This window comes from Sphingomonas chungangi, assembly GCF_013778325.1.
GTDB lineage: Bacteria > Pseudomonadota > Alphaproteobacteria > Sphingomonadales > Sphingomonadaceae > Solisphingomonas > Solisphingomonas chungangi.
Genome location: NZ_JACEIB010000003.1, coordinates 565,720 through 652,777, shown reverse-complemented (window position 1 = coordinate 652,777; position 87,058 = coordinate 565,720). Strand labels below are relative to the sequence as shown.

General features: G+C 65.2%; 76 protein-coding genes and 2 tRNA genes (1 of these 78 cut by a window edge). 38 read left to right on the top strand and 40 right to left on the bottom strand.

Translation table 11 applies throughout. The features are described 5' to 3' along the window. Positions 1–16: 16 nt before the first annotated feature. The 10 genes from HZF05_RS07350 to HZF05_RS07305 form a co-directional block, all read right to left on the bottom strand. Positions 17–196, bottom strand: a complete 180-nt coding sequence (locus HZF05_RS07350; RefSeq protein ID WP_160363704.1) for a hypothetical protein — start codon at positions 194–196, stop codon at positions 17–19. A 266-nt stretch (positions 197–462) separates the two neighbouring features. Next, on the bottom strand, positions 463–936 hold the full coding sequence (locus tag HZF05_RS07345) for a hypothetical protein (protein ID WP_160363703.1): 474 nt from the start codon (positions 934–936) through the stop codon (positions 463–465). Between the two features lie 153 nt (positions 937–1,089). Then, positions 1,090–1,770, bottom strand: coding sequence for a hypothetical protein (locus HZF05_RS07340; protein ID WP_160363702.1), 681 nt, complete (start codon positions 1,768–1,770; stop codon positions 1,090–1,092). Beyond that, a complete protein-coding gene (locus tag HZF05_RS07335) occupies positions 1,770–2,195 on the bottom strand; it encodes a hypothetical protein (protein WP_160363701.1) in 426 nt (141 codons plus the stop codon). The genes HZF05_RS07340 and HZF05_RS07335 overlap by 1 nt, the downstream gene beginning before the upstream one ends. Positions 2,196–2,314: 119 nt before the next feature. Next, positions 2,315–2,848: a hypothetical protein gene (locus HZF05_RS07330; RefSeq protein ID WP_160363700.1), complete on the bottom strand. Its 534-nt coding sequence runs from the start codon at positions 2,846–2,848 to the stop codon at positions 2,315–2,317. Positions 2,849–3,406: 558 nt separating this feature from the next. Further along, positions 3,407–4,846, bottom strand: coding sequence for an alginate export family protein (locus HZF05_RS07325; RefSeq protein ID WP_160363699.1), 1,440 nt, complete (start codon positions 4,844–4,846; stop codon positions 3,407–3,409). Positions 4,847–4,953: 107 nt separating this feature from the next. Continuing rightward, a complete protein-coding gene (pcaD, locus tag HZF05_RS07320) occupies positions 4,954–5,781 on the bottom strand; it encodes a 3-oxoadipate enol-lactonase (RefSeq protein ID WP_160363698.1) in 828 nt (275 codons plus the stop codon). Positions 5,782–5,803: 22 nt separating this feature from the next. Further along, the gene (locus tag HZF05_RS07315; protein WP_160363697.1) at positions 5,804–6,103 is read right to left on the bottom strand and encodes a YciI family protein; all 300 of its coding nucleotides are present in this window, start codon (positions 6,101–6,103) and stop codon (positions 5,804–5,806) included. Between the two features lie 14 nt (positions 6,104–6,117). Further along, positions 6,118–7,254 (bottom strand): muconate/chloromuconate family cycloisomerase, encoded by a 1,137-nt coding sequence (locus tag HZF05_RS07310; RefSeq protein ID WP_160363696.1) that lies wholly within the window; start codon positions 7,252–7,254, stop codon positions 6,118–6,120. Between the two features lie 35 nt (positions 7,255–7,289). Further along, on the bottom strand, positions 7,290–8,582 hold the full coding sequence (locus HZF05_RS07305) for an MFS transporter (RefSeq protein ID WP_181638813.1): 1,293 nt from the start codon (positions 8,580–8,582) through the stop codon (positions 7,290–7,292). A 153-nt stretch (positions 8,583–8,735) separates the two neighbouring features. Between HZF05_RS07305 and HZF05_RS07300 the strand changes: the two genes are divergently transcribed. Beyond that, positions 8,736–9,644 (top strand): LysR family transcriptional regulator, encoded by a 909-nt coding sequence (locus tag HZF05_RS07300; protein ID WP_160363694.1) that lies wholly within the window; start codon positions 8,736–8,738, stop codon positions 9,642–9,644. A gap of 563 nt (positions 9,645–10,207) precedes the next feature. On the opposite strand, the gene HZF05_RS07290 is transcribed toward HZF05_RS07300, so the two are convergent. Beyond that, entirely contained in the window at positions 10,208–10,792 is a 585-nt protein-coding gene (locus HZF05_RS07290) for a TetR/AcrR family transcriptional regulator (RefSeq protein WP_160363693.1), read from the bottom strand. A 142-nt stretch (positions 10,793–10,934) separates the two neighbouring features. Between HZF05_RS07290 and HZF05_RS07285 the strand changes: the two genes are divergently transcribed. Continuing rightward, positions 10,935–11,285, top strand: a complete 351-nt coding sequence (locus tag HZF05_RS07285) for a DoxX family protein (RefSeq protein WP_160363692.1) — start codon at positions 10,935–10,937, stop codon at positions 11,283–11,285. 33 nt (positions 11,286–11,318) lie between these two features. Continuing rightward, positions 11,319–11,891: a flavodoxin family protein gene (locus HZF05_RS07280; RefSeq protein ID WP_160363691.1), complete on the top strand. Its 573-nt coding sequence runs from the start codon at positions 11,319–11,321 to the stop codon at positions 11,889–11,891. A gap of 85 nt (positions 11,892–11,976) precedes the next feature. On the opposite strand, the gene HZF05_RS07275 is transcribed toward HZF05_RS07280, so the two are convergent. Next, positions 11,977–12,864, bottom strand: a complete 888-nt coding sequence (locus tag HZF05_RS07275; protein ID WP_160363690.1) for a LysR family transcriptional regulator — start codon at positions 12,862–12,864, stop codon at positions 11,977–11,979. 89 nt (positions 12,865–12,953) lie between these two features. Here HZF05_RS07275 and HZF05_RS07270 point away from each other — a divergent pair, with 89 nt between their 5' ends. Continuing rightward, complete coding sequence (locus HZF05_RS07270) at positions 12,954–13,874, top strand: NAD-dependent epimerase/dehydratase family protein (RefSeq protein WP_160363689.1); 921 nt, start codon at positions 12,954–12,956, stop codon at positions 13,872–13,874. A gap of 3 nt (positions 13,875–13,877) precedes the next feature. Further along, the gene (locus HZF05_RS07265) at positions 13,878–14,618 is read left to right on the top strand and encodes an SDR family NAD(P)-dependent oxidoreductase (RefSeq protein ID WP_160363688.1); all 741 of its coding nucleotides are present in this window, start codon (positions 13,878–13,880) and stop codon (positions 14,616–14,618) included. A gap of 257 nt (positions 14,619–14,875) precedes the next feature. Here the strand turns inward: HZF05_RS07265 and HZF05_RS07260 are convergent, their stop codons facing one another. After that, the gene (locus tag HZF05_RS07260; protein ID WP_160363687.1) at positions 14,876–15,436 is read right to left on the bottom strand and encodes a TetR/AcrR family transcriptional regulator C-terminal domain-containing protein; all 561 of its coding nucleotides are present in this window, start codon (positions 15,434–15,436) and stop codon (positions 14,876–14,878) included. A 105-nt stretch (positions 15,437–15,541) separates the two neighbouring features. On the opposite strand from HZF05_RS07260, the gene HZF05_RS07255 reads away from it, so the two are divergent. The 5 genes from HZF05_RS07255 to HZF05_RS07235 all read left to right on the top strand — a co-directional run bounded on the left by HZF05_RS07255 (position 15,542) and on the right by HZF05_RS07235 (position 21,273). After that, positions 15,542–17,239, top strand: coding sequence for a CocE/NonD family hydrolase (locus HZF05_RS07255; RefSeq protein ID WP_160363686.1), 1,698 nt, complete (start codon positions 15,542–15,544; stop codon positions 17,237–17,239). Positions 17,240–17,256: 17 nt separating this feature from the next. Then, the gene (locus tag HZF05_RS07250; RefSeq protein WP_220129735.1) at positions 17,257–18,681 is read left to right on the top strand and encodes a DHA2 family efflux MFS transporter permease subunit; all 1,425 of its coding nucleotides are present in this window, start codon (positions 17,257–17,259) and stop codon (positions 18,679–18,681) included. A gap of 88 nt (positions 18,682–18,769) precedes the next feature. After that, positions 18,770–19,543: an alpha/beta fold hydrolase gene (locus HZF05_RS07245; RefSeq protein WP_160363685.1), complete on the top strand. Its 774-nt coding sequence runs from the start codon at positions 18,770–18,772 to the stop codon at positions 19,541–19,543. A 30-nt stretch (positions 19,544–19,573) separates the two neighbouring features. Next, the gene (locus HZF05_RS07240; protein WP_160363684.1) at positions 19,574–20,416 is read left to right on the top strand and encodes an alpha/beta fold hydrolase; all 843 of its coding nucleotides are present in this window, start codon (positions 19,574–19,576) and stop codon (positions 20,414–20,416) included. Continuing rightward, on the top strand, positions 20,413–21,273 hold the full coding sequence (locus HZF05_RS07235; protein ID WP_160363683.1) for a hypothetical protein: 861 nt from the start codon (positions 20,413–20,415) through the stop codon (positions 21,271–21,273). Before HZF05_RS07240 ends, HZF05_RS07235 begins: the two co-directional genes overlap by 4 nt. A 229-nt stretch (positions 21,274–21,502) precedes the next feature. On the opposite strand, the gene HZF05_RS07230 is transcribed toward HZF05_RS07235, so the two are convergent. After that, the gene (locus tag HZF05_RS07230) at positions 21,503–22,396 is read right to left on the bottom strand and encodes a LysR family transcriptional regulator (protein WP_160363682.1); all 894 of its coding nucleotides are present in this window, start codon (positions 22,394–22,396) and stop codon (positions 21,503–21,505) included. Between the two features lie 122 nt (positions 22,397–22,518). On the opposite strand from HZF05_RS07230, the gene HZF05_RS07225 reads away from it, so the two are divergent. From HZF05_RS07225 to HZF05_RS07215, 3 genes are read left to right on the top strand one after another with little or no spacing between them, the layout of a single operon-like run. Beyond that, complete coding sequence (locus HZF05_RS07225; RefSeq protein ID WP_160363681.1) at positions 22,519–23,277, top strand: glucose 1-dehydrogenase; 759 nt, start codon at positions 22,519–22,521, stop codon at positions 23,275–23,277. A 16-nt stretch (positions 23,278–23,293) separates the two neighbouring features. Further along, complete coding sequence (locus HZF05_RS07220; protein ID WP_160363680.1) at positions 23,294–23,620, top strand: carboxymuconolactone decarboxylase family protein; 327 nt, start codon at positions 23,294–23,296, stop codon at positions 23,618–23,620. Positions 23,621–23,645: 25 nt separating this feature from the next. Then, entirely contained in the window at positions 23,646–24,065 is a 420-nt protein-coding gene (locus HZF05_RS07215; protein WP_160363679.1) for a (R)-mandelonitrile lyase, read from the top strand. 166 nt (positions 24,066–24,231) lie between these two features. Here HZF05_RS07215 and HZF05_RS07210 read toward each other — a convergent pair whose 3' ends face one another. The 4 genes from HZF05_RS07210 to HZF05_RS07195 are packed head-to-tail and all read right to left on the bottom strand — an operon-like array spanning position 24,232 to position 28,619. Then, positions 24,232–25,614, bottom strand: a complete 1,383-nt coding sequence (locus tag HZF05_RS07210) for a hypothetical protein (protein ID WP_160363678.1) — start codon at positions 25,612–25,614, stop codon at positions 24,232–24,234. Then, positions 25,611–25,913: a hypothetical protein gene (locus tag HZF05_RS07205; RefSeq protein WP_160363677.1), complete on the bottom strand. Its 303-nt coding sequence runs from the start codon at positions 25,911–25,913 to the stop codon at positions 25,611–25,613. The genes HZF05_RS07210 and HZF05_RS07205 overlap by 4 nt, the downstream gene beginning before the upstream one ends. Then, complete coding sequence (locus HZF05_RS07200; protein WP_160363676.1) at positions 25,903–28,326, bottom strand: relaxase/mobilization nuclease domain-containing protein; 2,424 nt, start codon at positions 28,324–28,326, stop codon at positions 25,903–25,905. The genes HZF05_RS07205 and HZF05_RS07200 overlap by 11 nt, the downstream gene beginning before the upstream one ends. Beyond that, positions 28,323–28,619: a plasmid mobilization protein gene (locus HZF05_RS07195; RefSeq protein WP_160363675.1), complete on the bottom strand. Its 297-nt coding sequence runs from the start codon at positions 28,617–28,619 to the stop codon at positions 28,323–28,325. The genes HZF05_RS07200 and HZF05_RS07195 overlap by 4 nt, the downstream gene beginning before the upstream one ends. 1,193 nt (positions 28,620–29,812) lie before the next feature. Here HZF05_RS07195 and HZF05_RS07190 point away from each other — a divergent pair. The 4 genes from HZF05_RS07190 (at position 29,813) to HZF05_RS07175 (ending at position 32,317) form a co-directional block, all read left to right on the top strand. Beyond that, the gene (locus HZF05_RS07190; RefSeq protein WP_160363674.1) at positions 29,813–30,214 is read left to right on the top strand and encodes a hypothetical protein; all 402 of its coding nucleotides are present in this window, start codon (positions 29,813–29,815) and stop codon (positions 30,212–30,214) included. Further along, complete coding sequence (locus HZF05_RS07185; protein ID WP_160363673.1) at positions 30,207–31,109, top strand: hypothetical protein; 903 nt, start codon at positions 30,207–30,209, stop codon at positions 31,107–31,109. The genes HZF05_RS07190 and HZF05_RS07185 overlap by 8 nt, the downstream gene beginning before the upstream one ends. A gap of 73 nt (positions 31,110–31,182) precedes the next feature. Continuing rightward, on the top strand, positions 31,183–32,031 hold the full coding sequence (locus tag HZF05_RS07180; RefSeq protein WP_160363672.1) for a hypothetical protein: 849 nt from the start codon (positions 31,183–31,185) through the stop codon (positions 32,029–32,031). A gap of 91 nt (positions 32,032–32,122) precedes the next feature. Then, a complete protein-coding gene (locus tag HZF05_RS07175; RefSeq protein WP_160363671.1) occupies positions 32,123–32,317 on the top strand; it encodes a helix-turn-helix transcriptional regulator in 195 nt (64 codons plus the stop codon). On the opposite strand, the gene HZF05_RS07170 is transcribed toward HZF05_RS07175, so the two are convergent. Both HZF05_RS07170 and HZF05_RS07165 read right to left on the bottom strand, forming a co-directional pair. Next, a complete protein-coding gene (locus HZF05_RS07170) occupies positions 32,314–33,609 on the bottom strand; it encodes a tyrosine-type recombinase/integrase (protein ID WP_160363670.1) in 1,296 nt (431 codons plus the stop codon). The two genes, HZF05_RS07175 and HZF05_RS07170, sit on opposite strands and share 4 nt — an antisense overlap. A gap of 342 nt (positions 33,610–33,951) precedes the next feature. Further along, a tRNA-Ser gene (locus HZF05_RS07165) sits at positions 33,952–34,041 on the bottom strand. Between the two features lie 175 nt (positions 34,042–34,216). Here HZF05_RS07165 and HZF05_RS07160 point away from each other — a divergent pair. Together HZF05_RS07160 and HZF05_RS07155 are read left to right on the top strand one after the other, a co-directional pair. Then, positions 34,217–34,978, top strand: coding sequence for a DUF1134 domain-containing protein (locus HZF05_RS07160; RefSeq protein ID WP_160363669.1), 762 nt, complete (start codon positions 34,217–34,219; stop codon positions 34,976–34,978). Between the two features lie 120 nt (positions 34,979–35,098). Continuing rightward, on the top strand, positions 35,099–35,620 hold the full coding sequence (locus HZF05_RS07155; RefSeq protein ID WP_181638812.1) for a hypothetical protein: 522 nt from the start codon (positions 35,099–35,101) through the stop codon (positions 35,618–35,620). 17 nt (positions 35,621–35,637) lie between these two features. Here HZF05_RS07155 and HZF05_RS07150 read toward each other — a convergent pair whose 3' ends face one another. Further along, a complete protein-coding gene (locus HZF05_RS07150) occupies positions 35,638–36,513 on the bottom strand; it encodes a peptidylprolyl isomerase (protein ID WP_160363668.1) in 876 nt (291 codons plus the stop codon). Positions 36,514–36,579: 66 nt separating this feature from the next. Here HZF05_RS07150 and HZF05_RS07145 point away from each other — a divergent pair. Next, positions 36,580–36,670: transfer RNA gene (locus tag HZF05_RS07145), tRNA-Ser, on the top strand. Between the two features lie 21 nt (positions 36,671–36,691). Here HZF05_RS07145 and HZF05_RS07140 read toward each other — a convergent pair. Beyond that, positions 36,692–37,342, bottom strand: coding sequence for a TetR/AcrR family transcriptional regulator (locus HZF05_RS07140; RefSeq protein ID WP_160363667.1), 651 nt, complete (start codon positions 37,340–37,342; stop codon positions 36,692–36,694). 124 nt (positions 37,343–37,466) lie between these two features. On the opposite strand from HZF05_RS07140, the gene HZF05_RS07135 reads away from it, so the two are divergent. After that, entirely contained in the window at positions 37,467–39,836 is a 2,370-nt protein-coding gene (locus tag HZF05_RS07135; RefSeq protein ID WP_160363666.1) for a TonB-dependent receptor, read from the top strand. Here HZF05_RS07135 and HZF05_RS07130 read toward each other — a convergent pair. Then, positions 39,833–40,069, bottom strand: coding sequence for a hypothetical protein (locus tag HZF05_RS07130; RefSeq protein ID WP_160363665.1), 237 nt, complete (start codon positions 40,067–40,069; stop codon positions 39,833–39,835). The two genes, HZF05_RS07135 and HZF05_RS07130, sit on opposite strands and share 4 nt — an antisense overlap. 168 nt (positions 40,070–40,237) lie before the next feature. Between HZF05_RS07130 and HZF05_RS07125 the strand changes: the two genes are divergently transcribed. The 6 genes from HZF05_RS07125 (at position 40,238) to HZF05_RS07100 (ending at position 50,823) form a co-directional block, all read left to right on the top strand. Further along, entirely contained in the window at positions 40,238–42,034 is a 1,797-nt protein-coding gene (locus tag HZF05_RS07125; protein WP_160363664.1) for a hypothetical protein, read from the top strand. A gap of 114 nt (positions 42,035–42,148) precedes the next feature. Continuing rightward, a complete protein-coding gene (locus tag HZF05_RS07120) occupies positions 42,149–45,193 on the top strand; it encodes a TolB family protein (RefSeq protein WP_160363663.1) in 3,045 nt (1,014 codons plus the stop codon). Positions 45,194–45,203: 10 nt separating this feature from the next. Continuing rightward, a complete protein-coding gene (locus tag HZF05_RS07115) occupies positions 45,204–46,241 on the top strand; it encodes a PrsW family glutamic-type intramembrane protease (protein ID WP_160363662.1) in 1,038 nt (345 codons plus the stop codon). A 100-nt stretch (positions 46,242–46,341) separates the two neighbouring features. Next, positions 46,342–47,373, top strand: coding sequence for an L-glyceraldehyde 3-phosphate reductase (mgrA, locus tag HZF05_RS07110; RefSeq protein WP_160363661.1), 1,032 nt, complete (start codon positions 46,342–46,344; stop codon positions 47,371–47,373). Positions 47,374–47,386: 13 nt separating this feature from the next. Beyond that, entirely contained in the window at positions 47,387–47,884 is a 498-nt protein-coding gene (locus HZF05_RS07105) for a hypothetical protein (protein ID WP_160363660.1), read from the top strand. Beyond that, a complete protein-coding gene (locus tag HZF05_RS07100) occupies positions 47,881–50,823 on the top strand; it encodes a hypothetical protein (RefSeq protein ID WP_160363659.1) in 2,943 nt (980 codons plus the stop codon). The genes HZF05_RS07105 and HZF05_RS07100 overlap by 4 nt, the downstream gene beginning before the upstream one ends. Positions 50,824–51,026: 203 nt before the next feature. On the opposite strand, the gene HZF05_RS07095 is transcribed toward HZF05_RS07100, so the two are convergent. Further along, positions 51,027–51,203, bottom strand: coding sequence for a hypothetical protein (locus HZF05_RS07095; protein ID WP_160363658.1), 177 nt, complete (start codon positions 51,201–51,203; stop codon positions 51,027–51,029). Positions 51,204–51,440: 237 nt separating this feature from the next. Here HZF05_RS07095 and HZF05_RS07090 point away from each other — a divergent pair, with 237 nt between their 5' ends. Beyond that, positions 51,441–53,804: a TonB-dependent receptor gene (locus HZF05_RS07090; RefSeq protein ID WP_160363657.1), complete on the top strand. Its 2,364-nt coding sequence runs from the start codon at positions 51,441–51,443 to the stop codon at positions 53,802–53,804. A gap of 237 nt (positions 53,805–54,041) precedes the next feature. Here the strand turns inward: HZF05_RS07090 and HZF05_RS07085 are convergent, their stop codons facing one another. From HZF05_RS07085 to HZF05_RS07055, 7 genes are all read right to left on the bottom strand, one after another. Next, the gene (locus tag HZF05_RS07085) at positions 54,042–56,297 is read right to left on the bottom strand and encodes a TonB-dependent receptor (protein ID WP_160363656.1); all 2,256 of its coding nucleotides are present in this window, start codon (positions 56,295–56,297) and stop codon (positions 54,042–54,044) included. A gap of 185 nt (positions 56,298–56,482) precedes the next feature. Next, positions 56,483–58,222: an N-acyl-D-amino-acid deacylase family protein gene (locus HZF05_RS07080; RefSeq protein ID WP_160363655.1), complete on the bottom strand. Its 1,740-nt coding sequence runs from the start codon at positions 58,220–58,222 to the stop codon at positions 56,483–56,485. Positions 58,223–58,256: 34 nt separating this feature from the next. Next, a complete protein-coding gene (locus HZF05_RS07075; RefSeq protein ID WP_160363654.1) occupies positions 58,257–59,045 on the bottom strand; it encodes a crotonase/enoyl-CoA hydratase family protein in 789 nt (262 codons plus the stop codon). A 67-nt stretch (positions 59,046–59,112) separates the two neighbouring features. Further along, positions 59,113–60,186, bottom strand: coding sequence for a phosphotransferase (locus tag HZF05_RS07070; protein ID WP_160363653.1), 1,074 nt, complete (start codon positions 60,184–60,186; stop codon positions 59,113–59,115). Next, entirely contained in the window at positions 60,183–61,355 is a 1,173-nt protein-coding gene (locus tag HZF05_RS07065) for an acyl-CoA dehydrogenase family protein (RefSeq protein WP_160363652.1), read from the bottom strand. Before HZF05_RS07065 ends, HZF05_RS07070 begins: the two co-directional genes overlap by 4 nt. An 11-nt stretch (positions 61,356–61,366) precedes the next feature. Then, complete coding sequence (locus HZF05_RS07060; protein ID WP_160363651.1) at positions 61,367–63,415, bottom strand: 3-hydroxyacyl-CoA dehydrogenase NAD-binding domain-containing protein; 2,049 nt, start codon at positions 63,413–63,415, stop codon at positions 61,367–61,369. A 91-nt stretch (positions 63,416–63,506) separates the two neighbouring features. Then, positions 63,507–64,526 (bottom strand): zinc-dependent alcohol dehydrogenase family protein, encoded by a 1,020-nt coding sequence (locus HZF05_RS07055; RefSeq protein ID WP_160363650.1) that lies wholly within the window; start codon positions 64,524–64,526, stop codon positions 63,507–63,509. 93 nt (positions 64,527–64,619) lie between these two features. On the opposite strand from HZF05_RS07055, the gene HZF05_RS07050 reads away from it, so the two are divergent. The 3 genes from HZF05_RS07050 to HZF05_RS07040 are packed head-to-tail and all read left to right on the top strand — an operon-like array spanning position 64,620 to position 67,539. After that, positions 64,620–65,822, top strand: coding sequence for an acyl-CoA dehydrogenase family protein (locus tag HZF05_RS07050; RefSeq protein WP_160363649.1), 1,203 nt, complete (start codon positions 64,620–64,622; stop codon positions 65,820–65,822). Beyond that, entirely contained in the window at positions 65,819–66,886 is a 1,068-nt protein-coding gene (locus HZF05_RS07045) for an acyl-CoA dehydrogenase family protein (protein WP_160363648.1), read from the top strand. Before HZF05_RS07050 ends, HZF05_RS07045 begins: the two co-directional genes overlap by 4 nt. Before the next feature lie 20 nt (positions 66,887–66,906). Continuing rightward, a complete protein-coding gene (locus HZF05_RS07040; protein WP_220129733.1) occupies positions 66,907–67,539 on the top strand; it encodes a DJ-1/PfpI family protein in 633 nt (210 codons plus the stop codon). Here the strand turns inward: HZF05_RS07040 and HZF05_RS22275 are convergent, their stop codons facing one another. Beyond that, positions 67,540–68,751 (bottom strand): cytochrome P450, encoded by a 1,212-nt coding sequence (locus HZF05_RS22275; RefSeq protein WP_160363646.1) that lies wholly within the window; start codon positions 68,749–68,751, stop codon positions 67,540–67,542. It abuts the gene before it with no gap. A 163-nt stretch (positions 68,752–68,914) separates the two neighbouring features. Here HZF05_RS22275 and HZF05_RS07030 point away from each other — a divergent pair, with 163 nt between their 5' ends. The 3 genes from HZF05_RS07030 to HZF05_RS07020 are packed head-to-tail and all read left to right on the top strand — an operon-like array spanning position 68,915 to position 72,066. Next, complete coding sequence (locus HZF05_RS07030) at positions 68,915–70,012, top strand: phosphotransferase (RefSeq protein WP_343046844.1); 1,098 nt, start codon at positions 68,915–68,917, stop codon at positions 70,010–70,012. A 21-nt stretch (positions 70,013–70,033) separates the two neighbouring features. Beyond that, entirely contained in the window at positions 70,034–71,281 is a 1,248-nt protein-coding gene (locus HZF05_RS07025) for an acyl-CoA dehydrogenase family protein (protein WP_160363645.1), read from the top strand. Next, on the top strand, positions 71,278–72,066 hold the full coding sequence (locus tag HZF05_RS07020) for an enoyl-CoA hydratase/isomerase family protein (RefSeq protein WP_220129732.1): 789 nt from the start codon (positions 71,278–71,280) through the stop codon (positions 72,064–72,066). Before HZF05_RS07025 ends, HZF05_RS07020 begins: the two co-directional genes overlap by 4 nt. On the opposite strand, the gene HZF05_RS07015 is transcribed toward HZF05_RS07020, so the two are convergent. From HZF05_RS07015 to HZF05_RS07005, 3 genes are read right to left on the bottom strand one after another with little or no spacing between them, the layout of a single operon-like run. After that, positions 72,063–72,647: a TetR/AcrR family transcriptional regulator gene (locus HZF05_RS07015; protein WP_160363644.1), complete on the bottom strand. Its 585-nt coding sequence runs from the start codon at positions 72,645–72,647 to the stop codon at positions 72,063–72,065. The genes HZF05_RS07020 and HZF05_RS07015 overlap by 4 nt on opposite strands. Before the next feature lie 2 nt (positions 72,648–72,649). Beyond that, a complete protein-coding gene (locus HZF05_RS07010; RefSeq protein ID WP_160363643.1) occupies positions 72,650–73,804 on the bottom strand; it encodes an aromatic ring-hydroxylating oxygenase subunit alpha in 1,155 nt (384 codons plus the stop codon). A gap of 10 nt (positions 73,805–73,814) precedes the next feature. After that, entirely contained in the window at positions 73,815–76,034 is a 2,220-nt protein-coding gene (locus HZF05_RS07005) for a molybdopterin-containing oxidoreductase family protein (RefSeq protein WP_160363642.1), read from the bottom strand. 64 nt (positions 76,035–76,098) lie between these two features. Between HZF05_RS07005 and HZF05_RS07000 the strand changes: the two genes are divergently transcribed. Further along, positions 76,099–77,268 (top strand): acyl-CoA dehydrogenase family protein, encoded by a 1,170-nt coding sequence (locus HZF05_RS07000; RefSeq protein WP_160363641.1) that lies wholly within the window; start codon positions 76,099–76,101, stop codon positions 77,266–77,268. Here HZF05_RS07000 and HZF05_RS06995 read toward each other — a convergent pair. From HZF05_RS06995 to HZF05_RS06985, 3 genes are read right to left on the bottom strand one after another with little or no spacing between them, the layout of a single operon-like run. Next, entirely contained in the window at positions 77,265–78,029 is a 765-nt protein-coding gene (locus tag HZF05_RS06995) for an enoyl-CoA hydratase/isomerase family protein (protein WP_160363640.1), read from the bottom strand. The two genes, HZF05_RS07000 and HZF05_RS06995, sit on opposite strands and share 4 nt — an antisense overlap. Further along, positions 78,029–79,558, bottom strand: a complete 1,530-nt coding sequence (locus tag HZF05_RS06990; RefSeq protein ID WP_160363639.1) for a class I adenylate-forming enzyme family protein — start codon at positions 79,556–79,558, stop codon at positions 78,029–78,031. Before HZF05_RS06990 ends, HZF05_RS06995 begins: the two co-directional genes overlap by 1 nt. 17 nt (positions 79,559–79,575) lie before the next feature. Then, positions 79,576–79,896: a 2Fe-2S iron-sulfur cluster-binding protein gene (locus tag HZF05_RS06985; RefSeq protein WP_160363638.1), complete on the bottom strand. Its 321-nt coding sequence runs from the start codon at positions 79,894–79,896 to the stop codon at positions 79,576–79,578. Positions 79,897–80,035: 139 nt separating this feature from the next. Here HZF05_RS06985 and HZF05_RS06980 point away from each other — a divergent pair, with 139 nt between their 5' ends. Then, positions 80,036–81,661, top strand: coding sequence for a GMC family oxidoreductase (locus HZF05_RS06980; protein WP_160363637.1), 1,626 nt, complete (start codon positions 80,036–80,038; stop codon positions 81,659–81,661). Here HZF05_RS06980 and HZF05_RS06975 read toward each other — a convergent pair. Both HZF05_RS06975 and HZF05_RS06970 read right to left on the bottom strand, forming a co-directional pair. Then, on the bottom strand, positions 81,658–82,524 hold the full coding sequence (locus HZF05_RS06975; protein ID WP_160363636.1) for an alpha/beta fold hydrolase: 867 nt from the start codon (positions 82,522–82,524) through the stop codon (positions 81,658–81,660). The two genes, HZF05_RS06980 and HZF05_RS06975, sit on opposite strands and share 4 nt — an antisense overlap. A gap of 5 nt (positions 82,525–82,529) precedes the next feature. Continuing rightward, positions 82,530–83,741 carry a cytochrome P450 gene (locus HZF05_RS06970; protein ID WP_160363635.1) on the bottom strand — a complete coding sequence of 404 codons (1,212 nt, stop codon included), beginning with the start codon at positions 83,739–83,741 and terminating at the stop codon, positions 82,530–82,532. Between HZF05_RS06970 and HZF05_RS22270 the strand changes: the two genes are divergently transcribed. After that, the gene (locus HZF05_RS22270) at positions 83,697–84,860 is read left to right on the top strand and encodes a phosphotransferase (RefSeq protein ID WP_181638810.1); all 1,164 of its coding nucleotides are present in this window, start codon (positions 83,697–83,699) and stop codon (positions 84,858–84,860) included. The genes HZF05_RS06970 and HZF05_RS22270 overlap by 45 nt on opposite strands. A 152-nt stretch (positions 84,861–85,012) precedes the next feature. Further along, positions 85,013–87,058 carry the 5' portion of a TonB-dependent receptor gene (locus HZF05_RS06960; protein ID WP_160363633.1) on the top strand. It continues 177 nt past the right edge of the window, so 2,046 of the gene's 2,223 nt are visible here — the first part of the coding sequence; its start codon is at positions 85,013–85,015; the stop codon falls past the right edge of the window.

The window sequence follows — 87,058 nt, the reverse complement described above, 5'->3', positions numbered from 1 at the left end:
CCCCGTTGCCATCCCCTCAACCAACCATCATGAAGGAGCCGGACTCTACCTCTGAGTGGTAACAATCAGGGGCGCACGTCACCTCTTCGTCGTAACTGAAGAGCCGTTCCAGCGTTTTGAGCGGGATCATCGCGACGTAGAAGGCGCGGCTCGCCTGGATGCCGCGGATCGCGGCGAAGGTATACATATTGTCCAATTTTCCTCCTTCGGACTTCGTCCGAGAGAATGCCTCTCTCCCGCCCTTTCCAGCGCGACTTCGAGAAGGTGCCGACCGGTGGTTGATAGCTGTATTGATGCTATCGCATCTAAACACGGTCGTGCAGGTAGCCGGTTCTTTGATATTGCTTGCAGCTTTAATTCCTGTTGAAATAACCGGTCGATCTCTAGCTCATGGGGCAAAAATGCGCCATGAAATCCAAGCCGCGAACATCAAGATTCCGGCCTTGCTTGCTCGCTGACGCCTCAATCGATCGACATAGTCACGACGCCATCACCACAGCGAATGGAGACGAGTTCTGCGAGCCTGCGGCGGGCCCGACCCTTGCCACGGGTTAGATCGGCAGTCGGCTTACCGGGCCGCTCGACGAAACGTCCGTCTTCGACCTTGAAGTGGCCCCGGTTGGCGACGAGCACCGCGCGTGGGTCGCGCCCCATCCAGAGCTGCCCAAGATCAAGCCGGACCATCTCGCGGTCGCGCATGCAGATGCCGACATGCAGCGGGCCGTCCATGATGGCGTCAGGATCAAAGATCGCGATCACGCCGTCGGCATCGGCGGCGTCGATCTCGCGGCAGCGCCGGCCGACCAGGTCGACATCGAAACCGATCACGGCCTGATAGAGGATCCTGTTGTGTTCCGGTCCTTCGCCTTCGAACAGGCTCATCAGCGCCCGCATGTGGGCTGCAACGGCAAACTCTTCGATCGGGGTCATCATCATGGTGTCGGTCTTCCTCGGACCCGCCAGGGGCCTTTCCCCCAACTCCCGGTCCTCGACGGATCCCTGCCAAATCCAATCTCTTCGCTTGCCGCGCGGATGCGCCATATTCGGGAGCAGCGAGGCGGAACGACGGTTCCGCCCCGCGTCCGTTGCTCAGACGAAGCGGGTGCGGTTCGTCCAGGCATCGACGATGATCTGCCGTCCCTTGTCGCCGGTGAAGCCGGCGAACGTGCCGCCGAAGCCGAGCGGCCCGACGATATAGGGCGACAGCAGCAGATGGACGTGCGGCCGTGCCGGATTGCCGGCATGGCCCGGCGCATGCTGGACCGCGAGGATCGGCGTGCCGAAGCTCGCCACCAGTTCACGCGCCATCATCCGCACCTCCTCGTGAAAATGATTGAGCGACCGGATGTCGCCGGGCGTGATCGTGGCATAGGCGAGCAGCGGCGTGCTCCCGTCGGCGCGCACCGCGATCTCGCGATCGATCCGGGCTGCAAACAGCCAGGGATCGGCGAAGCTGTCGTCGGCATCCGCTGGCGCAAGCATGTCGTGGCGCACCGCCGTCACGGCGCGCTCGTCCGGGCTCCAGGCCGGACGCAGCTTGGCGGTCATCATGGCATGGGCACTGTTGATGCGGTCTCGATAGGCTTTGCGCATGACGCCCCAGAGGATGCGATCGCCTCTGCTGCCGGGCGGATCGCCCAGCAGCGGAAACCATGTATGCGGATTGTTCGGGTTCGGCTTATCCTCGGCGTTGATGATCATTGCTCGCGGCCCGGGCGGCGCGACAACAATCGCGGTGTCGCTTGCGAGCTTCGCTTTGCTCTTCGCCATCACGCCATCTCCGCCAGGAGATTGACGAAATCGGCGTCGAACGTCGCCATCGCCTGGAGCCGCTGCGTCACCGTCGGCAGCGGCGATCCGCGATCGAGCAGGAACTGGCCATCCTCCACCCACGCATAGATAAGCGGGGTCTGGAAGGACTGGAGGAAGATCAGACCCGAAGGCGCGAGGCAAAAGGCCAGGTCGTGTGACCACAGCATCTTAAAGTGTGTGGCGATCCCAAGTGCCGCGATCAGGCGGCCGCTGCTGTCAGCGGTGACGTGCAGTCGCTGGCGGCGGTCGCCGATCTCCTCGGCATCCGCCGGGAGGATACTTCTCCCGACGGCGAGCTTGATCAGGGCAGGATCGGAACCGCCGTTGGCGCGGCGCAGTATATCAGCGAGCAGGCGGTGCGTGCGGTCGGTCGTGTCGGTCATGAAGGCTGTCCTCTTTTGGAGTGCGGCCCGACGTTGAGATTTTCATCTTTCCCGGCGAAGCCGACCTTCTCCCCAAAGCCCCTTGTTCCTTCAGCGGTTGTGGCCGATCCGTGCGCTGGTCATCGCGGACTCCGCAGGCGACGCATCGCCAACACGGTCTCGCGGGCGGCGCGGGCCAGGCCGTCACCACGTTCGTCGAGATCGGCATAGGGCGGTTCGGCAACGAGCGTCAGCCCGGCCGCGTCGATCCGCACCGAGGGTCCAGCACCACCAGCCGGCGGCACAAGCCAGCTGCTGCCGTTGACGGCACGATAGCGGCCCAGATCCCACAGCATCTGGACCGAGCGGGTGCGGCCCGTCACTACGTCGATGGTCACGTCGTCGAGGACCTCCGGTGCCAAGCCATGTTTGACAACGACCACGTCGACCTTGTTCAGCGCCGCCGCCGAGATCATCGCAGCGCGGAAAACCGGTAACGAATTGATCGGGGTGGCGCAGAGCAGGGTGTACATCGACGCCACATGGAAACAGGGCATCGGTAGAGACGATGCCGGCTTCAGTATCGCGGTGTCGGCCGCGTTAAGCGCGGCAAGCAGCGGTTGCAGGAGAACGAGCGACGTCGCCGAGGCGAGTTCGTGAGGATGTTTGGGCATGGAAGACTTTCGGGCGCGAGGATCGCCGGGCGATCGTCGCCCGGTTCAGGCCACCCACCTTTCGTCCCGGCAGGCAGCTTCCCGCTGCCGTCCGGCCTCTATTCTCTTGCTAGAACGCACCCGCCGGGTCGCCTCGTGTCAGCCAGAAGCCGGGCATCCGCTCGGCAAAGCCTCATTACGACGCTTGATCGGCGGCTCCTTTCAAAATTGGACCTTCGCGCCACCACAGGAGAATGGCAACACTTGGTGGGTTGGAGACAGGCAGCAAACGGCGAGAATTGGGACAAAGCCGCCCATCAGCTGCGCTCCTCCGAACGACAGCTGTCGCCACTTCCGGTCGTTCGTCACGCGATTAATTAGACTACGGACGCGCCTGATCCGACCATCCAGCGCATCGCTATCACCAGAGGCCGCGGAAAGGACGAACTCAGCCGCTGTGTGACCCAGGCGGGGTGCGAGTGCCGCAGATGGCACAGGCGGCGAAACCCGACGAGTCCCTATCATGAGCCTGATATCAGAACAGGCAGTCAGCGTGGTGGGTCATCATCGCGCGATGGGCTAGAAACGGAAGGTCAACCACGTGGCGGTAAACATGTTGCCCGCATAGCCCGCATTTTTGAGTGCTGAGCCCGCCCGAAGATATTCGAACCGCGCAGTGAGCGACAAATGCTTGTTGATCTGGTAAGTGATGTTGGCACGCGGCTGATTGCCTATCTTGGCGCCGCGTACGCCGGCGGTGCGTGCGAAAAATCCGCCCGTGCCGTTGTAGACGGCGTCGTGCTGGCTATCCCGCCAATACATGTCATATTCAAGCGCGATCTTCAGTTTCGGCACAGGAAAAACGGAAAGATTGGGTGCGACCTCCCGAATGTTGGATGCCCCCAGTAAGGTCGAGTAGCTGTAGAAGGGGACTGTCCCGAAAAGGTAGGTCGCCGCCTTCAGCTTCGAGCCACTGTCGAAGCTGCCCCCGCCGGACGAGAAATCGAGGTGGAGGCCAAGCTCTGGCTTCCACGGCGCCTTCGGGAAGGCGATGCTCTGGATCAGGAATATCTGATAGGCATTGATGTCCCTGTTGGCGAAGCGGCCGTCCTGCCTATCCGCCGACCAGTCGAAGGTGACGGATCCGATCGTTCCCCACAGCCGTGCGCCGTAGATCCTGCGATCCTCGTCGCCGATGAAACCGCCGCGCCGGATGTCATCGCCACGATAGTTGAAGAAGAAGGGATTGAGGAACAGCTTGTAGACGCGGGCCCTGTCGATCGGGCTCAGCAGGACTCCGCCGACGATGCCGCGGAAATGCTGGTCATGATCGGTCGGGTCATCGAAGGCGCCAAACCCCTGCTTCACATAGTCGAGCGCAAAGGCGTCAAGCCTCACGATCCGGCCGTTGATATAGCCGCGCACGCCGTCAAAAGTGGTGTGGATGTTAGGATTCTCTTGATTGGAGATAAGCTGGATAGGCCCGTCGAGAAAATCCTGGCGACCGACGCGAGCGCCGACCTCGGCCTGGCCGACCGGGCGATGCACCTCGGCGAACAATTGCTGGACGATGAGATCGTTCTGATTGGCGCCCGTCGCTATAATGTTGCGGCCCTTGTACTGCGCATCGGCCAACTCCCCATAAACCCGGAAGGAGGAGCCAAAATGGAGATCGGCGCCGAGAAACGATCGGAACTTGAAGGCATCGCTGGCCGTCGCCCCTTTCTTAAGCCCCGGATTAGAGTTGGAATCGAAGCGGAGCCGCTCCTCATTGCTGAGCGTCAGGTAGACATTTCCCTCGCGATCGAGCGGAATGAACTTGAGAGGATCGAAGACGTCGTTCCGCTTCGAGCGATCTCGCAGATAGGACCAGTCCTCAGCCCAGCGCGAAAGCGAATAGCCACCTGCGATCTTCGGCCCCAGGCCCAGGGCCTCGGTCGTGTAGACCAGCGAGCCCAGCGGCGCACGCACGCTCGGCAGGTCGACGACGCTTCTCGGCGCCTCGACGGGCGACGGCACTGTCGGCGGCACGGCATCGACAGCCGGCGCTGTGCCGGCGAGCAGGCTCGCCAGAAGGATATGCTCCATTCCCCCTCTCCTTGAATATATTCCGGCAGGGCGTCGCCTCAGGGCGACGCGATCGCTCCTGCCAGTCCGTTGCGGCCGGCTTCTGGAAACGGGCCGAAATGCGCGATTAGCAATTCCGCCAGCGCGGCCGGCGCTTCGAGAGGCGCGAGATGCGCCGCATCGATCGCCTCGGCGCGCGCGCCGGGTATCTCGTCCGAGAGTATGTCGCCATGGCCGGCAAAGGGAGTCGATGTGTCACGCATGCCGGTCACGACGAGCGTCGGCGCAGCGATCGTCGCCAGCCCATCACGTAATGCCATGTCGCGGATCGCGGCCGCGCAGCCCGCGTAGCCGTTCGAGGCCATGGTCTCCAGGCCATGCCGCACGGTCGCAGCGACATCGGGATGCGTGACGCGATATTCGAGCGAAAGGAAGCGCTCCATCGCCAGATCTGCGATCGAAGCCATCCCTCCGTCGCGCACGGCGGCGACCCGATCGGACCATGCCTGACGGTCCATCGTCGCCGATGTGCCCACCAGCGCCAGACCATCGACCCGGTGGGCGTGACTCTGGGCAAGCTCCATGGCGATCATACCGCCCAGCGATACGCCGGCCACGTGCGCCCGATCGATCCCGGCGTCGTCCATGACGGCGAGTATGTCGCCGGCCAGCATGCCGAGGTTATAGTCGCCCGGCGTCGCCTCCGAAGCGCCATGACCTCGCGTATCGATGCGTAGCGGCCGGAAATGCGGGCGCAGCAGCGGCAGCGTTTCGGCCCAGAGGTCCATATCGGTGCCGATCGAGTTCAGCAGGACCAACGGCGGGGCCTCCGATCGTCCCTCCAGCTTCCAATGGAGCTTTGCGCCCCCATGTGTCGAAAATGGCATGACCGGGGTGTCTTCCGTTGGATTAGGCGAGAAAGGATCGTCCATCGAAATAGGCCTTGCGCCAGCGTATGATGCTGACGCGCTCGAACAGGCCAGCGGTGCTGAAGGGATCAGCGGCGATGAAAGCCTCCGCCTCCGCGCGATCCTCGATGGCGACGATATAGACCCCGCCACCGCGATCCTGCCCGTCGTCGTGCAGCTTGGCCCCGCAAGCGAGCAGCGTGTCGGCATGGGCCGCCAAGAACTCCAGATGGGCGGGCCGATGGGCGGCACGGACCTGCTGGTGGTCCGGCTTGTCCCAGGTTTCGATAAAATAGGGCATGACGCTTCCTCGGCTCAGGCTGCGGTGCGGATGGAAGTGCGCGGACGGTCCCGGGCGTAGAAGGCCAGCTTGTCCTCATCGATGCTCATGCCGAAGCCGGGCCCCGCCGGCACCTGAAGCTCGAAATCGCGATACACGGGCTGCTCGACCGTGATCGTGTCAGCGAACAGCAGGGGGCCGAAGAGCTGGCATCCCCAGTGGAGGGCTCTCACGGTTGAGAAGAGCTGGGCGGATGCCGCCGTGCCGACGCCGCTTTCCAGCATCGTGCCACCGAACAGGGTGAGGCCCGCCGCCTCGGCAATGCTGGCGACCTTGCGGGTGCGCAACAGCCCGCCCTGCTTAGTCAGCTTGATCGAGAAGGCGTCAGCGGCGCGGACGCGCGCATAGGCGAGTGCGTCCTCCACCGTCTCAATGGCTTCGTCCGCCATGATCGGCACGGCGAAGCGTTCGGACAGCCGGCGCATCCCATCGATATCCGCTCGCGGCAGCGGTTGCTCCACCACCGCAATGCCCCCATCCTCCAGTCGCGCGATCCCGCGCGTCGCGGTCGACTCGTCCCAGCTCTGGTTGACATCGACATGGACGATCGCCCGATCGCCGACATGTGCCTTCACTGCGATCGCGCGGGCGACATCGCTGTCTGGCTCCGCCTTGCCGATCTTCACTAGGAAGCGGTTGTGCAGCCGCTTGTCGAGCATCTCGTCGGCGAGCGCGCAATCTGCGTCCGCCTCCCCGCCGCCCAGCACAAGCAGGATTGGCAGCGTGTCCCTTACGGCAGCTCCGAACAGCGCCGAGGCGGGTACCCCGAGGCGGCGCGCTGCGAGATCGACGCACGCCATCTCGATCGCCGCCTTCGCATAGCCATTGTCCTTGATCGTGACGTCCATCGCCGCGACCAGCGCCTCGAAGGCGGCGGGATCGCGCCCAATCAGGGCCGGGGCCAGATAGCGGTCGATGACGAGTTGGATCGCCTCGATCGTCTCCGCGCCGTAATGCGGGATGACCGACGCCTCGCCGAGCCCCTCGTGACCCTCCTCGTCGCGCACGCGCACGAGGACCAGGCTCTGCTGGTTGATCGTCGCCATAGCGAGCTTATGCGGTCTGATAGTCGGCAGGTCGAACACAACGGTTTCGATGGAAGCGATACGCATGGAGGGATCCTCGGCGTTTTCGGAAATCGGCGCGCTCAGCGGGCGGTCGCGCCTGGCTTGATCGCGAGCAGCACCACGATTGCGGAGAGCAGCAGCATCGCGCCGATAATTGCGAAACCTGGAAACAGGCTGCCGAGCGAGGTGCTCGACCAGCCTACGATGGTCGGGCTGACGAACCCACCGATCGCGCCGGCGCTACTGATGACGCCGATTCCCACCGCCCGGCTTTTCTCCGACAGGAGTGCCGGCGGCATGGTCCAGAAGACGCCGAGCGCGGCCCAGGCTCCGCTCGCGACCAGCGACATGCTGACGAGGATCGACGCGACGCCGGAGGGCAGTTGGCCGCACAGCATCAGCGCCGACCCAGCCACAGAGATCGCAGCCGCGAAATGCCACCGGCGTTCGCCGAAGCGATCGGAGCTGCGGCCCAGCAGGAAGGTGCAGATCATCGCCGTCAGGAAGGGCACCGATGTGAGCCAGCCGATCGTGCCGGTGCTAACGTGCAGGTTCTTGAGCAGGCTAGGCGTCCACAGCGCCACCGCCTGTGTGGCTGCCAAAATCGACAGATAGGCGAGCGCGAAAAGATAGACCCTGGGGTTCTTCAGCGCGTCCGCCGGACCGCCGCCGCCCGTGTCCGTCTTCGCGCGCTTATCAAACGCGAGCCTGGTCGCGAGCAGCGCCTTTTCCCCCGCGTCGAGCCAAGACGCCTGTTCCGGCCGGTCAGTGACCGCGAACAGGCAAACGAAGCCGAGCAAGATTGCGGGTAACCCCTCGTAGAGGAACAGGATCTGCCAGCCTCGCAATCCATAAAGTCCGTCGAGCGACATCAGCCAGCTGGAGATGGGGCTGCCGACGAGCCCAGCAACCGAAGCGCCCATCGCGAAGACCGAGGTCACGCGGCCCCGGATCGCCTCGGGAAACCAGTAGCTGAAATACAGAATGATACCGGGGAAGAAGCCGGCCTCGGCAGCGCCCAGCAGGAAGCGCATCACATAGAATTGCATTGGGCTGGAAACGAAGGCCATGCCGACCGTCAGCGCGCCCCACAGAACCATGATCCGCACGAAGGTCGATCGCGCACCGATCCGGTGCATGAGCATGTTGCTCGGCACCTCCAGCAGGAAATAGCCGGCGAAGAACAGCCCGGCCCCCACGCCGTAGACCGCATCGGAGAAGCCGAGGTCCGACGCGAACTGGAGCTTCGCGAAACCCACATTGATGCGATCGATGTAGGCGATGACGTAACCTAGCATCGCGAGCGGCACGATCCGCCAGACGATCTTGCGGTAAAGAGCCTTCTCCGCTTCCATAACGGATCGAACGTGCATAGCGGCGGCCCCGTCAAAGACTGCCGCGCAATCCTGCACCAAGCCTGTGCCCACCTCTCTCTCCCGCGCTGTTTTGCGGGAGAATGATTGCATCGTCGGGACTTATCGTGTCTAATAATCATTACGGCTATTTTATTTGGAAATCGTGATCAAATGGATTTGCGGCACCTGCGATCCTTCGTTGCTGTGGCGGAAACCCTGCATTTCAGCCGGGCGGCCGAGCGACTGCATCTCGTCCAGCCCGCAGTGACGCAGCAAATTCAGAAACTGGAAGCCGAACTCGGGGTGCGGCTATTCGAACGAGGTACCCGTTCAGTGCGGCTTACCAGCGTAGGCACAGAGTTTCTGCGGGAGGCGCGCGCGGCCGTTCAGCAGGCGGAGCGCGCCCGGCTCGTGGCGATGCGCGCGCAACGCGGCGAGGTCGGACACGTCGAATTATCCCATGCGAGCTCGATCGCCTTTTCCGGCATCCTTTCGCGGCTGCTGCGCACGGTCGCCCAGTCCGCTCCCGATCTGACGATCGGCGTAACCGAGGCCGATGCCGAACCTCAGATCCAGATGTTGCTGGATGGGGCGATCGATATCGCCCTGCTCCGCCTGCCGATCGGAACGCCGCCCAGAAGTCTCGTGATCGAGACGCTCCAGAGAGAGGCCGTCATGGCCTGCCTGCCAAGCGGCCACCCGTTGCTGGACGACAGCATCGCAGTGCACGATCTTGCACAAGAGGATTTTGTCGCCACGCACCTCCGCGAAGGATGGGGCTTTTTCGATACGCAGTTGCAAACGTGCCGGGTGGCCGGGTTCGAGCCGAGGATCATCTCGAGATCGCATCAGTTCGCCTCGATTGTCAGCCTCGTAGCCTCTGGCCGGGGCGTGGCATTGGTGCCGGAATCGATCCACCGTCTGCAGTTGCGCGATGTCGAGTATCGGCCATTACGGAAATCGACGCACAGGTCCGACATTGCGATGATCTGGCATGCGGAACGACTGACGCCGGCGATCCAACACATCGCCAAGCGAGCAACCGAACTGAACGAGCAGGGAATGTTCAAGCCACGGTGAAAGACAGCTGCTACATCGACGGCGGCGTCAGGAGCATGCTCAATGCCTGCTATCGAATGGCGCGATTGTATGCGCCGCAGGTGAACATCCTGACGAGGATACGCTGTTCGCCGGCTCGCCCGACGCTTTGGCGGCTGTCGTGTACGCCTATCTTCCCCTCGCGGACGCCGAAGCGGCAGGATCATTGCGGATCAGTGGAGACGGAACACTGGCGCGCCGCTTCGTAGATCTATTTTCGTTGCCCACGCCCGCCCCAAAACAGATTGCCTCAAGCGACTTCGGCAAAGTTGGGATCGGCAAGGATTGATTTGACGAAAGTGCCGCCGCCTTCGACGTGGCGAAGGGCCAATGTGTCGGCTCCTGTGACCAGATGCTCGGCGACATTTCACAGTCGGGTCTCATCGTAGCAAGACGTTTAAGTGCCTGCCGCTCGATGGCGAGATTTGGGTCGACTGCTGCCGAAGGCGGTCGACCGGCCATGGGACTTAGCCGAACGTTGGGTCGCGGGCGACGAATGCAGGTAGCTGCCGCTCGGTAATGAAGATTGGCTAACCCATAAAGGCCTATGTGCCACCGTCTGGCGTATGACAGATCGCCTCCACGACGAGGGAGAGGCGCGAGGCACGGAAGGCTGGCCTAATTCGGCCATGACGTTCAAGCTCCACTAGGCCATGCAGGGCGGCCCAGAAGGTTTCCGTGGCAAGTTCCGCATCCCGGCAGAAGGGAGCGATCGCCGCCATCAGAGCGCCGAACGTGTTGCGCAATTGCGGTGGCGTGTCCGATCGGGCGAAGCGCAGGCCGCTAGGCAATACGAACATCGCCTCATAGATCGCAGGCCGGCCGAAAGCGAAATCGAGGAAGGCGGTGACAACCGCCTCCAGCGCCTCGCGCGGGCTAAGGGATTCGGGAGCGGCGGCGCGCAATGCGTCCGCCATGTCCCCGAAGCCTTCGAGCGCAACGGCGCCGACGATCGCGTCCCGACTTGCAAAGTGCGAGTAGACCACCGGCTGACTGTATTCGATGTCTTGCGCGAGGCGCCGGATGGTAACCGCCTCCCAGCCTTCCTCCTCGGCGATTCTGCGCGCCGTAGCGATAATTCGGCCTTCACGCTCCGATTTCTCGCGGATTTTGCGTTCGCTGATGCCCAAAGCCCTAGACCTGCTGATTACGGTACATTCTAGCCACGCTAGAAAAACTCTCCATAAGATATTGAAGATCTAGCATCGCTAGGATATCTTGCGATCATAGGTTCAGCGGAAGGCTCCGTGCTTCACCGCACGGGGATAGTTGATGTGCAATCCGATCACTTCGCCACCCATTGAGCCTATCGCAGTTTGGCTAGCGGCAGCGGCCTTTGCTGCTGGCGGCATCGCCAACGCCACCGGCCATCCTAAAATTCGCGCTAGCTTCACCAACCTCGGCTTTCCCGGCTGGTGGTGCTGGGTCACGGCCGTGCTCGAATTAGTCACTGCGGGGCTGCTGCTCCCGCCGGCCGGCCGGCTTATCGGCATCGCTCTGGGAAGCTGCATCATGGCTGCCGCAATCGCCGCGATCGTCGCACGCCGGCTTTACCGCCATCTGCCGCCGCCAGTTCTATTCCTGTTTCTCTTGGCATTGGCCGGTCTCGGCCACGCCGCCTGAACGTTCCCGACCACTCAACCAAGGAAAACCGCTATGACCGAAACCGCTATCAAGACCGCCGTCGTCTACCACTCCGGGTACGGCCATACGCTCCGCATGGCTGAAGCGGTCGCTCAGGGGGCGGGCGCCGAGCTGCTGCCGATCGATGCCGAAGACAATCTTTCCGACGAGCAATGGGAGGTGCTGAACACCGCCGATGCGATCATCTTCGGGTCACCAACGTACATGGGCGGGCCGAGCTGGCAGTTCAAGAAATTCGCCGATGCCTCCTCCCGCGCATGGTTCGAGGCAAAGTGGCAGGACAAAGTCTTCGGCGGCTTCACCAACAGCGCCAGCCTGAACGGCGACAAGCTCAACACGCTGAACTATTTCGTGCTGCTTGCCGGGCAGCATGGCGGGCTGTGGGTGTCGCTGGGCCTCAAGCCGGCCAACGTGAAGGCCTCTGTCCGCGACGATATCAATCGGATGGGCTCCTATATCGCGCCAATGGCGCAATCTGACGCCGATTCCACGCCCGAAGAAATGTCACAGGGCGACCTGGAGACGGCGCGCCACTATGGCACGCGTGTTGCTGAGGTTGCGCAGCGGAATGCCATTCGGTGCTAACTTCGGTCACCACTGCCTTGGAGTGGCCGCTTTCCGGAGGGTCGAGAGGGCTGCGTAGACAGCGGTCACTGGTCGGATGGAGACGTCAGCAGGTCTGCGAAAGGCGCTGCAAAAACCAGCGCCCCGCCGGTCCGGGCAGCGCGTTCGACAAGTAGACTGCCTGGAAGGGCATGATGCCAGCCGCCGGCCCCTCAATGACAATTGGAACGAGGCGACCAGCGGCGATATCGTCCTCGACGAGCCAGCGCGGCATGTGCCCCCACCCAAGCCCCGCCCGCAGGAACGCCAGCTTGGCGCCGAGGTCGGACAACCGCCAGATATTCTTTCCCTGCACCCCATAGTCGGTCCCGTCGGTCAGTCGGGAGCGGTCGGTCAACACGAGCTGGGTCTCGTCGAGCAGCATGCGCAGCGGCACGACGCCGTCCACCATCGCCAGAGGCGAATCCGGAGCCAAGACAGTCAGAAGCTCCTCGCTCATCAACGGCTCTGCCGACAGGCTTGGCGGCGGGAACGGCAGTGTGCCGGTGATCCCGACGCTACAGATGCCGTCCAGCACCAACTGCGCGACGGCGCCGAGCGCTTCCACATGGAGCTGCAGTGGCGTGCTCGGAAAGGACCGTTTGAAATCGGTAACGCCGGCGGTCAGGCGCGGCTGGGGAAACATCACATCGACGACGATCGCGAGTTCGGCCTCCAGCCCGTCGGCAAGGCTCCTGGCACGCGCCCGCATCTGATCCGCATCGGTGACGATGCGACGCGCATCGGCGAGAAGGCTCGTCCCCTGGGCCGTCAGCACCGGGTAGCGACCGACACGTTCGAACAAGCGCACGCCGAACTGGCCCTCGAGATTGGCGATCGTCCGGCTGACGACCGACTGCGCGCGCCCCAGCATCCGCCCGGCTGCGGAGAAGCTGCCGCTGTCGGCCGCGGCGACGAATGTCCTCAGTTGATCGAGCGATAAGCCATCTAGCATCCATCGGTTCTGTAGATAGATATTATCTGAATATATAGGCTACTGCGAGATGTGGTCGCAACCGACATGCCCTCTCGAAGGAGCATGTCATGCCGAACGCACTCGTCATTGGCGCCACTGGATTTGTGGGTGGGCGGATCGCGCACCACCTCGCCGAACACGGCTGGGCCGTCAGCGGGCTGGCCCGATCGGCGAGCGCGATCGCGCAGCTCGAAAAATCCGGCATTGATGCCGTCGCGGGCGATGTGGAGTTCGACCTGGATGCCGTGGTGACTGCGTCGCGGGAGCACGACGTCGTCATCTATGCCGCCCAGATCGCGCCGCCCGTGGAGCTGGTGGCGGTCTCCGGCTTGATCTCGGGCCTGACGGGCAGTGGCAGGACGTTTGTGCTCCTCTCGGGATCGGGCGTTCTGTGTCAGCGGACGGCGGGCGCTTGGAGCGCCGACAGTTTCGCGGAGGACGACGCCTTCCTGCCGGAACCGCTGGCCGAACCGCGTGTCGAAGCCGAGCGGCTCGTCCGCGCGGCGTCGTCAAACGGGTTGAGGACGATGGTGGTACGGCCGCCACTGATCTGGGGGCCAGGCGACCACGGCCATGTGCCTATGGTCTACAGATCGGTCTCGGCGACCGGCAGCGCCTGTTACGTCGGTAATGGCCTCGCGGGTTATGGCCACGTCCATGTCGATGATGTCGCCGCCTTGTTCCTGCGCGCGATCGAGGCGGGCAAGCCGGGCACGCTCTATCACGGGGTAGCCGGCGAACTGCCGAACCGCTGGATTGCGGAGGCCGTGGCGCGCGATCTCGGCGTGCCGACCCGGTCGGTCTCTATGGAGAAGGCTGCCGAGATCTGGGGTGAGTTCGGCGCGCTGATCATGAGCGTGTCCAGTCGGATCCGCGATGCCGCCACCCGCGCCGCGCTCGGATGGGTGCCCCGCCATACCGACATGCTGTCCGAAATCGGCGAACCGCGCCTGCGCGCGCTGGCCGCATCCATCACAACCAAGGAGTGAGACATGAACACGCATCAAGGCAAGATCGCGATCGTTACCGGCGGCCGGCAAGGCATCGGCCGTGGCATCGCCGAGCTTTTGGCGCAGCGCGGCGCGACCGTCGTGATCGTCGGTCGCGAGGATGCGACGGAGGCGGCGAATGCGATCGGCAACGGCGCGGTCTCAATCGCAGCCGATGTCTCCGACGAAGCGAGTTGGGCGACCGTGGCCGAAGAGGTCAAGCGCCGGTTCGGCAAGGCCGATATCCTCGTTCATGCCGCCGGAATCTATCCCGTCGCAACGATTGATGAGATGACGCTCGAAGGTTGGCGCAAGGTGTTCGCGGTCAATCTCGATGCGCACATGTTGGCTGCGCGCGCGATCGCGCCGCTCATGCGCAAGGCCGGCGGTGGTGCCATCGTGGCGATTGCGTCGGACGCGGTCGGCCTGGTCACCCCGCCGGGGATGGGATTCTCGCACTATGTCGCATCGAAGATGGGCGTCGTCGGGCTGGTACGCGCGCTTGCCAACGAGTTGGCGGCCGACAACATCATCGTCAACGCGGTGCATCCCGGGATCACCGACACCGAAGGCGCCAGCGGCATGCCCGACGAGCAGAAGGCGCAGGTCTACATGACCCAGGCGATCAAGCGCCTCGGAAAGCCCGCCGACATTGCGGGGCCCGTGGCTTTCCTCACCAGTGACGATGCCCGCTTCGTGACCGGACAGACATTGGCGGTAGACGGGGGATTGATGAGGCTCTGAGACAATCGGCCGAGGCGGACAATGTTATGCCGCTTGTCCGCCGATCGCGTGATCCGACGGCCGGTTTCGGGGGATAAGTTCGGGTCAACGGATGCCTCGAACTGGTCGACAAGCGACGCCGGCTCGCGGGACGAGGCGGCCGTTGGCGCAAATATCGATCCTCGGCGCGGAACGCACAGCCGTGGTAGATAGCGCTTGGGCGACTTTCGGAGGCACGTTGCCGGGGCGCTACACAGGGCGGCGGTTGATTGCCGGCCTCAGCGAGCAAGCCGAAGCCTCAGACCGTCGATCATCGCGTCCAGACCGAATCCGAAGGCGGTCTCGGCATCATATGCCAGCGCACCAGACCCCGCCGGAGCTGCCTCGTGCGCCTGCTGCTCGAGCGCGCTCGCCAAGGCGAACTGGCCAGTCGTCAGCAACGCCAGCCGGGCATCGGTTTCCAAAAACCCGGCGCGTCGCAGATAGGCGATCTTGAGCAGGATATTCGCTTCCGCATCGCTTTCGGGCGTGGAACCGGCGTGCAATCTCGCACCGTCCCGGCACGCGAGCAGGGCGGCGCGGAAGCTTCGCGCATTGTCTCCAAGCCAGTCCGCCCAGCGATCGGTATTATCCGCTACCGGCAGCACATGGTGCCTGGCGACCATCTCCAGCGCCATCGCCGACATCAACGCTGCTTTCGTGCTGAAATGCCAATAGAGCGTCGGCGACTCGACACCGAGGCGCAACGCCAGCTTGCGGGTCGTCAGGGCGTCGAGCCCGATTTCATCCAGCAGAGCCAGGCCAACATCGATAATTTCCTCGCGACGGATCTTTGCCATTTCTCTACCGTTGATAGATTTATCTATCGTTGATATATATAACCCTCTCGCGCGTCGGCGTCGATTGGTCCGTAAGCGCCTGATGCCTCCATAAGGAGAATCCTGATGCAGATCGATTGGGACGTTCCCATCCCCATGGAAGACGGCACGCTGCTGCGCGCCGATGTCTTTCGGCCTGATGGCGCGGGTCTATATCCGGTAATCATGACGCACGGAGTGTATGGCAAGGGACTGCCGATCGAACGGTTCCGGCAGAGATTGCTCGCCCAGCGCGAACGACACCCTCTGCTGAAGCAGGACGATCTGACCGGCGCCGATCTTGCGGACGCCATGACCGGCGGATCAGGCGACGACATCGCTTCAGACGATTACCGGGTTTGGGAAGTCGTCGATCCGCTTCACTGGGTGCCAGCAGGTTATGTCTGTGTTCGCGTCGATTCACGGGGTTCAGGGCGTTCGCCAGGTCGGCTCGACCCGCTCTCTCCGCAGGAAATCCGCGACTATGCCGCGTGCATTGAGTGGGCTGGCACGCAGCCTTGGTCGAACGGCAAGGTCGGGCTGTGCGGCAAGTCCTATTACGCCATGTCTCAATGGCTGGTCGCCGCGCTGAAGCCGCCGCATCTGGCGGCGATCTGCGTATGGCACGGCTGGAGCGACTGGTATCGGGACGCCACGCGTCACGGCGGCATCCTGTACCGTTTCTGGGAGAATTTCTGGTATCCGGAGCTCGCACTCCCGGTCCAGAACGGTGCCGACGCCGGCGTCAATCCACACAACGGTCTGGCGATCGCCGGCGCGTGCCTCGATGTTGAGACGCTGGTCGCCAACCGCGCCGATATCGTCGAGGATATCCGCACGCATCCTTTCGACGACGATCATTATTACGGCGTTCGCACGCCAGACCTGAAAGCGGTCGACGTGCCGCTGCTGGCGAGCGCGGACTGGTCCGATCATGATCTCCATCTGGCGGGCACGATCCGTGGGTATCTGGAGTGTGCCAGCCGGGAGAAGCGGCTCGAAATCCACGCCGGCGGCCAGTTCGACGACGCGCCGTTCGTGGCGTTTCAGCAGCGCTTCTTCGATCACTATCTTAAGGGAGAGGGCGATTGGCTTTCGCAGCCGCCGGTGCAACTGGCGGTCCGCCAGGCCGATGGCGGCAGCCGGATCGCGGTCGCGGATGGGTGGCCGATACCGGATACGCGCTGGACCAAGCTGCATCTGGATGCGGCTGGGCTGCGCCTCGCCGACCGGCCGCCGATGCGACGGGCGGAGGCAAGCTTCGAAGCGGGCGGCGATGGCCTCGTTTTCGAAACTGCACCGTTTAACGAGGACATACTCGTCGCAGGGCCGATCGCGGCGACGCTCCAGCTCTCTTCCGACACGGCTGATGCCGACCTTTTCCTAGTGCTAGATGCCGTCGATGCGGAGGGCAAGCGGGTGGAGCTTCGCGATCATCGGGGTGGCCTCACCTCTATGACCGTGGGGTGGCAGCGCGCCTCGCACCGCGCCTTGGAGCCGAAGCGGAGCACGATCGGCGCCCCATGGCCTAGCCATCGCCATGCCGAACCCCTGGTGCCGGGGCAAATCTACGAGGTCCACGTCGCGTTGCGGCCGGGCTGTCTCTACCTGCCTGCCGGACACCGGCTGCAGTTGACCGTGCGCGGCAACGGGCCTGGCCATGACGATCCAGTCGACCGCCCGGCCGCGTTGTTCGACAATGAAGTCAAGCTTCACACCGGGCTGGACGCCCCTGCGACGCTGATGCTTCCGGTCGTCCCGCCATCGGTGCTCCGCTACCTCTAGGCACGCGGCGCGTCGCCATGACCCGGATCGAAGAGAGTGTCGACGATACGTCGGCTGCCACGATGTGGTTCCGCGCCGGCATCGCAATGCTCGGCGCGTTCACGACCATGCTCGCGTCGACGATGACGAACGCCGCGCTCCCGGCGCTCTCGTTGGATCTGCACGCATCGGAGGCGGCGTCGGCATGGCTGGTGAGTGGTTATCTTCTCGCATTGGCCACAGGCGTTCCTATGAGCGCGTGGGCTTCGCGACGCGTCGGGCCAACGCGATTGTGGCTGATCGGCCTTACCCTGTTTGCAGTTTCCTCGGCGACCTGCGCGGTGGCGCCGAACATGGCCGCGTTGATCGGCGCGCGTATGGTACAGGGGCTGGTCGGCGGATTGCTGGTCCCGGTCGGGCAGACGATCATCGGCCTCGTCGTCAATCGCCAGCGGCTTGGGCGCATTATAAGCATGATAGGAATCGTCATCGTGGTCGCGCCGCTGCTCGGCACGTCGCTCGGTGCGCTGATAGTAGATCATGGCGGCTGGCGAGCGATGTTCTGGGCGTCGGTGCCGCTCTGCGTCGTAGCGCTGGGTTTGGGGTTGCGCTTCTTGCCGAAACTAGAAACCGGCGGCTCACCCTCGCTCGATTGGATCGGCGCGCTGCTGATCCTTGCAGGCCTGCCATTGACGCTTCTCGGCGTAACGAGCGGCGCTTTGCCGGGCGCGCTTTCGTGGCGCGTGGGCACCCTGGTGGCGGGAGTGCTCCTGATTGTCGGCTTCAGCATTCGTACGCTGCGTGCCGATGCACCGCTGCTGAACCTCAACCTGTTAGCCGACCGCAGCTTCGCCGCCTGTGCGGCGATCATGGCGATCGGCGGAGCGGTGAGTTTCGGCGGTCAGTTTCTGCTTCCGCTATACTTCATGGAGGTTCGGGGAGAAACGCTGCAGGCGACTGCGGTATCACTGATCCCTCAGATACTGGGCTCGATGGTCGGATTCCCGTTCGCGGGATGGCTCACCGACCGATACGACGCCCGCCTCGTGCTCGTGTCGGGCGGCATTCTCGCCGCGCTATCCACGATACCGTTGGCCATAATCGGGGCTCAGGCAGGTAATGTTTCGGTCGAGCTGCTTATCGCCGTGCGCGGTTTCGGGGTGGCATTGGCAACGACACCGGCGATGATCGCCGGACTGGCGATCGTCGAGCGTCGGCATTTCAGCCACGCAGCGCCGATCCTCAACATTTTTCAAAGGCTGGGGGCCGCCTTCGGGACCGCGCTTATTGCCAGCGTCTATGGAAGAGGCGGGTCGATGAGCGCGTTGACGCGGTTTCATCACTCCAGTCTCTGTCTTGCCGCACCGGCCGCCCTGATCGCGGTGGCCGCCATCGTGATAACACGGTCGCCAGCCGGGCATTCCTCGGCACGAGGCGCCGCCGCGCTGAAAAGAAACGCATGACGAACGCGAACGGAGTCGCCATCCTGCTTTAGCCGCGGCCGGCTCAGTCGGCGAACAGCCTGAACCTATGGACGTTAGGAGAAGTGCTATGGAATTCGACCGTCGTGATTTTACTTCCGCTTTGCTGGCCAGCGGCGTCGCTCTGGGCGCAAGCGCAGCACTCGGTGCGACGAAACCGAAGCAACGAGCCGACAATGTGGTACTCGTCCATGGCCTGTTCGCCGATGGTTCGTCCTGGATAGACGTCATTCCGATCCTGCAGGCGCGTGGTCTGAACGTCACCGCCGTCCAGAATCCGCTGACCAGTCTGCCCGATGCGGTGGGCGCCTGCGTCCGGGTTCTCGATCGCCAGACTGGCCCGACCGTTCTCGTCGGCCATTCCTTCTCCGGCATGATCGTGACCGACGCCGGCACCCATCCAAATGTTTCGTCGCTGGTTTATGTTGCGGCCCGCGCTCCCGATGCGGGTGAGGATTATGCCGCGCTTGCAGCCAGATATCCCTCGCCGCCGGCATCGACAGGGATCGTCTTCGATGGTGACGAGGGACGTTTGAGCGAAGAGGCGTTTCTTCGTGACTTTGCACCGGACCTGCCGCGCGCAAAGGCTCGCGCGCTATATGCGGCGCAGTGGCCGTTTCGGAAGACGTTGACGACGGGCAGGGCCATGAACGCCGCGTGGCGATCGAAACCGTCTTTCTATGCGGTTTCGACCCAGGACCGTGTGATCGATCCCGACCTTCAACGGTTCATGGCAAAGAGAATGAACGCAAAGACCATCGAACTTCGCTCGAGCCACGTCTCGTTGCTGTCGCATCCGCGCGAAATCGCCGGACTGATCCTCGACGCAGCGGGACGCGGCTGAAGAGGCCGCGGACCTGAAAGGAGTTGAACCATGGTCTTTCGCGAGCAAAGGATCGCTACCAACGGCACGGAGCTGGTCCTCGCCACCGCCGGCGAGGGACCGGCCGCGCTGCTGATTCACGGCTGGCCGCATGACTGGCGCATCTGGGAAGGGGTCGGCGCGCGACTCGCGGACAGGGGCTACCGCGTCATCGCCCCCAATCTGCGGGGAATAGGCGGCAGCACCTCCTCCGACAGCGGCTACGATATCGCGACGCTTGCGGATGACATGGCCGGCATCCTCGCCGCGCTCGGTATTGACGACGCTCTCGTCGCGGGGCTCGATGCGGGCGCTCCGGTGAGCCTGATGCTGGCATTCCGCCATCGCGCGCGCGTTCGCTGCCTCGCCTTGTCGGAGAGCCTGATCGGCGACCTGCCCGGAGCGGAGGACTTTCTCGCCAGAGGCGTGCCGTGGTGGTTCGGCTTTCACGCTATACCGGGCCTCGCGGAAAGCGTGGTCGAGGGGCGCGAGGCGCAGTATCTCACCTGGTTCTACGACAATGACGGCAACGGCGGTCGCAACGTGACAGCCGATCTCCGCAAGAAATTCGTCGCCGCCTATACCGGCCGTACGGCGCTGCGCAGCGGTTTCGAACTATATCGTACACTTCCCGCCAACGCGCGCCTCATCCGCGATGCGATCGCCGTAGCGCCGTTGTCGATGCCGGTGCTGGCGATGACTGGCGGCGTGGTCGGCGACGCCATCGCCCGGCAGCTTGAGACTGTCGCGACGGATCTCAAAGTGATCCCTATCGAAGCCACCGGCCATCTCGTCCCGCTCGACCAGCCTGATGCCGTCGCTCGAATTCTGATCGATTTCGATCGACGCACATGACCGTGTTGGAAAGAACGGGTCGCACGGGCACCCCGGCCCTGGCCCTACTCGCGTTCGGAGCCCCGATCTGCGTGATCCTGAGCTTAAGCGTCCATGTGGTGATGCTTCAGATTCTGCACATCCCCTATCCCGCCATGACCACCAATCCCGGCCGGATCGCGATGCTGTATCCCTTCTCCCAGGTGCTAGGGGCGGTGCTGCTGACGGGCATGCTCGCCGCGAACCGCCCGCACTGGGCCGCGGCGCGCCTTTGGGTCGTCCTGGGGACGCTCTTCTCGGCTCTGAACGGCGTCGTCCGCGGCGCGCTCATGGAAGGGGTGACGACCACAGGGTATATCGCGCGCGCCGCTTCACTCGCAGAGCAGCTTGCGATCAATTTCGCCCTGGCCGGTGCCGTCGTCGCACTGACGCGTCAGATGCGGAGGCCCGCGCTGCAAGCGATTGCGGCCGTCGCTTTGACCGCGCTGTTGATCTTCGCAATCCAACCTCTGATCCATACTGTCTTCGCGCCGCTGCGCGACTGGGCGTCCGCCTACGCCCGACCCGAGGCCTACAGGATGCCATACGGGCCGAACGTGCTTGTGCCGAGTTACGTGTCGTTTCTTGAAACGGTCAGCGCCTGCCTCGCTGTCGCTTTCCTGGCGGGCCGAAACGGACCGTTGCTTCGGAGCTTGGCGCGTCATGCCGGAATTATACTTCTGGTCCGCGGCAGCCTCATTGCCATGTTCGTCTTCGGTCCTCTAAGTGGCGCGACCGCCGCAGCCGGACTACTCAGCATGAGCCAGTTCTTCCTGCAGGATTTCGTTTTGGTATTCACGACTTTTGGTCTTGCTTGTCTGGCGATGCGGGCCGCGTAAACAAATGCCCCATCTGCTTTCGAGTCAGATCTCATCGGCATCGAGCGACCTACATTGGAGCGCGTTGCTGCCAGACGGCTTCGCAACAAGCGAGCGGCAGCTTCCGGCATAGGCCGCCGTTGGAAGCCCGACCGGCGAGCGGCGCATTATGGTCGATAGGCGACGCCGGCTCGCGGGACTTTACGGTCAGGCGATGTTGGGCAGCGAAACCGAGAAACCGGTCATTCAACTACGTTCGGAAGCGGAGCGCTTCCATAACGGCGGAAAAAGCGGCTGAGGGCTGTCTTCTGCTTGGGTAGAACAGATGATAGCCCGAATAGGAGGGACACCAGTCCTCTAGCACCGTCCTCAGAGCTCCGCGCGCGACGTGCGGCATGATCTCCGCTTCGGGCACGAATGCGAGGCCGAAGCCGGCGAGAGCGGCGTCGATCATCAGGCCCGTGCTGTTGAACACGCACTGCCCTTCCACGCGGACGTTCAGCGCACGGCCTCCCTTCTCGAATTCCCAGACGTAGAGCCCGCCGCGCGTCGGCAGCCGGAGATTGATGCAGCGATGATCCACCAGCTGCTGCGGCTTCCGGGGCGCGCCATGCTTCGCGATGTAACTCGGAGAGCCGACGACGACCATACGCTCGTCGGGACCAATCGGCACCGCGATCATGTCCTTGTCGATGATTTCGCCAAGGCGCACGCCGGCGTCGTAGCGCTCCGCGACGATATCCGTCAGTCCGTAGTCAACGACGATCTCGATGCCGATGTCGGGGTTGGCCCGCAGCACGTCGACCAGCCGCGGCCACAGCGTGGACTTTGCCGCATGCTCGTCCGCCGTGATGCGGACGGTGCCGGAGGGTTTGTCGCGCAATGCGCCGATGGCAGCGATCTCGTCGCGGATCTCGGCGATACGCGGGGCCACGCCATCGAGCAGGCGCGTGCCGGCCTGCGTGGGCGAAACGCTGCGTGTCGTCCTGTCGAGAAGACGCAACCCGATCTTTTCCTCCAGACTGCGAACCGTCTGACTTAGCGCCGATTGCGATACGCCGAGCTTGGCAGCAGCGCGGGTGAAGCTGCCCTCCTGCGCGACAGTGAGCAGCACTTCGAGATCGTCGATGCTTTCGCGCGGCATGTCATCCCCGGCTCGGTTCCAGAAGCTCCGCTTATAGGATCATCCCGATTATGGCGACTAATCGCTCGGTCCCCGTGCGCCTAGATGATCCAGCGAACGGCGTCGCCCGAGGAGCATCGATCATGAACCCAACCTACGACTTCAACGGACAGGTCGCCCTAGTCACCGGGGCGGCCTCCGGCATGGGCGCGGCGACCGCACGCGCGTTCGCAGAGGCCGGCGCCGCGCTCGTCCTCGTTGACCGCGACGAAACCCGGCTGGAGGAGATCGGCCGTGCGATCACCTCTGCCGGTGGGAAGGCCATCACGCTGGCCGGCGATGTCGCGGACGAAGACCTCGCGAAGGCGGCGGTCGGGCGGGCGATCGCCGAGTTCGGCCGGCTCGACATGGCCTACAACAATGCCGGCATCCTCGGGCCGATGTGTCCGATGCCGGAGGAGACCGGCGAGGGCTATGACGCGGTCAATGCGGTCAACCTGCGTGGCGTCTGGACCTTTCTGAAGCACGAGCTGATCCAGATGCGGAAGCAGGGTGCTGGCGCCATCGTCAACTGCTCGTCGCTTGGCGGTCTCGTCGGTCTGCCCGGCCGTGCCGCTTACCATGCCACCAAGCATGGCGTGATCGGGCTGACCAAGAGCGCCGCACTCGACGTCGCGGCAGAGGGCATCCGTGTAAATGCCATCTGTCCCGGCTGCATCGACACGCCGATGGGCGACGGGATCGAACCCGAGGCGATGAAGGCGTTCCTTGCCGATCAGCCGATCGGTCGCGCCGGCAGGCCCGAGGAGGTCGCCTCAGTGGTGCTTTGGCTGTGCAGCCCGGCCGCAAGCCTGATCGTTGGCGTAGCGCTGCCGGTCGATGGTGGTTTCGTCGCGCACTGATTGAGGAAGATTGACCATGGCCACCGAGCCGACAAACGCCCGAGCCTCGTTCGGCGACATCGCACCGCACCTTGCCGAGATCACCGACAAGGTGCTGTTTCGCGATGTCTGGGAGGACTCGGCGCTGACGCCCCGCGATCGCAGCCTCGTTACGATCACGACTCTGATCGCGATGTATCGGACCAACGAGATGCCTTTTCATCTCAAGAAGGCGATCGAGAACGGGCTTACCCGCGACGAGATCATCGCGACGATCACGCACCTCGCCTTCTACGCCGGCTGGCCGCCGGCGATGACCGCGCTTCCGATCGCGAAGGCGGTGTTCGAGGAATCTGGCGTCTGATCGCGCCTGACAAGGAGACAAGACCATGAAGCTCATGCGCGCCGGATCGCAGCCCTCGCAAACGGGCCCCGAGGCCAACTTCACCGGAACGGTGCGGATCGATCCGCTCAACGCGCCGCCCGAGCCTGCGCGGCACAGTTGCGCAGCGGTCACCTTCGAGCCCGGCGCTCGGTCGGCCTGGCACACTCACCCGCTCGGCCAAACACTCGTCGTAACTGCCGGCTGCGGCTGGACCCAATGCGAAGGCGAGCCGATCGTCGAGATCCGCGCCGGTGACGTGATCTGGTGCCCTCCTGGCCACAAGCACTGGCACGGCGCAACGCCGACCACGGCGATGACGCACATCGCGATCCAGGAGGCGCTCGACGGCAAGAACGTGATCTGGATGGAGAAGGTCACCGATGACGAATACCAGGTCGGACAAAGGTCGAGCGGCGGATCCTGATCAAGTCTGCAAGTGGCAGCTTCCAGGACGCCGAACCAATTTACCGTACGGCAACATCTGGTCGGTAACGGCCCGGCAGGCTCCCTCGCCGAAACCCGCTGGTCGGTGAACAACATGCTCCATGGCGCGACCGACCGGAAAGGCTGGATAACCGTGGTCGCCACCGTCATGCTTCGACCCAGACGCTTCTGAATTCTTCCTCGTTGACGGGCTCACGCCAGATGATACCCGAAGCAGTGTTGACGAGCAGAATTCCAGCGCTGGGCAGGAGGCGGTCCTCAGCGCCCGCGATATCCGTATTCCCGAATGCTGATTCATCATCGCCCACAGACATCCGTACAACTTTCAGTAGCGCCTCGGCCCTCTTATCATCCCTCCCGTGCTCGGTAACGCCTTGCCACAAGGTCAGGCCTTCCGCGGTGGCTGGCTCCGCACGGATAACGCCCTCTCTCCAAAAGAGGTTGAAGTAAGCGGAACCGATTGTGCCAGGCAGCCGCACGACTGTCTCTAGATCCCGGCTGAGCCGGTGGAGAACCGCAGCTTCCCCTTCTGGTGCCCCACGTACGATTGCGGCTGCCGTATCATCGATCAAACCGTCGGCTTCGAAGATGCTCAGCCTCGACTTCAGAACGCGACGACACGCATTCACGACGGGCGCCCTGTAGAGACGTAGATTCTCTACCGGTTCATCGCCTCGTACAACATCGGTCAGCCTTCCGGGCCTGAGCGCCTCGTCAAGTCCGTGATAATCTATGTTGAGCGTCGGCTCCTTCGATTGTCCGATGGATCGCGCGTCGATGCAGATGCCAGCGATCACGACGCTCGCGCCAGCCCTTCTGGCTGCGGCGATTCCCAACTGGGCTGCCTTACGCGTCGCTTCGACCCTGCTGGCGATACGCGCACGATGCCTCCAGACCCACTGCGCGCTCTTGACGATGGTCTTGGCGAACCTCTCGATCGAGAGCCCGGGCGCCGAACAGAAGCGGGCGGCGTCGATGTCCTCCAAGTCGCACCGGAGGATCGCACCGCCAAGCTCGGGATGTGGTGGGAAGTCAAGCAGGTGGCGGATCATCCCTCGATCGCCGATCTGGACGGGAAGCGGCAGGCCAAGGTTCTTCGCCGAGCTAGATGACGCTCCACTATAGATGAAGCCACGCAAGAAGCTCAGATTAAAGCCATGCGCGTCACGAGGGACCGTCTGGATGGGATGCAGCCCCTGGAGTTGCGAGCGGCATACATACGTCTGGCCGGCGATCTCGAGACTTCCGGGGCGGCCGACCACCACCGGCGTGCCATGGGGCAGCGTGAAACCCGCGCTCTTACCATCCAGGGCCTTCCTGAGAGCCCATGCAGACTGGACGATCTGGTCGTCGGTGGGAGTGTCAGCCGTACCGCCCGCCATCCGCATGTCGATGGTGAGGACGGCGACGAGAGCAGCCGTCATCTCCCTTGAGACACTGCGGGAACCGGCTTTCTCCATGAGCACGGCGCGCACATGCGCAACCATCTCAGCCGAAAACTCGCTCGGGCAAATTCGCCCGTCGGTCATAGCAGCGGCATCTGCGTGTCGGGCTCATTCTCCACCGGAGGCGGTGCCTTCCTGGCTCGTCCGCCGGTTTCCTTCTCCCGATCCTCCCGCAGCGACACGAACCGGGCCATGCCCAACATCACGAACAGCATCGCGATCGACATGGCCCGTCGGGCGAGCCCCGCGCCCCATCGACCGGGATCGCGGACTAGGAGTAGATCGGCGAGGGCGGCGATCAGTCCGAGCCCGCGACTGGAAATCCAGCCGGGCGTCACGGGTGATGGTGCGCCTGACGAGCAGGGTTGCGGGTTACCTGCCATCGACACCTCCTCGCTTGTTCGAGGGGGCTCGATCGATTCGGATTGGAATATCGCGGACCGTGCCATGGCCTGGGGGCGGCAGTGGCTCATATGTCGCCAGCACCGCGTAGCGTCGCCAATCATTCAGGGCTAGGGCGAGCTGGCGCAGCATGTCATGCCCGGCAGCATCGTGCGCGACCGCCCGCGCGTTATCGGGGGAGGCGCCGCGGGCCAGCCCGACCCGCAAATTCTCGGGGTCGGCGATGAGGACGATGCGGCCCTCGGCGAGGTCAGTTGTCAGCAAACGATATGCTGGACGAACGGAAGGACCGAGCGATCCGGACATCGGTTCGAACGCGGCGACGATGCGCTGACGCTCCCGGCGAGCCAGCGCCTTCCCCTCCCGATCCTCATGTTCCTTGCGATTCCAGAAGTCCCTGACTTCGGCCAGCATGGCCTCGAACATCGGATCCTTTCGTGCGACAGCGACAGCGTCCCGGAAAGTGGGCTCGCGGGACACCATCTGCGTGCCGATGTCGTGCAGGTTCGTATCGGGCCTGCGCTCGCTGCCGGACGTCAGCTCATGCCTGGCCGCGTCGAGCATCGCACGATAGCGTTTAGCTAGGATCGACTGGATTTCCGCATCCTCGCTCATACGGTCGAGCGCCGTCAGGAAATCACGATCGCTCCGACTGCCGTCACGGACATGCAGTTCGAACAGTGGCGCGGTTTCGGAGGAAGTCTTGCCCGGCCGGACGCGAAGCGGAAGGAAGCGGTGACGATCGAGTTGCTCGGCGATCGATTTGATCAGCGCGATCCTCGCGGGATCGCGCTCGGTATGCGGCCGGGCGGGGTTCGCAACGATTGCCGTCCCGATTTCGTCGATCAGGCGGATGCCGAGGCCGGCGGCGCGATCCGCGCATCGCGCCTTGAAGGCGTCGGTGCCCCTGATCTGCACGCGACTCCACCGCCCGGCCGCCATCGTCAGAGCGAGGTCGAGACCGTCCCGATCGGCGGGGCGATGGACGAGGATCAGGTTGCGATGGTCGCTGACCACCAGCCGATCGGCATGGTCATAATATCGCGTCGCCCAGCCGACATGCTCGGCTCGCAGCGATGCAGGCGGTGACCAGGCACGCTCGACCACGCCCGGCTCCGGCATCAGCAGCGACGGTGAGGCGACCGGCGGCGGCAAGGCCGGCGCTCCTGCCTTGCTCCACGCCTCGGCGGTGGTGAAGCGCGCGGCCGTACAATCCTTGATCGCCAGAGCGAAGGCGACCCCGATCGCCGCCTTCGCGGCGTCATGCTCCGCACGTATCGCCTGCCGTATTGACCGGCTGGCTGCGATGGTCGTGTCAGCCAGCCGAGACGTTGTCTGCACGTCGAGAGCCTGCTGGGCCGTAGCCCGATCTGTCCTGAGCCGGGCCAGTTGCGCCTTATGCGCGTCGCGGTAGGCTTCGAACGCAGGCACATGATCACGCGCATCCGGCTCGAACGAACCCCAGCGCGTTTCGAGCTGGCGGAGCGCGAGGCTGTCGTCGACAGCCGAAGCCTTGGCCGACACGTCGCCACGATGGATGCGGGCTCCACTTCCCTTCTTGCGATAGGTGACATCAAGGTCGTTCATCTGACGATGGAACTGCTGCCAGTTCGTGGCTCGCTCGGCGGCGCGACGGACATCCTCGCGGATGCCCATTAGATCATGGGACAGGGCACGCCGATCGCGCGGCGAAATGAACCGTCCATCGGCGTCGCGGACCATCACTTCGCTGACCGGATCAACCCGCCTCTCGCCATCGGGCGTGTCGATGAAACGGCAGGCCTTCGCATCGTACACTGCACCGTCACGGGCATAATAGAGCGCGCCCGGATTGGCGGACCAGCCGTGCCGCTCCTCGAGGATGGCGATCGCCTGATGGAGGTCCTCGAGCAGCCACTCGCTTCCGTCCACGCGGAGCGTCACGGGATCGACGCGCAGCGATGCGAGATGCAGATGCGGGTTGGGCGTGTTGACATGCTCGGCCCCGAGCGTCTTGGCGACCTTCAGGCCTGCCACAGCCAGTACGGTGTCGATCACGTCGTCCAACTGACCGACCGTTGGGCGCTCGTCTTCTTCCCAGCTGAGGATGATGTGGACCATCGGATAGCGGACACGGGGCGCGGCATGCGCGACGGCGAGCATCTCGGTCTGCCAGTCGGTAAGGTCGTTGCCGACCAGATTGCGGGTGCTGATGTGCCCCGCCTTCTCGCCGGGCTCGACGCCATTGGCTTCGGCGTGGACTAGATATTCGCTGAGCGACCGCACCCGGTCGCGTGTCGCAAGCGCCATCGCCCATGGATCGGCGTCGATGACATAGCGGGTCAGCGCATGGACATCGTCGCGCAGCGGTCGAAACCCTCGACCCCGCTCCATCTGGATCAGCTTTACGATCACCGGGCGCTCTCCGCGCGGGCGAGCGCCATGAGATCTTGCAATGCCGATACGATCCCGGCGCACAGATCGGGATCGCAATCGCCGATCGTATCGAGCCGATGGCGGAGCGCGATCACCTGCGCGAGGCTGGCGAGCATCGGCCTGTCCTCAATGACGCCGCCGAGCACACGGGCGCGCACGAGATCGTGCCGCGTCAGCCCGGCGCGGGCGGCAGCGGCCTCGAGCATCCCGGCCTCGCTCGGTGACAGATGCAGCGTGACCGAAACGCGCCTGTCGATCAGTTTTCTGCTCACCCTCTGCCTCCTTGCAAGCGAGAAGGTTCTCCGCCGAGCGACCGGGGTCTGGTTCCAGACCCCATCCTGCTCACCGCTTTCCTTCCCCAATGCCGGCAGGCGGCCCGCCGACTGGCCGTCGGCAAGCGCTTCACCTCAGCCGCCGTGGCGGCGTTTCTCGATCGTGCCACGGCCAGGGCATCGCGCCGGTCGCGAAGGCAGCACGGATCGCGTTGCTCGACCGCGATGCGGGCGGGCATGTTGCCGCTCTGGATCGCGGCAACCCAGCTATGCGGGAACCAGCCGCGCCCCGGCCGCACAGCGTGCAGGGCATCGCGGCCGGGGCGCTCACGCCACGATGCCCGGAACCGTCGCGATAGCAGGCAGGATTGCGACGGCCGGAATGCTTGTCGCAGGTCGTTACGACGGGCGGCCGATCGGTCTTTCGAGGTGCGCCCTGTCCGCGAGGAGATACGACAGGATCGGTGCGGCACAACCGCCCCGATGGTGCCGAACGGGTTGCAAATGACCTGACTGTCGAGGTGCGCGGCAGATGCACAGGACGATGCACGACACACTCTGGTGGCGGGCTGATGGCGGATGCACGATTGGCGATCCGGTCCCGTCCCGACACCGTCACCTGGCCGTAGGATCGCCCGTTTCGGAGGCTGCGCCGTGCAGGGGCAACATGCAGGCTGACGCCGCAGCATGAATCGGGCAACACCCGGCCCGTCGTGCCGGAGCGGTTTCCGGCAATTGTTCTGGATCAGGCGTTCGACCGGGCCGGCACCCAGGCGTTCAGAACGGTCGCCCACGGCAGGATATACGGGACCGCACGCCGCCTGCAACGATGTGCCGCCGGAGGGGGCTTCGAGCGCTGCATTCGACTGACAACACCATGTCGGCGAACGGAGGCCGTACGCCCTATCGAAACCGCGATCCTCGTTGCCGCCATCCGCACTACTCCCGGCCGTAAAGCCGTCGGCATATCCGCCGAGCGGGAGTGCGCCGATGCGGGCGACGGCGGCTCTCGCGCGGTATTGGGACAGGGACGAGGAGGTGCACATCGTATCCGGGTCGGGGATGGCCGCCGCACCGTCAACAGCCTAGAATATATATGTTCTTCACCAGGGGTCATGAGGGGTCAGGCGGATCGGCCGACCTTTTCGAAGGCAGCGTCCGGTGCATATCCGTTTCCCGGAAGGGAGACGAACATGGCAGCACATGGGGATAAATGGCGGCGTGAACAGGCCGTGCGCCGACTCGCGGCGCCGGTCACGAACCGTCGCACGACCGGCACGCTTACCGGCAAGGTGGAAGAGTGTTTCGACGAGATCATGGCGGCCCGGCGCCGTGGCATGTCGTGGAAGCAGATCGCTGAAGCGCTCGGCGGCGAAGACCCACTCAACCCGGAATCGGTCGAGAGTGCGTTCCGGCGGATCTGCGAAGAGCGTGGCGTCGCCTCGCCCACGCGCGGGCGCAAGACGAAGAAGATCACGGAGCCGAGTGCGTCGACACCCGTCACACATAAGCCGCGCGAGGCCATCAAGCCTCAGCCTGTCCAGCACGACGGTCTGTCCGGCCATCAGCGTTGGGTGGACAATGGCGATGACTGAGAAACGCGTCGTGCATGTGCTGACGACCGTCAAAGGCGGGGCGGGGAAGACCGAAACGACCGACATGCTCGAGGCGGTGCTCACGCTGACCGGGCACCGCTGCACTCTCGTCGATGTCGACGACGGCAACCGCGGTCTCGCTCGTCGGGTGGGGGTGGACAATGTCGTAAAGCTGGATTGGACCAGCGGTATTGAGGATGCTCCCGGCTGGGTCGCGCAGTACGGGAGCGACAGCGCGCATCATCTGCTGTTCGATCTCGGCGCCGGCATTAGCAGCTCGGACACTCCAGTTATGGCCTTCCTGCAAACAGTGTGGCGGATGCTGCATAACGAAGGCGCGAGGATCATCTTCTATTGCATCGTTTCGACGAACGCGCCGACCAGCCGATTCGTTGAACGGATGGTGTCCACCTACGGCAAGATCGGGACGATCCTCATTGTCCACAACGACCAGGATGGGTCGCGCGCCTTTCCCGCCGACATCGCCAACCGGGCTGAGCCGCAGATCGACCTGCGCCATCAGGCCCCTGGCATTCAGGAAGTGCGTCTCAGGCATCGCGCTCGACTCAGCGCTGTCATCGCAAATCCTCTGCCAGGCTATCGGCTGGCGACGGCCCTGATGGCGACACGGGTCCATGCTTTCGCACGCCAACTCGCCGCCGTGTCCATCATCGACCCAGCCAGCCTTGCCGCACTCGATGGTGGGTCGCCTCCCGTGCCGAGGTTGATGTATTCTACCCGTCGGTCGAGCGATGCGACCGACGAGCGCATCCTTTGCAATGGTAAGTTGCACGATGCGCACCACGCTTTGCTGGCCAATGGCCTCTCGGACTCGGAGTTGCTTACCGCTGCCAAGGCCTATCGAGCAGCTTGCGCAAGCTGGCAATCGCGCTGAGCTTCAGTCGGATTTTTACCAACCGAAGGCAGAATGAACGCGTGACGGACAGATGAGGGTAAGAGGTCATCGAATGACGATAAGTGGGGCGACCGAATACGATCAGCGCAAAGTCACGGTCGATGGTGACGCCGCCGAAGTCGTGTTTGATCGGCACTTCGCACTTGGGTCGTTCAAGCAGGCTATGCCCCCGGGCACGCCATTGCCGCCCGAAACGATCGAGCGCATTCGCCGCGGCGCCCATCTCGATCTCGCGCGCTGCTGTCTGGCCTATCTGCTCACCGTCGAGAACGCACCCGACAAGCCCGAGCAAACAGCCTTCCTCGCGTGCATTCGCCGCATTCGCGACGCCGCTCGCGAGATGGCGATCGCGGCCGACACCCTCGCGGACCAATTCGTCAGGCACGAAGGCGAGACGGGTACGCCCGAGCTTGTCCGCGAGAACGCGCTGAGCCGCCTCGCATTCGCGTTGCACGGCCGCTTTCATGTCGCCGGGCATGAGGCTGCCTACATTTCCGCGCTTCTGCCGAGGCGTATCAACAATCCGTTTTCGGGAAACCGGGCGACACACGGGCTGACCGACTGCGTAGCCGTCTACAACGAAGCGACTGCGATTATCGCCGAGTACCGCAAGTGCGTCTTCCGCGACCAGCCGGGCGGCGCTCGCAATCGGGGGATGCAGTCCGGCAACCGACCGAACCGCGACCGCCAAGCCTTTATCCGCGATCTCGCCGACATCTACCGGCACGTGACGGGCAGAGTCCCAAAGGCCCCGAATAACGACAAAAAGCCCGCACCTTTCGTTCGGTTCGTAACCCATGTCTTCGATGAAATCGCGAGCCAGGATCTCGTGCTGCTCGATCGATACGCGATCCAGCCTCCCTCGGTCGATGTGATCCGGACGGTGTTGAAAAACCTCTAATCCGCATGACCGCAAGTTGGAATCATTTCTCCCGGTCCACGGTCCCGCCGCGATGAAAGATATGGACGTCCTCGAACCCAGGAGGACCTTCATGACCGACAATCGACAGCCTGTTTATGTCACCATCAAGCAGATCGCCGCCATGACTGGCAGCAGCTACTCCAGCGCGAAGCGGGATGCCGAGCTGCCGGGATTCCCCGACCCCTATTACTTCGTCAAGCGCAAGCGCTGGCTCCGCAGCGAGGTCGAAGCCTATTTCGCGAGCTGCTGCCGCCCGCGTAGCTAGGTGCTGCGCCGACGGCGACCTTGCGCCAGAATCTCGACCGGACACGCGCCTTGGAGCAGCATCTCCGCCCAGATTGTCGCGAGCTTGCGACGCCGCTCGATGAATGCGGCGCGCATGTAGCGCAATTCACTGGTCGAGATACCGGTCGGAACGTGGGCTAGCATCAGATCGATGATTAGCGGATCGCGTGGCCCGCCATTTTCGATCACCCACTCGTTCATGATCGTCGAGAAGCTCGACCGCCAGCCGTGCGGGACATGGCGCTTGCGAAGTCCCTCGCGGAGATAGAGGTAGGAGAGGGCATTCTCGCTCATCGGTTTGAGGATGCTGTGCTGGCCGGGAAAGACATATTCGCTTCCCTCGCTGAACAGCCAAGCCTGGCAAAGCACATCGACCGCAGCACCGGATAATGGCACCGGATGGTCGAAGTCCTCGTCTTCGCGCATGCCGATCTCTTGCTTCATCTTGTGCGCGGGCACCGTCCAGATCGCCCCGTCGTTCGGACGGACGCCCTCGGGATCGAAATCCTCGATCTCGTCCCAGCGCATCCATCTGATCGTTCCCGGTCTCTGCGATGTCAGCGCCAGGAAGCGCGAGCCGAGTTTGACCACGGGTGTGACCTCGGCCTCATCCGTTATCGCCAGTACCTCACGCGCCTTGCCGATCGTCTTGGCTGCTGGCCAGCGCCGCGACGGCGGTGTGGCCTTGAGTACCTTGACCAAATGTGCGGCCGGATCGGCGATCGCACGCCCCTTGGCGATGCCATAGGCGAAGATCGACGAGATGCGCTGGCGCAGGCGATGCGCGGTCTCGATGGCGCCACGCGCTTCGACCTTCTGCAACGTAGCGAGAACGAGCGTCGAATCGATGCTCATGACCGGCAGCGAGCCTAGGTCGTCGAAGATGTCCCGTTCGAGGCTCTCTATGACATCCCTAGCGTGAACGGCCTTCCAACGCGGCTGCTCCTTAGCATACCATTCGCGCGCGAGAACCTCGAACGTGTCCGCAGCCGCGAGCCGATGGGCGAGGACGGCGCGCTTGGCCTCGATAATGGGATCCTTGCCCTCCTTGAGCAACTGCTTGTCGGCCTTGCAGATCTCGCGCGCCTGCTTCAGCGTGACCTCGGGAAAGGTGCCGAGGGTACGGAGCTTCTCCTTGCCGCCGTACCGATATTTGTGGCGCCACGATTTATGCCCGGTCTTCGACACGTTGAGGCTAAGCCCATGGGCATCGCTCAACTTATAGGCCTCGCCCGTCGCCTTGGCCGCTTTGCACTGCGCGTCGTTCAACATCTTGCCGGTCTTTCCTCCAAGCCCTTATTCTGCGGGCTTCAGACCAGCTGACTCTCCAATGCGCCGAATTCAATCGGGCATTATCTCTTTGACATCACATGACTATCGGTGGCGAAAATAAAGGCGACGGGTGATGCCGACGGCGGCATTCCAGTGCTGTCAGACCCGTCAGGCGCGCCGGTTCGACGATACCCCCAAACGCCGAAGCAATACCCCCAGGCATACCCCCCACGCGCTGACATTACACGACCTCCGATGACTATCGGTGACCCAACCGGCTGCGCCAAAGCCGAGGAAATCTGGGGGTTTTGACCCCTGGTGGGGTTATCTGAGCTTGAGGTCTGGCGGAGACGGAGGGATTCGAACCCTCGGTACGGTTTCCCGTACGACGCTTTAGCAAAGCGTTGGTTTCAGCCACTCACCCACGTCTCCGAGCTGCGGCGTGCGCGCGCTATAGCGAGCGTTTTTCGCGTGCACAACCGCCTGTGACGCGCCGAAGCGTGCCTCCGTTGAGTCGTGTTGCGGGAACGCCCCGGCGCGTTCATTGCGCGGCAAGGCGCTTCGCGGTTAACCAGTGACCGACATGTCGGGGGAGCAGAGTATTTCCATGATCACCACCGCACGCCGGATCGCGGCGCCGTTCACCGTCGCATCGCTTCTGGCGCTCGCCGCTGCGCCCGTTTCCGCGCAGATCGGCACCGTCGACCCCTCCTCTCCCCAGGCGCACAGCGATCTCGCGCCCGCAGGCAGCGGCCAGCCCGAAACGAGCGGCACCCAGCCTCCGCCCGAGAGTGGCTACGGCACGCCCCAGCCGCCCCAGTCGCCGCCGTCCGGGCAGGATCAATATGCACCGCCCGCGACCAACGCGTCGCGCGCGCCGGACAGCCAGACCTACGAGCAACATGACGTGCTCGATGCCGCCGAGGGCGTGTTCGGGCGCGGCGCCGAGGGCCTCGCCAAGATGATCGAGCGCATCCTGAAGGACCAGGGCCGCCCGACCGCCTATATTTCCGGCCGCGAGGCGAGCGGCGCGTTCGCGGTCGGCCTGAAATACGGCTCCGGCGTGCTGCACCACAAGGTGGAGGGCGACCGGTCGGTCTACTGGACGGGGCCATCGCTGGGCTTCGACATCGGCGGCAATGCCTCGAAGGAATTCATCCTCGTTTACAATCTCTACGACAGCCAGGACCTGTACCACCGCTTCCCCGCGGCGGAGGGCACCGCCTATTTTATCGGCGGCTTCACCGCGAGCTATCTGCGGCGCGGCGACGTCGTACTGATCCCGATCCGGCTCGGCGTCGGCTGGCGGCTGGGCGCGAACGTCGGCTACATGAAATTCACGCCGCAATCGAAGCTGATGCCGTTCTGAGCCGCCGTGCCATCCCGGCACGGCACGCGACGAAACGGGTTCAGCGTCGGTTCAACCCCATGAGATAGAATGACATCTCAAGTGGCGGCCGGAGGGTCCCGGCCGCCCGGGAGATGGACGATGGACAGGGTCTCGAAATGGCGCCGGGCCGGTGTGGCCGGGCTCGCTCTGGCCGGTGCGCTGGCGCTCGGCGGCTGCGTGGATGACGGCTACGGCTATGGCGGCGGCGCCTATGCGGGCGGCGGCTATTACGGCTCGCCATATTATGATGGCGGGTACGGCGACTACGACTGGCCGGGCTACGGCTGGTACGGCGACTCTTATTATCCGGGCACGGGCTTCTTCATCTACGATCGCGGCGGCCACCGTCATCACTGGGATGGCCCGGACGGCCATGGCTGGCACGGGCATCCGGGCGGCGGCTGGCATGGCGGCCCTGGGCATGTGGGCCAGGGCAATCCCGGCAACGGCCAGGGCGGCTGGCATGGGGGGAATCCGGGTGGCCAGTCCGGCGGATGGCATGGCGGCAATCCGGGCGGACCGCACGGCGCGCCGGGTGGTGCCCCTACTCACGCGCCGAGCGGTCATTTCGGTGGAGCGTTCGGCGGCTTCCATCCGCCGAGCGGCGGCCACCACCACTGATCGCGGCGCCCGCGCCGTCAGGGCGCGCGGCGGGTCGGCACCGGAGCGTTGCAGATGTCGACCGCGCCCGCCGGCCGCACGAAGAACGCATCGCGCCGGTTCGCCCGTGCATCCACATACGCCGCAAAAGCTGGCGCGTCGCTGCGCATCACCTGATAGCGGGGCCGCTCCGCCTCCGGCACATCCGACGCGATCCGCGCCCGCGTGATCGCCAGCCGTTGGGTGGGGTCGGAGTAGAAGCCGAGATCGCCCGTCCCGCGCGGCAACGCGGTCATTGCCTCGATCCCGTCGACGATCCGGCCGACCACCGTGATGTTGCGATCGAGATGGCGTGGTGCCTGCCCGATCACGGTGTAGAGCTCGGCCCCGGTACCGGTATCGGGCGGCATGTCGCGCCCCACGCCGACCATGCCGTAGCAATGCGGCAGCCACGCGCTCTTGCCATCGCTCGCCACCGGCCAGCCGTCGGCATGGCCGACCTCCGGTGCATAGACATCTCGCGATCCCAGCGCGCGGATGGCGAGCCCAGTGCGCGGCCGTTCATATTCGGCGGGCAGATGCGCGGCGACGCCTACGGGCAGCGGCTTCTTCTCATCCGCTCCGCCCCACTGGACGACATAATTGTCCTGCACGCGCACGATCGCATTGCCGTCAAACCAGTGGCCGCGCACCAGCGCGCGGATATTGGCGACATGCGCGGGCGCGAAGGCCGGCGTCAGCTCTATCGCGACATGACCATCATTGCCGAGATCCATCAGCAGAAGATTGTCGGGATCGACCGCGCGCCACGCGCTCGCCGGTGCGGCGGCAACGATCTCGCCCGGAGATTTCGCGACGGGCGGCGCCGCCGCGGCAAGGAGGGCGAAAAGCGGTAGGAGAGCATATCGGCGCATGACGTGAGCCTGCCACAGCGCATCGGGTTGCGGAAGCCGAGCAATGTCGCTAGCAGCCCCCCTCACGGAGCGGTGGCCGAGTGGTCGAAGGCGCACGCCTGGAAAGTGTGTAGGGGTCCAAAGCTCCTCGAGGGTTCGAATCCCTCCCGCTCCGCCAGTCGCATGGCAGGAATCTTAATCAGGCGACGCCGCCCGATTCCGCGCGGCGCTGCGCGAGCCCGTTGGCGATGAGATCGATCGCCGCTGCGGCAATGTCCCTGGGATCTCCGTCGCTGCTCCATGCGCCGTAGCGCAGGCCCAGAAACACGTTCATGCCCATGATCGCCCAGGCACGGACTTCGTTGTCACCCGAGCGGATCTCACCTTTCGCCTCGGCCTGCGCGAGGCTCATGCGATAGCCGTCGGCAATGCCCTGGTAGTGATCGTGATGCGCGTCCGCCGCCACGAAGCGGGCCTGATCGATGATCGTGTAGAGCGCCTTGTGCTCGCGGACAAACGACAGAAACGCCTCGATGCCGGCACGTTCGCCCGACAGGCGGTCGGGCTCGCTCAGGATGCGCGGCACGACGCTCTCCTTCACCTGCCGGCTCATGTCCTGCACCAGCGCGCGGAAGATCGCCTCCTTGGAATCGAAGTAGGTGTAGAAGCTGCCGATCGCGGTGCCGGCCCGCTCGGCGATCTTGGCGATCGCCGCATCGTGGAAGCCCTTTTCCCCGAACTCGTCGGCCGCCGCATCGAGCAGGGCGCGCAACGTGCGCCGACCCCGCGCCGTGCGTGGCGTCTTCGCTCCGGAGGCCGATGCCCCCTCGTCTGCTTCCGGGCCCTTCATCCTCGCCTCGTTTTCACGCCGGCCATTTGTAAAGTTGAAAGCCGGTTCAGGTTTCATTATAGGACATCCAACGCCGGAGCAACCCTAGCAGGAGGTCGCCCGGTTCAGGAGGAGGAACGCTTTCATGGCCCGCAACATCGCCGCTCTTCGCATCCGTCTCGCGCTCGGCACCGCGCTACTGGCGACGGCGCCCGCGCTCGCCCAGCAGGAGGCGCCCGCCGGCCCGGCCTCGCCCGCTGTCGCGGCGGACCAGCCGAGCGGCAACGAGATCGTCGTGGTCGCGCGCCGTCGCGCGGAAAAGCTGATCGACGTTCCGATCGCGGTGACGGCCTATACCGCCGATCAGCTCTCCAAGGAGCAAGCGGTCGATCTCTCCGGCATCCAGGGCACCGCGCCGAACGTCAATCTGGTGCAGGGGCGCGGCTCCACCACCAACGCCAACATCTTCATCCGCGGCATCGGCCAGCCCGACGCGCTGCAGACCTTCGACCCGGCGGTCGGCGTCTATGTCGACGGCGTCTATATCAGCCGCATCCAGGGCGCCCTGTTCAACCTGTTCGACGTCGACCATATCGAGGTGCTGCGCGGGCCGCAGGGTACGCTCTACGGCAAGAACACGATCGGCGGCGCGGTCAACATCATCTCGAAGAGGCCCGATCTCGAGGCATTCCACGCCAGCGGCAATTTCACCTACGGATCGTACAACCAGAAGCTCGCCAACGCCTATGTCACGGTGCCGCTCGTCACCGACAAGCTCGCGCTGAGCCTCGCCGGCGTCTACGACCGGCGCGACGGCACGGTGGAGGATCCGCTGACCGGCCGCCATTATAACGACCGCAACACGCAGGCCGGCCGCGCCATCCTGCGCTACAAGGCGAGCGACAGGGTCGAACTGACGCTGGAGGGCGACTACACGCACCAGCACACCCGCCCGACGCTGGGCTATGCCACCGCACCGCTGACCAACGTCGATCTGGTGACGGGCGCGCAGCAGGTGATCTCACCGGCCAATCCTTATGGCCCCTACGATTTCAAGGCCTCGACCAGCCTGCAGCCCGGACAGGACCAGACGCTCCACCATTGGGGCGTGGCGTTCACCGCCAATGTCGAGCTCAACGACGCCTTCACGCTCACCTCGATCAGCGCCTATCGCAAGCTGAAACCCAATTACTGGCTCGATTTCGATGCGACGCAGTTGCAGGTCGCCGATGCCTATGTCGGCGTGCGCCAGCGCCAGATCAGCGAGGAACTGCAGCTCAAATACGATCACGGCCCGCTGAAAGGCGTGGCCGGCCTCTATTATCTGAACGAGCAAATCAGCTCGAACCAGTTGTCCGAGGATGACGACTACATCACCGTGCTCGGCACCCCGGCGACCTTCCAGCGCTACATCACCGATTTCCAGACGAGCAAGAGCTACGCCGCCTTCGGGCAGATGACCTACGATTTCACCGACAAGCTCTCGGCCACCGCCGGCATCCGTTATACCAGCGAGCGCAAGCATTATGTCCGCTCGACCTATACGGTGCTGGGCAACCCGCTGCTCGGCGGCACGATCACCAGCGCGCCGTTCGATTTCCCGGGTTCGCTGCCTGCGCCGTACAACGATCTCGACCATGCCGACTTCCACGCCTGGACGCCAAGCTTCACGCTTTCCTACAAGCCGACGCGCGATACCCTGCTCTATGCGTCGGCCTCGCGCGGCTTCAAGTCGGGCGGCTTCAACGGTCGCGTCAACGGCTTGGGTGACGTGACCCAGGTGATCGACGGCAAGACTGTCGTCGTGCCCTATTTCAAGCCCGAGGCGGTGTGGACCTACGAGGCCGGCGCCAAGGGCAGCTTCCTCGGCGGGCGGGTGAGCCTGTCGGGCGACGTCTTCTACAGCGACTACAAGGATTTCCAGGCGCGCGTCGGCGGCGGCCAGACCGGTATCCTCGGCGGCTCCTTCCCGGTGATCAACGCTGGCAAGCTGCGCATCTGGGGCATCGAGACGGAACTGGCGGTGAAGCCCACCAAGGCCTGGTCGATCCGCGCCGACGTCGGCTACCTCAACGCGAAATATCTGCGGTTTGACGATGCGCGGCGCACGCCGCCGTACGGCACCGACAATTTCTCCTGCAACCCGACCGGCCAGCACATCGTCTGCAAGCCCGCCTTCGCGCCACCGCTCTCGGCCAGCATCGGCAGCGATTACGCCTTCGACCTGCAGGGTGCCGGCACGATTACGTTCGGTGGCGACGCGCGTTTCGTGGACAAGCAGTGGCTGTCGGTCGACAACCGGCCGGGCCTCTACGAGAACGGCTATTGGCTGTTCAACGCTTATGTCCGCTACGACGACCCGACCGGCCGCTGGTATCTGCAGGGCGGCGTGAAGAATGCGGCCAACACCATCTACAAGACGGATGCGCAGGAATTTTCATCGGTCGGCAACATCCAGACCGTCTATTACGGCGATCCGCGCACCTGGACGGGGACGGTGGGCTTCCGCTTCTAGAGAAGCCCGACAAACGAGGCGCAGCGATTCGCTGCAACCACTCGAATGCATTCTCGAAAGGCGATTAAATGGTGCCGGATCAGCGACATCGCCGAAAACGCGCGCTTCAATTCGAAATCGGATAATTGATACCGGAAGATCAGACCATCTGAAACCAAGATACCTTTGCCATGACAATCAACTAGCGACAGGAGCTTTCGTTTTCCGCTCTTTTCCGCCAGATTACGATGCATTTTGGTGCTCGTACCATGCAGTAATCGTTTCGTTCTCGTCGCGAGATATGGCTGGTGAAGGAAGTAACCGTCTCGATCCGAGAACCATCCACATCGAACGGCATTCCGATATCGATTGACACGATAGACGCCTCGGGTGACGTTTCTCGCACTCGGGGGAGAATTTCCATGACCGATACCGCTTTCGGGGCTGCCGACACGATCAGCACACCTACCGGCACCAACTCGAACCGCAAGAAGACCATCGGGATAGCGGCAGCCGTGCTTGCCGTAGCAGGCGGCGCCTATGGCGTCGGCCGCATATTCCCACCGCACGGGCCGAGCGCCGGCACGATCGCACCGGCCGATCGCTATGTGTCCAGCCAGATCGGCAGCAACGACGTGACGCTGGGCGACACCGCGGTGCCGCAGCTCATGCAGACCGATGCCTTCGAGGTGATGGTCCATAATCCCAGCTTCCGCGCGATGGCGTCCGATCCCGGCTTCGCCGCGCTTGCCCGGAATGCGCAAGCGATGAGCGCGATGGCCGCGAACCCGGCTGCCTTCACCGCGCTGGCCCACGACCCGCAGGCTTTCCAGGCGATGGCAAGCGCGGCACAGGCGGCGTCCTCGCAGGCGATGGCATCCAACGCACAGCAGGCGCAGGCCTTCGCGGCCATGGCATCCAACGCGCAGGCGTTCCAGGCATTCGCCCATCAGCCGCAGGCCTTCGCGGCGATGGCGTCCTATCCGCAAGCGTTCGCCGCCTTCTCGCATTATCCGCAGGCCTTCGCCGCGATGGCGCGCGATCCGCAGGCCTTCGCCGCTTTCGCCCGCGATGCCAATGCCTTCCAGGCGGCGGCGAGAACCGGATCGATGGCCGCGATGGCGCACGATGCGAAAGCCTTTCAGGCGCTCGCCGCCGACGCCGACGCGATGGGCAAGGTGAAGGCCAACGCCGCCGCCTTCACCGCCATGGCCGCCAACGCGCAGGCCTTCCAGGCGCTCGCGGCGGATGCGCAGGCCTTCCACACCGTCGCCAGCATCAAGGCGTTTGAGGCTATGGCGGCTAACGCGCAGGCGTTCCAGGCGATGGCGCACAATGCCCAGGCCTTCCAGGCGCAGGCGGCCTCGGCCGACGCCTTCGCGCGCGCCGGCGGCAGGCTCGCCAATGGTATCGACGCGCAGGCGTTCAATGCGCAAATGGGCGCGGCGATGGCGCAGAACGCCCAGGCCTTCTCCGCCTTCGCGCACCAGCCGCAGGCTTTCGCGGCGATGGCCTCCTATCCGCAGGCCTTCGCGGCCTTCTCGCGCTATCCGGCCGCCTTCGCGGCGATGGCGCACAACCCGCAGGCCTTCGCCGCCTTCGCCCATGATGCCAACGCCTTCCAGGCGGCGGCGCGCGCCGGATCGATGCCGGCGATGGCGCATGATGCCAAGGCCTTCCAGGCGCTCGCCGCCGATGGAGACGCGATGGGGCAGGTGAAGATGCAGGCCGGCGCGTTCAGCGCCATGGCCGCCAACGCGCAGGCGTTCCAGGCGATGGCCGCGAATGCGCAGGCCTTCCAGGCGCTCGCGTCGAACGCCCAGGCCTTCCAGGCGATGGCGCACAATGCCAACGCCTTCCAGGCGGCGGCGCACGATGCTCAGGGGCTCGCCGCGATGGCGACCGCGGCATCGGCGTTCCGTGCGCAGGCCGCCGCGGCGGCGATCGCGGCCAACGGATCGGCGGCGCAGGCGATGAATGCCCAGGCGATGAGCGCGATGGCGCAGAACCCGGCCGCATTTCAGGCGATGGCGCAGAACGCGCAGGCCTTCCAGACACTGGCGCACCAGCCGCAGGCGCTCGCCGCACTCGCCCACAATGCGCAGGCCTTCCAGGCGCTGGCGGTCAATCCGGGCTTCCAGGCGCTGGCGATGAACCCTGCGTTCTCCGCTGCGGCGCAGAGCAGGGCCTTCGCCAACGCGATCGCCAACGCCCAGTAACGCCGCAGCATTCGGGGGCGCATGTGCGGCGTGAGGCGGGCGGCCTCTCCTCTTCACTGGTCTGTCTGTCTCGCGGTTCTGGGCTCGATACCCGGAACCGCCAGCGGGCAGACCGTGCCCAACACACCGCCGCCTCCCGCGACGACGACGACCGAGCCCGAGATCGTTCCGGCGACGCCTTCGCCCGCGACACCGCTGCCGGATGCGACACCGCCGACGCCCCCAGCTTCCGCAGAAGAGAAAGCGCCCAAGGATGAGCCCCGGCCCAAGTCCGCCGACCGGCTCGCCGCGATCGATCTTTCGCTGCTGCGTACCAACGATCTGCAGATCCTCTATTTCGATCCGGCGCAGACCTACCTGATCCCCCATGTCGGCCGCTCGGCGGAGAACGCCCTCGCCTTCCACAAGAAGATGTTCGACTGGAAGCCGTGGGACAGGGTGACCATCCTGCTCAAGGATTTCTCGGACTACGGCAACGCCGCCGCGCGATCCTCGCCCAACAACGCCGTGCTGCTCGACGTCGCGCCGCTCAGCCAGACCTACGAGACGTTCAGCCCCGGCGAGCGCTTCTTCACGCTGACCAACCACGAACTCACCCACGTAGCGACGATGGACGTCAGCGATACGCACGATCTCGGCTGGCGCGCCTTTCTCCACGGCAAGCCGATGCCGGTGCAGGAGCATCCCGAGACGATCCTCTACAATTATCTCGCGACGCCGCGCGTCAACGTGCCGCGCTGGTATCTCGAAGGCAGCGCGGTGTTCATGGAGACGTGGATGGCGGGTGGCCTCGGTCGCGCGCAGGGCGGCTATGACGAGATGGTGTTTCGCGCCCATGCCCGCGATCATGCCCCGCTCTATTCACCGCTCGGGCTGGAATCGAAGGGCATCACCAACGATTTCCAGGTCGGCGTGAACGACTATCTCTACGGCACGCGCTTCTATTCCTACCTCGCCTTGATCTACGGGCCGGACAAGGTGATCGACTGGCTCAAGCGCGATCCGGGTAGCGCCGGCTATTACGCCACCCAGTTCCGGAAGGTGTTCGGCAAGTCGCTTGATACCGCGTGGCACGAGTGGACGATCTATGAGCAGGGCTTCCAGCAGAAGAATCTCGACACCCTGGCCAAATATCCATTGACCCCGGTGACGCACCTGACGAAGCGCGGCCTCGGTTCGGTCTCGCGCACCTTCTACGATCCCAAGACCAACAGTCTGATCGGCGCCTTCCGCTATCCGGGCGTGCTGGCCTTCGTCGGCACGCTGTCGCTCGACACCGGCAAGATCCGCAAGCTCACCGGCATCAAGGGCGCGATGCTCTACAGCGTCACTTCCCTCGCCTACGATCCGGACTCGCGCACGGCCTATTATACCGAGGACAATTACGCGTTCCGCGACGTACTCTCGGTCAATGTCGACACCGGCCAGCGCAAAGTGCTGCTGCGCGACGCGCGGATCGGCGAGCTGGTGGTCGATCTCAAGGACAAGTCGATCTGGGGCCTGCGCCACCAGGACGGCTTCGCGACCCTGGTGCGCATCCCGCCGCCTTATGCGGGCTTCAACCAGATCCACACCTTCGATTACGGCCAGACGCCGTTCGATCTCGACATCTCGCCCGACGGCACGATGATCTCAGCCTCGCTCGGCGAGATCAACGGCGACCAGTCGGTGCGGGTGTGGAAGACCGCCGATCTGCTGGCCGGCGACACGCCGACCGATGTCGCCAAGCTGGAGTTGCCACCCTCGACGCCCGAAAGCTTCGTCTTCGCTCCCGACGGACAAACGCTCTACGGCAGTGCCTACTACACCGGCGTCTCCAACATTTTCAAATTCGATATCCCGAGCCAGAAGTGGCAGGTCGTTTCCAATGCCTCGACCGGCTTCTTCCGGCCGATCCCGCAGCCGGACGGCTCGCTGATCGTCTATGAATTCACCGGTCAGGGTTTCACCCCCTCGCGCATCCAGCCCGCGTCGACCGACGATCTGGGCACCATCCAGTTCCTCGGCGCGCAGGTGGCGGCGACGCACCCCGAGGTGAAGAGCTGGGGCGTCGGCTCGCCCGCCAAGGTGCCGCTCGACGCGCTCACCACCGGGACGGGCAAATATATTCCGGAAAAGGAGCGCAAGCTCGATGCGATGTACCCCTTCTTGACGGGATACAAGCAGCATGTCGCGGTCGGCTATCACTTCACCTTCGAGGATCCGCTGCAGTTCAAGCAGCTCAATCTCAACCTCTCGGTCTCGCCGTTCAACGACATGCCGACGGCACAGCGCTTCCACGCCGATGTCGAGTATCAGACGCTCGACTGGAAATTCCGCTACTGGCACAATCTCGCCGATTTCTACGATCTGTTCGGGCCGGTCGAGCGCAGCCGCAAGGGCGACGCCATCTCGATCGGCTGGAAGAAGACCAAGATCTACGATCCGCCTCGCACGCTCGACCTGTTCGCCGATGCCGCCGCCTATACCGGCCTTGAGGACCTGCCCGGCGCGCAGAACATCCCCGGCCCCAGCAAGCTACTCTCCTTCCAAGCGGGCGCCCGCTACAGCAACGCTACCCAATCGCTCGGCGCGGTGGACCACGAAAAGGGCCGCGGCTGGGAGTTGGTGTTGAGCGGCGACTACGGCAATTCGAGCTTCTTCCCGAAGATCGAGGCCGGCTTCAACATCGGCACGCCGCTGCCATGGCACAACAGCTCGCTATGGCTCTATGGCTATGGCGGCCTCGCGGGTGGCAAACGCGACGATCCGCTCTCCGAATTCTACTTCGGCTCGTACCGCAACAACTATGTCGATGATCGCGCGGTGAAGCGCTATCGCGAGCTGGAAAGCTTCCCCGGCTTCCAGATCGACGAGATCGAGGCACGCAGCTTCGTCAAGGCGATCGGTGAGTGGAACCTGCCGCCGCTGCGCTTCGCCGGGATCGGCACGCCGAGCTTCTACGTCAGCTCCGCGCGCCCGGCACTGTTTGTCGGCGTGCTGGCAACCCAGCAGGCGGATCGGCAGAAGATCACCTACGAGACGGTCGGCGGCCAACTCGATTTCAACTTCACGGTGGCGCTCCGCCTGCCGATGACCTTCTCGGTGGGCGCGGCGAGCGGCTTCGTCGAGGGGCATTATCGCAAGACGGAAGTGCTCGCTTCGCTCAAGATACTGTAGACGGCCTTCCATGACCATCGCCGAAGCCATGAACTGGGCGATCGCGCTGCTGCCGGTGCTGCTGCTGCTAGCCGCATTCGAATGGCTCGACGTCTTCCACCTGATGACCCGAAAGGAGACGGCGAAGCTTCTCGGCCTCGGCGGGCTGGCGGCGGTCCTCGCCTATCCGGTGAGCGGCGTGTTCCTCGATGCGCTGCCGCTCGGCTTCTCGGTCTACAGTCGCTTCGTCGCGCCGTGGATCGAGGAGGCACTCAAGGGAACGATGGTCGTCTGGCTCTTCTGGCGCAACCGCATCGGCTACAAGATCGATGCCGCGCTTTCCGGCTTCGCCATCGGAGCGGGCTTTTCGCTGATCGAAAACGCCATCTACCTGTCCCGTTTCTCCGGCTTCGATCCGGGCATCTGGCTGGTGCGCGGACTCGGTACGGCGGTGATGCACGGCGGGAGCGTCGCGATCTTCGCGACTCTCGCCCATCAATGCTGCGAACACGAGATGCTGCGCAGCGCCGGTGCGTGGCGCCTGCACCCGTTCCACTTTTTGCCCGGCTACGGACTGGCGGTCGCCATCCACACCGCGTTCAATCAGTTTCCGGATCAGCCGCTGATCGCCATGCTGCTGACGGCGATCCTCGTTCCTCTGGCGCTGATGGCGATCTTCAATCTCGGCGGATCGGAGGCGCGCAACTGGCTGACCGGCGAAAGCGCCCGGCACCAGGCGGATCTGGATGAGCTAGCCGACGGCCGGCTTCCCGATAGCGATGCCGGCCGCGCGATCGGCGCGCTGGCGGCGAACGAGCCGCGCGTGATCGATTATTGGCGCCTGATGACCGAAATCGTTCTGGGCGCCGAGCGCACGATGATCGAGCGCACCGCCGATCAGCGGCTGGATCGCTACGCCGAAGCCGATCGCGCCCGCTTCGCCCGGCTCACCGAGCTCGAAGCGGCGATCGACCGCCCGACCCTGCTTGCGCTCGGCCGCCTGATGCCGTTCAGCCGCAACGATTTGTGGGAAGTGTCTGAACTGCGCGAGCAACTCAGGCGGCACTGAGCGGCCGCCATCCCGGTGGGGTGGTCTTGTCTCGGCCGCCGGGCCGAGTATTGCTCTTGCTGGAACCGCCAACCGTCGCCGTTCAACCGGGAGTATCGCTTTGACCTATCGCCCCGCGTCCGATCGCTACGATGGCGCCATGCCCTATCGCCGTACCGGCCGGAGCGGCATCGATCTTCCGGCTATCTCGCTGGGTCTCTGGCAGAATTTCGGCGGTACCGACGTGTTCGAGACCGGCCGCGCCATCCTGCGCCGCGCCTTCGATCGCGGCGTCACCCATTTCGATCTCGCCAATAATTACGGGCCGCCCTACGGCTCGGCTGAAGAGAATTTCGGCCGTGTCATGGCCAGCGACTTCGCGCCTTATCGCGACGAACTGATCGTCTCCACCAAGGCTGGGTGGGACATGTGGCCGGGCCCCTACGGCGGCATCGGCGGCAGCCGCAAATATCTGATCGCCAGCCTAGATCGGTCACTGCAGCGGATGGGGCTCGATTACGTCGACATCTTCTATTCGCACCGGGTCGATCCCAAGACCCCGCTGGAAGAGACGATGGGTGCGCTCGCCCACCTGCACCGGCAGGGCAAGGCGCTCTATGTCGGCATTTCCAGCTATTCGCCGGAACTGACCCGCAAGGCCGCCGCGATCCTTGCCGAAGAGCGCGTGCCGCTGTTCATCCACCAGCCCAACTACTCGATGCTCAACCGCTGGATCGAGGACGGTCTGCTCGACACGCTGGAGGATCTTGGCACGGGCTGCATCGCTTTCTCGCCTTTGGCGCAGGGGCTGCTGACCAACAAATATCTGAACGGCACGCCGGACGATGCGCGCGTCACCCGCGACGTATCCTTCCAGGAGACAATGCTCAGTGAGGAGAATCTCGACCGTGTTCGCGCCCTGAACGCGATCGCGGGAAAGCGCGGGCAGACGCTGGCGCAAATGGCGATCGCCTGGACGCTGCGCGATGCCCGGGTCACCTCCGCGCTGATCGGCGCGCGCACCTTGGAGCAGCTCGACAATTCTCTGGACGCATTGGCGCGGCTCGATTTTTCCACCGAAGAGCTCGCCGAGATCGACCGGTATGCGACCGACGGCGGAACCGATCTCTGGCGCGAGTCGACCTCTTATTGAGCGGCGGCCGCCCGTGCCTCGGAAAACTGTCGCATTCGGTCGCTACCGCCTGCTGCGCACGCCGCGAGGCGGCCGCATCACCTACCGCCGTACCGAACTGGCCGACCTATTCTCCAGCCCGGAATATATTGGTCAGTTGGTGCCAGGCAGCGTTGGCGCCGCCTATCGCGATTTCGGGAAGCAGACGGGCTATTCCGCCCAGGAGCTCGCCGACATCAGCCTGTGGCTAAGCTCGAAGCCCGGCATGGCGATGCTGCTCGACCAGCACGTGAACCGGTCGGGCAATGTTCCGACGACGATTGCGCAGGCGATCGTCGATCTGCTCGTTGCCGGCCGCGTCAGTCCCGATCCGTTCACTTGGTCCGAAGCCGACGAGCACCGGCTGATCGAGCATTATCTCGTGCTGCGCGCCCAGACGAGAAAAACGAACGGCCAAGCCCGCGCCGACCAGGTGTTCGCGGCGGCGCAGAACGGCTTCCTCCAGCTGGCGCGTGGGGCATTCTCGGCATGACCGACCAGATCCCTTCATGGATGAGCATCGACCGGACGCTCGGCGATCTCGGCGGCTGGCTTCCCAAGCTCCAGACCTATGTCGATCTGGCCGATCATTGGCGCGATATCGCCACCTCCATCTGGAAGGATGCGGCCGACGCGCCGGTCGACGGCCCGGTGAAGCTGGTCCTCTATCTGGACGGTAAGCTCGCCGACCCGGCCGTCCTGGAGGTCTTCTCCAGGCTGGGGCTCGATGCGTTCCATGCTAAGCTGGTGGCGCTGGGCAACGATCTGACCGACGCGAGCGCGCCTTGGGCGAAGCTGCTCATGCCCTGCAGCAGCTTCGTCGAGAGCTATGGCGCGACGGCCCCCGCAGCCGGCGATCCCGAGGACGGCGACAATCCCGGCCTCGTCGTGCTCAAGTCCCCGGCGCTCGACCAGAGCGGGACGGTGGCGGCCGGCCCGGGAAGCCTCAAGTTCGACGTCTCGGCCGCCGCCGGGCTCGAATGCGAGGCCGGCTCGGTCTGGCCGTTCCGCAGCGACGGCGTGGCGCCCGGCCTGCTGCGCATCGGCGTCAATGGCAAGGTCGCGGCCGATGCAGGTCTGTCCCTGCCCTTCGGCGAGATCGGCACCGGGCATTTCGACACCAGCGCATCGGCCGACGCCCGGCTCGATCTCTTCTTCCGGCCTGCCGATCCCGCCAGGAGCTTCGTGGAAGCGCTGGTGCCGTCGATGACGCGCCTGCCCGATCCGCTCGATCTGCAGGCGATCGCCGATGCGGTCCAGCTGGCGGGCATGGAAGGCCTGCTGCTGGTTTGCGACGGCAGCGCCTCGGCCGGGCTGGGTGCGACGATCGGGGCGGACTACGAACTGGCCGACATCGGCGCGATCACGGCCGGCGCGGTGGCCGATCTCAGCTTCAAGCGCAGCGCGCGCTGGCTGCTGTCGCTCCGTGCGACGCCCGACGGACTCCATTTCGTGCTGAGCCGCAACCTCTCCTGCGATCGGGGCTGGTCGGCGGGCGTCGATGTCGAACTCGATTATTCGGCGCTGGCGAGCAAGGTCCACGACGCGCTGGTCAAAGCGAACGATCTCGCCCAGCCCATGCTCGCGCAGATCCGGCCCTTCCTCAGCCCGGGCACCTATCTGCGCGACGAGGCCGGGAAGCTGGTGGACGACGTCGCGTCGGCGATCGTCACCGATCCCGTCCTGAAGACGGCGGTGAGGAGCGACATCGGCCTCGTGCTCGGCACCAGCCAGGCCGACGATCTCGCGGTTACCGCTTATCTCAAGGATCGCATCGTCGCGCTTGCGGGCGATCAGGCGGGCGGCATCCTCTCCGACGTCGACCGCTGGACGAAGACGATCACCGACGGGCTGGCGAGCAGGCTGCCGCTGCTGGCCGACGTGGACCTGCAAGGGAAGCTGACCGGTTACATCAAGCCGATCCTCTCGCAGATCGAGACCGATTTCGGCGCCACCGTCGCGAAGCTCGTCAACACGCAGGGCCTGGCGACCGAACTGAAGTCGATCGGCGTCGACATTTCGGCGGATGAAACCCGCGCCGATGCATTGCTTGCCGGCGTTCGCGCGCTGGTCGACAAGTTCGACGGCTTCGCGCGTGACCTTATCTCCAAGACGGGCGACGGCGTCGCGCAGAAGCTCCAGGCCCGTTTCGGCTGGTCGGGCGGCACCGGCAGCGGCACCGAATATGAGTTGATCGGCACCTTCCGCGATACCAGCGAGACGACCGCGCAGCTGTGGCGCTCGCTGGCGACGGGCCACCTCGAACCCTTCCAGCGCATCCTCGCAGCGCCCGAGACGGCACCAGCCGGCGTCAGCCTCGACGCCGCCTCCAGCCTGTCCCGCTTCGCCGGCGCGAACGACGGCTTCACCCTCGAGGTGATCGTCCTCGGCATCACCGCCTCGATCAAGGACATCGTCGAGGGCAAGGCGCAGATCACCCAGTCGGCGAGCGGCGACATCGCCGTCTCCGCCCAGGGTACCGCGTCGGACGAAGTCGACGGTTTCGACGAGGGGCGCGCGGCGAGCTTCGTCAGTGCCTGGGATCTGGCGCTCCACAAGATCGACGGCAGCGGCACGCGCCAGATGAGCGTGGCGATCGCCTTCGACCATGACGACAAGAAACTCGATTCCGGGGAGGTGTCGGGCTTCCTCGACGGGCTCGCCCACCAGGGCCTCGTCGAGCCCGCACGGGTGCAGCGGGCGATCGAGGTCTATCAGGCATGGCGGAATGCGACGCCGCCGGGCCAACATGTACAGGGCCGGATCGACGTGCGCATGGCGCTGAGCGGCGCGGCGGTCATCCGGATGCTCGCGCTCGGCCGGCAGGCAGGTACCAGGGCGAGCAGTACGCAATTCGCGCTGTTCGCCGCGGCCGGCCAGGCCCTGCTGGCGACCGGAGTGACCGATCAGAAGAGCGTCGACCGCGATTGCCGGGCGGCGCGGCCCAGATACAAGCAGCTCGACAAGATCGATGATCCGTGGCGGATCATGTACGCCCTCCAGGACAATCCGCCCCCGGATACGGACGACGGGCAGGACTACGTCTATACGTCGTTCGAGCAAATCACGCCTCGCGCGATCAGCTTCCCGGGACTTCTTGCCGTTATGGCGCGCATCTACGATGCCGTGCCCGTCGGCAGCGGCGCGCCCAGCGGCGCGTGGCAGGCGCAGGATTATGCCGATGCCGAGAAGGAGATGGCGAAAGACGCCGCCGCCTGGCTGCGGCTCAACCGCAAGTTCCTCTTCTGGTTCAAGGCGGGCATCCACCCCGTCCTGCTGGCATTCTTGCGCCTGCTCGCCGACCTGGATCGCCCGCTGCTGGCGGGCGAGGACCCCTTCGCCACGTTGGGCCAGCATCCCGACACGATCCGGTCGAGCCAGCTCTTCGCGATTACCATGAAGCAGCCGACGGGAGCGCCGGTCACGATCTGAGAGGGCCACTTTCGATCAGCGGTACCATGCAGCGTATCAACGAGCCGGATTTGTGCGGGGACTGAGCTGTTCCTGCATCGAACCGGTCGAGGTTGCCGGCGTTATCTTCGGCTGACGGTTGATCAACATCATCGCCATTCCGATAATGATGACGAATGCTACGGTGAAGACGAGGACCGAGAGCCCGCGCCGATCCTTTTTCCTCACCGGCTTCCCGGCAGCGCAGAACGCACGCCCGGCTGCGCATCGAGCTGCTCGATCAGCTCCGCCATTCGCCCGTCGAGCGTCGCCTCCCGGGGATAGTGGCGCCGCAGCTGCCGCCCGAGGAATGTCAACGATCCCGGCGTATCGTCGCGGGGCAACTCCCATCTCACGCTCATCGCGGCATCCTCTCGGGAGGAAAAGCGTATGAGCCGCCACATGGCTCCCGACATTCCGCAGCCGTAGCGACCGAAAACCTTGCCGGCTCAGCCTCTTGATCAATAGCTCCGGGTCGCGGTGAGGCGCAGATCAATACCGGAAATCTTTTGCGCTGCCACAAATCGGTCATCGGCTCCGGGCAGGAGCATCCCGCTCGCCGGAGAACAAACCACGGCGCAATGATGGGGTAGAATGACATGACGCTTTCAAAGTCGACCGCCTGGCTCTTCACCGGGATCGCGGCGCTCGCGCTGGAGCCCGCCGCGGCGAGCGCGCAGACTCAGGCCGCCGACACGCCGACCAACGCCGAGACCGCGGCGGACAACAACGCGATCATCGTGACGGCGCAGCGCCGTACCGAAGACGCGATGAAGGTGCCTGTCGCCGTTTCCGTGCTCAAGCCGGAAGCGCTGCACGATTATCAGGCGGCGGGCGCCGACACCCTGCTGTCGCTCTCGGGGCGCGTGCCCAGCCTGTATGTGGACGACACCACCGGCCGCATCTTCCCGCGCTTCTACATCCGTGGCCTCGGCAACATCGATTTCTATCTCGGCGCCTCGCAGCCCGTCTCGATCATCCAGGATGACGTGGTCGAGGAGCATGTCGTGCTGAAGTCGAACCCTGCGTTCGACATCGCCCAGGTCGAGGTGCTGAAGGGCCCGCAAGGCTCACTCTTCGGCCGCAACACCACCGCCGGCATCATCAAGTTCGACACCGCCCAGCCCAGCGAAACTTGGCAGGGCCAGGGCTCGGTCAGCTACGGCAAATTCAACAGCGTCAATGCCGATGTCGGCGTCGGTGGCCCGCTGACCCAGGACGGCCGTGTGAGCTTCCGCCTGTCCGGCCTCTACCAGCATCGCGATGACTGGATCGACAACGTCTATACCGGCCCGACCGACGACGGCACCAAGCCCGGCAAGAACGTGCTGGGTGGCTATGACGAGCGCGACGTGCGCCTGCAGCTGCTGTTCAAGCCGACGGAGGATCTCAGCATCCGCCTGTCCGGCCATTATCGCGACTATGACGGCACCGCGACGCCCTTCTATCGCGGATCGATCAAGGTAGGCACCGATGCCGTGCCGTCCGACTTCGATCGTGGGCAAGTCGCCAACGACGAGGCGCACAACAACCCGCAGAGCTACAAGACGCACGGCGTCTCGCTGAAGGCGGCTTACGATTTCAGCGGCATCACGCTGACCTCAATCACCGCCTGGGAGCATGCCGCCGGCTACAGCCTCGGCGACACGGACGGTGGCGCTGCCGCCAATTTCGGCGGTGTCGCGCCCAATTACTGCGCGGCCGGCTGCGGCATGTCGCAGGGGCATCTGCGCGGACTCGACCAGTGGAGCGAGGAGGTCCGCCTCGCCAGCGACGACACCGGCCGCTTCAAGTGGCAGGTCGGCGGCATCTACTTCGATTCGCGCGATCACACCGAGTTCGACCAGCGCACCTTCTTCCTGACCAGCAACGCGCTGGGCACAGCGCCCAACCCCAACAACTTCGTGCTTCTCCATGACGTCAACAAGAGCTGGGCGGCGTTCGGCCAGGCGAGCTACGCGCTGACCGACCAACTGACGCTGACCGGCGGCGTTCGCGTGACGAAGGACACCAAGACCACCGATCTGCTGGAGCATCCCAATTTCGCGAAGCTGGCCGTGCCGGTGACCGCCCCAACCTCGTCCTACGAGTGCGGCGCGAACACCCATTGCCGCCTGTCCGACACCAAGCCGAGCTGGGACGCGAGCCTGCTCTACCGCTTCAACCCGGAAATCAGCCTCTACGCCCGCGTTGCGCGCGGCTTCCGCGGGCCCACCATCCAGGGCCGCTCGGCGGTGTTCGCCACGGCCTATTCGACGGCCAATTCGGAAACCAACACCAGCTACGAGGCCGGCTTCAAGACGGCGTTCCTGGACAACAAGGTCCACTTCAACGTCAGCGGCTTCTATTACGAGGTGAAGAACATCCAGCTCAACGGCAACGACAGCAACGGCAACGGCGTGCTGTTCAATGCCAACAAGGGCAAGGGCTACGGCATGGAAGCCGAGCTGGATGCGAAGCCGATGCAGAACCTTCATCTGAACGCCGGTCTCAGCCTGCTGCACACCGAGATCGACGACAAGGGCGTCTTCGCGCAGGTCGGCGCGGCGGGCGGCGTGCTGTCGGAAACCGTGCTCAACCCGGTGGTGAAGGTCGGCAGCAACTATTTCGCGCAGATCAACGGCAACCCCTTCCCCAACGCGCCCGACTACAACCTGAACCTCAGCGCGCGCTACGACTTCCCGATAACCGAGACGAGCCGTGTGTTCGTCGGCGGGGACTTCAACATGCAGGGCAAGACCAACTTCGTCGCCTATCGCTCGGTCGAGTACCGCGCGGACGGCAATTACGAGCTGGGCGCGAAGATCGGCTACGCCTTCAAGACCTACGAGGTGGCGGTGTTCGCACGCAACCTCACCAACCAGAAGAACCTGATCGACGTGATCGACACCTCCAACTACCGCGCCGGCATCTACAACGAGCCGCGCGTGTTCGGCGTGACGCTGAGCGGTTCGTTCCGTTAAGCTGACTGATAAACCCGCCACCGGTCGTCATCGCGACCGGCGGCGGCATCGCCGCACTCAACTCCTTCGCGACACGTCTCGCGATGCTTCCCATCGATGTTGGCCCGAATATCGCGCTCACCCGGGCCAGTCTGAAAACCGGTCGCTCGACCGATAACGACGAAGCGGGGGCAGACCATGCCTGCCCCCGCTCCCCGTGATCCATATCGCCCGTCCGCGCCTTCCGGCGCGCAACGATCAGTATTTATAGGCGATCGATCCGCCAATCACGCGCGGCGGATTCCAGGCTACTGCGGTGCCCGGGCCGTTGGGCAGCACCTGCGCGATATAGGCCTTGTCGGTCACGTTGTTGCAATAGGCCGCGAAGGTGAAGTGATCGCTCGGATCCGTCCAGGCCGCGCGTAGATTCACGACCGCATAGCCTTTCTGCTCGTTGCGATTGGCCGCGTCGAAGAATATCTTCGACGAATAATATACGTTGGCGTTGAGGTTGAGCTTGCCTTGGGCGACGTCGAACGTGTCATCCAGCGTGACGTTACCGGTCCAGTCGGGCGAACGGATCATGTGATTGCCCGATGCATCGACCGGCGTATTGTTCGCTGTTCCCGTCGTGTAGTCGAACACGTTACCTGGCGCGCCGAGATACTTGCTGTAGCGGCCGTGGTTCCAGGCGACGCCACCCGAGATATTGAAATTGCCGAATAGATTCTGCGAAACCGACAACTCCGATCCATAGACGCGCGAGCTGGCGGCATTCGTCGTGATGCTCTGCGTTCCGACATAGATGGAAACTTGGAGATCCTTGTAATCGTAGTAGAAACCGGACAATTCTATATGTGTACCCGCATGCGAATATTTGAATCCGCCTTCGTAGGCGGTAATCTTCTCCGGTTTGATATAGGGCGGATTGCCATTGTAGTTGAAACCGTTCACATCGAGCAGACCCGCTTTATAGCCCTTGGTCACCGAGGCATAGATGTTGGCGGTGGGCGAAATCTGGTAGCGGACCACGCCACGCGGGGTGAACGAGTTGAACGTGTGATTGGGCGGGCTGATCCGGGTCACGTCCGGACCGAGCGGCCGCGGGCAGAAACCGGCTGCGTAGCCAGCGTCGAAGCAATCCCAATGGCCACTGTCCTTCTCCGAGCTGTAGCGCGCACCAAAGGTCAGGAACAGCTTGTCGAAGGGATTCCAGGTCGCGTCGCCGAAGCCGGAAATCGACTTGATGTGAATATAGGTGTCGTAGGCCGGATAGATCATCGGCGTGATCGCGCCGAATGGCTTCTCCTGCGCGACCTGATCCATATAGAAGGCGCCGACGACCCATTGCAGCCTGCCACCGGGCTCGGAATTCAGCAGGACTTCCTGCGTCTTGGTCGTATCCAGATTGTTGAAGGCGACGCGGAAGATCGGTGCGCTCGAATCGTCAACCTCGAGGTCCTGGCGTGATCGCTCCTTGCGATATTGCGTGTAGGAAGTCAGGGTGGCGAAGCCGAGATCGAACTTCGCGGTGAGTTGCCCGGCATTCAGTTTGGCGTTGAACTTCGGGTCGAAACCCGGATCGGCCGCCATATGGCGGTTGTCCTTGCCGAACACGGCTCCGGGAATGTCGAATGCGTAGGCCGCAGTCTCGTAACGGCCGTCCTTGTCGCGATAGACGCTCCAGTCGAGCGTCGTCGGATCGACCAGCTTGGTGTGGACGTAGCGGGCCAGGATATAATTCCTGCCGCTGTCATCGAACGCATATTTCAGGCTGGTGCGCAGCGAGAAGTTGTAGCCCTTGCCGACATGGTCGTCGCCGTCGGTGAGATTGGTGAACCAGCCGTTGGTGTATTTGTAGAGCACACCGACATCGGCCGACAGGCCCTTGGCGATACCGGTGGTGCCGTAGAAGGACGCATTGACCGTGTCGAAGCTCGAATAGTCGAGCTTGGCCTGCACCGCCGTCTTCTCCTGGGGCTCCAAGGTGGTGACGAGCACCGCGCCGGCCGTGGTGTTGCGGCCGAACAGCGTCCCCTGCGGGCCCTTGAGCACCTGAATGTTGCTGACGTTGAGGAATGCGAAATCCTGGGTCAGCGGGCTTGGGTTGTAGAAGCCGTCGATATAGACGCCCACCGAAGAGCCGCCGCCGACATTGGCGAGCGCGGTGGACACGCCGCGGATCGTCGGCTGCGCGAACGAGCCGTTATAATCGAGGCGGAAGGCGGGAACGACCTGCGACAGCGCGTTGCTGGCGGTGACGCCGGCATTGTTCAGCTTCGCCGCGCTGACCGAGGTGATGGTGATCGGCACGTCAACGAGGCGCTCCGAGCGGCGTTGCGCGGTGACGACGATGTCCGCGTTCGACGATGCCGTGCCGGCTGTCGACGCAGTGGCAAGCGCCGGTGCGGCCTGCGCATGCGCCATTGCCGGCAGGACCACGAAGGCCAGGCCGGCGAGACGGGTTCCGGTAAGCAAGGCATACTGAAGACGGCTTGCGGCACGAATGGCCATTGTCCTCTCCCCCTTCCACGTCAACACGTTGGTCAACTTGTCGTTATTTGATCGATTAAATGAGATTGTTCGCTATCCGTCAAGCCGTTCGTTATTGTCGAGGCGAACCGCCGGCGATTTCCGTCCGGAGTGGCGCTTTCGACACAACCGATCGGTACATTTATGGGATCGATTAAACGGCTGGATCAGCCCGCGAGCGCTAATGGTGCATGGCCGGGGCCTCGCACCAGCCGGCCGGGTCGCGTTCCCGTCGGGCGATCGTGCCGCGCGATTATCGTGCCGCTGACGATCGTCGCGTCGTAACCCGTCGCCGACTGACGCAACCGACGCCCACCCGACGGCAGATCAAAGCTCGGGCGCGGGGCGCCGAGGGTCAAACGGTCGAGATCGATGACGTTGATGTCCGCCTTCAGGCCGCAAGCGATCAAGCCGCGATCGGTGAGACCCACCGTCTGGGCGGGGCGCCGGCTGAGCGCGTGCACCGCCCACTCGATCGGAAACCGGATGTCGGCGGGCGCCTCCTTGACCCAGTAAGACAACAGATAGGTCGGATAGCCGGCATCACAGATCATGCCGTAATGCGCGCCGCCATCGGCCAGCCCGAGCACCGTGTTGGGATTGGTCAGCATCTCGCGGATCGGCCCCGAGCCGCCGGTCGCGTAATTGGCGCTCGGCAGATAGAGCAAGGCATGGCCGTCCTGCTCCAGCATCAGATCGTAGGCGAGCGAGAGCGCGGTGGTGCCTTCGCGCATCGCCCGGCGGTCGAGCCGCATCGCCTCGGAAGGCATATAATCGGGATGCGCGCCGAGCGCGTACATGGCGCCGACCGCGCCGATCAGCATGTTGGCGACCGGCTGCGGATCGGGTACCGGTTCCTCGTCCAAGATGCGCGCCTTCGTCTCCGGCCGGCGCAGTTCGGCGACGCGATCGGCCAGCGGCAGGTGCGCGATCGCCGCATAGGCCGGCCGGTTGACGATCGGGTTCAGGCTGAGCTCCAGCCCCATCATCACGCCGATCGGGCGCGGAAAGACCTGAGCGCGCACCGGCAGTCCACGCCCGGCGATATCGTCCAGCGCATCGAGCATCTTGCGCCAGACCTGCGGCTTGTCCATCGTCTCTGCGAGGGAGAAAGAGACGGGACGGCCCGAGACTTTCGCGATCTCTTCGATCAGCGCCATCTCGCTCGCTGGTTCCTCGCTCATCTCGCTGATGATCTGGAACACGCCCGCGCCAGCCGCGCCCAGCCCCTTCGCCAGCGCCAGCGTTTCCTCGCGCGCGGTCAGCACGCTCGGTGCCGGCACGCCGGCCTTGGTGCGGTGGTTGAGCGAACGCGATGTCGAGACGCCGATCGCGCCGGCCTGCACCGCCTGCGTCACCAGCCGGGCCATACGCTGCCGGTCGAGATCGGTGGATGCCTCGTGCGCGATGCCGCGATCACCCATCACGAACACACGCAGTGGCGAGTGCGCGACCTGCATCGCCACGTCGATATCGAAGCGGCGCGCATCGAGCGCGTCGAGATAGTCCGGGAAGCTTTCCCAGTTCCACGGGATGCCGGCCGCCATCACGATCTCGGGGATGTCCTCCACCCCCTCCATCACGGTGATGAGCTTGTTGCGGTCCCCGGCACGGCAGGGCGCGAAGCCGACGCCGCAATTGCCGCCGATCACCGTCGTCACGCCATGATTGCTGGAGGGCGCGAGCGTCTCTTCCCAGGTCGCCTGCCCGTCATAATGGGTGTGGATGTCGACGAAACCGGGGGTGACGATGCGGCCCGTGGCGTCGATCTCCTCGCGGCCCCCGCCCGAGACCTGCCCCACCTCGACGATGCGTGATCCCTGCACCGCGATGTCGGCCACGAAGGATGGGCCGCCGCCGCCGTCGATGACCGTGCCGCTGCGTATCACCAGATCATGGTCCGCCATGTCGCCTCTCCATGGTTCGGCGGGTGTTTCCCGCTTACGTGTCGTCTGTGAAGACCGGCGCCCGCTTCTCCAGCCGCGCGGCGACCGCCTCGCGCTGGTTGGGAGTACCGAACAGTGCCAGCTGGGCTGCCGCCTCGGCGCGGAGCTGTTCCGCCTCGTCGGTGATCGCCATCAGCCGCTTGGCCGCACGCACCGCCGACGGATTGTTGCCGGCGATCGTGCGGGCCAAAGCCAGCGCGCGCGCCAGCGGGTCCTCAGCCAATTCGGTGGCGAGGCCGATCCGTGCCGCCTCGACGCCGTCTATCTCCTCACCGGCGAAGGCCAGCCGGGCGATCTGGTCGCGCGGCAGGACCGCCACGAGCGTTGCGAAGCCTGCCATGTCCGGCACCAGGCCCCAGCGCGCCTCGGCGATCGCCAGCAGAGCATCCGGCGCGACGATCCGGATGTCGGCACCGAGCGCCAACTGCAGCCCGGCGCCGAGCGCGACGCCGTGGACGGCGGCGATCACCGGCACCGGCAGATCGCGCCATTGCAGCACCGCGAGCTGGGCGAGATTGGCCGCCCCGCGCACCGGCGTCGTCAGATCGACATCGGCTTCGCCGGTGCCGCTCAGGCGTTTGAGCGAATCGAGATCGATGCCGGCGCAGAAGGCGCGACCCGCGCCGGACAGAACCACGACGCGTACGTCGCGCCGCGCGGCGATCGCATCGCCCGCCTCGACCAGCTGCGCCATCGCGCGGCCGTCGAGCGCGTTCAGCCGCTCCGGCCGGGCGAGCTCGACCCGGGCAATCCCGTCTGCGATCGAGAGCGTCAGCCGGGCCATCCTTTTCCTTATGCCGTTAGGTTTAGATGCGCCCGAGCGGCGATGCTTGTCAACGTGGAAGGCCGGATCAGCCGGTCGCACCGGCCCTTATCGCCTGATCCCAGGCTAACCTCATGAGTTCAGGAAGAACGGCGACACGCTCCTTCGCCTGGGCGGATGATGCGGTGCCGCGTAGCACCCGCCCCTTTATACCGTGGAAGATGGCGGCGAGGCGGAAGAAGTTGAAGGCGATATAGAAGTCGTAGCCGGGCATGACGGACAGCCCGCGTCGCGCGCAATAGGCCGCGAGATAGTCCTGCTCGTCTGGAATGCCGAGGGCGGAGATGGCGGCGCCCCCCAGACCCGCGACAATGTGCGGCGGCATCCGGTACATCATCGCATGATAGGCAAAGTCCGCGCCCGGATGGCCCAGCGTCGAGAGTTCCCAGTCGAGCACCGCCAGCACGCGCGGCTCGGTGGGATGAAAGATCATGTTGTCGATGCGGAAATCGCCATGGACGATGCTGGTCTCGTCGCCTGGCGGGATGTTGGCGGGCAACCATTCGACGAGGCGATCCATGTTCGGGTCGCGCCCCGCCTCGGCATCCTCCAGATACTGCCGCGACCAGCGCGCGATCTGGCGCTCGAAATAATTGCCGGGCCGGCCGTAGTCGGCGAGGCCGACGGCTGCGTGGTCGATGCCGTGGAGCTGCGCGACGGTGGCATTCATCGCGTCGAACAAGGCGGCCCGCTCCGCGTTCGAAACACCCGGGATGGTCGCATCCCAGAAAATGCGGCCTTCCACCATGTCCATCACGTAGAAGATCGTGCCGACCACGCTCGCATCGGTGCACAGGCCGTGGACGTGCGCGACCGGGAAGCCGGCCCGGCCGAGCCCGGTCAGCACCTTGGCCTCCCGATCGACGGCGTGCGCGCCCTTCAGCAGTTGGCCCGGCGGCTGCTTGCGCAGCACGTAGGCCCGACCCGGCGTTACCAGCTTGTAGGTGGGATTGGACTGGCCGCCCCGGAACTGCTCGACCGTCAGCGGCCCGGCATAGCCCGCCACGTTCGCCCGCATCCACGCATCGAGCGCGCCCACGTCGAGCGCGTAGCCGGCGCGGACGGCGGTGGTGCCGCTGTTCGCCTCGGCGACCGCGCTCACGTCGCGCGGCCTTTTAGGTGATCGCGCTTGATCTTCTTGGCGAGCGACCATTTGTGGACCTCGGTCGGCCCGTCATAGATGCGGAAGGCCCGGATCTCGCGGAACACCTGCTCGACGATCGTGTCGCCCGAGACCCCGGTGCCGCCCATCACCTGCACGCAGCGATCGGCAACCCGCATCAGCGCCTCCGATACCGCCACCTTCGCCATCGAACTTTCCGCCGTGCCGAGCGATCCGGCGTCGAGCACGCTTGCGCACCAATCGATCATCAGCGCGGATTGTTGGAGGTCGATCAGGTTCTCGGCGAGCATGAAGCCGACGCCTTCGTGGTCGACCAGCAGCTTGCCGAATGCTTCGCGCTTGCAGGCGTAGGCGGTGGCGATCTCGTGCGCGCGGGTCGCGGCACCGTGCCAGCGCATGCAGTGCGAGAGGCGCGCCGGGCTGAGCCGCACCTGCGCGAGCGCGAAGCCCTCTCCGGGTGCGCCCAGCATCTGGTCGGCTGGCACGCGCAGATTCTCGATCGCCACGATCGAATGGCCGCCGGGCATCGAGCTGTCGATGGTGTCGAGCACCCGCTCGATGCGGATCGCGGGATCGGGGAGATCGACGAGGAACAGGCACGCGCCCGCGTCCGACTTCGCCATGACGATGCCGACCCTGGCGCCCTGCGCACCGGTGATGAAGGCCTTGCGCCCGTCGATCACCCAGTGGTTGCCGTCGAGCCGGCAGACCGTCTTCATCATCGAGGGATCGGAGCCGGCGCCGCCATCCGCCGCCGGCTCGGTCATGAAGAAGGCCGAGCGCGCCTGGCCGGCGATCAACGGCGCCAGGAAGCGCGCTTTCTGTTCGTCGGTCGCGACCTTGCCCAGCAGGTACATATTGCCCTCGTCGGGCGCCATTGTGTTGACCGCGACCGGCCCCAGCGGCGACAAGCCGGACGGCTTCAGCACCATCGCCGTCTCGACCTGCGTCAGGTGCGCGCCGCCCTCCAGGATATGCGGCGTCAGCACGCTCGCCGCCTTCGCCTTCGCACGAAGTTCGGCGACCAGTTCCTCCGACGGGCCGTGCGCACCCAAACGAGGATCCTGCTCATAGAGAACCACCACATCGCGCACGAACGCCTCGACGCGCGCCGCGATCGCTGCCGCATCGACCTTGCCGGCCGTCATCCCTCGTCTCCCTATCGCGTGAAGCGCTCGCCTGCCTTCGCCTTCCCGACGAGGATCTCGGCCGGCTCGATACCCATCGCGCGCAGCCCCTCGACCACCTTGTCGAGTCCCACCGTGTCCGCCCAGAACATCGGCCCGCCGGTGTAGATCGGCCAATTGTAGCCGAGGATCGCCGCCACATCGATATCGGAGGCACGCAGCGCGATGCCTTCCTGCAGCACCTTGGCACCCTCGTTCACCACCGGATAGAGCAGGCGCGCGACGATCGCGTCGGCGGGCAGGCCGCCCTTGTTCTCCACGCCCTTGTGGCGCGCGAGATCGGCGATCACCTCGGCCGCGACCGGCGAGAAGGTGGCGTTGCGGCGCTCGTCATAATCGTAGAAGCCGCCATTCTTCTTCTGGCCGAGCCGGTCGCGCTTGACGAGGTCGCCGCCCAGCGTCCGCTCGTTGCCGCCGCGCCCGATCACGTCTAGCCCGACGAGGTCGATCATCTGGAACGGCCCCATCGCGAAACCGTAATCGTAGATCGCCTTGTCCACCTCGGGCGGGGTCGGGCCTTCCAGAACCAGATCGTCGGCGCCGGTCATGTAGGGGCGCATGATGCGGTTTGCGATGAAGCCGTAGCAGACGCCGGCCAGCACCGGCACCTTGCCGATCGCCTTGGCGAGCTTCATCGCGGTGGCGACCACTTCCTTCGACGTCTTCCGGCCGCGTACCACCTCGAGCAGGCGCATCACGTTGGCCGGCGAGAAAAAGTGCAGGCCGACGACCCACTCGGGGCGTTTCGTTGCGGCGGCGATCTCGTCGAGATCGAGGAAGGACGTGTTGGAGGCAAGGATCGCGCCCTGCTTGCAGATCGCATCCAGCTTGCCGAATACGTCCTTCTTGATGCCGATCTCCTCAAACACCGCCTCAATCACCAGATCGACGTCGGCGAGCGCCTCGAGCCCGAGCGCGGGGGTGATCAGCGCCATGCGCTGCTCGACCTGCGCGTCCGTCATGCGGCCCTTCTTTGCGGTCGCCTCGTAATTGCGGCGGATCACGCCGATGCCGCGATCGAGCGCCTCCTGGGTCATCTCTACCAAGGTGACCGGCGTGCCGACATTGAGGAAGTTCATGGCGATGCCGCCGCCCATCGTGCCGGCGCCGATCACGCCGACCCGGACGATGTCGATCGTCGGCGTGCCGGAGGGCACGTCGGGCACCTTGCCGGTCTCGCGCTCGGCGAAGAAGTAATAGCGCTGGGCGGCCGACTCGGTGCTGTTCAGCAATTCTTCGAACAGTGCATGTTCGCGCGTCATGCCGGTCTCGAAATCGGGTGATTCGACCGAGGCCTCCACCGCCTTGGCGATGTTGCCCGGCGCCTTGTAGCCGCGGAAGGCGCGCGCATTCTTCTTGAGGTAATCGGCGTAGATCTCGGGATGTCCCCTGGCCGGCGCGATCTTGTCCTCGCGATCGCGCACACGCAGCAGCGGCGCTCTCTCGACAACGATCTTCTTGGCGAAGGCGATCGCGTCTTCACGCAGCTTGCCCTCCTCGGCGAGCGCGTCGATCATGCCGTATTCGAGCGCCTTCTTCGCCGGGATCGGCTTGCCGCCGCCGATGATCTCCAGCGCCGCCTCGACGCCGACCACGCGCGGCAGGCGCTGCGTGCCACCCGCGCCCGGCAGCAGGCCAAGATTGACCTCGGGCAGGCCGACCTTGGCCGACGGCACCGCGATCCGATAGTGGCAGACCAAGGCCGTCTCGTAGCCGCCGCCGAGCGCGGTGCCGTGGATCGCGGCGATCACCGGCTTGGTGGCGTTCTCGACGATGCCGAACACGGCCGCGAGATCGGGCTGCTCGATCGGCTTGCCGAATTCCGAGATGTCGGCGCCCGCGAAGAAGGTGCGGCCGGCGCAGATCAGCACGATCGCCCGCACTGAATCATCGGCGGTGAGCTGGGCGAATCCGTCACGCAGCGCCTGGCGGGCGCGCAGGCCGAGCGCGTTGACCGGCGGGTTGTCGATGGTGAGGACGCCGATGCCGTCTTCGATGCTGATGCTGCCGACGTCGCTCATATGGTCCTCTGGCTCCTTGGGAACGGATAGATGCGGGGCGGCCTTAGCCTTCGTTTGCTGCACTGCGCAACGGCCGTCATTCAACACTTGATTATGTATCGTCCATGGTCACGACGATCTTGCCGAAATGCCGGCCGCTCTCTTGATGACGGAAGGCCTCGGCCAGGCGACCCAGCGGGAAACTCTCATCCAGCACTGGCCTGATGCCGCCCGACACGATTGCGGCGATCATATCCGCCTGCTGGCGGCGCGAACCGACGGTGATGCCCTTGAGCGTGACGTTGGCGCCCATCAGATGCGCGGTCGCCACCGGTCCGGCGACGCCTGCAAGCACGCCGATCAGCGAGATGTGGCCGCCCATCCGGCAAGCCGCGATCGACTGATCGAGCGTGCCGGCCCCGCCGATCTCGACCACGGCATCGACGCCGCCGGTGATGCGCGCCGCTTCTCGTCCCCATTTGGGGATATCACGGTAGTTGATCGTCACCTCGGCACCGAGCGCGCGCAGCCGCTCCAGCTTGGCGCCGGACGAGGACGTCGCGATCACCCGCGCCCCGGCGAGCTTCGCGAATTGCAGCGCAAACAGAGAGACTCCGCCAGTGCCCTGGGTCAGCACCCAGTCACCCGGCTTGATCCGCGCCTCGACCATCAGAGCGCGCCAGGCGGTAAGCGCCGCGCAGGGAAGAGTCGCGGCCTCGGCGAAGCTCAGCCCTTCGGGCATCGGCATGAACCAGTTGGCGGGGCGTACGACGTGGCTGGCGGCGAAGCCGTCGGTCGAGTCGCCGGGGATCACGGACCGTTTCGCCGGATCGATCTCGTCATCCTGCCACGCCGGGAAGAATAAGCCGAGCACCCGGTCACCCGCCGCGAAGCCGATGACACCCTCGCCGACCGCAAGCACCTCGCCTGCCCCGTCCGACATCGGCACGATGCCGGGGCGCGGCCCGAGCATTCCGGTGACCACCGCATAATCGTGATAGTTGAGCGAGGTGGCGCGCACCCGCACGAGCAGTTCGCCCGGCCCCGGCGCGCCGATTTCGCCCTCGCCCACCCGCAGCGTGTCGAGTGTCGCCGGATCGCCGACCGTGACGATGCGTGCCGTGATGGACATTCCCCTCCCCGCTCCTGCACCCGTCCGCGACGGGAGAATCGGCTTAGGCCGATCATGATTGACCTGTTTAATTAATCGAATAGGAAAGACGCGATGCAAGCAAGTCTTTCTTTGCCGGCGGAGGGATTCCGTGCGGAGGTGCGCGCCTGGCTGGCGGCGAACGTGCCCGCGCGCATACGCACGCCGATGCCGGAGGCCGAGATTCCGTGGGGCGGCCGCACCGCGCGCTTTCCGGCGGAAGAGACCCGGACATGGTTGGAGCGGATGGTCGCGCGTGGTTGGACGGCGCCGCACTGGCCCGAGGCTTATGGCGGTGCCGGCCTCTCGGCCGTCGAAACCGGGATATTGAACGAGGAACTGGCGGCGATCGGCGCCCGCCCCGCGCTCTTCTCCTTCGGCCTGTGGATGCTGGGGCCGGTGCTGCTCGAATATGCCAGCGAAGAACAGAAACAGCGCTTCCTGCCGCCGATCGCACGCGGTGAGATTCGCTGGTGCCAGGGTTATTCGGAACCCTCCGCCGGCTCCGATCTCGCCTCGCTCCGGATGCGGGCGGAGGACAAGGGCGATCACTGGCTGCTCAACGGCCAGAAGATCTGGACCACCTATGCCGACCAGGCCGACTGGATCTTCTGCCTGGTGCGCACCGATCCGGATGCGCCAAAGCATGCCGGCATCTCCTTCATCCTCGTCGATCTCGCGACGCCGGGCGTCACCATTCGCCCGATCCGCCTGATCTCCGGCTCCTCGCCCTTCTGCGAGAGCTTTTTCGACGACGTGAAGGTGCCCAAGGACCATCTCGTCGGCCCGCTCAACGGCGGCTGGGAGATCGCCAAGAAGCTGCTCCAGTACGAGCGGCAGAACGTCTCGGCGGTGGGCTTCGGAGGCGATCGCAGCGTCACCCTGCCCGCCCTTGCCGGCCGCGCCGGCCTGACGGACGAGGCGGGCCACATCCGCGACACCGCGCTGCGCGATCGCATCGCCCGTCAGATGATGACGGAGCGCGCCATCCAGCTCACCACTGCGCGCGCGCAGCTGGAGGTCGATGCCGGCCAGGCGAGCGCTGCCTCCTCGGTGATCAAATATGCCTCGGCCAAGGCCAACCAGCATCGGCACGAGTTGGCTATCGAGATCCTCGGCCTCGAAGGGCTTGGCTGGGACGGCGCGCCGTTCGCGGGCGATGATCTGGCGGAAACGCGCAAGTGGCTGCGGTCGAAGGGCAATTCGATCGAGGGCGGCACATCGGAGATCAACCTCGACGTGATCGCCAAGCGCGTGCTCGGGCTGCCTTCCCGGTGAGCGGCGCGGTCACCGGCGCCGACGATCTGGCGATGCTGCGCGACGCGGCGCGCCAGTGGGTCGGCGATGCCGGGCCGGTCGAGCCCGATCCTCGGACGGCGCGGAGCGGCATCGGCGCGCGCTGGGAGGCGATCGCCGGGCTCGGCTGGGCGGGCGCCTGCGTGGCCGAGGCCTCCGGCGGGCTCGGCTTCGGGCCGGCGGCCACCGGCGCGCTGCTCGAGGCGCTGGGCGGCACGCTCTCGACCACGCCTTTGCTCTCGACGGGGCTGATCGCGGCGCAAGCGCTCGCCGACCGTCGCGATCTCGCCTCGGCGATCGCGGCGGGTGAATGGGTGGTGGCCTTCGCGATCGATGAGGGGCCGCGCCACGGCGCCCCCATCGCGACCCGCGCCGAACGGGACGACGCGGGCTGGCGACTGACCGGCGCCAAACGCTTCGTGCTCGACGCGCCGCGCGCGAACCGCCTCTTGGTGACGGCGCAGACGGCGGACGGGCGGGATCTGTTCCTCGTCGACGCGGCCGCCACGACCATCGCCGCGCTCGACATGATCGATGGCCGCGAGATCGGCGACGTCGCGTTCGACTGCGCACCCGGCGTACCGCTCGGCGTCGGCGTCGAGGGCATCGATCGCCTCTGCGATCTTGCCCGCACCGGTCTCGCATCCGAGATGCTGGGCGCGGCAGACGGCGCGCTTCGCACGACGGTGGACTATCTAAAGCTGCGCGAGCAGTTCGGGCGGCCGATCGGCAGCTTCCAGGCGCTCCAGCACCGCGCCGCGCAGGCGCTGTGCGAGATCGAGCTCGCCCGCTCCTCGGTCGCCGCCGCCTGGACCGCCGCCGAGCACGGCACTCCCGATTTCCCGGCACTCGCCGCGCTCGCCAAATATGTCGCGGGCGAGGCGATACACCGCGTCAGCAGCGAGATGGTACAGATGCACGGCGGCATCGGCATGACCGCCGAACATCCCGCCGGACGTACGCTCAAATGGGCGCGCGTTTCCGAAACCCTGTTCGGCAACGCTGCCTGGTGCGCCGAGCGCTACGCGACGCTCCGTGGTTTCTAGACGCCGGAGCAGGAGCAATGATGACCGAGATCGTGTTTATCCTGTACCCCGATTTCACCCAGCTCGACTTCGCGAGCCCCTACGAGGTGTTCTGCCGCCTGCCGGGCGCGCGGGTGCGTATCGCAAGTCCCGACGGCGGCGATCTCAGGACGGAGCACGGCCTGACCTTCCGCGGGGTGGAGCGGCTTTCCGACATCGATCGCTGCGACCTGCTGTGCATCCCCGGTGGCCTCGACCAGAGCCGCATCACGCAGCCCGATGCGCTCGACGACATACGGCGCCTTGCGGCGGGCGCGACTTACGTCACGTCGGTGTGCAACGGCTCGCTGGTGCTAGGCGCAGCGGGCCTGCTGCATGGCAAGCGGAGCGCCTGCCATTGGGCGATGCGCGACAGGCTCGCGGAGCACGGGGCCATCCCGGATCCCGCCCGCATCGTGCGCGACGGCAATGTCATCACCGGCGGCGGCGTCACCGCGGGCATCGACTTCGCATTGGTCTGCGCCGCGGCGATCGCGGGCGACGTCGCAGCCCAGCTCATCCAGCTGACAATCGAATATGCCCCGGAGCCGCCCTTCCATGCGGGTCGCCCGGAAACTGCGCCGCCGGAAGTCATGGCCGCCTTCGCGCGGTTGGCGGGCGGCAGCGCCGCCTAGCTATTTCGCCGCCGCCGCGTCCCACACCAGATCGAGCGATTCCAGCGACATCACCGTGCCGGCGCGAAACCGTTCCGTATAGCCGTCGGCGATGCGGAACTCGGGGATGCGGCTGAACCATTCGGCGAAGAGCATCTTCATCTCGGATCGCGCCAGGAAATGGCCGATGCACAGATGCGGTCCGGTCGAGAAGGTTAGATATTCGCGCTTCTTGCGATCGAGGTCGAACGCCTCCGGGTCGGCATTCTTGCCGTCGTCATGGCCCGCCATCGGCAGCAGGTTGAGCAGCATCTCGCCCTTGCGGAAGGAAACGCCGAAGCGCTCGCAATCCCTCGTCAGGATGCGCGGTGTGTTGACCACGCCGAAGAGCCGCAGCACCTCCTCGACGGCCGCTTCGATCTTGTCCGGCTCGGCGCGCAGGCGGGCCTGCAGATCCGGCCGCGCGGCGATGTGCCGCATCCCGAAGGTCAGGCCGTTGGTCACCGTGTCCAGCCCGGCGATGAACAGCAGGAAGCACATCGACGCCAGCTCCTCGGGCGTCAGCGGCCGGCCCTTGAGATCGGCGTCGAGCAGATGGGAGACGAGATCGTCCTTCCGCTCCTTGCGCCGGGCCTCGATCACCAGCGCCATCTCGGCATTGATGATCTGGGCTAGCTCGACCACTTCGGACTGGCCTTGCGAGCTGAAAAATTTGACGACGATCCTTCGAAAATCGTCGAATTTATCCATCGGCAGCCCCATCATCCGCATGAACACGCCGACCGGATAGCGCGCGGCGATGTCCGCCACGAAATCGCAACCGCCCTTGCTGGCCACGCTGTCGACGAGTTCGGTCGCCAATTCCTTGAGGTAGCCGTCCATCGCATGGATCGACCTGGGCGCGAACCACGGCATCAGGATCTGGCGATAGGGCAGGTTGTCCGGCGGATCGAGATTGAGCGGGATGAAGGTCGGCGCGTCCTTCACCGGCGGGATCTGCATTTGGGAGGCCGAGAAGGTCTCAGGATCGCGCACGATCTCCGAGATGAGGTCGAAACGGGTTACGACCCAGTGGCCGCCATTCTCCGGCGTGAAGAAGATCGGCGGTGCTTCCTTCTGTACCTCGGCATAGCCCGCGTGAACATCGGCGAGCAGCCGGGAATCCCGATAGATATCGAGCTCGTATACCTGCTCGGGACGGACGTGATCGGGAATGCGCGCCGCGGTCGCCACTATGAGTCTCTCCCCGCCGGTGCTGGCCGGCATTTTCATCGGTCGGTTGAGAATAACGGCGCCGCGGCGGGGAGTCGACCGATTTTAACCGATCGCCTAAAATCCGTTGACGGATCGCGCACCGGAGCGGCAAGGTCGATCACAACGACGAAAGGCAAGAGGCGTGGCGAGCGAGGCCCAGAGCGACATCGACCGCGAGTGGGCGGCGCGCAATGCCGGCACGATCGAAGTCCGTCTCGATCAGCGCTTCGACGAGGCGCGGCTGGCGCGCTGGATGCGCGATTATGTCGAGGGCTTCGCCGGGCCGCTGCGCATCGAGCAGTTCAGGGGTGGTCAGTCCAATCCGACGTTCAAGCTGGAGACGCCGGGGCGCAACTACGTGCTCAGGCGCAAGCCGCCGGGGCTGCTGGTCAAGTCCGCCCATGCCGTCGATCGCGAATATCGCGTGATCGCCGCGCTTCACGGGGCCGGGTTTCCCGTGGCGCGACCGTTCGCACTCTGCGAGGACGATGCCGTGATCGGCAGCGCCTTCTACGTGATGGAGCATGTCGAAGGCCGCATCTTCTGGGGATCGACTTTCTCCACTGCGCCGCGTGAGGAACGACCGGCCTGCTTCATGGCGATGAACCGCACGCTCGCGGATCTGCACGGCATCGATCCCGCCACGATCGGACTCGGTGACTACGGCCGGCCGGCGGGCTATTGCGCGCGCCAGATCGCGCGCCTTTCTTGTCAATATGAGGAGGATGAGGCGGCGGGCCGGGTCGAGGCGATGGACCGGCTGATCGCGTGGCTGCCGGAGAACATTCCGCCGGACGAAGAAACGTCTATCGTCCACGGCGATTTCCGCTGCGACAACATGATCTTCCACCCCACCGAGCCGCGCGTGATCGCCGTGCTCGACTGGGAGCTTTCGACGCTGGGCCCTCCGCTGGCCGACTTCGCCTTTCACGGAATGATGTATCGGATGCCGCCCGAAATCTCGACCGGTCTTCTGGGGATCGATCTCGCCGCAGCCAACATCCCGGGGGAAGCGGAATATATCGCCACTTATTGCCGCAACAGCAGGCGCGACGGCGTTGCAGGCTATGATTTCTACGTCGCCTTCAACATGTTCCGGCTCGCCGCGATCATCCACGGCATCCGGGGACGACTGGCGCGCGGCACCGCTTCGTCCGATCATGCCGCCGACATCGCCAAGCGCGTCGAGCCGCTGGCCGCGCTCGCCTGGCACCAGGCGATCCGCGCCGGCGCGCGCTGACGTTTCCCGGAGGAAACACCGATGGATTTCACGCCCACTCCCAAGCAAACTCGCTGGCGCGACCGTGTCGCCGCCTTCATGGCCGAGCATGTCCATCCGGCCGAGCATCGCTTCCACGAGGAGGTGGCGAGCGGCGATCGCTGGCAGCCATTGCCGCTGGTCGAGGAACTGAAGGCAAAGGCCCGCGCGGCGGGGCTGTGGAACCTGTTCATGCCGCCGTCTCACCTGGCGCCGGTCCACGACTTCGCGTTCGACGGGCCGGGCCTCACCAATGTCGAATATGCGCTCGCCGCCGAGGAGACCGGCCGCGTCGTGTGGGCGCCGGAGGTGTTCAACTGCTCGGCGCCCGATACCGGCAACATGGAGGTGTTGCTCCGTTTCGGCGACGCCGCGCAGCAGGAGCAGTGGCTGCGCCCGCTGATGGGCGGTACGATCCGATCCGCCTTCCTGATGACCGAGCCGGCGGTCGCCTCGTCCGATGCCACCAATATCGAGACGCGGATCGCACGTGACGGCGATCATTATGTCATCAACGGCCGCAAATGGTGGTCCAGCGCCACCGGCGATCCGCGCTGCAAGGTCGCGATCCTGATGGGCAAGACCGATCCGGCGGCCGAGGTCCACCGTCAGCAGTCGATGATCCTGGTGCCGCTCGATACGCCGGGCGTCACCGTCAAGCGGATGCTCACCGTGTTCGGCTATGACGACGCGCCGCACGGCCATGGCGAGGTGGTGCTGAAGGATGTCCGTGTGCCCGCCGCCAACCTGCTGCTCGGCGAAGGGCGCGGATTCGAGATCGCGCAGGGGCGGCTGGGGCCGGGGCGCATCCACCATTGCATGCGTGCCATCGGCATGGCCGAGCGCGCGCTGGAACTGCTGATCGACCGCATCTCCAGCCGCGTCGCCTTCGGCAAGCCGATCGCCCACTATTCGGTTTGGGACGAGCGCATCGCCACCGCGCGGATCGACATCGACATGACGCGCCTGCTCTGCCTCAAGGCGGCGGACGCGATGGACCGCTCCGGCAACCAGGCGGCGCGCGCGGAAATCGCCATGATCAAGGTGGCGGCGCCGCGCATGGCCGGGCGGATCATCGACTGGGCGATCCAGGCGCATGGCGGCGCCGGCGTCTCGCAGGACACGCCGCTCGCGGAATTCTATGCCATCGCCCGCGCGCTGCGCATCGCCGATGGGCCGGACGAGGTGCACGAGCGCACCATCGCGCGGATCGAGATGAAGAAGCGCCGTGCGGCGCGGGCCGAGCCGTGAGCATCGACTTCGACAGCTTCGAACGCATCCTGGTCGACCGGCGCGACGACGGGATCGCGCTGTTCACGCTCAACCGGCCCAAGCGGATGAATGTGACCGACGCGCGAATGCACGCCGAGCTCGCCGTCCTCTTCCGCCTGATCGACGAGGACGAGACGATTCGGGTCGCGGTGATCACCGGCGCCGGCAAGGCGTTCAGCGCGGGCGGCGACCTCGCCGAGATCGATACCGACGGCAGCGACTATGCCGGCACGATCCGGATGATGCGCGAGACGATCCAGATCCTCACCGGCATGGTCGAGTGCCGCAAGCCGATCGTCTCGGCGATCAACGGCGCGGCGGCCGGCGCGGGCCTCGCGGTGGGGCTTTTGGCGGATATCTCGGTGATCGCGGAGGATGCGGTGATCGCGGACGGCCATACCCGTATCGGACTGGCGGCGGGCGATCATGCGGCGTTGCTCTGGCCGTTGCTGACCAGCATGGCGAAGGCCAAGCTCTACCTGCTCACATGCCGCAAGCTCGATGGCCGCGAGGCGGAGCGGATCGGGCTGGTGTCGCTGGCGGTGCCGAGGGAGCGCGTGCTGGAGGAGGCGCTGGCGGTCGCGGCCGAACTGGCGCGGCGCAGCCCGCTGGCGCTGGAACTCACCAAGCGCTCGCTCAACCACTGGATCCGCGACGGCATGGCCGCCTTCGAAGCCTCGCTCGCCTACGAGGTGGTGACGACCTTCGGCCCCGAGGCGCGCGAGGCGCTCGGCGCGATCCTGGCGGCGATGAAGCAGCGCTAGGCCAGCAGCGGCGCCACCACGAAGCGCCGGATCATCCGGCGCAGCGCCACATCGTCCACCGCCGAATTCTCGGCATGGACCAGCAGCATTCGCTGCGAATGGCCGAGCCACGTCACGATCTCATCGGTATCCAGATCGGGCGCGAGTTCGCCCCGTTCGGCGGCATGGGCCAGCGGGCCGCGCCACCAGTCGCGCTGCATCCGGAACATCGCGCTCGCCGGATCCATCGCCGCCAGCTGGAAGTCGTGCGCCTCCAGCAGGCGGCGGATATAGGCGTTGCCGCCGGCGATGCGGATGACGAGGAACAGCGCCTCGGTCAGGAAATCGGCGAAGCCCTCGCGCCGCACCAGCCCCGCGCGCACCTCGGCATTCACCTTCAGCACCTCGCGTCGCGACAATTCCTCGAGGATGGCATCCTTGCCGTTATGATATTTGTACACCGTCGGCCGCGACACGCCGGTTTCGCGCGCGATATCCTCGATCGTCGTCTTGGGCACGCCGTAGCGTTCGAAGCAGGCGTGGGCCGCGGCGAGCACGCGCTCGCCGGTGCTGGCCTCGTCGATGTCGGTCGCGCGGTACATGCTCAGCTGGCCATATAGTCGCGATAGGCGCGGTGGAAGATCTGGTTGGTCACCTCGTTGCGGCCGAGGATGATCGATCCGGTGAAGGGCATCTCGGCCGACGCCTGGATGCTGTTGCCGGCCGGCACGTCCTCGTTGATCACTGCGTCGGTCGCGATCTTCCAGTTCTTGGCGAGGATCTCGTGGCCGCGCTCGTCCTGCTCCTTCTGCGGCGTCAGGTAGCGCAGGTGGAGGAAGCAGTTCGAGACGTTCCTGGGATCCTGATAGACCGTCCAATATTCGATGTGATGCGGATGGAGCACCATCGCCGAATTGGGCGAGATCAGATTGCCGAAGATGACGTAGCGATCGAGCGGCACGTCGCCCGGCGCCTGGTCCAGGATCTCGCCCAGCCGGCGGCGGGGATTGCCCCACAAAGCATGATGGCCGTGCTGCTGGATGCCCATCATGTTGGGGTAGAAATAGGGGCTGATCGTCTTCCCGTGCAGGAATTGGACATGATAGCCGTCGATCAGGCCGTCCATCATGACCTTCCAGTTCTGCGGAAACTCGAAGACTTCGTGCCGATAGCAATGGAAGCGGCCGAAATCATATTCGGCGAGCGCGCGGTCCATCCCCTCGCCCAGATGCGCGGCGACATCGATCTCCGCTTGCGGGTTCTCGACGATCCAGATGAAGCCGTGCCGCTCCTCCACCGGCAGCGGCAGCAAATTGCGATTGCCGCAGGGATCGCCGCCGAAGGTTTCGGCGAAGCCCACCGCCTTGAGCGTACCGTCGTTCGCGTAGCTCCAGCCGTGATAGGGGCACATGAACAGACCGCGCTTGCCGCTCGTCTCGCTGACCACGGTGGCACCGCGATGGCGGCAGGCGTTGACGAAGGCGCGGACCGTGCCATCCTTCTGCCGCGTGACGAGCGCGTTGGTGGCATTGAGCTTCACGGTCGCGAAGCTGCCCGGCTCGGGCACCTGCGAGCTATGCAGCGCCATCATCGGGATACGCTGGAAGATCTTCTCCCGCTCCTCGATCGCGAGCGCGGGATCGGAATAGATCGACAGATCGTACTCGACGAGATCGTCGGCCATGTCCGTCGTGGTCTCGCGTGCGTGCCTGTAGAGCTTCTCGGCGAGATCGCGGTTGCGTTCCGGGGTGAAGTACATCGCCCTCTCCTCATTCCGCCGCGGTGCGTGCGGCCAATTCCTCGTTGTCGTGTATCGGCGCGATCGAGACCTCGATCCCGTCCATCAACGTGGTTCCGGAGACGAATTCCACCGACTCGACGCCCAGGCCGAGCAGCACGTTGATGTTGCGGCCGGGAGTCGCGTTGGCGCGCTTCCAGCCACCGCGATGGCCCCAGCCGTGGGGGTAGCAGAGCGTGCCGGGCGCGACCTCTTCGGTGACCGAAACCTCCACCTCTAGCGCGCCATGCTTGTTCCAGATCCGCGCATGGCCGCCGTCGGCAAGGCCAAATTCGGCGGCGTCGTCGGGGTGGACCAGCAAGGCCGCCTCCTGCGAGCGGACCAGCTTGTCGACATTGTGCATCCAGCTGTTGATCGACCGGATGTCCCGCCGGCCGATCAGCGCCAGCCGCGGCGGCGGACTCCATTCGCGCCAGAAACGGGCGAACTCGGCTTCCACGATCTCGTGGAACAGGCGGAGCTTGTGGTCGGCGTAACCGAGGCGGGTCCACCAGCCTTCGGTGGGATCGGGCAGATCGACCATCACCCCGTGCCGGTATCCGCGCAGCCGCTCGATCGACCAGCCTTCGCGCTCCCCGAAACGGTCGCCGGCGAAGCCCGTGCGCAATGCCTTGTCCATCTTCTCGACCGGCGTTTCGATATCGCCCCGATCCTCGGCCTCGCGCTCCTCGGGCGTGCGGGTCGGCCAGGCGAGGCCGGCGCGGCGCACGATCTCGCGATAGACGTCATGCTCGTGCCGCGCCTCGCCGATCGGCTCGACCACCGCCTCGGTATAATGGACGAACGGCCGCATCAGGATGTTGAAGCAGACGTAGGGGAAATCGGCACGCTCCAGAAATGTGGTGGAGGGCAGCACGTAGTCGGCGAAGCGCGCACTCTCGTTCACATAGAAATCGAAGGCGACGAACAAATCGAGCGATTGCAGCGCCAGCTCCAGCCGTTCGCCGCCGGGCGCCGAGAGCACCGGATTGCCCGCCGTCTGGAACAGGGCGCGCACCTGCCCCTCGCCCTCGACGAGGATGTCGTCGGGCATCACCGCGCTCGCCGAATATTTGTGGACGAGCGGGATGTTGCCGATCCGCGTCGTGCCGCCGCCATAGCCGCCGACACTGTTGCGGTCGCTGCCGGCGAGCAGGGTGTAGCCGAAGATCATGCCGCCATGCCGGCCGAACTTGCCGGCGACGACGTTGAGCGCGGTGACCATGCAATTGGCGAGCGTGGCGAACGGCCCCCGGCACAGGCCGACCCGGCTGTATGCGGCGGCGCGCGGCGTGGTGGCGAAGGCGCGGGCGAGATCGCGCAATGCCTCTTCGGCCATGCCGCAGAGCGAGGCCGCCTGCGCGACGTCGACGCGGGCGATCTCCGCCTCCAGCCGATCGAGCTCATGGGCATGCTCGGCGACCGCCTCGCGATCGACCAGCCCCTCCTCGAAGATCGTGCGCAGCATGCCGAGCAGCAGCCAGATGTCGGTATTGGGCCGGACCGGGACATGCTCGTAGCGCCGCGCCGTCTCGGTCGCGCGCGGATCGACGACGATCACCCGGCCACGCGCCGCGATGGCGTCGAGATCGTGGCGGATTCGTGGTGCGAACAGGATCGACCCGTTGGAGACCAGGGGATTGGCGCCCAGCACCAGCAACAGGTCGCAATCCTTGAGATCGGGGAATGCGTTGAGCATCGCGCTGCCGAACAAAGCGAAATTGGCGACCGAGCGCGCATTGCTGTCCTGTGATCCGGGGCTGTAGCCCTTGCGTGCGCCCAGCGCCTTCATGAAACCACCATGGCTGATCGCGAGGTCGGTGGCGAAGGACGAGGGATTGCCGATGTAGAAAGCCACCGCCTCCGGCCCGCGTTCGTCGAGGATCGCGCGCAGGCGCATCGCGATGTCGTCCAGCGCCTCGTCCCAGCTCACCGGCGCGAACTCGCCCGGCGCGCCGACGCGCTTCAGCGGCGTCAGCACCCGGTCGGGATCGTTGGCGGTCTCGTGGAAGTTCATGCCCTTGACGCAGACATGGCCCTGCGAGTGCGGGTTGAGCTTGTCCGGCGCGATGGCGACCGCCTTGCCGCCCTTCACCGTCACCGCCAGCCCGCACACCGCCTCGCACAGCCGGCAGAAGGTGAAGTGCACCCCGTCCTCGCCCGGCGGCGGGCAGCGCGCCTCGATATTGGCAACCGGTTCGGCGCTTGACATATTTACAAATATCGCATTCTGTAAAGTCAATGTCAATCGGGGGCGCAGGCGGATAGGAGGCGTGATGGACCTGAGGCTATCCGACGCGGACCGCGCCTTCCAGGCGGAGGTGCAGCGCTTCTTCGCGCACGATTATCCGCAGGCGATCCTCACCAAGGCACGCGCCGGGCAGGTGCTGACCCGCGCGGATCATGTCGCCTCGCAGCAAGCGCTGCAGTCGCGCGGCTGGCTGGGCGTCGGCTGGCCGACGGAGCATAGCGGGCCGGGCTGGACGCCGGTGCAACGCTATCTGTTCGACGAGGAGCTGGAGCGCGCCGGCGCACCCAATCTTATCCCGATGGCGATCCTTTATATCGGCCCGATCATCTGCGCCTTCGGCACGCCCGAACAGCAAAGCCGCTGGCTGCCCGACATCCTCGAATCGCGGGCGATGTGGGCGCAGGGCTATTCGGAGCCCGAGGCGGGGTCGGATCTCGCCAGCCTGCGCTTCAACGCCGAGCGCGACGGCGACGACTATGTGCTGAACGGCACCAAGATCTGGACGACCGGCGCGCATTGGGCGGACTGGATCTTCTGCCTCGCCCGCACATCTGCCGAGCCGCGCCGGCAGGACGGCATCTCGCTGATCTGCGCCGACATGCGCTCGCCCGGCATCAGCGTCCACCCGATCATCACGATCGACGGCAGCCACGAGCTCAACCGCGTCGAGTTCGTCGATGTCCGCGTGCCTGTCGAGAACCGCATCGGCGAGGAGGGCCGCGCCTGGCACTATGCCAACGTGCTGCTGCAGGCCGAGCGCCTCTCCTACGCGCACATCGCGCGCAAGCGAATGGACCTGGCGAAGATCCGCGCGCTGGCCCGGCACCTGCTCGACGATCCTGCCTTCGCACGCCGGTTGGCGACCGTCGAGATCGAGGTGGAGGCGCTGGAGATCGCGGTGCTCCGCGCGCTGGCCGGTGAGGCGACGCCGGCGGCGGTCTCGGCGCTCAAGATCCTCTGCACCGAATGCGCGCAGCACGTGACCGAGCTGTTTGTCGAGCTCGCCGGCCGCCACGCACTACCGATGCTCGACCGCCGGGCGGCGAATTGGGCCGACGCCGCTCCGCTGGTACCGGAATTCGCGCCGCAGGCGATCCAGTCCTACCTGTTCGAGCGCGCCCAGACGATCTACGGCGGCGCCACCGAGGTGCAGAAGACGATCGTCTGGCGCGGTCTGGCGGGGCGGAACGCCTAGCCCGGCGTCCGCTTGCTCTTCGCCAGGAAGCCTTCGAACATCTCGCCGCCGCCCTTGGCGCCGTGACGCGTCGCCTCGATCATCCAGGCGAATTCGGCGTTGAACGCGTCCAGCAGGCTCTTGCCATCGGCCCCGTCGATCAGCGCCTTCACCCCGGCGACACCCTCGGGCGGGTTGGCGGCGATCGCCTCGGCCATGTCGAGCGCCGCGCCCAGCGGATCGTCGACGATGTGGTTGAGCAGGCCGATCGCCAGCGCCTCCTCGGCACCGACCGCGCGGCCCATCATCAGGATTTCCTTGGCCTTGGCGACGCCGACGACGCGCGGCAGCGTCCAGGTCGCGTTGGCGCCCCCGTAATTACTGGCGGTCACCTTGAACTTCATCGTCGGCGATCCGATGCGGATGTCGGCGGCCGCCGCGATCAGCGCACCGGCACCGTAGGTGATGCCGTTCAATGCGCAGATCACCGGCTTGGCAAGGCTCGCCACCTGCCAGATGATCGGATCGCGTGCGAGAAAGGCATTCAACATGCCGTCGGCGTCGAAGCCCGCCATCTCGTGGATATCGTTGCCCGAAGAGAAAGCGCGGCCCGCCCCGGTCAGCACGACGCACCGCACCGCCTCGTCGTCCGCCGCATCGGCCAGCGCCGCCTCGAAACGGGCCGCGAGCGCCATATCGAAGGCGTTGAGGCTCTCAGGCCGATTGAGCGTCAGCAGCAGTACGCCCGCGCGTGGGCGATCGATCAGCAGGGCATCGTCCATCACGCCTCCATAGCGGCAGCACGGCTCGATTCGTACAGCCCGGCGAGGTCGATCCGCGCGATCTTGTTGGAGACGGTGCGCGGCAGCGGCTCGCGCCGCAGCACGATATGCTTCGGCGCCTTGACCGGGCCGATCAGCGCGCGAACCTGATCGCGCAGCGCTGCGACGTCCGAAAGCGTAGGCGCGTGCACGATCGCGGCGACCTCCTGGCCCCAGGCCTCGCTGGCGAGGCCGAACACCGCAACTTCCAATACGCCCTCCACCTGCATCACGGCGAGTTCGACTTCGGCCGGATAGATATTGATGCCGCCGGAGATGAGCATGTTCTTCTTGCGATCGACGACGACGAGGCCGCCCTGATCGTCCAGGAAGCCGAGATCGCCGGTCTTGTACCATCCGTCGATGATCGCCTGGGCGGTCGCTTCCGGCTTGCCCCAATAGCCGTCCATCAACTGCGCGCTGCGAAAGCAGATCTCGCCGATCTCGCCGTGCCGCACGGCACGGCCATCGTCGTCGCGAAGCTCCAGCTCCATGCCTGGCAGCGGCGGCCCGCAGGAACGGGGATTGGCGATCGCGCCCTCGCGATCAGGGCAGCAGGTCGTACCGCAATTCTCCGAGACGCCGAATTGCTGGCGGATCGTCACCCCTTTGCCGAGGAAGGCGTTCAACAGGTCCAGCGAGACCGGGGAGCCGCCCGTCACCGCCGTCTTGAGCGCCGAGAGATCGGCGTCCGGGAAACCGGGCGCCGCCGCCACCCGCTCCCACAGGGCCGGAACGCCCGCCATGTAGGTGATGCGATGACGCACGAGGATGTCGAGCGCACGGACCGGATCGACGCTGCGTTCGATCCAGGAGGAGCCGCCGATTCCGATCTGCACAGCGAGGTTGCTGATGCTGCCGCCGGTGAAGGCGAGCGGGGCAAGGATCAGGAAACGCTCCTGCCCGGCCTCCAGCCCCACGCGCTGCCCGGTGCGGTGGATCATGCTGTCGACGGCACGGTGGCTAAGCGCGATCCCCTTGGGCACGCCCGTGGTGCCCGACGTATAGGTGACGAGGAGGATGTCGTCCTCGGAGCGCTCATTGCGCGGATGAGCCCGCCCCGAGCCGACGAGATCGGCATAGGACACCGGCGCCCGGCTCCGCAGCATGTCGTAGACCGCGATGCGATCGGGCGCGGCATCGTCGGTGATGCCGAGCTTGGCGATTTCGGAGGGATCTGACAGCACCATCGCGCATCCCGCGTCGCGAGCGATCTGGGCAAGCTCGAAGGTGCCGAACATCGTGTTGAGCGGTACCATGATCGCGCCCAGCCGTATCGCCGCGACGAAGCCGACGCACCATTCGAGCGAGTTGCGCAGCAATATGCCGAACCGGTCGCCCGGCTTCAGTCCCCTTTCCGCCAGACCGGCCGCCATAGCGCCCGCCAGCCGATCGGTTTGTTCCCAGCTGAGTGCGCGGTCCTCGACCTGAGCGAACAGCGCGTGCGGCCGGTAGCGCGAGTAATAGGCCATGTGGCGATCGAAGTGCATGGAGAGGCGCTCCTCGCTCAACGTTGGGTGGCGGGCAGCCTTACCACCAGCCCGTCGAGCGCACCGGTCATTGCGATCTGGCAGGAGAGGCGGCTGGTCGGGCCGGGATCGGTCGCGCAATCGAGCATGTCGTGTTCGTTCTCGTTGGGCCCGCCGGTCGCCGCATACCAGTCCGGATCGACGAAGACGTGGCAGGTCGCGCAGGCGCAGACGCCGCCGCAATCCGCCTCGATGCCGGGAATGCCGTTGGACCGCGCACCCTCCATTACGCTGAGGCCCGTCGCCACCTCGACATCATGCACTTCGCCGCCTGCCTCGATGTAGGTGACCTTCGGCATCCGCCCTCTATCCTCTTATCGGCCATCGACCATTTCAATGCGTGATTAAATTGAGGCCTTGCCGGTGTCAACGCGATGAGGCTGGACGGAGCCTCTGCCGCTGCATAGTTAAGGAATTAAATGACGTGGGAGAACAGGGATGGCGAAGACCGAGGCAGTGCCCGTGCGAGCCGACTACATCGTCGTGGGCGCGGGCAGCGCCGGAACGGTGATCGCCACCCGGCTGAGCGAAGATCCGGCAGTGCGCGTCCTGCTGATCGAGGCGGGCGGTGAATCGAACGGCTTCATGGTCCAGATGCCAGTCGGCTTTGCGAAGATGATCGCGAAGGACCGCTACGACTGGATGTACGAGCAGGTGCCCGACGCATCGATCGGCGGGCGCAAGTTCCTCTGGTCGGCCGGCAAGATGCTGGGCGGTGGCAGCTCGCTCAACGGGCAGGTCTTCATCCGCGGCACGCGCGCCGATTATGATCGCTGGCCTACGCTCGGCGCCGCCGGCTGGGGCTTCGACGATGTTCTCCCCTATTTCCGCAAGCTGGAGCAGTGGCATGGCGCGCCCGATCAGGCACGCGGCGCGCACGGGCCGCTTTCGGTCTCGCCGATGCGCGATCCGCACCCGCTCTGTCAGGTCTTTCTCGAAGCGTGCCGCGAGGCCGGCTTGCCGACCATCGATGACTATAATGCCGGGGAGATGGAGGGCGCCTTCCTTACGCAGGCCTCGCAGCGCGACGGCTGGCGGTGCAGCACCGAAAAGGCCTATCTGCGGCCGGCACGCTCGCGGCCCAATCTGACGGTGCTGACCAACGCCGAAGTCTCGGGAGTCCGCATCGAGAGCGGCCGCGCCGTGGGCGTAACGCTGGTGCGCGGTGGCGAGCGATACGAAGTCGCCACCGATCGCGAGGTGATCGTCAGCGCCGGCGCGATGGGCTCACCCGCCCTGCTGATGCGATCGGGGCTGGGGCCGGAGGCGCATCTGCGCGAGCATGGGATCGCCGTGGTGCAGGATATGTCTGGCGTCGGTGGCGGCCTGCAGGAACATTGTGGGGTCACCCAGAACAAGCGCGTCAGCGTGCCGACCCTCAACAGCCAGACCGGCGCTCTGGACATGATCCGCCATATGGCGAAATTCCTGTGGAGCCGCTCCGGCCCGATGAGCGCGCCCGCCGTGCAGGCGATGGGCCTGATCCGCACGAGGCCGGATCTGGACGAGCCCGACGTGCAGATCCACTTCATGCCGCTTGCCTACAATGTCGAGGCCGACACGGTCTCGTCCGCGGAGGCCGTGATGCCGAAGGAGCCCGCGATCAGCATCAACGCGACCACCTGCCATCCGCGATCGCGCGGGCGCATCGTGCTCGGCGAAGGCGGCCGCCCGCGCGTCGAGCACCAGTTGCTCGGCGACCGGCGCGATATCGAGACGATGATCGGCGCGCTGAAGGCGGTGGATCGCATCTTCCGCACGCCCGCGATGCAGCGGATCGTCGTCGGAGATCGCGAGCCCCCCCGCCCCCCTGCCGACGATGCGGACTGGGAGGCCTATCTCCACGCCAAGGCGATGGTCGTCTATCATCCTGCCGGCACCTGCCGGATTGGCGCGGACGACGGGGCGGTGGTCGATCCGCAATGTCGCGTGCGCGGGGTGCAGGCCTTGCGCGTGGTCGATGCCTCGGTGATCCCGGCGCTGCCCAGCGGCAATACCAACGCACCGGTCATCATGATCGGCGAGAAGGCGGCCGACATGATCCGATCAGGCAGGGCCGGCTAGGCGATCCCGGCGCGCGCCACGAAGGCAGCGATCGCGCCCGAGAAGGCACCGTCGAGATCGCCAGTCACCATATGGCCGGCACCAGCGATCTCCTCCGCCTCTCCCCGCGGCAGACGGGCCGCATAATCGCGCGCTGCCGCCATATCGAGCACCGGGCTGTCGCTGCCGCGCAGGACGAGCACGGGCACATCCACCCGTCCGGCCAGCGACTCCAGGCGTGCCCTGCGCTCCTTCGCTTCCTCCATCGCGCGGGGCCCGACATAACGCGGATCCCAATGCCAGCCGAGCCGTCCGTCCGGACGCGTCCGCAAGTTGCGCGCCAGTCTGTCCGGATCGCTGGAACCCGCTCCCGCAGCGAAACCGGCGACCAGCCGCGCGGCTTCGTCGATGCTCGCGAAGCCCTTTTCGGCAGCGCGCATGAAATCGAAGATCACCGGATTGTCGGTGGTCCGCGCCGCGATATCGACCATCACCACGCCCCGGATCGCATGGTGCCGGGTCTCCCCGGCTGCCAGGATCGCGCTGACACCCCCCTGCGATCCGCCCACCAGCAGCACGGGCGCGTCGATCGCGCTGGTCAGGGCGGAGATATCGTCCCGAAACGCATCGAGCGAATAGTCGCCGTCCGGTGCCCAGTCGCTGTCGCCATGGCCCCGCAGATCGGCGAGCCAGCAGGGATGGCCGGCCTTTGCGAGCGCCCGCGCGGTCTGGCGCCAGCTGTGCCGGCTCTGGCCGCCGCCATGGAGGAACAGGATCGCGATGCGAGGGGCCACCGCCGGCGCCAGCCGCTCCATCGCCAGACGCACGCCGCCCGCTCCGCGGACATGGAGCAGGCCGGCGTCCTCCTTATTCGGCGCGTCCATCGCGATCAGGCGGCCGCGTGCTTCGTCGCTGGCGTGAACGTGACAGGCAACCGCTTCATCACCCGCGATTCGCCCACCGCATATTCGGGCTCGAAATCGTCCGGCACTCTGAAATCGGGAATTCGGGTCAGCACCGTCTTCAGCAGCAATTCCATCATCACCCGCGCGAAATGCTGGCCGAGGCAGATGTGCGCGCCCGCCCCGAAACCGAGGTGCCCGCGCGGCACGTCGATCTCACGATCGATCCGGATCGTGTCGGGATTCTCGAATTTCCTTGGATCGCGGTTGCCGGCACCGTTCATCGCCATGATGAAATCGCCCGCCTGCAGCTGCGTGCCTTCGAGCTCGACCGGGCAGGTGACCGTGCGGCGCAGACCGTGGACGGGCGATGCATAGCGCACGAATTCCTCGACCGCCCGGCTCCACGGCACCGCACCCGTTCGCAACCGCTCGGCATCTTCGGGATGGCGCGCAAGATGCAGCAACGCCTCGCCCAGCGCCGCGGTGGTGGTGTCCAGCCCACCGAACAGTACGAGCGTCAGGATGCCGAGAATCTCCATGTCGTCGAGCCGCTCGCCATCGACCTCGGCCTCGATCAGCAATTGCAGGATATCGTCCTGCCGCTCGCCTGCGCGGCGGCCGTTGGTGAGCGCGATCAGATACCCGCCGATCTCCTCGCCGACCCGGGCCGAGCCTTCTGGATCGCCGGCCCGGCAGCGGACGAGAAAATCCAGTTTCTCGGCGAGCATCCGGCGATCGGACAGCGGAACGCCGAGGAACGGCAGTACCACGCCGGACAGCATCGGCCGCGCCAGTTCGTCGAGGATCTCCATCTCGCCCTTGCCGGCCACCTGATCGAACAATTCGTCGATCACCGTCTGGATGCGCGGCCTCAGCCGCTCGGCCGCGTCGGGCAGGAAGAACGGGTTGAGCAGCCTGCGGAGCCGCGTCTGCTCAGGCGGATCGATGTCGGAAGGCAACAGCACCATGGGTTGCTTGGGCAGCGCCGTGCCGTCTTTCGACGTGAAGGTCCGGAAATCGTCATAGACGCGCTTGGTGCCTTCGAACGTCGTGGTGAAATAATAGCCGCCCAATTTCGTCGAATGCCCGACCGGGCATTCGCGGCGCATCCGGTCGTAGAAGGCTCCGGGCGCCTGCATCGATTCGGGATCGTGAAACATGAAATCCTCGGCATGGGCTTTCAGATCGTCGTCCATCCCGCTCTCCTCGCGCCGCTGAGCTTCTTCATTGCGTTATATAACCGATTGAGCAACATGACGCCAATGGCCAATCCCCTCTTCCCCGCCACCGCTGACGCGATCACCCCGCTCTGGATGGAACAGGCGCTGTCCGCCCGCTTTCCCGGCACACGGATCGCCACGATCAAGCTAACGACCTTCATCGACGGCACTGCTCAGAAGATGCGGTACGAGATCGCTTATGAGACCAGGCCGGATGGGGCGCCTGCATCGCTGTGGACGAAGGGCGGCTTCGATCCGAAGGGGGCATCGCAGGGCGACGCATTCGCCAACGAAGTCCGTTTCTTCCGCGACATCTCGCCGGATCTGTCGATCAACCTGCCGGATTGTTATTTCGGCGCGATCGATCCGCTCAGCAACAATGGTGTGGTGCTACTGGAAGACTTGACCGCACGCGGAGCCAGCTTCGGCCGCGCCACAATTCCCCTCACCCCCGAGCAGGCGGCCGCGGTGCTTACCGCCCAGGCGCAATGTCACGCATATTTCTGGCAGGGGTACGGCAAGAAGCCGCCGCGCTGGCTCCGGCCCGGTGGCGCGATCGCCGCGACCGGCATGGTGGATCAATATTTCGGCCTGTGGGACGGCGCGGCGCCGCGACCGCGATTCGCACATCTGACCGCCGGGCAACGCGACCGCGATCGGATGCGGCGAGCGCTCAACCGGCTCATGGACGATCTGCGCACGCGCCCGATCTGTCTGCTCCACGGCGATCCGCAGCACGGCAACCTCTTCTTCGATCCGGGCGGGCGACCGGGCTATCTCGACTGGCAGCACTGCATGCTGGGCGTATGGGCGTTTGACGTGGCTGGTTTTCTGGTCACGGCGCTCACGGTGCCCGATCGTCGCAGCCACGAACGCGACCTGCTGGCCCATTATCTGACGGCACTAGGCGCAGCAGGTGTGGGCGCGCCGGCCTTCGAGGATGCATGGGCGGATTATGCCCGCTACGCGATGTGGGGCTTCATGTGGGCGATGTGCCCGGTGGACGCCCATCCCGAGGAGATATGTTCGTCAAACACCGAGCGAGCCTGCACGGCCATGTCGGATCTCGATACCGTCCGCCTGCTTGCCAGCTAACCGTTAATCTTGTGATTAAATTACGCCTCTAACGATCGCCCAAGCAAGCAGCGGCGACAACTTAAATAATCATCCAATTGACTAATCGGAGGAAGCTTGTCACCCTGTGCATCGAAGTCCGGCGAAACGGACTCGTCATATGGGGAGATGTTATGAAGGGTGCCCTTCTCGCGACCGCTTCCTTTGCGGTGCTCGCCGTGCCGGCCACGGCCCAGCAGGTAGCGCCCCCCGCTTCCACTCCCGCTGCCGCGCCCGACGATGCGGATGGCATCCAGCAGATCGTCGTCACTGCCGAGCGCCGCTCCGCCAAGCTGCAGGATGTACCGATCGCGATCACCGCGGTGACGGCCGCGCAACTGGTGTCCAAGGGCGTATCCGACGCGTTCGACGTCGGCAAGGTGACGCCCTCGTTCAACTCGAACCGCACCGTCGGCTTCGGCTCGCCGATCATGCGCGGCGTCGGCACCACCAACGTAACCGCCGGCGACGAACCGAGCGTCGCGACCTATATCGACGGCTTCTACCAGGGCTCCTCGATCACATCGCAGATACCCTTCAACAGCGTCGAGCGGATCGAGGTGCTGAAAGGCCCGCAGGGCACGCTCTATGGCCGGAATGCGACCGGCGGCCTGATCAACATCGTCACCCGCGAGCCCAGCAGCACCTTCGGGTTCGAGGGCAATGTCGGCTACGGCAACTACGATACCCTCACCGCCTCCGCCTACGTGACGGGCGGTCTGGCGAACGGCGTCTCCGCCGACGTGTCCGGCGTCTATCGCCGGCAGGGCAAGGGGTATGACGACAATCTGCTCACCGGCGGCACGCTCGGCAAGAACAACTACAAGGCAGTCCGGTCCAAGCTGAAGTTCGATTTCGGATCGAATAATTCGCTGATCATAGGCGGCGAATATATCGATTCGCGCGACAACCGCGCCAACGTCAACATCCCGGCCGAGGGCTCGACGCCGCTCACCGCCGGGCCGGGCATCGACTATACCGAGAAGCCGCATACCTGGATCGGCAGCATCTTCCCGGTGTTCAACGTCAAGCAGTGGGACGTGAATGCCACGCTGAAGCTCGATCTCGGTTTCGCGACGCTGACCTCGCTCAGCCAGTACAAGCACACCCGCAACTACAACCAGGTGGAAGGCGACGGGACGACCTCGAACGGCGCTTTGTTCTGCACGCAGCGCGGCATCACTCCGGGTCTGCCGGCAGGCTCGCCGCTCACGCCGCAACTCGTCATTCCCTGCAGCTTCGCTTACCAGGACGTGCAGAAGCAGCCCCATTTCATCACGCAGGAGCTGCAACTTGCGTCCAACGGCGGCGGCCCGCTCAAGTGGATCGTCGGCGGATTTTTCCAGAGTTCAAAGGACGGCTATTATCCGTTGAACATCTTCTACGATGTGACGACGGCGCCGATCGCCGCGATCAACGCAGCCGAGACGACGCGGGCCTATGCCGGCTTCGCCCAGGCGACCTACACGCTCTCCAATGGCCTCTCGTTCACCGGCGGCGTACGCTACAGTTCCGAGCGCAAGCATGTGATCGATTTCGCAAGCGACTTCGGTCAGGCCAAGACCTTCAATTCGTTCACCTACCGCGCCGCGGTCGACTGGCGGGTGAGCCCCGAATTGTTGCTCTACGCAACCACCAACAAGGGCTTCAAGAGCGGCACCTTCGTCACCAATACGCCGACCGCGCCCTACGTGAAGCCGGAGGTCCTTTATGCCTACGAGGCAGGCTTCAAGGCCGACCCGACATCCTTCGTGCGGATCGACGGATCGGTCTATTACTACAATTACAAGGACATCCAGACCTTCGTGAACACGCCGGACGGGCTCAGCTTCCTGCAGAACGCCGCCAGCGCGCATATGTACGGCATGGAGCTTTCCGCCGAAGTCATCCCGGCGCGCGGCTGGAACATCAATTTCGGCCTGGGCTACGAACATGCCCGCTACCAGGACTTCCCAAACGCGACGGTATTCTTTCCCTCGCCGGATGGCGGTGCTTATTCCGCCCCGCTCGACGTGAGCGGCAACCGCGTGCTGCGCACGCCCGATCTCACCGCCAACGGATCGATCTCCTACACGTTCGACGTCGGCGGCGCCGGCTCCATCGCGCTCAACGCGGCGGTGAGCTACACAGACAAGTTCTACTGGGATTCGGCGAATTTCTTCCCGCAGAAGGATTATGCG

Excerpts from the sequence above, each read along its gene's own strand:
- HZF05_RS07100 (WP_160363659.1), top strand. The coding sequence starts at position 47,881 with ATGACCGACCAGATCCCTTCATGGATGAGCATCGACCGGACGCTCGGC.
- HZF05_RS07330 (WP_160363700.1), bottom strand. The coding sequence starts at position 2,848 with ATGCCCAAACATCCTCACGAACTCGCCTCGGCGACGTCGCTCGTTCTC.
- HZF05_RS06985 (WP_160363638.1), bottom strand. The coding sequence starts at position 79,896 with ATGCCGAAGGTCACCTACATCGAGGCAGGCGGCGAAGTGCATGATGTC.
- HZF05_RS07315 (WP_160363697.1), bottom strand. The coding sequence starts at position 6,103 with ATGCCCTATTTTATCGAAACCTGGGACAAGCCGGACCACCAGCAGGTC.
- HZF05_RS07160 (WP_160363669.1), top strand. The coding sequence starts at position 34,217 with ATGATCACCACCGCACGCCGGATCGCGGCGCCGTTCACCGTCGCATCG.
- HZF05_RS07335 (WP_160363701.1), bottom strand. The coding sequence starts at position 2,195 with ATGACCGACACGACCGACCGCACGCACCGCCTGCTCGCTGATATACTG.
- HZF05_RS07240 (WP_160363684.1), top strand. The coding sequence starts at position 19,574 with ATGGTCTTTCGCGAGCAAAGGATCGCTACCAACGGCACGGAGCTGGTC.
- HZF05_RS07050 (WP_160363649.1), top strand. The coding sequence starts at position 64,620 with ATGCAAGCAAGTCTTTCTTTGCCGGCGGAGGGATTCCGTGCGGAGGTG.
- HZF05_RS07345 (WP_160363703.1), bottom strand. The coding sequence starts at position 936 with ATGATGATGACCCCGATCGAAGAGTTTGCCGTTGCAGCCCACATGCGG.
- HZF05_RS07040 (WP_220129733.1), top strand. The coding sequence starts at position 66,907 with ATGACCGAGATCGTGTTTATCCTGTACCCCGATTTCACCCAGCTCGAC.
- HZF05_RS06975 (WP_160363636.1), bottom strand. The coding sequence starts at position 82,524 with ATGGACGCGCCGAATAAGGAGGACGCCGGCCTGCTCCATGTCCGCGGA.
- HZF05_RS07225 (WP_160363681.1), top strand. The coding sequence starts at position 22,519 with ATGAACCCAACCTACGACTTCAACGGACAGGTCGCCCTAGTCACCGGG.
- HZF05_RS07245 (WP_160363685.1), top strand. The coding sequence starts at position 18,770 with ATGGAATTCGACCGTCGTGATTTTACTTCCGCTTTGCTGGCCAGCGGC.
- HZF05_RS07000 (WP_160363641.1), top strand. The coding sequence starts at position 76,099 with ATGGACCTGAGGCTATCCGACGCGGACCGCGCCTTCCAGGCGGAGGTG.
- HZF05_RS07250 (WP_220129735.1), top strand. The coding sequence starts at position 17,257 with ATGACCCGGATCGAAGAGAGTGTCGACGATACGTCGGCTGCCACGATG.
- HZF05_RS07230 (WP_160363682.1), bottom strand. The coding sequence starts at position 22,396 with ATGCCGCGCGAAAGCATCGACGATCTCGAAGTGCTGCTCACTGTCGCG.
- HZF05_RS07130 (WP_160363665.1), bottom strand. The coding sequence starts at position 40,069 with ATGCATCGTAATCTGGCGGAAAAGAGCGGAAAACGAAAGCTCCTGTCG.
- HZF05_RS07300 (WP_160363694.1), top strand. The coding sequence starts at position 8,736 with ATGGATTTGCGGCACCTGCGATCCTTCGTTGCTGTGGCGGAAACCCTG.
- HZF05_RS07260 (WP_160363687.1), bottom strand. The coding sequence starts at position 15,436 with ATGGCAAAGATCCGTCGCGAGGAAATTATCGATGTTGGCCTGGCTCTG.
- HZF05_RS07010 (WP_160363643.1), bottom strand. The coding sequence starts at position 73,804 with ATGTACTTCACCCCGGAACGCAACCGCGATCTCGCCGAGAAGCTCTAC.
- HZF05_RS07015 (WP_160363644.1), bottom strand. The coding sequence starts at position 72,647 with ATGTACCGCGCGACCGACATCGACGAGGCCAGCACCGGCGAGCGCGTG.
- HZF05_RS07170 (WP_160363670.1), bottom strand. The coding sequence starts at position 33,609 with ATGTTGAACGACGCGCAGTGCAAAGCGGCCAAGGCGACGGGCGAGGCC.
- HZF05_RS07255 (WP_160363686.1), top strand. The coding sequence starts at position 15,542 with ATGCAGATCGATTGGGACGTTCCCATCCCCATGGAAGACGGCACGCTG.
- HZF05_RS07065 (WP_160363652.1), bottom strand. The coding sequence starts at position 61,355 with ATGACGGCCGGCAAGGTCGATGCGGCAGCGATCGCGGCGCGCGTCGAG.
- HZF05_RS06970 (WP_160363635.1), bottom strand. The coding sequence starts at position 83,741 with ATGGACGACGATCTGAAAGCCCATGCCGAGGATTTCATGTTTCACGAT.
- HZF05_RS07060 (WP_160363651.1), bottom strand. The coding sequence starts at position 63,415 with ATGAGCGACGTCGGCAGCATCAGCATCGAAGACGGCATCGGCGTCCTC.
- HZF05_RS07185 (WP_160363673.1), top strand. The coding sequence starts at position 30,207 with ATGACTGAGAAACGCGTCGTGCATGTGCTGACGACCGTCAAAGGCGGG.
- HZF05_RS07215 (WP_160363679.1), top strand. The coding sequence starts at position 23,646 with ATGAAGCTCATGCGCGCCGGATCGCAGCCCTCGCAAACGGGCCCCGAG.
- HZF05_RS07220 (WP_160363680.1), top strand. The coding sequence starts at position 23,294 with ATGGCCACCGAGCCGACAAACGCCCGAGCCTCGTTCGGCGACATCGCA.
- HZF05_RS07075 (WP_160363654.1), bottom strand. The coding sequence starts at position 59,045 with ATGGCCCGGCTGACGCTCTCGATCGCAGACGGGATTGCCCGGGTCGAG.
- HZF05_RS07270 (WP_160363689.1), top strand. The coding sequence starts at position 12,954 with ATGCCGAACGCACTCGTCATTGGCGCCACTGGATTTGTGGGTGGGCGG.
- HZF05_RS07265 (WP_160363688.1), top strand. The coding sequence starts at position 13,878 with ATGAACACGCATCAAGGCAAGATCGCGATCGTTACCGGCGGCCGGCAA.
- HZF05_RS07150 (WP_160363668.1), bottom strand. The coding sequence starts at position 36,513 with ATGCGCCGATATGCTCTCCTACCGCTTTTCGCCCTCCTTGCCGCGGCG.
- HZF05_RS07135 (WP_160363666.1), top strand. The coding sequence starts at position 37,467 with ATGGCCCGCAACATCGCCGCTCTTCGCATCCGTCTCGCGCTCGGCACC.
- HZF05_RS07125 (WP_160363664.1), top strand. The coding sequence starts at position 40,238 with ATGACCGATACCGCTTTCGGGGCTGCCGACACGATCAGCACACCTACC.
- HZF05_RS07275 (WP_160363690.1), bottom strand. The coding sequence starts at position 12,864 with ATGCTAGATGGCTTATCGCTCGATCAACTGAGGACATTCGTCGCCGCG.
- HZF05_RS07175 (WP_160363671.1), top strand. The coding sequence starts at position 32,123 with ATGACCGACAATCGACAGCCTGTTTATGTCACCATCAAGCAGATCGCC.
- HZF05_RS07180 (WP_160363672.1), top strand. The coding sequence starts at position 31,183 with ATGACGATAAGTGGGGCGACCGAATACGATCAGCGCAAAGTCACGGTC.
- HZF05_RS06990 (WP_160363639.1), bottom strand. The coding sequence starts at position 79,558 with ATGCACTTCGATCGCCACATGGCCTATTACTCGCGCTACCGGCCGCAC.
- HZF05_RS07085 (WP_160363656.1), bottom strand. The coding sequence starts at position 56,297 with ATGGCCATTCGTGCCGCAAGCCGTCTTCAGTATGCCTTGCTTACCGGA.
- HZF05_RS07005 (WP_160363642.1), bottom strand. The coding sequence starts at position 76,034 with ATGTCAAGCGCCGAACCGGTTGCCAATATCGAGGCGCGCTGCCCGCCG.
- HZF05_RS07205 (WP_160363677.1), bottom strand. The coding sequence starts at position 25,913 with ATGGCAGGTAACCCGCAACCCTGCTCGTCAGGCGCACCATCACCCGTG.
- HZF05_RS07095 (WP_160363658.1), bottom strand. The coding sequence starts at position 51,203 with ATGAGCGTGAGATGGGAGTTGCCCCGCGACGATACGCCGGGATCGTTG.
- HZF05_RS07080 (WP_160363655.1), bottom strand. The coding sequence starts at position 58,222 with ATGGCGGACCATGATCTGGTGATACGCAGCGGCACGGTCATCGACGGC.
- pcaD (WP_160363698.1), bottom strand. The coding sequence starts at position 5,781 with ATGCCATTTTCGACACATGGGGGCGCAAAGCTCCATTGGAAGCTGGAG.
- HZF05_RS07090 (WP_160363657.1), top strand. The coding sequence starts at position 51,441 with ATGACGCTTTCAAAGTCGACCGCCTGGCTCTTCACCGGGATCGCGGCG.
- HZF05_RS07235 (WP_160363683.1), top strand. The coding sequence starts at position 20,413 with ATGACCGTGTTGGAAAGAACGGGTCGCACGGGCACCCCGGCCCTGGCC.
- HZF05_RS07140 (WP_160363667.1), bottom strand. The coding sequence starts at position 37,342 with ATGAAGGGCCCGGAAGCAGACGAGGGGGCATCGGCCTCCGGAGCGAAG.
- HZF05_RS07305 (WP_181638813.1), bottom strand. The coding sequence starts at position 8,582 with ATGCACGTTCGATCCGTTATGGAAGCGGAGAAGGCTCTTTACCGCAAG.
- HZF05_RS07055 (WP_160363650.1), bottom strand. The coding sequence starts at position 64,526 with ATGTCCATCACGGCACGCATCGTCACGGTCGGCGATCCGGCGACACTC.
- HZF05_RS06995 (WP_160363640.1), bottom strand. The coding sequence starts at position 78,029 with ATGGACGATGCCCTGCTGATCGATCGCCCACGCGCGGGCGTACTGCTG.
- HZF05_RS06980 (WP_160363637.1), top strand. The coding sequence starts at position 80,036 with ATGGCGAAGACCGAGGCAGTGCCCGTGCGAGCCGACTACATCGTCGTG.
- HZF05_RS07340 (WP_160363702.1), bottom strand. The coding sequence starts at position 1,770 with ATGGCGAAGAGCAAAGCGAAGCTCGCAAGCGACACCGCGATTGTTGTC.
- HZF05_RS07190 (WP_160363674.1), top strand. The coding sequence starts at position 29,813 with ATGGCAGCACATGGGGATAAATGGCGGCGTGAACAGGCCGTGCGCCGA.
- HZF05_RS07285 (WP_160363692.1), top strand. The coding sequence starts at position 10,935 with ATGTGCAATCCGATCACTTCGCCACCCATTGAGCCTATCGCAGTTTGG.
- HZF05_RS07280 (WP_160363691.1), top strand. The coding sequence starts at position 11,319 with ATGACCGAAACCGCTATCAAGACCGCCGTCGTCTACCACTCCGGGTAC.
- HZF05_RS07210 (WP_160363678.1), bottom strand. The coding sequence starts at position 25,614 with ATGACCGACGGGCGAATTTGCCCGAGCGAGTTTTCGGCTGAGATGGTT.
- HZF05_RS07025 (WP_160363645.1), top strand. The coding sequence starts at position 70,034 with ATGGATTTCACGCCCACTCCCAAGCAAACTCGCTGGCGCGACCGTGTC.
- HZF05_RS07310 (WP_160363696.1), bottom strand. The coding sequence starts at position 7,254 with ATGCGTATCGCTTCCATCGAAACCGTTGTGTTCGACCTGCCGACTATC.
- HZF05_RS07155 (WP_181638812.1), top strand. The coding sequence starts at position 35,099 with ATGGACAGGGTCTCGAAATGGCGCCGGGCCGGTGTGGCCGGGCTCGCT.
- HZF05_RS07115 (WP_160363662.1), top strand. The coding sequence starts at position 45,204 with ATGACCATCGCCGAAGCCATGAACTGGGCGATCGCGCTGCTGCCGGTG.